The 110,935-nt window shown below is 60.2% G+C and carries 111 protein-coding genes, 3 tRNA genes and 1 other RNA gene (2 of these 115 running past the window's edge); 51 read left to right on the top strand and 64 right to left on the bottom strand.

Annotated elements, in window-relative coordinates:
* Window positions 1-742 carry the final stretch of a phosphoenolpyruvate synthase gene (ppsA, locus tag RE418_RS19945; RefSeq protein ID WP_049209411.1) on the top strand. It extends 1,637 nt beyond the left edge of the window, so only the last 742 of its 2,379 coding nucleotides appear in the window; the start codon falls outside the window, past its left edge; its stop codon occupies window positions 740-742.
* 109 nt (window positions 743-851) lie between these two features.
* On the opposite strand, the gene rprA is transcribed toward ppsA, so the two are convergent.
* Together rprA and ydiK are read right to left on the bottom strand one after the other, a co-directional pair.
* Window positions 852-963, bottom strand: an RNA gene (rprA, locus tag RE418_RS19940) — antisense sRNA RprA.
* Between the two features lie 256 nt (window positions 964-1,219).
* Window positions 1,220-2,320 (bottom strand): AI-2E family transporter YdiK, encoded by a 1,101-nt coding sequence (gene ydiK / locus RE418_RS19935; protein ID WP_089180836.1) that lies wholly within the window; start codon window positions 2,318-2,320, stop codon window positions 1,220-1,222.
* A gap of 245 nt (window positions 2,321-2,565) precedes the next feature.
* Between ydiK and RE418_RS19930 the strand changes: the two genes are divergently transcribed.
* Together RE418_RS19930 and RE418_RS19925 are read left to right on the top strand one after the other, a co-directional pair.
* Window positions 2,566-5,622 (top strand): FAD-binding and (Fe-S)-binding domain-containing protein, encoded by a 3,057-nt coding sequence (locus RE418_RS19930; RefSeq protein ID WP_049210221.1) that lies wholly within the window; start codon window positions 2,566-2,568, stop codon window positions 5,620-5,622.
* Window positions 5,619-6,035 carry a hotdog fold thioesterase gene (locus RE418_RS19925; protein ID WP_089180837.1) on the top strand — a complete coding sequence of 139 codons (417 nt, stop codon included), beginning with the start codon at window positions 5,619-5,621 and terminating at the stop codon, window positions 6,033-6,035. The genes RE418_RS19930 and RE418_RS19925 overlap by 4 nt, the downstream gene beginning before the upstream one ends.
* 44 nt (window positions 6,036-6,079) lie before the next feature.
* Here RE418_RS19925 and RE418_RS19920 read toward each other — a convergent pair whose 3' ends face one another.
* Window positions 6,080-6,484: a hypothetical protein gene (locus RE418_RS19920; protein ID WP_004931369.1), complete on the bottom strand. Its 405-nt coding sequence runs from the start codon at window positions 6,482-6,484 to the stop codon at window positions 6,080-6,082.
* A 526-nt stretch (window positions 6,485-7,010) separates the two neighbouring features.
* Between RE418_RS19920 and sufA the strand changes: the two genes are divergently transcribed.
* From sufA to RE418_RS19885, 7 genes are all read left to right on the top strand, one after another.
* Window positions 7,011-7,382 (top strand): Fe-S cluster assembly scaffold SufA, encoded by a 372-nt coding sequence (gene sufA / locus RE418_RS19915; RefSeq protein WP_004931368.1) that lies wholly within the window; start codon window positions 7,011-7,013, stop codon window positions 7,380-7,382.
* 14 nt (window positions 7,383-7,396) lie between these two features.
* Window positions 7,397-8,893 carry a Fe-S cluster assembly protein SufB gene (gene sufB, locus RE418_RS19910; protein WP_025302644.1) on the top strand — a complete coding sequence of 499 codons (1,497 nt, stop codon included), beginning with the start codon at window positions 7,397-7,399 and terminating at the stop codon, window positions 8,891-8,893.
* Between the two features lie 43 nt (window positions 8,894-8,936).
* Complete coding sequence (gene sufC / locus RE418_RS19905; RefSeq protein WP_016927936.1) at window positions 8,937-9,683, top strand: Fe-S cluster assembly ATPase SufC; 747 nt, start codon at window positions 8,937-8,939, stop codon at window positions 9,681-9,683.
* Window positions 9,658-10,944, top strand: a complete 1,287-nt coding sequence (gene sufD, locus RE418_RS19900) for a Fe-S cluster assembly protein SufD (RefSeq protein ID WP_049295483.1) — start codon at window positions 9,658-9,660, stop codon at window positions 10,942-10,944. Before sufC ends, sufD begins: the two co-directional genes overlap by 26 nt.
* Entirely contained in the window at window positions 10,941-12,167 is a 1,227-nt protein-coding gene (gene sufS, locus RE418_RS19895) for a cysteine desulfurase SufS (protein ID WP_025302646.1), read from the top strand. The genes sufD and sufS overlap by 4 nt, the downstream gene beginning before the upstream one ends.
* 36 nt (window positions 12,168-12,203) lie before the next feature.
* Window positions 12,204-12,620 (top strand): cysteine desulfuration protein SufE, encoded by a 417-nt coding sequence (gene sufE / locus RE418_RS19890; RefSeq protein WP_025302647.1) that lies wholly within the window; start codon window positions 12,204-12,206, stop codon window positions 12,618-12,620.
* A 296-nt stretch (window positions 12,621-12,916) separates the two neighbouring features.
* Window positions 12,917-13,930, top strand: coding sequence for a L,D-transpeptidase family protein (locus RE418_RS19885; protein WP_025302648.1), 1,014 nt, complete (start codon window positions 12,917-12,919; stop codon window positions 13,928-13,930).
* 140 nt (window positions 13,931-14,070) lie between these two features.
* Here the strand turns inward: RE418_RS19885 and RE418_RS19880 are convergent, their stop codons facing one another.
* From RE418_RS19880 to RE418_RS19850, 7 genes are all read right to left on the bottom strand, one after another.
* Entirely contained in the window at window positions 14,071-14,307 is a 237-nt protein-coding gene (locus tag RE418_RS19880) for a major outer membrane lipoprotein (RefSeq protein WP_004931354.1), read from the bottom strand.
* Between the two features lie 308 nt (window positions 14,308-14,615).
* A complete protein-coding gene (gene pykF / locus RE418_RS19875; protein ID WP_025302649.1) occupies window positions 14,616-16,028 on the bottom strand; it encodes a pyruvate kinase PykF in 1,413 nt (470 codons plus the stop codon).
* 393 nt (window positions 16,029-16,421) lie between these two features.
* Entirely contained in the window at window positions 16,422-16,727 is a 306-nt protein-coding gene (locus RE418_RS19870) for a cupin (RefSeq protein ID WP_025302650.1), read from the bottom strand.
* Window positions 16,728-16,848: 121 nt separating this feature from the next.
* A tRNA-Val gene (locus RE418_RS19865) sits at window positions 16,849-16,925 on the bottom strand.
* Between the two features lie 20 nt (window positions 16,926-16,945).
* Window positions 16,946-17,022, bottom strand: a tRNA-Val gene (locus tag RE418_RS19860).
* A 20-nt stretch (window positions 17,023-17,042) separates the two neighbouring features.
* Window positions 17,043-17,119: transfer RNA gene (locus tag RE418_RS19855), tRNA-Val, on the bottom strand.
* Between the two features lie 181 nt (window positions 17,120-17,300).
* Window positions 17,301-18,677 (bottom strand): MATE family efflux transporter, encoded by a 1,377-nt coding sequence (locus RE418_RS19850; protein WP_043141143.1) that lies wholly within the window; start codon window positions 18,675-18,677, stop codon window positions 17,301-17,303.
* Window positions 18,678-18,916: 239 nt separating this feature from the next.
* Here RE418_RS19850 and RE418_RS19845 point away from each other — a divergent pair, with 239 nt between their 5' ends.
* Together RE418_RS19845 and RE418_RS19840 are read left to right on the top strand one after the other, a co-directional pair.
* Window positions 18,917-19,567, top strand: coding sequence for a riboflavin synthase (locus tag RE418_RS19845; RefSeq protein ID WP_025302652.1), 651 nt, complete (start codon window positions 18,917-18,919; stop codon window positions 19,565-19,567).
* 54 nt (window positions 19,568-19,621) lie between these two features.
* A complete protein-coding gene (locus RE418_RS19840) occupies window positions 19,622-19,915 on the top strand; it encodes an I78 family peptidase inhibitor (protein WP_016927929.1) in 294 nt (97 codons plus the stop codon).
* A gap of 73 nt (window positions 19,916-19,988) precedes the next feature.
* Here RE418_RS19840 and cfa read toward each other — a convergent pair whose 3' ends face one another.
* Window positions 19,989-21,140, bottom strand: a complete 1,152-nt coding sequence (gene cfa / locus RE418_RS19835) for a cyclopropane fatty acyl phospholipid synthase (RefSeq protein ID WP_043141148.1) — start codon at window positions 21,138-21,140, stop codon at window positions 19,989-19,991.
* Between the two features lie 343 nt (window positions 21,141-21,483).
* Complete coding sequence (gene punC / locus RE418_RS19830) at window positions 21,484-22,695, bottom strand: purine nucleoside transporter PunC (protein WP_089180838.1); 1,212 nt, start codon at window positions 22,693-22,695, stop codon at window positions 21,484-21,486.
* A gap of 123 nt (window positions 22,696-22,818) precedes the next feature.
* Between punC and punR the strand changes: the two genes are divergently transcribed.
* Entirely contained in the window at window positions 22,819-23,763 is a 945-nt protein-coding gene (gene punR, locus RE418_RS19825) for a DNA-binding transcriptional activator PunR (RefSeq protein WP_025302655.1), read from the top strand.
* On the opposite strand, the gene purR is transcribed toward punR, so the two are convergent.
* Window positions 23,760-24,785 (bottom strand): HTH-type transcriptional repressor PurR, encoded by a 1,026-nt coding sequence (gene purR / locus RE418_RS19820; protein ID WP_025302656.1) that lies wholly within the window; start codon window positions 24,783-24,785, stop codon window positions 23,760-23,762. The genes punR and purR overlap by 4 nt on opposite strands.
* A 324-nt stretch (window positions 24,786-25,109) precedes the next feature.
* Between purR and RE418_RS19815 the strand changes: the two genes are divergently transcribed.
* Entirely contained in the window at window positions 25,110-25,199 is a 90-nt protein-coding gene (locus RE418_RS19815; RefSeq protein ID WP_019455989.1) for a YnhF family membrane protein, read from the top strand.
* Between the two features lie 61 nt (window positions 25,200-25,260).
* On the opposite strand, the gene sodB is transcribed toward RE418_RS19815, so the two are convergent.
* Both sodB and RE418_RS19805 read right to left on the bottom strand, forming a co-directional pair.
* Window positions 25,261-25,839 carry a superoxide dismutase [Fe] gene (gene sodB / locus RE418_RS19810; protein ID WP_004931333.1) on the bottom strand — a complete coding sequence of 193 codons (579 nt, stop codon included), beginning with the start codon at window positions 25,837-25,839 and terminating at the stop codon, window positions 25,261-25,263.
* Between the two features lie 198 nt (window positions 25,840-26,037).
* On the bottom strand, window positions 26,038-26,856 hold the full coding sequence (locus RE418_RS19805) for a C40 family peptidase (RefSeq protein ID WP_025302657.1): 819 nt from the start codon (window positions 26,854-26,856) through the stop codon (window positions 26,038-26,040).
* 416 nt (window positions 26,857-27,272) lie between these two features.
* On the opposite strand from RE418_RS19805, the gene RE418_RS19800 reads away from it, so the two are divergent.
* On the top strand, window positions 27,273-27,620 hold the full coding sequence (locus RE418_RS19800) for a Grx4 family monothiol glutaredoxin (RefSeq protein WP_004931329.1): 348 nt from the start codon (window positions 27,273-27,275) through the stop codon (window positions 27,618-27,620).
* Window positions 27,621-27,688: 68 nt separating this feature from the next.
* Here the strand turns inward: RE418_RS19800 and rnt are convergent, their stop codons facing one another.
* The 6 genes from rnt to RE418_RS19770 all read right to left on the bottom strand — a co-directional run bounded on the left by rnt (window position 27,689) and on the right by RE418_RS19770 (window position 33,526).
* Window positions 27,689-28,372 (bottom strand): ribonuclease T, encoded by a 684-nt coding sequence (rnt, locus tag RE418_RS19795; RefSeq protein WP_049295485.1) that lies wholly within the window; start codon window positions 28,370-28,372, stop codon window positions 27,689-27,691.
* A 79-nt stretch (window positions 28,373-28,451) separates the two neighbouring features.
* The gene (gloA, locus tag RE418_RS19790) at window positions 28,452-28,859 is read right to left on the bottom strand and encodes a lactoylglutathione lyase (protein WP_004931325.1); all 408 of its coding nucleotides are present in this window, start codon (window positions 28,857-28,859) and stop codon (window positions 28,452-28,454) included.
* A gap of 335 nt (window positions 28,860-29,194) precedes the next feature.
* Window positions 29,195-30,298, bottom strand: a complete 1,104-nt coding sequence (locus RE418_RS19785) for an alkene reductase (RefSeq protein WP_025302658.1) — start codon at window positions 30,296-30,298, stop codon at window positions 29,195-29,197.
* Between the two features lie 86 nt (window positions 30,299-30,384).
* Complete coding sequence (locus RE418_RS19780; protein WP_025302659.1) at window positions 30,385-31,005, bottom strand: TetR/AcrR family transcriptional regulator; 621 nt, start codon at window positions 31,003-31,005, stop codon at window positions 30,385-30,387.
* 102 nt (window positions 31,006-31,107) lie between these two features.
* On the bottom strand, window positions 31,108-32,745 hold the full coding sequence (eptA, locus tag RE418_RS19775) for a phosphoethanolamine transferase EptA (RefSeq protein WP_089180839.1): 1,638 nt from the start codon (window positions 32,743-32,745) through the stop codon (window positions 31,108-31,110).
* A gap of 139 nt (window positions 32,746-32,884) precedes the next feature.
* Window positions 32,885-33,526 (bottom strand): NAD(P)-dependent oxidoreductase, encoded by a 642-nt coding sequence (locus RE418_RS19770; RefSeq protein WP_025302661.1) that lies wholly within the window; start codon window positions 33,524-33,526, stop codon window positions 32,885-32,887.
* A 139-nt stretch (window positions 33,527-33,665) separates the two neighbouring features.
* Here RE418_RS19770 and RE418_RS19765 point away from each other — a divergent pair, with 139 nt between their 5' ends.
* The 3 genes from RE418_RS19765 (at window position 33,666) to RE418_RS19755 (ending at window position 35,854) form a co-directional block, all read left to right on the top strand.
* Window positions 33,666-34,595, top strand: coding sequence for a LysR substrate-binding domain-containing protein (locus RE418_RS19765; RefSeq protein ID WP_025302662.1), 930 nt, complete (start codon window positions 33,666-33,668; stop codon window positions 34,593-34,595).
* Between the two features lie 23 nt (window positions 34,596-34,618).
* Complete coding sequence (locus RE418_RS19760; protein ID WP_089180840.1) at window positions 34,619-34,858, top strand: DUF1289 domain-containing protein; 240 nt, start codon at window positions 34,619-34,621, stop codon at window positions 34,856-34,858.
* Between the two features lie 99 nt (window positions 34,859-34,957).
* A complete protein-coding gene (locus RE418_RS19755) occupies window positions 34,958-35,854 on the top strand; it encodes an aldo/keto reductase family oxidoreductase (protein ID WP_025302663.1) in 897 nt (298 codons plus the stop codon).
* Window positions 35,855-35,915: 61 nt separating this feature from the next.
* On the opposite strand, the gene RE418_RS19750 is transcribed toward RE418_RS19755, so the two are convergent.
* Window positions 35,916-37,760 carry a polyurethanase gene (locus RE418_RS19750; protein WP_197823992.1) on the bottom strand — a complete coding sequence of 615 codons (1,845 nt, stop codon included), beginning with the start codon at window positions 37,758-37,760 and terminating at the stop codon, window positions 35,916-35,918.
* A gap of 241 nt (window positions 37,761-38,001) precedes the next feature.
* Here RE418_RS19750 and sodC point away from each other — a divergent pair, with 241 nt between their 5' ends.
* Window positions 38,002-38,523: a superoxide dismutase family protein gene (gene sodC, locus RE418_RS19745; RefSeq protein ID WP_025302665.1), complete on the top strand. Its 522-nt coding sequence runs from the start codon at window positions 38,002-38,004 to the stop codon at window positions 38,521-38,523.
* Here sodC and RE418_RS19740 read toward each other — a convergent pair whose 3' ends face one another.
* Genes RE418_RS19740 through RE418_RS19730 form a run of 3 tightly spaced genes read right to left on the bottom strand, consistent with a single transcriptional unit; the run spans window position 38,524 to window position 41,661 of the window.
* Window positions 38,524-40,554, bottom strand: coding sequence for an FUSC family protein (locus RE418_RS19740; protein ID WP_399675474.1), 2,031 nt, complete (start codon window positions 40,552-40,554; stop codon window positions 38,524-38,526). It abuts the gene before it with no gap.
* A 3-nt stretch (window positions 40,555-40,557) separates the two neighbouring features.
* Complete coding sequence (locus RE418_RS19735) at window positions 40,558-41,421, bottom strand: HlyD family secretion protein (protein WP_004931305.1); 864 nt, start codon at window positions 41,419-41,421, stop codon at window positions 40,558-40,560.
* Between the two features lie 3 nt (window positions 41,422-41,424).
* Entirely contained in the window at window positions 41,425-41,661 is a 237-nt protein-coding gene (locus tag RE418_RS19730; protein ID WP_004931303.1) for a DUF1656 domain-containing protein, read from the bottom strand.
* 180 nt (window positions 41,662-41,841) lie between these two features.
* Between RE418_RS19730 and slyA the strand changes: the two genes are divergently transcribed.
* Window positions 41,842-42,273, top strand: a complete 432-nt coding sequence (slyA, locus tag RE418_RS19725) for a transcriptional regulator SlyA (RefSeq protein WP_004931301.1) — start codon at window positions 41,842-41,844, stop codon at window positions 42,271-42,273.
* Between the two features lie 92 nt (window positions 42,274-42,365).
* Here the strand turns inward: slyA and RE418_RS19720 are convergent, their stop codons facing one another.
* Window positions 42,366-42,830, bottom strand: coding sequence for a glycine zipper 2TM domain-containing protein (locus RE418_RS19720; RefSeq protein WP_025159710.1), 465 nt, complete (start codon window positions 42,828-42,830; stop codon window positions 42,366-42,368).
* Between the two features lie 351 nt (window positions 42,831-43,181).
* Here RE418_RS19720 and anmK point away from each other — a divergent pair, with 351 nt between their 5' ends.
* The 5 genes from anmK (at window position 43,182) to pdxY (ending at window position 47,751) form a co-directional block, all read left to right on the top strand.
* Window positions 43,182-44,303: an anhydro-N-acetylmuramic acid kinase gene (gene anmK / locus RE418_RS19715; RefSeq protein ID WP_025302667.1), complete on the top strand. Its 1,122-nt coding sequence runs from the start codon at window positions 43,182-43,184 to the stop codon at window positions 44,301-44,303.
* Window positions 44,304-44,348: 45 nt separating this feature from the next.
* Complete coding sequence (locus tag RE418_RS19710) at window positions 44,349-44,651, top strand: MliC family protein (protein ID WP_043141183.1); 303 nt, start codon at window positions 44,349-44,351, stop codon at window positions 44,649-44,651.
* Window positions 44,652-44,739: 88 nt separating this feature from the next.
* Complete coding sequence (gene pdxH, locus RE418_RS19705; RefSeq protein WP_043141187.1) at window positions 44,740-45,393, top strand: pyridoxamine 5'-phosphate oxidase; 654 nt, start codon at window positions 44,740-44,742, stop codon at window positions 45,391-45,393.
* Between the two features lie 138 nt (window positions 45,394-45,531).
* Complete coding sequence (tyrS, locus tag RE418_RS19700) at window positions 45,532-46,806, top strand: tyrosine--tRNA ligase (RefSeq protein WP_043141190.1); 1,275 nt, start codon at window positions 45,532-45,534, stop codon at window positions 46,804-46,806.
* A gap of 84 nt (window positions 46,807-46,890) precedes the next feature.
* The gene (gene pdxY / locus RE418_RS19695) at window positions 46,891-47,751 is read left to right on the top strand and encodes a pyridoxal kinase PdxY (RefSeq protein ID WP_043141216.1); all 861 of its coding nucleotides are present in this window, start codon (window positions 46,891-46,893) and stop codon (window positions 47,749-47,751) included.
* Between the two features lie 39 nt (window positions 47,752-47,790).
* On the opposite strand, the gene gstA is transcribed toward pdxY, so the two are convergent.
* The 4 genes from gstA to RE418_RS19675 form a co-directional block, all read right to left on the bottom strand.
* Window positions 47,791-48,396: a glutathione transferase GstA gene (gene gstA, locus RE418_RS19690; RefSeq protein ID WP_025302671.1), complete on the bottom strand. Its 606-nt coding sequence runs from the start codon at window positions 48,394-48,396 to the stop codon at window positions 47,791-47,793.
* 92 nt (window positions 48,397-48,488) lie between these two features.
* A complete protein-coding gene (dapA, locus tag RE418_RS19685; RefSeq protein WP_025302672.1) occupies window positions 48,489-49,373 on the bottom strand; it encodes a 4-hydroxy-tetrahydrodipicolinate synthase in 885 nt (294 codons plus the stop codon).
* Window positions 49,374-49,733: 360 nt separating this feature from the next.
* Window positions 49,734-49,997, bottom strand: coding sequence for a DUF3811 domain-containing protein (locus RE418_RS19680; RefSeq protein ID WP_004938373.1), 264 nt, complete (start codon window positions 49,995-49,997; stop codon window positions 49,734-49,736).
* A gap of 95 nt (window positions 49,998-50,092) precedes the next feature.
* On the bottom strand, window positions 50,093-50,788 hold the full coding sequence (locus tag RE418_RS19675; RefSeq protein WP_049204298.1) for an HD domain-containing protein: 696 nt from the start codon (window positions 50,786-50,788) through the stop codon (window positions 50,093-50,095).
* A gap of 202 nt (window positions 50,789-50,990) precedes the next feature.
* Here RE418_RS19675 and RE418_RS19670 point away from each other — a divergent pair, with 202 nt between their 5' ends.
* A complete protein-coding gene (locus RE418_RS19670; RefSeq protein WP_004938379.1) occupies window positions 50,991-51,383 on the top strand; it encodes a nuclear transport factor 2 family protein in 393 nt (130 codons plus the stop codon).
* On the opposite strand, the gene RE418_RS19665 is transcribed toward RE418_RS19670, so the two are convergent.
* A complete protein-coding gene (locus RE418_RS19665) occupies window positions 51,380-51,649 on the bottom strand; it encodes a hypothetical protein (protein WP_004938382.1) in 270 nt (89 codons plus the stop codon). The two genes, RE418_RS19670 and RE418_RS19665, sit on opposite strands and share 4 nt — an antisense overlap.
* Before the next feature lie 276 nt (window positions 51,650-51,925).
* On the opposite strand from RE418_RS19665, the gene RE418_RS19660 reads away from it, so the two are divergent.
* Window positions 51,926-52,306 carry a nuclear transport factor 2 family protein gene (locus tag RE418_RS19660; protein ID WP_025302674.1) on the top strand — a complete coding sequence of 127 codons (381 nt, stop codon included), beginning with the start codon at window positions 51,926-51,928 and terminating at the stop codon, window positions 52,304-52,306.
* A 712-nt stretch (window positions 52,307-53,018) separates the two neighbouring features.
* Here the strand turns inward: RE418_RS19660 and RE418_RS19655 are convergent.
* Entirely contained in the window at window positions 53,019-53,399 is a 381-nt protein-coding gene (locus RE418_RS19655; protein ID WP_025302675.1) for a RidA family protein, read from the bottom strand.
* A gap of 182 nt (window positions 53,400-53,581) precedes the next feature.
* On the opposite strand from RE418_RS19655, the gene RE418_RS19650 reads away from it, so the two are divergent.
* Window positions 53,582-54,436 carry an aminoglycoside phosphotransferase family protein gene (locus RE418_RS19650; RefSeq protein WP_025302676.1) on the top strand — a complete coding sequence of 285 codons (855 nt, stop codon included), beginning with the start codon at window positions 53,582-53,584 and terminating at the stop codon, window positions 54,434-54,436.
* Here RE418_RS19650 and RE418_RS19645 read toward each other — a convergent pair.
* Together RE418_RS19645 and RE418_RS19640 are read right to left on the bottom strand one after the other, a co-directional pair.
* Window positions 54,401-54,904, bottom strand: coding sequence for a cupin domain-containing protein (locus RE418_RS19645; RefSeq protein ID WP_033652588.1), 504 nt, complete (start codon window positions 54,902-54,904; stop codon window positions 54,401-54,403). The genes RE418_RS19650 and RE418_RS19645 overlap by 36 nt on opposite strands.
* Before the next feature lie 100 nt (window positions 54,905-55,004).
* A complete protein-coding gene (locus tag RE418_RS19640) occupies window positions 55,005-56,192 on the bottom strand; it encodes a benzoate/H(+) symporter BenE family transporter (RefSeq protein ID WP_049295487.1) in 1,188 nt (395 codons plus the stop codon).
* A gap of 115 nt (window positions 56,193-56,307) precedes the next feature.
* On the opposite strand from RE418_RS19640, the gene RE418_RS19635 reads away from it, so the two are divergent.
* The gene (locus RE418_RS19635) at window positions 56,308-56,871 is read left to right on the top strand and encodes a helix-turn-helix domain-containing protein (protein ID WP_025302679.1); all 564 of its coding nucleotides are present in this window, start codon (window positions 56,308-56,310) and stop codon (window positions 56,869-56,871) included.
* Between the two features lie 194 nt (window positions 56,872-57,065).
* Window positions 57,066-59,159 (top strand): prolyl oligopeptidase family protein, encoded by a 2,094-nt coding sequence (locus RE418_RS19630; RefSeq protein WP_127146136.1) that lies wholly within the window; start codon window positions 57,066-57,068, stop codon window positions 59,157-59,159.
* Between the two features lie 76 nt (window positions 59,160-59,235).
* Here RE418_RS19630 and dtpA read toward each other — a convergent pair whose 3' ends face one another.
* The 5 genes from dtpA to rsxD form a co-directional block, all read right to left on the bottom strand.
* The gene (dtpA, locus tag RE418_RS19625) at window positions 59,236-60,750 is read right to left on the bottom strand and encodes a dipeptide/tripeptide permease DtpA (RefSeq protein ID WP_025302681.1); all 1,515 of its coding nucleotides are present in this window, start codon (window positions 60,748-60,750) and stop codon (window positions 59,236-59,238) included.
* Between the two features lie 604 nt (window positions 60,751-61,354).
* Window positions 61,355-61,996 (bottom strand): endonuclease III, encoded by a 642-nt coding sequence (nth, locus tag RE418_RS19620; RefSeq protein WP_019455952.1) that lies wholly within the window; start codon window positions 61,994-61,996, stop codon window positions 61,355-61,357.
* Window positions 61,996-62,694 (bottom strand): electron transport complex subunit E, encoded by a 699-nt coding sequence (locus tag RE418_RS19615; protein ID WP_025302682.1) that lies wholly within the window; start codon window positions 62,692-62,694, stop codon window positions 61,996-61,998. The genes nth and RE418_RS19615 overlap by 1 nt, the downstream gene beginning before the upstream one ends.
* On the bottom strand, window positions 62,691-63,320 hold the full coding sequence (gene rsxG, locus RE418_RS19610) for an electron transport complex subunit RsxG (protein WP_025302683.1): 630 nt from the start codon (window positions 63,318-63,320) through the stop codon (window positions 62,691-62,693). The genes RE418_RS19615 and rsxG overlap by 4 nt, the downstream gene beginning before the upstream one ends.
* Window positions 63,321-63,329: 9 nt before the next feature.
* Complete coding sequence (gene rsxD, locus RE418_RS19605; RefSeq protein ID WP_025302684.1) at window positions 63,330-64,415, bottom strand: electron transport complex subunit RsxD; 1,086 nt, start codon at window positions 64,413-64,415, stop codon at window positions 63,330-63,332.
* A 366-nt stretch (window positions 64,416-64,781) separates the two neighbouring features.
* Between rsxD and RE418_RS19600 the strand changes: the two genes are divergently transcribed.
* On the top strand, window positions 64,782-65,675 hold the full coding sequence (locus tag RE418_RS19600; RefSeq protein WP_025302685.1) for a helix-turn-helix domain-containing protein: 894 nt from the start codon (window positions 64,782-64,784) through the stop codon (window positions 65,673-65,675).
* Window positions 65,676-65,708: 33 nt separating this feature from the next.
* Here the strand turns inward: RE418_RS19600 and rsxC are convergent, their stop codons facing one another.
* The 4 genes from rsxC to RE418_RS19580 all read right to left on the bottom strand — a co-directional run bounded on the left by rsxC (window position 65,709) and on the right by RE418_RS19580 (window position 69,911).
* Window positions 65,709-68,189, bottom strand: coding sequence for an electron transport complex subunit RsxC (rsxC, locus tag RE418_RS19595; protein ID WP_399675469.1), 2,481 nt, complete (start codon window positions 68,187-68,189; stop codon window positions 65,709-65,711).
* On the bottom strand, window positions 68,182-68,754 hold the full coding sequence (rsxB, locus tag RE418_RS19590; RefSeq protein WP_004938428.1) for an electron transport complex subunit RsxB: 573 nt from the start codon (window positions 68,752-68,754) through the stop codon (window positions 68,182-68,184). Before rsxB ends, rsxC begins: the two co-directional genes overlap by 8 nt.
* On the bottom strand, window positions 68,754-69,335 hold the full coding sequence (rsxA, locus tag RE418_RS19585) for an electron transport complex subunit RsxA (protein ID WP_004938443.1): 582 nt from the start codon (window positions 69,333-69,335) through the stop codon (window positions 68,754-68,756). The genes rsxB and rsxA overlap by 1 nt, the downstream gene beginning before the upstream one ends.
* A 135-nt stretch (window positions 69,336-69,470) precedes the next feature.
* Complete coding sequence (locus tag RE418_RS19580) at window positions 69,471-69,911, bottom strand: DUF2569 domain-containing protein (RefSeq protein ID WP_089180846.1); 441 nt, start codon at window positions 69,909-69,911, stop codon at window positions 69,471-69,473.
* Window positions 69,912-70,133: 222 nt separating this feature from the next.
* Between RE418_RS19580 and RE418_RS19575 the strand changes: the two genes are divergently transcribed.
* Together RE418_RS19575 and RE418_RS19570 are read left to right on the top strand one after the other, a co-directional pair.
* Entirely contained in the window at window positions 70,134-71,174 is a 1,041-nt protein-coding gene (locus RE418_RS19575; protein WP_089180847.1) for an oxidoreductase, read from the top strand.
* A 72-nt stretch (window positions 71,175-71,246) separates the two neighbouring features.
* Window positions 71,247-72,251, top strand: coding sequence for a bile acid:sodium symporter family protein (locus tag RE418_RS19570; protein WP_089180848.1), 1,005 nt, complete (start codon window positions 71,247-71,249; stop codon window positions 72,249-72,251).
* A gap of 11 nt (window positions 72,252-72,262) precedes the next feature.
* Here the strand turns inward: RE418_RS19570 and RE418_RS19565 are convergent, their stop codons facing one another.
* From RE418_RS19565 to RE418_RS19555, 3 genes are all read right to left on the bottom strand, one after another.
* On the bottom strand, window positions 72,263-72,808 hold the full coding sequence (locus tag RE418_RS19565; RefSeq protein ID WP_043143298.1) for an AAA family ATPase: 546 nt from the start codon (window positions 72,806-72,808) through the stop codon (window positions 72,263-72,265).
* Between the two features lie 110 nt (window positions 72,809-72,918).
* Complete coding sequence (gene add, locus RE418_RS19560) at window positions 72,919-73,917, bottom strand: adenosine deaminase (RefSeq protein ID WP_016927887.1); 999 nt, start codon at window positions 73,915-73,917, stop codon at window positions 72,919-72,921.
* Window positions 73,918-74,052: 135 nt separating this feature from the next.
* Window positions 74,053-74,808, bottom strand: a complete 756-nt coding sequence (locus RE418_RS19555) for a DeoR/GlpR family DNA-binding transcription regulator (protein ID WP_025302690.1) — start codon at window positions 74,806-74,808, stop codon at window positions 74,053-74,055.
* 97 nt (window positions 74,809-74,905) lie between these two features.
* On the opposite strand from RE418_RS19555, the gene RE418_RS19550 reads away from it, so the two are divergent.
* Together RE418_RS19550 and RE418_RS19545 are read left to right on the top strand one after the other, a co-directional pair.
* Entirely contained in the window at window positions 74,906-75,502 is a 597-nt protein-coding gene (locus RE418_RS19550) for an NUDIX domain-containing protein (RefSeq protein WP_089180849.1), read from the top strand.
* Window positions 75,499-75,867: a hypothetical protein gene (locus tag RE418_RS19545; RefSeq protein WP_060432978.1), complete on the top strand. Its 369-nt coding sequence runs from the start codon at window positions 75,499-75,501 to the stop codon at window positions 75,865-75,867. The genes RE418_RS19550 and RE418_RS19545 overlap by 4 nt, the downstream gene beginning before the upstream one ends.
* A gap of 32 nt (window positions 75,868-75,899) precedes the next feature.
* Here RE418_RS19545 and RE418_RS19540 read toward each other — a convergent pair whose 3' ends face one another.
* Together RE418_RS19540 and malX are read right to left on the bottom strand one after the other, a co-directional pair.
* Window positions 75,900-77,081: a MalY/PatB family protein gene (locus RE418_RS19540; protein ID WP_089180850.1), complete on the bottom strand. Its 1,182-nt coding sequence runs from the start codon at window positions 77,079-77,081 to the stop codon at window positions 75,900-75,902.
* The gene (malX, locus tag RE418_RS19535) at window positions 77,074-78,693 is read right to left on the bottom strand and encodes a maltose/glucose-specific PTS transporter subunit IIBC (RefSeq protein WP_089180851.1); all 1,620 of its coding nucleotides are present in this window, start codon (window positions 78,691-78,693) and stop codon (window positions 77,074-77,076) included. Before malX ends, RE418_RS19540 begins: the two co-directional genes overlap by 8 nt.
* Before the next feature lie 223 nt (window positions 78,694-78,916).
* Here malX and RE418_RS19530 point away from each other — a divergent pair, with 223 nt between their 5' ends.
* Window positions 78,917-79,948: a Mal regulon transcriptional regulator MalI gene (locus RE418_RS19530; RefSeq protein ID WP_089180852.1), complete on the top strand. Its 1,032-nt coding sequence runs from the start codon at window positions 78,917-78,919 to the stop codon at window positions 79,946-79,948.
* Here RE418_RS19530 and RE418_RS19525 read toward each other — a convergent pair.
* Complete coding sequence (locus RE418_RS19525) at window positions 79,945-80,826, bottom strand: LysR family transcriptional regulator (RefSeq protein ID WP_089180853.1); 882 nt, start codon at window positions 80,824-80,826, stop codon at window positions 79,945-79,947. The genes RE418_RS19530 and RE418_RS19525 overlap by 4 nt on opposite strands.
* A gap of 206 nt (window positions 80,827-81,032) precedes the next feature.
* On the opposite strand from RE418_RS19525, the gene blaSRT reads away from it, so the two are divergent.
* Entirely contained in the window at window positions 81,033-82,169 is a 1,137-nt protein-coding gene (gene blaSRT, locus RE418_RS19520; protein WP_089180854.1) for an SRT/SST family class C beta-lactamase, read from the top strand.
* A gap of 26 nt (window positions 82,170-82,195) precedes the next feature.
* On the opposite strand, the gene RE418_RS19515 is transcribed toward blaSRT, so the two are convergent.
* On the bottom strand, window positions 82,196-83,104 hold the full coding sequence (locus tag RE418_RS19515; RefSeq protein ID WP_089180855.1) for a LysR family transcriptional regulator: 909 nt from the start codon (window positions 83,102-83,104) through the stop codon (window positions 82,196-82,198).
* Window positions 83,105-83,206: 102 nt separating this feature from the next.
* Between RE418_RS19515 and RE418_RS19510 the strand changes: the two genes are divergently transcribed.
* Window positions 83,207-84,370, top strand: coding sequence for a serine hydrolase (locus tag RE418_RS19510; protein ID WP_089180856.1), 1,164 nt, complete (start codon window positions 83,207-83,209; stop codon window positions 84,368-84,370).
* 44 nt (window positions 84,371-84,414) lie between these two features.
* Here RE418_RS19510 and RE418_RS19505 read toward each other — a convergent pair whose 3' ends face one another.
* Entirely contained in the window at window positions 84,415-85,947 is a 1,533-nt protein-coding gene (locus RE418_RS19505) for a YdgA family protein (RefSeq protein WP_025302700.1), read from the bottom strand.
* A gap of 140 nt (window positions 85,948-86,087) precedes the next feature.
* On the bottom strand, window positions 86,088-87,266 hold the full coding sequence (gene manA / locus RE418_RS19500) for a mannose-6-phosphate isomerase (RefSeq protein ID WP_025302701.1): 1,179 nt from the start codon (window positions 87,264-87,266) through the stop codon (window positions 86,088-86,090).
* Between the two features lie 476 nt (window positions 87,267-87,742).
* Between manA and RE418_RS19495 the strand changes: the two genes are divergently transcribed.
* Window positions 87,743-88,075, top strand: coding sequence for a hypothetical protein (locus RE418_RS19495; RefSeq protein ID WP_043143286.1), 333 nt, complete (start codon window positions 87,743-87,745; stop codon window positions 88,073-88,075).
* Between the two features lie 230 nt (window positions 88,076-88,305).
* On the top strand, window positions 88,306-89,703 hold the full coding sequence (gene fumC / locus RE418_RS19490) for a class II fumarate hydratase (protein WP_025302703.1): 1,398 nt from the start codon (window positions 88,306-88,308) through the stop codon (window positions 89,701-89,703).
* A gap of 49 nt (window positions 89,704-89,752) precedes the next feature.
* On the opposite strand, the gene RE418_RS19485 is transcribed toward fumC, so the two are convergent.
* Complete coding sequence (locus RE418_RS19485; RefSeq protein ID WP_089180859.1) at window positions 89,753-90,418, bottom strand: peroxiredoxin-like family protein; 666 nt, start codon at window positions 90,416-90,418, stop codon at window positions 89,753-89,755.
* 103 nt (window positions 90,419-90,521) lie between these two features.
* On the opposite strand from RE418_RS19485, the gene RE418_RS19480 reads away from it, so the two are divergent.
* The 3 genes from RE418_RS19480 to RE418_RS19470 all read left to right on the top strand — a co-directional run bounded on the left by RE418_RS19480 (window position 90,522) and on the right by RE418_RS19470 (window position 92,562).
* Window positions 90,522-91,412 (top strand): LysR family transcriptional regulator, encoded by an 891-nt coding sequence (locus tag RE418_RS19480; RefSeq protein ID WP_089180860.1) that lies wholly within the window; start codon window positions 90,522-90,524, stop codon window positions 91,410-91,412.
* Between the two features lies 1 nt (window position 91,413).
* Window positions 91,414-92,103 (top strand): YafY family protein, encoded by a 690-nt coding sequence (locus RE418_RS19475; RefSeq protein WP_025302706.1) that lies wholly within the window; start codon window positions 91,414-91,416, stop codon window positions 92,101-92,103.
* 90 nt (window positions 92,104-92,193) lie between these two features.
* Window positions 92,194-92,562, top strand: coding sequence for a VOC family protein (locus RE418_RS19470; protein ID WP_025302707.1), 369 nt, complete (start codon window positions 92,194-92,196; stop codon window positions 92,560-92,562).
* On the opposite strand, the gene tus is transcribed toward RE418_RS19470, so the two are convergent.
* Window positions 92,552-93,490, bottom strand: coding sequence for a DNA replication terminus site-binding protein (tus, locus tag RE418_RS19465; RefSeq protein WP_025302708.1), 939 nt, complete (start codon window positions 93,488-93,490; stop codon window positions 92,552-92,554). The genes RE418_RS19470 and tus overlap by 11 nt on opposite strands.
* A 388-nt stretch (window positions 93,491-93,878) precedes the next feature.
* Here tus and RE418_RS19460 point away from each other — a divergent pair, with 388 nt between their 5' ends.
* Both RE418_RS19460 and RE418_RS19455 read left to right on the top strand, forming a co-directional pair.
* On the top strand, window positions 93,879-95,675 hold the full coding sequence (locus RE418_RS19460) for a glycoside hydrolase family 3 protein (protein ID WP_337146869.1): 1,797 nt from the start codon (window positions 93,879-93,881) through the stop codon (window positions 95,673-95,675).
* A 126-nt stretch (window positions 95,676-95,801) separates the two neighbouring features.
* Window positions 95,802-97,088: a glycoside hydrolase family 10 protein gene (locus tag RE418_RS19455; RefSeq protein ID WP_043143274.1), complete on the top strand. Its 1,287-nt coding sequence runs from the start codon at window positions 95,802-95,804 to the stop codon at window positions 97,086-97,088.
* 51 nt (window positions 97,089-97,139) lie between these two features.
* On the opposite strand, the gene RE418_RS19450 is transcribed toward RE418_RS19455, so the two are convergent.
* Window positions 97,140-98,408, bottom strand: a complete 1,269-nt coding sequence (locus tag RE418_RS19450) for an MFS transporter (RefSeq protein WP_204317363.1) — start codon at window positions 98,406-98,408, stop codon at window positions 97,140-97,142.
* A 147-nt stretch (window positions 98,409-98,555) separates the two neighbouring features.
* On the opposite strand from RE418_RS19450, the gene RE418_RS19445 reads away from it, so the two are divergent.
* From RE418_RS19445 to bioD, 3 genes are all read left to right on the top strand, one after another.
* Entirely contained in the window at window positions 98,556-99,446 is an 891-nt protein-coding gene (locus RE418_RS19445) for a LysR substrate-binding domain-containing protein (protein WP_164067517.1), read from the top strand.
* 159 nt (window positions 99,447-99,605) lie between these two features.
* Window positions 99,606-100,823 (top strand): ROK family transcriptional regulator, encoded by a 1,218-nt coding sequence (locus RE418_RS19440; protein WP_025302713.1) that lies wholly within the window; start codon window positions 99,606-99,608, stop codon window positions 100,821-100,823.
* Window positions 100,824-100,967: 144 nt separating this feature from the next.
* Window positions 100,968-101,633: a dethiobiotin synthase gene (gene bioD / locus RE418_RS19435; RefSeq protein WP_025302714.1), complete on the top strand. Its 666-nt coding sequence runs from the start codon at window positions 100,968-100,970 to the stop codon at window positions 101,631-101,633.
* 5 nt (window positions 101,634-101,638) lie between these two features.
* Here bioD and RE418_RS19430 read toward each other — a convergent pair whose 3' ends face one another.
* Window positions 101,639-102,133 carry a DUF2938 family protein gene (locus RE418_RS19430; RefSeq protein WP_043143271.1) on the bottom strand — a complete coding sequence of 165 codons (495 nt, stop codon included), beginning with the start codon at window positions 102,131-102,133 and terminating at the stop codon, window positions 101,639-101,641.
* A 69-nt stretch (window positions 102,134-102,202) separates the two neighbouring features.
* Here RE418_RS19430 and RE418_RS19425 point away from each other — a divergent pair, with 69 nt between their 5' ends.
* Window positions 102,203-102,595: a helix-turn-helix domain-containing protein gene (locus RE418_RS19425; protein WP_043143268.1), complete on the top strand. Its 393-nt coding sequence runs from the start codon at window positions 102,203-102,205 to the stop codon at window positions 102,593-102,595.
* On the opposite strand, the gene clcB is transcribed toward RE418_RS19425, so the two are convergent.
* From clcB to RE418_RS19400, 5 genes are all read right to left on the bottom strand, one after another.
* Window positions 102,592-103,893, bottom strand: coding sequence for a voltage-gated ClC-type chloride channel ClcB (gene clcB / locus RE418_RS19420; RefSeq protein ID WP_049295515.1), 1,302 nt, complete (start codon window positions 103,891-103,893; stop codon window positions 102,592-102,594). The two genes, RE418_RS19425 and clcB, sit on opposite strands and share 4 nt — an antisense overlap.
* Before the next feature lie 125 nt (window positions 103,894-104,018).
* Window positions 104,019-105,158 carry an osmoprotectant ABC transporter ATP-binding protein OsmV gene (gene osmV / locus RE418_RS19415; protein ID WP_399675459.1) on the bottom strand — a complete coding sequence of 380 codons (1,140 nt, stop codon included), beginning with the start codon at window positions 105,156-105,158 and terminating at the stop codon, window positions 104,019-104,021.
* Complete coding sequence (gene osmW, locus RE418_RS19410; protein WP_015377782.1) at window positions 105,155-105,805, bottom strand: osmoprotectant ABC transporter permease OsmW; 651 nt, start codon at window positions 105,803-105,805, stop codon at window positions 105,155-105,157. The genes osmV and osmW overlap by 4 nt, the downstream gene beginning before the upstream one ends.
* Window positions 105,806-105,813: 8 nt before the next feature.
* The gene (locus tag RE418_RS19405) at window positions 105,814-106,671 is read right to left on the bottom strand and encodes a glycine betaine ABC transporter substrate-binding protein (RefSeq protein WP_237651465.1); all 858 of its coding nucleotides are present in this window, start codon (window positions 106,669-106,671) and stop codon (window positions 105,814-105,816) included.
* A 64-nt stretch (window positions 106,672-106,735) separates the two neighbouring features.
* A complete protein-coding gene (locus RE418_RS19400; protein WP_043143261.1) occupies window positions 106,736-107,452 on the bottom strand; it encodes an ABC transporter permease in 717 nt (238 codons plus the stop codon).
* Window positions 107,453-107,962: 510 nt separating this feature from the next.
* Between RE418_RS19400 and RE418_RS19395 the strand changes: the two genes are divergently transcribed.
* The gene (locus RE418_RS19395; protein WP_049203477.1) at window positions 107,963-109,450 is read left to right on the top strand and encodes an MDR family MFS transporter; all 1,488 of its coding nucleotides are present in this window, start codon (window positions 107,963-107,965) and stop codon (window positions 109,448-109,450) included.
* 50 nt (window positions 109,451-109,500) lie between these two features.
* Here the strand turns inward: RE418_RS19395 and RE418_RS19390 are convergent, their stop codons facing one another.
* Both RE418_RS19390 and RE418_RS19385 read right to left on the bottom strand, forming a co-directional pair.
* Window positions 109,501-109,800: a DUF1161 domain-containing protein gene (locus RE418_RS19390; protein WP_019455911.1), complete on the bottom strand. Its 300-nt coding sequence runs from the start codon at window positions 109,798-109,800 to the stop codon at window positions 109,501-109,503.
* 89 nt (window positions 109,801-109,889) lie between these two features.
* The gene (locus tag RE418_RS19385; protein WP_019455910.1) at window positions 109,890-110,258 is read right to left on the bottom strand and encodes a DUF1283 family protein; all 369 of its coding nucleotides are present in this window, start codon (window positions 110,256-110,258) and stop codon (window positions 109,890-109,892) included.
* 148 nt (window positions 110,259-110,406) lie between these two features.
* Here RE418_RS19385 and RE418_RS19380 point away from each other — a divergent pair, with 148 nt between their 5' ends.
* On the top strand, window positions 110,407-110,733 hold the full coding sequence (locus tag RE418_RS19380) for a YnfA family protein (protein ID WP_025302721.1): 327 nt from the start codon (window positions 110,407-110,409) through the stop codon (window positions 110,731-110,733).
* A gap of 36 nt (window positions 110,734-110,769) precedes the next feature.
* Here RE418_RS19380 and ydfG read toward each other — a convergent pair whose 3' ends face one another.
* On the bottom strand, window positions 110,770-110,935 hold the 3' end of the coding sequence (ydfG, locus tag RE418_RS19375) for a bifunctional NADP-dependent 3-hydroxy acid dehydrogenase/3-hydroxypropionate dehydrogenase YdfG (protein ID WP_025302722.1). The gene runs 584 nt beyond the window's last position; 166 of the gene's 750 nt are visible here — the last part of the coding sequence; the start codon falls outside the window, past its right edge; its stop codon occupies window positions 110,770-110,772.

The raw sequence follows: 110,935 nt of genomic DNA, 5'->3' as shown, positions 1-110,935 counted from the left end.
GCAGGGTTACGACCACCCGGTCGAGTTCTACGTTGGCCGCCTGACAGAAGGGATCGCGACGCTGGGTGCCGCCTTCTGGCCGAAGCGTGTGATCGTGCGCCTGTCCGACTTCAAATCCAACGAGTACGCCAACCTGGTGGGCGGCGATAAGTATGAACCACACGAAGAGAACCCGATGCTGGGCTTCCGCGGCGCCGGCCGTTACGTGGCCGATAGCTTCCGCGATTGCTTCGCGCTGGAGTGCGAGGCGGTGAAACGCGTGCGTAACGAAATGGGGCTGACCAACGTCGAAATCATGGTGCCGTTCGTGCGCACCGTGGCCCAGGCGGAAGCGGTGGTGGCGGAGCTGGCGCGTCAGGGGCTGAAGCGCGGTGAAAACGGGCTGAAAGTGATCATGATGTGCGAGATCCCGTCCAATGCGCTGTTGGCGGATCAGTTCCTCGAGCACTTCGACGGCTTCTCTATCGGTTCCAACGACATGACCCAGCTGGCGCTGGGGCTGGATCGTGACTCCGGCGTGGTGTCGGAGCTGTTCGACGAGCGCAACGAGGCGGTGAAAGCGCTGCTGTCGATGGCGATTCAGGCGGCCAAACGCCACGGCAAATACGTCGGCATCTGCGGCCAGGGCCCGTCTGACCATGAAGACTTCGCCGAGTGGCTGATGGAGCAGGGCATCGACAGCCTGTCGCTCAATCCAGACACCGTGGTGCAGACCTGGATCAATTTGTCGAAAAAGAAATAATGTCTCGGCCTCGCTGAGGCATTAACGCCGGGCCGCAGTTAACGCTGCGGCCTTTTTATTTCCGAATGTAAATAACGGCGCGTAAAATAATCAATTCGACGAAAAAAGAATAAAAAAAAGCCCACCGTAGGAGATGGGCAAAGACTACACACAGCAATTCACATGTATGGCATTACATTGTTCAGAAAGGTTGCTTTAAAATCAGTGATTTGAAGCAATATATGGCCATAATACTAGATTTTTGAACGCGACTAGTCATTAAGAATCATCCTAATCGATAGCGCCATCACATTTTATTTGTGGGAGTTATCTCTTTTTGCCGCTTGCAACAAACAGGGATTTACATTGCACCTTTCATTCGCTGTACCGTAATCAATATAGGGCGGCATTATATTTGGCGGAGATATTACTCGAATGAGGTAGGAATAATGACCTGAGTGAAATGTTCCGCCCGACGATGCGGGCGGAAGGGGGGGATTAGCGTTTTTCCAGATCTTCGATGACTTGCTCCGGCGCGGTGGTCGGCTCTGGCGCTTCATCCATCCAGGCGGTCAGCAGGCGATAAGATACCGCCAATACCACCGGGCCGATGAACAGGCCAATCATACCGAAGGCCAGCAAACCGCCGATAACGCCGGACAGGATCAGCAGCAGCGGCAGGTCGGCGCCCATGCGGATCAGCACCGGGCGCAGCACGTTATCCAGCGTGGCTACCACGCAGCTCCAGACCAGCAGTACGGTGCCCCAGGTGGTGTCGCCGTGCCAGTACAGCCAGATGATGGCCGGCACCAGCACCAACAGCGGCCCCAATTGTGCCACGCAGCAGATAAAGATCAGCATCGTCAGCAGGGTGGCGGCTGGTATGCCGCTCACCGCCAGACCGATGCCGCCCAGCACCGACTGCACCAACGCCGTCACCACCACGCCCAGCGCGACGGCGCGGATCGCCTGGCCGCCCAGTAGCACCGCCGCATCGCCGCGTTTGGAACCGAGGCGTACCGCAAAGTGACGGATACCCAGCGCCACCTGCTCGCCGCGCGCATACAACAAGGCGCTGAACAGCAGCATCAGCGCGCAGTGCAGCAGCAGACGGCCGATATGCGCCGCCTGCGCCACGAACCAGGTGGCGGTTTGACCGAAGTACGGCTGAACCTTCGCCAGCAGCGCAGCGCCGCCGGCGTTAACCAATGTGTGGTAGCTGGTATAGAGCCTGTCGCCGATCATCGGCACGGACTGCAGCCAGGCTAGATCGGGAATGTGCAGCTTGCCGGGTGAACTGGCCCAGGCGATGAGCGGCGCGCTGTTATCCACCACGCTGCTGATCAGCAGGGAAATCGGCAGAATGAACAGCAGGATCAGCAGCAGGGTCATGACCAACACCGCCAGCGAGCGACGGCTCCACAGCAGCTTTTGCAGTTTGAGCAGCAACGGCCAGGTGGCGATCACCACCATGCCCGCCCAGGCGAAGCCGAGAATAAACGGTTGGATCACCCAAAAACAGGCAACGATCATGATGGCGATAAACAGCACGCCGAAAATAATTCGCGGTAAGTCGTAACGCGATTGCGGGAGTGGCATCAGTGGCTTCTCATCCTGGTCAATTAAATCCCTGGCACCGGCGAATCGGGGTGCCTGTCGGTCGGTTTATCGCCGCCGGGCGGCCGCCTGTGGCGGCGCTCGCAGGGCGGTAATAATGTGAATGCCTTCACTAAACGAGTATGTTAGTTTTTAGTGTCACTAAAAAATAGGGTGGGTCTGAATTAAAGGCCCGATTCAGCGTACATCAGCGCATAAAAAATAGACGGACAGGGTCAAAAAAGCGAATGATCCCACAGATTTCTCAGGCGCCCGGCCTCGTTCAACGGGTGCTCGACTTTTTGGAAGCACTGAAGCAAAACGGATTCAACGGCGATACCGCCACCAGCTACGCCGACCGCCTGACGATGGCCACCGACAACAGTATCTATCAGCTGTTGCCCGATGCGGTGGTGTTCCCCCGTTCCACCGCTGACGTGGCGCTGATTGCGCGTCTGGCCGGGGAAGAGCGATTCAATACGCTGACCTTCAGCCCGCGCGGCGGCGGCACCGGCACCAACGGTCAGTCACTCAATACCGGCATCGTGGTCGATATGTCGCGTCATATGAACCGCATTCTGGAGATCAACGTCGAACAGGGCTGGGTGAAAGTCGAAGCCGGGGTCATCAAGGACCAGCTGAATCAATATTTGCGGCCGTTCGGCTACTTCTTCTCGCCGGAACTGTCCACCAGCAACCGCGCCACCTTGGGCGGCATGATCAACACTGACGCCTCCGGCCAGGGCTCGCTGGTATACGGCAAAACCTCCGATCACGTGTTGGGCCTGCGGGCGGTGCTGCTGGGCGGCGAGATGATCGATACCCGCGCCATGCCGACGGCGCTGGCGGAAACGATTGCTCTGGAAGAGACCGCGGAAGGGCGCATTTACCGCACGGTGCTCAATCGCTGCCGTGAGCAGCGCGCATTGATCCTGGAGAAATTCCCCAAGCTCAACCGCTTCCTCACCGGTTACGATCTGCGCCACGTGCTGAGCGACGATCTGCAAACCTTCGATCTGACGCGCATCCTGACCGGCGCCGAAGGCACGCTGGCGTTTATCACCGAGGCGCGGCTGGATATCACGCCGCTGCCGAAAGTGCGCCGCCTGGTCAACGTGAAGTACGACTCCTTCGACTCGGCGCTGCGCAATGCGCCCTTTATGGTCGAGGCCAAGGCGCTGTCGGTGGAAACCATCGATTCCAAGGTGCTGAATCTGGCGCGTGAAGACATTGTTTGGCACTCGGTGAACGAACTGATCGCCGACGTGCCGGATAAAGAAATGCTCGGGCTGAACATCGTCGAGTTCGCCGGCGACGATCGGGCGCTGATCGACGGCCAGATGGAGGCTCTGTGCCAACGGCTGGATGAACTGATCGCGCAGCGGCAGGGCGGTGTGATCGGGTACCAGATCTGCGGCGATCTGGCTGGCATCGAGCGCATTTACAACATGCGCAAGAAGGCGGTCGGGCTGCTGGGCAACGCCAAGGGGCGCGCCAAGCCGATTCCGTTTGCCGAGGATACCTGTGTGCCGCCGCAACACCTGGCGGACTATATCGTCGAATTCCGTCAACTGCTTGACGACCACAACCTGAGCTACGGCATGTTCGGCCACGTCGACGCCGGGGTGTTGCACGTGCGCCCGGCGCTCGACATGTGCGACCCGCAGCAGGAAGTGCTGATGAAGCAGATCTCCGATCGGGTGGTGGCGCTGACCGCCAAATACGGTGGTCTGTTGTGGGGGGAGCACGGCAAGGGCTTCCGTGCCGAGTACAGCCCTGAGTTCTTCGGGGAAACGCTGTATGAAGAGCTACGCCGCATCAAGGCGGCGTTTGATCCGGATAACCGTTTGAACCCGGGCAAGATCTGTTCGCCACTGGCGGTAGATGCACCGATGATGGAGGTAGACGCGGTCAAACGCGGCACCTTCGATCGCCAGATACCGGTCGAGGTGCGCACCTCGTTCCGCGGCGCGCTGGAGTGTAACGGCAACGGCCTGTGCTTCAACTTCGACGTGCGCAGCCCGATGTGCCCGTCGATGAAGATCAGCGGCAATCGCATTCATTCACCAAAAGGGCGGGCGACGCTGGTGCGTGAGTGGCTGCGTCTGTTGGCCGAGCAGGGCGTCGATCCGCTGGCGCTGGAGAAACAGCTGCCGCAGCAGCGTCTCAGCTTGCGTGGTCTAATCGAGAAAACCCGCAACAGCTGGCATGCCGGCAAGGGCGAGTACGACTTTTCGCACGAAGTGAAAGAGGCGATGTCCGGCTGTCTGGCCTGCAAGGCCTGTTCCACCCAGTGCCCGATCAAAATTGACGTGCCGGGGTTCCGTTCGCGCTTCCTGCAGCTTTACCATACCCGCTACCTGCGCCCGGTGAGCGACTACATGGTCGCCGGCGTAGAGAGCTATACCCCATTGATGGCCCGCGCGCCGAAGGTGTTCAACTTCTTCTTCCGCCAGCCGTGGCTGCGGGAGATGAGCCGCAACGCCGTCGGCATGGTCGATCTGCCGCTGTTGTCCAGCCCGACGCTGCGTCAGCAGCTGTCCGGCCACCGCGCGACCACGCTGACGCTGGAACAGTTGGAAGGGTTGAACGCCGAGCAACGCGAAGAACACGTGCTGATTGTTCAGGATCCGTTCACCAGCTATTACGACGCCAAAGTGGTGGCGGATTTCGTTCGGCTGGTGGAAAAGCTCGGCTATAAACCGGTGCTGCTGCCGTTCTCGCCGAACGGCAAGGCGCAGCATGTGAAGGGCTTCCTGACGCGCTTTGCCCGCACCGCGCGCAAAACCGCCGATTTTCTCAACCGCATGGCGCAGCTCGGCATGCCGCTGGTGGGCGTCGATCCGGCGCTGGTGCTGTGCTACCGCGACGAATACCGTGAGATCCTCGGCGCCGAGCGCGGCGATTTCCAGGTGCAGCTGGTGCATGAATGGTTGCAACAGCGGATCGCGGATCGCGCCGAACAGCCGGCGACCGGCGAACCCTGGTATCTGTTCGGTCACTGCACCGAAACCACCGCGCTGCCGGCCAGCGGCCAACAGTGGGCGGCGATCTTCGCCCGCTTCGGCGCCAAACTGGAGAACGTCAGTGTCGGCTGCTGCGGCATGGCCGGCACTTACGGCCATGAAGCCAAGAACCTGCAAAACTCGCTCGGCATTTATGAGCTATCATGGCATCCGACGCTGCAGCGTTTGCCGCGTCAGCGCTGCCTGGCGACCGGTTATTCCTGCCGCAGCCAGGTGAAACGCATTGAGGGCAATGGCGTGCGCCACCCATTACAGGCACTTCTGGAGATGATTGAGTGAAATTGTGGAAACGTGAAACATCGCTGGAGCAGCTGAACCGCGCCGGCGATGGCTGCATGGTCAGCCATGTGGGCATCGAGTTTACTCAGCTGGGCGAGGATTTCCTGGAAGCCACCATGCCGGTGGACGGCCGCACCCGGCAGCCGTTCGGGCTGCTGCACGGCGGGGCGTCGGTGGTGCTGGCGGAATCGATGGGATCGATGGCCGGCTACCTGTGCAGCGAAGGCGAACAGAAGGTGGTGGGGCTGGAGATCAACGCCAACCACCTGCGGGCGGTGTTCGATGGCCAGGTGCGCGGGGTGTGCCGCGCGCTGCACGTTGGCCGCCGTCATCAGGTGTGGCAGATAGAGATCTTAGACGCGCGCGATCGGCTGTGCTGCACCTCGCGTCTGACCACGGCGGTCATCGACTGATTCTCGCCGGTTCCGCAGGCTGCCGGCCTGCGGAGCCTTTCGCTTTACAGCTGAAACGGCACGCGTTTAACGAAGTCCTTCTGAAACGCATTCGCCTTCTCCCAGGTACCTTCCATTGCATATTTTTGGCAGATCAGCGTCAGCGTGTGGCGGGCGAAGTGGTAGCTTTGCACCCGAAACAGCTGGCAGCGCTGCGGATTGTTGATCTCGACGATCAGCCGATTATGCAGTTTGCTGAGCGCGTGCAGGTAGCTGTCGTCATCGCCGTTCTCCAGGCACAGATTGGCCATGGTGAGGCTGACGCTGTTGTACCGCTTCAGGTGGTCGATATTGCATTCCGGGCGCCGCAGCGCCGCTTCGGCCATATAAAAGTCCACCGTGGCGTCGCGCACGCTGAATTTGTAGTCATCAATCTTGCCCAGCAACCATGCGTTGATCGAAAGAGTCATTGGCTTCGCGCTCAAATCCAAATTGAATGATAATCATTATCATATAAATTGCCGCGTTGCCGATCAATCCCCGGTGCGGCGTTTTTTCATCGTGGGGGTGTAAAAGGCCGCCGACGACCCAATTTAATCCTGAGCGACTAAACTTTAACCTGAGGGGCGCGCGCTGGTGCCGCGCCACGAAATGCCGATAAACGCACATTTACGACAGACAGAATGCAGAAATAGGTATTTTCTATGAATGTTTAGATCGGCAGTGTACCGCGGCACTGTAACGCTGACGGGCCACCGGGGAGTGCGGTACGGTGATGCAGGATAAAGAACAAATTCATAGGGATAGCATGCACACCTTGCCGCCAGATGCCGCAAGCCACCACGAATGTCCCGCTGGCTTGCCGCACGCCGCAGCGAAAAACCGCGCTCGCGGTGGATACCCCCGCAAAACAAACGGTTGAAGTGATAATCGTTATCACTAACATATAAGCAACCCAGATTGGCTGTGGCCAAACACGAGTGTGAGGTAGACCCTATGCAAACGGAAAATGTCGGCACCTTTTCTCTGGATGAAAATGTCTGGCAAGGCATTTCGCTCAGCGACAGCGCCGTACGACAAATAACGAAACTGATGCAGCAGGATCCGCAGGTGAAAGGGCTGCAGCTAGGGGTGAAACAATCCGGCTGCGCCGGCTTTGCCTATGTGCTGGATCTGACCCGCGAACCCGCCGATGACGATCTGCTGTTTGAGCGCGACGGCGCCAAACTCTATGTGCCGCTGAAGGCCATGCCGTTCATCGATGGCACCACGGTAGATTACGTCCGCGAAGGGCTGAATCAGATATTCAAATTCAACAACCCTAAAGCTCAGCATGCCTGCGGGTGCGGCGAGAGCTTTGGCGTTTGAGCGATGCAATCAACATGACACGAAGCAATGTAGAAATGCCTAATGAAGTGCAGGCTTGGGTCAGCGAAGGTCGCTACAAAGAAGGTTTCTTCACCCAGCTTGCAACCGATGAGTTGGCCAAAGGCATCAACGAAGAGGTGGTTCGCGCCATCTCGGCCAAGCGCAACGAACCCGAGTGGATGCTGGAATTCCGCCTCGAGGCCTACCGCGCCTGGCTGCAGATGGAAGAGCCGCACTGGCTGAAGGCCAATTACGAACGCCTTAACTACCAGGACTACAGTTACTATTCGGCGCCGTCCTGCGGCAGCTGCGACGATGCCTGCGGTTCGCAACCCGGCGCCGAGCAGCAACCGGGCGCGGCGACGGAAAAAGATTACCTGACCAGCGAAGTGGAGCTGGCGTTCAATCAGCTCGGCGTGCCGGTGCGCGAGGGCAGCGAGGTGGCGGTGGACGCCATCTTCGACTCAGTATCGGTCGCTACCACTTACCGTGAAAAACTGGCGGAGAGCGGGGTGATCTTCTGCTCGTTCGGCGAAGCGATTCAGGAATACCCGGATCTGGTGCGTCAGTACCTGGGGCGCGTAGTGCCGTCCAACGATAATTTCTTCGCTGCGCTGAACGCCGCGGTGGCCTCTGACGGCACCTTCGTCTATGTGCCGAAAGGCGTGCGCTGCCCGATGGAGCTGTCGACCTATTTCCGTATCAACGCCGCCAAAACCGGCCAGTTCGAGCGCACCATCCTGATCGCCGACGAAGGCAGCTATGTCAGCTATATCGAAGGCTGTTCTGCCCCGGTGCGCGACAGCTATCAGCTGCACGCGGCGGTGGTGGAAGTGATCCTGCATAAAGACGCCGAAGTGAAATACTCGACGGTGCAGAACTGGTTCTCCGGCGGTGAGAGCAAGGGCGGTATCCTCAACTTCGTCACCAAGCGCGCGCTGTGCGAAGGCGCCGGCTCAAAAATGTCCTGGACCCAGTCGGAAACCGGCTCGGCCATCACCTGGAAATACCCGAGCGTGATCCTGCAGGGCGACAATTCGATCGGCGAATTCTTCTCGGTGGCGCTGACCAGCGGCCATCAGCAGGCGGACACCGGCACCAAGATGATCCACATCGGCAAAAACACCAAGTCGACCATCATCGCCAAAGGCATCTCCGCCGGCCACAGCGAGAACACCTATCGCGGCCTGGTGAAAATCCTGCCGGGGGCGGAAAACGCCCGTAACTTTACCCAGTGCGACTCGATGCTGATCGGGCCGGACAGCGGTGCCCACACGTTCCCTTACGTTGAAGCGCGCAACAACAGCGCTCAGCTGGAGCACGAAGCCACCACCTCGAAGATCGGCGACGACCAGCTGTTCTACTGCCTGCAGCGCGGCATCAGCGAGGATGACGCCATTTCGATGATCGTCAACGGTTTCTGCAAGGACGTTTTCTCCGAGCTGCCGCTGGAGTTCGCCGTCGAGGCGCAGAAACTTCTGGCCATCAGCCTGGAACACAGCGTGGGTTAATCGCCGCATTTTTAGCGCCGTCGGCGCTATCTGAGGACACAGCATGTTAAGCATCAAGAATTTGAAAGTCAGCGTGGAAGGCAACGAGATCCTCAAGGGATTGGATCTGGAGATCAAACCGGGCGAAGTGCATGCCATCATGGGGCCGAACGGCTCGGGCAAGAGCACGCTGTCCGCCACGCTGGCCGGGCGTGAAGAGTACGAAGTGACCGAAGGGGAAGTCACCTTCAAGGGCAAGGATCTGCTGGAGCTTGATCCGGAAGACCGCGCCGGCGAGGGCGTGTTTCTGGCCTTCCAGTACCCGGTGGAGATCCCCGGCGTCAGCAACCACTTCTTCCTGCAGACCTCGGTCAACGCGGTGCGCAAATACCGCGAGCAGGAGCCGCTGGATCGCTTTGACTTCGCCGATTTCATCGAAGAGAAAATCGCGCTGCTGGACATGCCGGCCGACCTGCTGACCCGTTCGGTCAACGTCGGTTTCTCAGGCGGCGAGAAAAAGCGCAACGACATTCTGCAGATGGCGGCGCTGGAGCCGGATCTGTGCATTCTCGATGAAACCGACTCCGGTCTGGACATCGATGCGCTCAAGATCGTCGCCAACGGCGTCAACTCGCTGCGGGACGGCAAGCGCGCCTTTATCATCGTCACCCACTACCAGCGCATTCTGGACTACATCCAACCGGATTACGTACACGTGCTGTCGCAGGGGCGCATCGTCAAATCCGGCGATTTCTCGCTGGTAAAACAGTTGGAGGAGCAGGGCTATGGCTGGCTTACCGACCAACAGTAATTCAAACGCGCTGCAGCAGCTGTATCGCCTGTTCGAAGGCCGCGGTGGCGAGCGTTCGCCGCATGCGCTGGCGCACTGGCAGCAGGCGCTGCGCCTCGGCTGGCCGACGCGCAAGCATGAAAACTGGAAATACACGCCGCTGGAGAGCCTGCTGGAGCAGCAGTTCCTCGAGCCGCAGCCCGCATTGGTGAGCGCAGAGCAGCTCGAGGCGCTGGCGCTCGGCATCGATGCCTGCCGGCTGGTGTTTATCGACGGCCGCTACAGCGCCGCGCTGAGCGATGGCGATCTGGGCGACTACCAGTTCGAGTTGACCGCCTACGGCACGCCGCAGGCGCTGCCGGAGGCGATCCAGCCGGAAATTTTCCTGCACCTGACCGAAAGCCTGGCGCAGGAAACCAGCCTGATTCGCCTGCCGGCTGACAAGGCCCCGGCTCGTCCGCTGTACCTGCTGCATATCAGCAGCGGACGCGGCGCCAGCGGGGAAGTGAACACCGTGCATCACCGCCATCATCTGGAGATTGGGCGCGGGGCCGAGGCGGAAGTGATCGAACACTACGTCAGCCTGGGCGAGGCCGCGCACTTCACCGGCGCACGCCTGACCGCCAACGTGGCGGACAACGCCGGACTGTTGCATTGCAAGCTGGCGTTTGAGAGCCAGCCAAGCTACCACTTTGCCCATAACGATTTGGTCATTGGCCGCGACGCGCGGGTGAAAAGCGACAGCTTCCTGCTGGGCGCCGGCTTGACGCGGCATAACACCAGCGCGCAGCTGAACGGCGAAGGCGCGAACCTGGTGATCAACAGCCTGGTGCTGCCGGTGGGCAAAGAGATCTGCGATACCCGTACCTATCTGGAGCACAACAAGGGCTATTGCGAAAGCCGCCAGCTGCATAAAACCGTGGTCAGCGATCGCGGCAAGGCGGTGTTCAACGGCATGATCAAAGTGGCCAAGCACGCGATTAAAACCGACGGCCAGATGACTAACCATAACCTGCTGTTGGGTAAGGTGGCGGAAGTGGACACCAAGCCGCAGTTGGAGATCTACGCCGACGACGTCAAGTGCAGCCACGGCGCCACCGTAGGGCGCATCGATGAAGAGCAGCTGTTCTATCTGCAGTCGCGCGGTATCGACAAGCACGCGGCACAGCAGATGATCATCTTCGCCTTCGCCGCCGAGCTGACCGAAGGCATCGCCAACGACATCATCCGGGAGCGGGTGCTGGCACGCATCGCCCAGCGCCTGCCGGGGGAGGCTGCATGAGTTATCCGATTGAACGCGTGCGCGGCGATTTCCCGCTGCTGGCGCGTGAGGTGAACGGCCAACCGCTGGCCTATCTCGACAGCGCCGCCAGCGCGCAGAAACCGCAGGTGGTGATCGACCGCGAGCTGGATTTCTATCGCCACGGCTATGCCGCGGTGCATCGCGGCATTCACACCTTGAGCGCTGAGGCGACTCAGCAGATGGAAGCGGTGCGGGAACAGGCGGCGCGCTTTATCAACGCCGTCTCGGCGGAAGAGATGGTGTTCGTCAAGGGCACCACCGAAGGCATCAACCTGGTGGCCAACAGCTTTGGCCGCCACCTGCTGCAGCCGGGCGATGCGATTCTCATCACCGAGATGGAACACCACGCCAACATCGTGCCCTGGCAGATGCTGGCGCAGGAGCGTGGGTTGCAGCTGCGGGTTTGGCCGCTGCAGCCCGACGGCACGCTGGATTTGGCGCGGTTGCCGGAGCTGGTCGACGCGTCCTGCAAACTGCTGGCGCTGACCGAGGTCTCCAATGTGCTAGGCACCGTCAACCCGGTGCGCGACATCATCGCCCGCGCCAGAGCCCTGGCGCCGGATCTGACGGTGCTGGTGGACGGCGCGCAGGCGGTGATGCACCAGCGCGTCGATGTTCAGGCGCTGGACTGCGATTTTTACGTGTTTTCCGGCCACAAGCTGTACGGCCCTTCCGGTATCGGCATGCTGTATGGCCGCCAGGCGCTGCTGCAGCAGATGCCACCGTGGGAAGGGGGCGGCTCGATGATCCGCCAGGTCAGCCTGACGGCGGGCACCACCTTCGCCGATCCGCCGTGGCGCTTCGAGGCGGGTTCGCCGAACACCGCCGGCATCATGGGGCTGGGGGCGGCGTTCGATTACGTCGAAGCCCTGGGTCTGAATGCGATCCACGATTATGAACAGTCGCTGATGCACTACGCGCTCGAGGCGCTCAAGCAGGTGCCGACGCTGAAAATCTATGGTCCGGCACATCGGGCCGGGGTGATCGCCTTTAATTTGGGAGAACACCACGCCTATGACGTCGGCAGCTTCCTCGATCAGTATGGCATCGCCATTCGCACCGGCCATCACTGCGCCATGCCACTGATGGCGTTTTATCAGGTGCCGAGCATGTGCCGCGCTTCGCTGGCGTTATATAATACCCGCGAAGAGGTGGACCGGCTGGTGGCCGGGCTGCAACGCATTCATCAGCTATTAGGTTAGGCCGGGGCGCGTCCCCGGCGGTACAAAAGGATCCCCATGGCGAATTTGCCGGACAAAGATAAATTGGTGCGTAATTTCTCCCGCTGTCTGAACTGGGAGGAGAAATACCTGTACGTGATTGAACTTGGCGCCAAGTTGCCGCCGCTGGACGAGGCCGAGCGGCAGGCCGGCAACCTGATTTCCGGCTGTCAGAGCCAGGTGTGGATCGTGATGCGTCTCGATGAGCAGGGGCAGGTCGAGTTTCACGGCGACAGCGATGCGGCGATCGTCAAAGGGCTGCTGGCGGTGGTGTTTATTCTTTATCGTCAATTAACGCCACAACAGATCGTCGATCTCGATGTGCGGCCGTTTTTCGGCGAACTGGCGCTCAGCCAACATCTGACGCCTTCACGCTCGCAGGGGCTGGAGGCGATGATCCGTGCCATTCGCAGTAAAGCGGCGCAGCTGGCCTGATCCTTAACGCCTTTCTCCTCAAGGCTCATTGATATATTCGCTTTGTCAATGAGTCTTTACAATCCGTTGTTTTCCCCAGGAACCATCCCCCAATTCAGTGATATTTCAGCAGCTTACCTATTGACGTTTCGTTGACAATCAACGACGGCGATTACGTTATAACGTGTTGATTTTTAGAGAACTTATTGCCTTTGATGCCAGCGTTGCTAGTATTAATCAGGTATTGTCTGATTTACCCACCGTCGGGCGCTCGTTAGCCTTGGGGGCGAACCGTCATAAAAAATATAGGGATGATAATGAAACGTGCGTTGAGTTTAATGGGCATGGTCTTCGCCACCGTACTGGCCGGCACGCAGGCCGCCAGTGCGACCGAGTACCCGCTGCCGCCGCCAGACAGCCGTCTGATCGGTGAAAACACCACTTATACCGTGCCAAACGACGGCCGTCCGCTGGAGGCGATCGCCGCCGACTACAAGATTGGCCTGCTGGGCATGCTGGAAGCCAACCCTGGCACCGACCCGTTCCTGCCCAAGCCAGGCACGGTATTGACCATTCCGACCCAAATGCTGCTGCCTGACACTAAGCGTGAAGGGATTATCGTCAATCTGGCCGAGCTGCGTCTTTACTACTACCCGAAAGGCGAGAACAAAGTGATCGTCTATCCGATCGGCATCGGCCAGACCGGGATGCACACGCCGCTGGAAGTGACCTCCATCAGCCAGAAGATCCCTAACCCGACCTGGACGCCCACCGCCAACATCCGCAAGCGCTATCAGTCCCAGGGCGTGACGCTGCCTGCAGTGGTGCCGGCCGGGCCTGAGAACCCGATGGGGCTGTTCGCCCTGCGTCTGGCGATGGGGCGCGGTGAATACCTGATCCACGGCACCAACGCCAACTTCGGTATCGGCATGCGCGTCAGCTCCGGCTGCATTCGCCTGCGTCCGACGGACATCGAAGCGCTGTTCAATCAGGTGCCGCGTGGTACACGGGTGCAGGTGATCAACGATCCGGTGAAGATTTCGGTTGAGCCGGACGGCAAACGCTATGTGGAAGTGCACCAGCCGCTGTCGCGGGTAGAAAGCGACGATCCGCAGACCATGCCGATCGCGTTGTCTAAAGCGGAGAAAGCCTTTGCTGCGGATGGTCAGACCGATCGCGCCGTGTTCGATAGCGCGGTTGTACGCCGTTCTGGCATGCCGGTGCTGGTCAACGTAGGGGAGAGTCCGTCTGAGGTGAGTTTAACGCCTGCAGCGGCGCCTGCGGCGAATAAGAGCCCATTTAAGGCAGCGCCAATCAGTTCGGTGAACTAAGTTTGCAAGATTGAGCGGTCGAAGAGGGGTTCAGCGTGCTGAACCTCTTTTTTTGCCCGCTATGCAGGAAAAATCAGTCCAGGATACAGGCGAAAAAAAACGGCGCACAATGTGCGCCGTTTTCAATAACCAAAGCTATCTTACTTTTTGTAAGCGTGAGCTTGGTTGTCCAGACGCTGGTTAGCGCGTGCTGCGTCGTCTTTAGCAGCTTGAACGTCAGAACGCATTGCGTTCACGTCGTTGCTCAGCTGATCAACTTTAGCGTTCAGAGTCTGAACGTCAGAAGACAGTTGATCGATTTTAGCGTTGCTAGAGCAGCCAGCCAGCAGAGTGGAACCCAGGATTACCGCGCCCAGTACCAGTTTAGTACGATTCATTATAACACCCTCTAGATTGAGTTAATCTCCATGTAGCGTTACAAGTATTACACAAACTTTTTTCGAAAGAGAATAATTTTTTAGTGTTGAGGTGCTTTATTTTGATCGTTCGCTCAAACTTGCATCTGGTTTTACAAATTAGTTAAAAAAACGAGGGAAAACAGCCGGCTTCCATGGGACTACTCCGATTCTTTATTAGCTAAATAATGAGCGGTCCGCGGTTGCGTTTTGAGAAAAATAGGTTACTGCTGATAAAAAAAACGCCGCAAAGCGGCGTTTTGATCAAGGCAATTATGTCACGTTTTATATTACAGCACGTGTACCGAGGCAGTGTTGGTGGTGCCGCTCGGCACCAGCGCGCCGGAAACCATCACCACGACGTCGCCTTTTTGCGCCAGGCCGCTGGCCAGCGCGGCTTCTTTACCGATGCGGTAGAAGTCGTCGGTAGAAGCGATTTCCTTGACCATCTGCGGGATGACGCCTTTGCTCAGCACCAGCTGATGCGCGGTAGTCTCATTGGTGGTCAGCGCCAGGATCACCGCGTTCGGGAAGTATTTACGCACGGATTTCGCTGACTTGCCGCCGCTGGTGGCGACGACGATCAGCGGCGCGTCCAGTTTCTCGGCGGTTTCAACCGCGCCACGGCACACCGCTTCGGTGATGCGCAGCTTGCGGCGATCGTTCAGGGAGTCGATGCGGCTTGGCATCACGCGATCGGTGCGCTCGCAGATGGTCGCCATGATGTTGACCGCTTCCAGCGGATATTTGCCCTTGGCGCTCTCGCCGGACAGCATGACAGCATCGGTGCCGTCCAGGATGGCGTTGGCAACGTCGCCGGCTTCCGCACGGGTAGGGCGCGGGTTTTTGATCATGGAATCGAGCATCTGGGTGGCGGTGATCACCACTTTACGCGCACGGTTGCATTTTTCGATCATCATCTTCTGGGCGAAGATCACTTCTTCGACCGGGATCTCCACGCCCAGATCGCCGCGGGCAACCATGATGCCGTCGGATGCTTCGAGGATTTCGTCGAAGTTGTTCAGGCCTTCCTGGTTCTCGATCTTGGAGATGATCTGGATCTGCTCGCCGCCGTGCGCTTTCAGGTGCTCGCGGATCTCCAGCACGTCGGAACGTTTACGGATGAAGGACGCCGCCACGAAGTCGACGCCTTGCTCGCAGCCGAAGATCAGGTCGCGTTTGTCTTTTTCGGCCAGCGCAGGCAGCTGGATGGACACGCCCGGCAGGTTGACGCCTTTGTTCTCGCCCAGGTCGCCGTTGTTCAGCACCTTACAAACGACTTCGTTCTCGGTCACGTTGGTGACTTCCATGCCGATCAGGCCGTCGTCAACCAGCACGGTGTTACCGATCTTCAGGTCGGCGGCGAAGCCGGCGTAGGTGACCGCTACGCGATCGCTGTTGCCGATCACACTCTGGTCTGTGGTGAAGGTGAAGGTTTGGCCGGCGACCAGCGAGGCGTCTTTACCGCCTTCCAATTTCATGGTGCGAATTTCCGGGCCTTTGGTATCCAGCAGGATGCCGGCGTTGATACCGGTTTTCGCCATCACGGCGCGCATGTTCTTGATGCGGTTGCCGTGCTCTTCATAGTCGCCGTGAGAGAAGTTGAGACGCATCACGTTCATGCCCGCATTGAGCAGGTTGGTCAGCATTTCTTCCGATTCGGTTTTTGGACCGATGGTACAAACAATTTTGGTCTTTTTCATGGCGGAGTTTTCTACAAGTTGTGATGGATAAAAAAACGAATTTGACCGGCGCTATTTACGCCGATAGGGAATTTGAGCCGTGCCTGGTGGTGAAAAACATAGTTAAGGATAGGTGACGACAGTTGAAGTGGGGCGGAAAAATTCAGCCCGCGCGGGGGCGCGGAGATGCTGCGCAACGGGGTGAGATGAAATCGTGTTGTTATTGCGTTTTCGCAGATCAAGGGCTGAAACCATTCAACTGATAGACGTTGCGCATTATAAAGGCTAAGCGGCGGGAAACAAAATAAAAAACCGCAGCGGTGTGGCGGATATGTCAAAACGGGGGCAAATGTGGCGCAAATGCAACGCGTTGCGTACAGCTTGTTGCGCAAATAACCTTGCTGTAAATACGGCTTAGCGCGTTTGCGGGATTTCCAGCAGCACGCCGGCGCTCAGGCAGAAGCAGCCGCTGGCGACGTTGGCCGGCAGGATCAGGCTCTCGCCGGCCCGTACTGTCCGCGTATCGCCGCCGAGGGTGAACTCGAATTCACCCGATATCACCCGGGTTTGCAGCGCATGCGGGGGCTTTTGCAGTTGGCCAAAAGCGCCGGCCTCGAAACGCACTTCCGCCGCCGGCGAACCGTCGCTCATCACTCCTTCACGGCGGGCAAGGCCATTGTCGAGCGGTAAAAAGGCGGTTTTGGCGGTGAAGGTGGTCATGTGGCGTTCCTGATGGTGGATGGCGGTAGTTCGGCGCAATCGACATGAGAAATCGAGCGGTCGAGCAGAGACGAAACAACGGGAAGTATAACGCGATAGGGGGAGAGATAAATCAGCAATATGGTGCGTCCGAGTGGACTCGAACCACCGACCCCCACCATGTCAAGGTGGTGCTCTAACCAACTGAGCTACGGACGCACTGCACTGCTTCTGGAATTTGGTGCGTCCGAGTGGACTCGAACCACCGACCCCCACCATGTCAAGGTGGTGCTCTAACCAACTGAGCTACGGACGCACTGTACTGCTTCTGGAATTTGGTGCGTCCGAGTGGACTCGAACCACCGACCCCCACCATGTCAAGGTGGTGCTCTAACCAACTGAGCTACGGACGCATCTTTTCCTGTCTGTCATGGCTGACAGCGGGGACGAATATTAACGAGCTACCTGCGCGCTGGCAAGGGGAAAAGCGCAATTTTATTCGGTATTTCACGCGATTGCTGAGGTTGTGCGCAGTCCGGCGTTTTTTTCCGCAAACCGCAGCCCGGCCGGGGATGAAACCGGCCGGGAGCGGATTCAGCGCGTGGATCGCTGCAGGATGACGGCGGTCGGCTGTTTCTGCAGCCAGCGCATACGCAGCGCCATCATGATGGCGGCGAAGGTCAGGCCAATGATAAAGCCGATCCAGAAGCCGCTTGGCCCCATTGCCGGCACCACCACGTCGGTTAACGCCAGCAGATAGCCGCTCGGCAGGCCCAATACCCAATAAGCGATAAAGGTGATGAAGAAGATCGCTCGGGTGTCTTTATAACCACGTAGCACGCCGCTGCCGATCACCTGGATCGAGTCCGAAATTTGGTACAGCGCCGCCAACAGCATCAGCTGCGAGGCCATAGCCACCACCGCCGGGCTGTCGTTGTACAGCAGGGCGATCGGTTCGCGCAAGGTGGCGGTAAACAGCGCGGTGCAGACGGCCATGGTGATGCCGACGCCGATGGCGGAATAGGCGGCGACGCGCGCGCCTTCGACCGAGCCTTCCCCCAGACGATAACCGACGCGGATGGTGGCGCCGACGCCCAGCGACAGCGGCAGCACGAACATCAGCGCGCTGAAGTTAAGCGCGATCTGGTGGCCGGCGACCGCGACGATCCCGAGCGGCGAAACCAGCAACGCCACCACGGCGAACAGCGTGACTTCGAAGAACAGCGCCAGCGCCACCGGCATGCCGATGCCGATCAGGCGCTTCAGCGCTGCCCAGTCCGGGCCGCCGAGATCGCCGGCCTGGCGTTTGATGTCGCGCTGCGACGGCGCGCGCTTCACGTACCAGCGCATCATCAGGAACATGATCCAGTAGACGCTGCCGGTGGCGACGCCGCAGCCGACGCCGCCGAGTTCCGGCATGCCGAACTTGCCGTAGATGAAGATGTAGTTGATCGGGATATTCACCAGCAGGCCGAGGAAGCCGATCACCATGCCGGGCTTGGTTTTAGACAACCCCTCGCACTGGTTGCGCATCACCTGGAAGAACAGGTAGCCCGGCGCCCCCCACATGATGGCGTGCAGGTAGCCGACGGCTTTATCCGCCAGCTGCGGATCGATGTTGTGCATCATGTCGATGACGAACTTGCAGTTATACAGCACGACGATCAGCAGTACGGAGACGCCGGAGGCCAGCCAAAAACCCTGGCGCACCTGATGGCCGATACGATCGCGGCGGCCGGCACCGTTGAGCTGAGCGATAACTGGGGTCAACGCCAGCAGCAGACCGTGGCCGAACAGGATGGCCGGCAGCCAGATTGAGGTGCCGACCGCCACCGCCGCCATGTCGGTGGCGCTGTAAGCGCCGGCCATGATGGTATCCACCACGCCCATAGCGGTTTGCGATATTTGCGCGATAATGACCGGGATAGCGAGAGCCAATAAACTACGCGCTTCAATTAAGTACTTCTGCACGCATACACCTTTTCTATTTATATATGTGGGAGGGAGGGCTGCCGCGAGAGGACAACAATTAAAATAGCGGAATTTTGTCAAAAAGATTGTACCTGCTCGGCGTCGTTAAGCAAACGCTGCAGATAAATAGTTATTAAATGCGCAGCCATTCCTTTTTTACCGTCGCGGATTTGGTTTTCAGCGCCAACTGGGGCAAACTGCCGGTAGCGTTTTAACCTATTTAGCAAGAAGAGGCACATATGTTCACCGGTATCGTACAAGGCACCGCGCCGCTGGTCGCCATTGATGAGAAACCTAATTTCCGCACCCACGTGATCGAAATGCCTACCGAGCTGCTGCCGGGGCTGGAGCTGGGCGCGTCGGTGGCCCATAACGGCTGCTGCCTGACCGTCACCGCGGTGGAAGGCAACCGCGTCAGCTTCGATTTGATCAAAGAAACGTTGCGCCTGACCAACCTCGGCGATCTGGCGCTGGGCGACATCGTCAATATCGAGCGCGCGGCGAAGTTCAATGATGAAATTGGCGGCCATTTGATGTCCGGCCATATTATCTGCACGGCGGAGGTGGCCAAGATTTATACCTCGGAAAATAACCGCCAGGTATGGCTGCGCATGCCGGATGCGGAATTGATGAAATATGTGCTGCACAAAGGTTTCATCGGCATCGACGGCATTAGCCTGACCATCGGCGAAGTGGTGAATAACCGTTTCTGCGTGCACCTGATCCCGGAAACGCTGGATCGCACCACGCTGGGTAAAAAACGCCTCGGCGACAAGGTGAACATCGAGATCGATCCGCAAACGCAGGCGGTGGTGGACACCGTCGAGCGCGTGCTGGCCAACCGGGAAGCGACGCTGGCGGCGGCGGTGGCGCCGGCGCACAAAGACTGACAGCGATTCGGGCGTTGCCGCCGGAATCGAATCATAAGCAGAGAGGAGAAACGCGTGAAGTTTTATGGGAAAACGTTGTTGTTAACCGCGTTGCTGGCGCTGAGCGCCTGCAGCAGTTCGCCTGAGCAGGGCGCGGGCGCGCAAATGGCCGATGCGGACGATACCTGTGGCGCATCACAGTATCAAAACTTCGTCGGCAAACCGATGACCTCGCTGGAAGGCGTACGGATCGACGCCAAGGTGCGAGCCATTCCGTACAACTCTGCCGTCACCATGGATTTCAACCTGCGCCGCCTGAACTTCCTTGGCGACAGCGACGATAAAATCATCCGCGTTTACTGCGGCTAAGCCGTACGCTTCGAACGAGCAAAAAAGGCCCCGGCGATGTGACTACCGGGGCCTTTTTTGTCGGGCAAGTGGCTTAGCGGGCGACGCGGATGCCGCCTTCAACGCCTTTCGGGCTGAATACCACCTGCCACAGTTGCAGATCGCGCGCCCGGAACGCGCCGGCGCAGGCGTTCAGGTAATAGCTGAACATCCGCTCGAAGCGTTCGGAGTAGCGCGGGGCAAGCTGCGGCCACGCCTGTTTGAAGCGCTCGAACCAGGCCATCAGCGTGCGATCGTAGTCGGCGCCGATGTTGTGCCAGTCTTCCATCACGAAATGGCCTTCGCTGGCTTCGGCGATATGGCTCACTGAAGGCAGGCAGCCGTTCGGGAAGATATATTTGTTGATCCACGGATCGACGTTCATGTCGGTTTTGTTGGAACCGATGGTGTGCAGCAGGAACAGGCCGTGCGGCGCTAAATTGCGTTCTACCACATTGAAATAGGTGCGGTAGTTTTTCGGCCCGACGTGCTCGAACATGCCGACCGAGACAATGCGATCAAACTGCTGATGAAGATCGCGATAATCCTGCAGCAGGATCTGCACATCCAGCCCGGCGCAGCGAGCCTGGGCCAGCTTCTGTTGTTCGGCGGAAATGGTCACGCCGACCACCGACACGCCGTAATGCTTCGCCGCATAGGCAGAGAGGCCGCCCCAGCCGCAGCCGATGTCCAGTAAGCGCATGCCTGGCTGCAGCTGCAGTTTTTCGCAGATCATCCGCAGCTTCGCTTCCTGCGCTTCCTCCAGCGTGGTGGCGTCTTTCCAGTAGCCGCAGGAATACTGCATGTAAGGATCGAGCATCAGGGTAAACAGATCGTTGCCAAGATCGTAATGTTCTTTGCCGACGATCCAGGCGCGCTTTTTCGATTGCAGGTTGGTCAGGCGCGCGGCGGCGATCCGCAGGGTATCTTTCAGGTGGTGGGGAAGTTTCTTCTCCAGCCCGGCGCTGACCACGCGCTGGAAGAATATATCCAGCCGTTCGCACTCCCACCAACCGTCCATATAACTTTCGCCGAGGCCCAGTGACCCTTGTTGCAAAACGCGTTTAAAGAATTCGGGATTTTTAACCTGAATATCGAAAGGGCGCGATCCATTGATTTCGATACCGGCCAGACCGAGCATTTCGTGCGCGATGCGATACCACTGGTTATCCTGGATGCTCAGATCTTCTATACACGATGAACTCATAGCTTCTCCATCACCTTCTTCTGACTGATGACCCGTTAGGAAACAGCTTAGACAATTTCTGCGGGTGCATACGTATACCGACGGGAAATAAGCCCGCGGCGTCTGATATCCGACTATGAACAGAGGAAATTTAAAGAAACGACCCGACGCAAATGGCGCAGGATAAACGCCTCTTTAAAAAAGAGTGTGACGCAAGACGCGTACACAAGAGCTAATTGAGATATAGAGATTATAAGGTGTTACTTTATAAAGTTGTTTTTGAGTATAGGCGTGCCGAGGCGTTGACTCAACTGTAAATCGCACTCGGCGCGCATATTCTTTAAGTGATTATTAAGCTTGGCAATTATGACGCTGAGTTAGCATGTTTCCGCTGCGCCTTTTGCTGCGCATCGCCCGCTTTTCCCCGCTGGAGGAAATAGCCCAGCGCGGCGAGGATCACCGTAGACACCATCACCGTCACCGTCGCCAGCAGCGGCTGGGCAATAAACGCCGACACCATCATGCTCGCCACAAAACACAGCCCCAACTGCAGCGTATTTTGCAGCGCGGCGGCTTTGCCGCTGCTTTCCGGGAACGGCATCAGCGCATTCGCCACCATGATCGGGTAGCCCGCGCCGTTGACCAGCGCCATCACGCAGAACGGGATCAGCAGCGTGGTGAGCGTCGGAGTGGTTACGGTCGCCACCAGATACAGCGCCACCATGCTGACACCATAAGCTACCAGCAGCCACGGCAGTAGGGTTTTGCCATTGATGCGTTTGAGCGCGGCGCGGCAGCCATAGCCCCCCAGCAGGAAAGCCAGCGTCTGCGGCACATAGCTCAGACCAATGTCGCTCGGGCCATAGCCCATATCACCAAGGATGAACGGCGAGCCGGTCAACCAGGCAAAGAAGCCGGCCGAGCAGGCGGCGTACATGGCGACGTTGCCGCTGAACACCGGGGATTTCAATAATTGCCAAAAACTGACGCTGCTTTTTGGCGCATCGGCAGAGGGTTGAGTTTTGGCGCGATCTTTGAGCAGCAACGTCGGCAGCAGCAGCAGGGCGGTGATGGCCAGCAACACGGCGAAGATCGCACGCCAGCTGGCGTGGTTAAGCAGCCAGGCGCCAAGCAGCGGCGCCAGCGCTGGCGACAGCGCGACCAGCGGCATGATGGTGGCGAATACGCGATTGGCCTGGCCTTCGCGATAGCGGTCGACCACCAGCGCTTGCCAGATGGCGGCGGCGGAACAGACGCCGACGGCCTGAATAAAGCGCAGTATCCAGAGCTGCACGGCATTTTCCACCCACAGCATGCCCAGGCAGCCGAACGCGAACAGCGTCAGGCCAATCAATAATACCGGTTTGCGGCCCAGCCGGTCGGAGAGCGGCCCCCACAGCAGCTGCGCGAAGGCGAAGCCGGCCAGAAATATGCTCAGGCTGGCGCTGACCGCGCCGGCGGAAATTTGCAGTTCCTCCCGCATGGCGCCAAAGGCGGGCAGGTACATATCGGTCGCCAGATAACCCAGCATGCTCAGGCCGGCGAGATAGAACATAAAACCAAAGGAGTTTCGCATGGTATTTCTCGTTAATATTTTAGTGTCGCAGGTTTTTAGCGCCGGCCAGTGTATCCGGCTGGATCTCTGCTTGTGAAACGGTAATATTTGCAAAGTGCTGTTAAAAAAATTGAAGGCAAAGCGATGTGGTCTGAATATTCTCTTGAAGTGGTTGACGCGGTGGCGCGCACCGGCAGTTTCAGCGCGGCGGCGCAGGAGCTGCACCGGGTGCCGTCGGCGGTGAGCTACACCGTGCGGCAGTTGGAACAATGGCTGGCGGTGCCGCTGTTTGAGCGGCGTCACCGTGATGTGGAGCTGACGCCGGCCGGCGCGTTATTTATCAAGGATGCGCGAGCTGTTATCAAAAAAATGCTCGACACACGCCGCCATTGTCAGCAGGTGGCTAACGGGTGGCGCGGTCAGCTGAATATCGCCGTGGACATCATCGTCAAACCGCAGCGCAGCCGCCAACTGGTGCTGGATTTCTACCGCCATTTCCCCGACGTTGAACTGATGTTGCAACCCGAGGTGTTTAACGGCGTGTGGGATGCGTTGGTGGACGGCAGGGCGGATATGGCGATTGGCGCCACCCGCGCGGTGCCGGTCGGCGGCGGCTTCGCCTTTCGCGACATGGGGGATATGAACTGGCTGTGCGTGGTCAGCCCGCAGCACCCGCTGGCGCAATTGGCAGGGGCGTTGAATGACGATCGGCTTAGGCCGTACCCTGCGCTTTGTCTGGAGGACACTTCGCGCAATCTGCCCAAGCGTGTCACTTGGACGCTGGATAACCAGCGGCGGCTGGTGGTGCCGGACTGGACCTCGGCGTTCGACTGTCTGTGCGCCGGGCTGTGCGTCGGTATGATGCCGGCGCATCTGGCGCTGCCGCGGGTGCAGCGCGGTGAGTTGAAGGCGTTGCAGCTGCAGCAGCCGTTTCCCGCCAGCCCGTGCTGCCTGACCTGGCAGCAGGATAAACCGTCACCGGCGATGAGCTGGCTGCTGGCGTATCTGGGTGATGGAGAGACGTTGAATCAGGAGTGGCTGAGTGAGGTGGAGCCGGAAGCTGCGCAGGCTTCCGGCGCGGGGGATTAGCGGCGGTAGTCGATGAACGGGCCGTCGGCGACCGAGCGGCGTTCGATCAGCTTCGGATGCACTTCGATCACCTGCGACTCTTCGCGCTTGCTGATGATGCGATCTAGCAGCATGGTGAAGGCCATTTCGCCCAGGCGCTCTTTCGGCTGGTGAATGGTGGTCAGCGCCGGGGTGAAGTAGCGGGCGTTGCGCACATTGTCGTAGCCGATCACGGAAATATCCTGCGGCACGCGCAGGCCCAGCTCGTCGGCGGCGCAGATGGCCCCCATCGCCATGATATCACCGCCGCAGAATACCGCGGTCGGCCGCTGTTTTTGCGACAGGATTTGGTGCATCGCCTTATAGCCGGACTCCGGCTCGAAGTCACCCTGGACGATCCACTCTTCGCGAATGTCGATATTCGCTTCCTGCAGCGCCTTCATAAAGCCCTGGTGACGGCCACCGCCGGTGTTGCGTGACAGTTGGCCGGGAATGGCGCCGATATCGCGGTGGCCGCGCTCGATCAGGTAACGGCCGGCCAGATAGCCGCCTTCGAACGCGTTATCGATGATGGTATCGGTGAAGTCGCCGCGCGCGGCGCCCCAGTCCATCACCACCATCGGGATGTTACGGTAGTCTTCCAGCATGCCCAGCAGCTGATCCGGATACTCGGAGCACATGACCAGCAGGCCGTCGACGCGCTTTTGCGCCAGCATCGCCAGGTAGGCGCGCTGCTTGTCGAGATTATTGTGCGAGTTGCACAGGATCAGGGTGTAGCCTTTGCTGTAGCAGCTGTTTTCCACCGCCTCGATCACTTCGGCAAAGTAGGGGGCTTCGCTCGAGGTGGCCAGCAGGCCGATCGACTTGGTGTGATTGACTTTCAGGCTGCGCGCCACGGCGCTCGGCGAGTAGTGCAGCTCTTTAATGGCGGCCCACACGGCCGCTTTGGTCTCTTCGGCGACGAAACGAGTCTTATTGATGACGTGCGAAACGGTGGTGGTGGAAACGCCCGCGCGTTTGGCCACATCTTTAATCGTTGCCATGTAAGGAATGACTCCTGAACTCACATGTTTACAGCATGTAAGTGTGATGTTAATCGTTTGCCTACGTAGATCCTTCTCCAGAGAAGCGAAAACTGAGTTTTTAGTGTGTTGAAGTCTTCAGCGCTTAATCAGGAGGGGCATGAATGCCGGTACGCAGTTGTGAACTGCGAATTTTGTCGCATATTGAACAAAAGTGGAAGAGGTAATCGAGATTATAAACCGGGAAATGATAACAAGATTTTATCGGCGAACTGTGGGAAAATGATTTGACGTACTAATTGTGCGCCTTTTATCCTTAGGAAAGCCCATTTTAAAGGAGTTGTCATGGATACCGAATTGAAGATGTCGCTGTTCACTACCGTCTGCGCGCTGGCGGTCATTATCGCTTTCAGCTTCGTTGCCGCGTTGAACTGATTTACCCCCGGTTATAAAAAAGGCGCAGCCAGGCTGCGCCTCATCACCTCAGAACCTGCGCTTACGCCAGGTTTTCCGCTGCGAAGGTCCAGTTGACCAACGCCCAGAAGTTTTCCAGGTATTTTGGACGCGCATTGCGGTAATCGATGTAATACGCATGTTCCCACACGTCAACGGTCAGCAGCGGTTTGTCTTCACCGGTCAGCGGGGTGGCCGCGTTGGAGGTGTTGACGATCGCCAGCGCGCCGTCCGGTTTTTTCACCAGCCAGGTCCAGCCGGCACCGAAGTTTTTCACTGCGGCATCGGTGAACTGCTCTTTGAACGCAGCGAAAGAGCCGAAGGATTTGACGATCGCTGCCGCCAGTTCGCCCTGCGGTTCACCGCCGCCCTGTGGTGACAGGCAGTGCCAGTAGAAGGTGTGGTTCCACACCTGCGCGGCGTTGTTGAAGACGCCGCCGTTAGAGGTCTTGATGATCTCTTCGAGCGATTTGCCCTCGAACTCGCTGCCTTTCACCAGGTTGTTCAGGTTAACCACGTAGGTGTTGTGGTGCTTGCCGTAGTGGTATTCCAGGGTCTCGGCGGAGATGTGCGGCTCGAGCGCGTTTTTCTCATACGGTAATGCAGGTAATTCAAACGACATTGCTTCCTCCTTTACAGCGCCATTCGCCTCTCGCCGGGCGAGAGTCATATGGGCCGTTTTTTATTGTGGTCATTCAATCTTAACAATTTTCATCATAAAAAACAGGAAGAAAAGCGAGAAATGCGCGTGGGGAGGTGCGATGGGCGATAGCTTGAGCAGGCGGTTGCGACCGGGGCCGCAACCGCACAGAGCAGGGAATTAACGGATAGTTTTCGGCGTTACTACGCGGCGTGCGCCGATGTAGTGGTTCTGCCAATAGTCGTTGTCGAGCTGGCTGATGCGGATCTCTTCACCGGTGCGCGGTGACTGGATGAATTTGCCGTTGCCGAGGTAGACGCCAACATGGTCCGCCACGCCGCGGTTGTTGATGCGGAAGAACACCAGATCGCCGCTTTCCAGTTCGCTTTTCTTGATCGGCGCCGCGTCGCGCAGGTGATACATCTCGTTGGCGGTGCGCGGCATTTTGATTTTCACCACGTCTTTATAGGCGTAATAGATAAGGCCGCTGCAGTCGAAGCCGGTGCGCGGCGAACTGCCGCCCCAGCGATAAGGCTTGCCCATCTGATCCATCAGCTTGGCCATCGCGGTCTGTTTGGCGTGTTGGTAGCGTTTTTTGTGCGCCGGGCTAAGTTTTAACGGCTTTTCGTCACGCGCCAGTTTGGCGGTGGCCATACCGGCTTCGCGGTGGCGACCATAGCCTTTTTTATAGCCCTTCTTCGGCGGGGTGACTTTAATCTTGGCAGTTTTCTGCGCTTTGGCCTTGGGTTTTGCGCTGGCGATCTTTTTCGCGCTTTTCTCGCTTTTCGCCTTGGCGGTCTTGGTTTTTTTCGCGGGGGCCGTCACTTTGGCTTTTTTAGCGGCTTTGTCCGCTTTCTTTTTTCTGCGGTCATCGGGCCGCGCTTCATTAGCATGGCTTTTACGCTGCTCGGCGGCAACACGCGCCTGTGGCGCAGCGTGCGCCAAATTGAAGAAGAGCTGCGTAAACAGCAGCGCAAAGAGCGTAAGAATTAAACGCATGTCGACGTCACCAACCTTGGCCCCGAAGCGGATATCGAAAGAGTTACAGTATTCCCGAATTTCGCCATATAAAACAGCGAAGAACTCATAAATAATAATCCATATTGTGAGAAAACGTTAATGACATTTTTTTTGTTTCAAAATCAGCCTGTTGGTGTATAAAAAAGCGCCAGTCGGCGGTGGCGGATATAATTAAGTCGCGCCGTCATCGCGGCGCAATATATTAGTGAAATGGTCGGATTAAAAATGTTATTCTCAACGTATGTTTTGACCGGAATGACGTGGCCGGTGAAACGCGATCGGCGGCGGGCGAATATCCTTGCAAAAGATGGCGTTTTCTTGCGACTGTTCCAGCCGCTACAATAGCCCGCGTGATGCATGTTGTAGCCATGAAATGTGGCTTGAGGAAGCAATAAATGACGACGACACTTGAAAAAATTCAGCACCAGATCGCTGAAAACCCGATTCTGCTGTACATGAAAGGTTCGCCAAAGCTGCCGAGCTGTGGCTTCTCCGCGCAGGCAGTGCAAGCGCTGTCCGCCTGCGGCGAGCGTTTCGCCTACGTGGATATTCTGCAAAACCCGGACATCCGCGCCGAATTGCCAAAATACGCCAACTGGCCGACGTTCCCGCAGCTGTGGGTAGACGGTGAGCTGGTCGGCGGTTGCGATATCATCATCGAAATGTATCAGCGCGGCGAACTGCAGCAGCTGATCAAAGAAACGGCAGAAAAGTATAAAGCGCAGGAAGACCAGCAGTCTTAATCGACAGGCTTGTGGTTATCGCGTAACGGGCGGCGCCAGTGCAAACTGGGCCGCCTTTTTTGTTGGGCTTATTCAGCGAGATCGCCGGCGGGCAGCGGCCAGCCGCCGAGACGTTTCCAGCGGTTAACCAGCTCGCAAAACAGCAGGGCGGTTTGCTCGGTGTCGTACAGCGCAGAGTGCGCCTGGCTGCTGTCGAACGGCATACCGGCGGCGATGCAGGCTTTCGCCAACACCGTTTGGCCCAGCACCAGGCCGCTCAGCGCAGCGGTGTCGAAGGTGGCGAACGGATGGAACGGATTGCGCTTCAGGCCGGCACGTTCGGCCGCAGCCATCAGGAAGCTGTGATCGAAGTTGGCGTTGTGCGCCACGATAATGGCCCGGTTGCACCCGCGCTCCTTGAGCCCTTTGCGCACCGCTTTGAAAATGGCGTGCAGCGCGTCGTATTCGCTGACCGCGCCGCGCAACGGGTTGTGCGGATCGATGCCGTTAAACGCCAGCGCTTCCGGCTGCAGGTTGGCGCCCTCGAAAGGCTCCACGTGGAAGTGCAGAGTCTCGTCCTGCTGCAGCCAGCCATCTTCATCCATTTTCAGCGTCACGGCGGCGATCTCCAGCAACGCATCGGTATTGGCGTTGAAGCCGGCGGTTTCAACATCTATTACTACGGGATAAAACCCACGAAAACGACCACTCAGGGCGTTAAGATCACTTTTTTCGGCCATCAGTTTCTTATCTTCATCGAATGCAGCGCGCATTATGGCAAATTTTGCGCCCGGTTGCAGGCGCTATCGCGCGGAGAATCAGCAGGGCGCCAGCGCGCCCTGAAGGGGTGGCTTAATGGCCGAGGCCCTGACCGGCGTGTTTGTTTTCGATCAGCTCAATTTTGTAGCCGTCCGGATCTTCGACGAAGGCGATCACCGTGGTGCCGCCTTTCACCGGGCCGGCTTCGCGGGTGACCTTGCCGCCTGCGCGACGGATGCTGTCGCAGGTGGCGGCAACGTCGTCTACGCCCAATGCCAGGTGGCCGAAGGCGGTGCCCATGTCGTAGCTGTCGGTGCCCCAGTTATAGGTCAGTTCGATAACCGCGCCTTCGCTCTCTTCCGTATAGCCGACGAAAGCCAGGGAGTATTTGTACTCCGGGTTTTCGCTGGTGCGCAGCAGACGCATGCCTAATACCTTGGTGTAAAAGTCGATGGCACGTTGCAGGTCACCGACGCGGATCATGGTATGGAGTAAGCGCATAATTCCTCTGAATTGACTGTGCCGTGGCAGACGGCGGGTGGATTGAAGCACAAGCGAGTATAGCCTTGTCCTACAAGGGAATTCAATGTGACGAATGAGTGACAATGTCACATGTCGGGGTTGGAGCGGTGGTGTTTAAATATTGATCGAGCGTACCGATCGATACGAAGTAATTGATCTGCACAATCAATTATCAATTCCCCACATAACCGTGTAGAAATTGAACTGCAGCATAAACAACACCAGGGAACCCCGGCCCGCCTTGTGCGGGCCTTTTTGCGCGCGGCGCATAAAAAACGGCCATGCGATTGCGTGGCCGTTGGGGTCAGGACGGGTTACTTCGCCAGAAACGGATAGTCGGTATAGCCTTCGGCACCACCGCCGTAGAAGGTTTCTGGCTTAGGTTCGTTCAGCGGGGCGTGCTGACGGAAACGCTCGACCAGATCCGGGTTGGCGATATAGCTGCGGCCGAAGGCCACCGCGTCGATGAAGCCTTTTTCGATTAACGCTTCGGCTTTTTCGGCGGTGTAGGCGCCAGCGCCGACGATCACCCCTTTAAAGTGGGCGCGCACCGAGTCGCGGAAGGCGTCGGAATACGGTTTGCCACCGGCCCAGTCCGGTTCGGAGATGTGCAGGTAAGCGATGTTGCGCTTATTCAGCTCCTCCACCAAATACAGCGCCGCTTCTTCCTGATCTTCACCGTTGTCCAGCCCATTGAACGGCCCCAGCGGCGAGATACGAATACCGATGTGCTCGGAACCCCATTCGGCAATGGTGGCATCGACTACTTCCAGCGTCAGGCGGGTGCGGTTCTCAATGCTGCCACCGTATTGATCGGTACGTTGGTTGGAAGCCGGTGACATGAACTGGTGCAGCAGATAGCCGTGGGCCGCATGCAGTTCGATGAAGTCGAAGCCGGCGTCACGCGCGTTGGCGGTCGCCTGGCGGAAATCGTTAACGATGCCCGGGATCTCGCTGGTTTCCAGCGCGCGCGGCGTAGAGGTCGGTACGCGTACCCAGGCGCCGGTTTCATCACGCACGGTGGTGCGGGTGTCGGCGTTGATTGCCGAAGGCGCGACCGGCGCTTGCCCGCCCGGCTGCAGGCTGGCGTGGGAGATGCGGCCTACATGCCACAGCTGTACGGCGATGTGGCCGTTTTTGTCGTGTACCGCCTGCGTGATGTGTTTCCACGCGGCGATCTGTTCCGGGGTATGCAGGCCTGGCGCACCGGCGTAGCCTTTCGCCTGGAAGGAGATCTGCGTCGCTTCGGTCACGATCAGGCCGGCGCTGGCGCGCTGCGCATAATATTCCGCCATCAGTGGCGTAGGAATATCGCCCGGTTCGATGCTGCGCAAACGCGTCAGCGGAGCCATAAACACGCGGTTGGGCAGGGTGACGGCGCCAACCTTCAGCGGAGAGAGCAATTTTTCAGTCTTCATAGTGCATCCTGTATTTAATAGACCGGTCGTCTAGTGATGGGCGATAAAAAACACGAACTGCATTTTCACGAAAAAAGACGGTGGTGTTACGGCTGCGGCGGGCGCAGCAGCAACTCGATGCTTTCCAGCGCGCTGGTTAACGGCGCCAGCGAGTGACGGATCTTGGCGCGCAACGAGGCGCCGAGCCACAGTGAATACAGCGTTTCTGCGGTTGCCGCGGGGCTCATGGCCACCGACAGCGAGCCCTCTGCGATACCGCGCTCGATGGCCTCCTGCAAGTGGCCGATCACGCGAGCGGTGCCCGTTTCCAGCGCATGGCGCATCGGTTCCGACAGATCGCTCACCTCGGCGGAAAGCTTCACCGCCAGGCAGGCGTTATGGCATTCGCTGCGGCAGTGATAGCTGATAGCCTGGGCGTAATAGCCGAGCAGCTGGTGGCGGGCATCGCCGCGTCTGTCGGCAAACAGCGCCTGCATCTGTGCGTCATAATGCGTGAAATAGCGTTGCAGCATCGCTTCGCCGAAGGCTTCCTTCGAGCGAAAATAGTGGTAGAACGAGCCTTTCGGCACGCCCGCGGTAGCCAGCAGTTCGCTCAGCCCCATGCCGGTAAAGCCCAGGCGCAGGCTGAGGGTTTCGCCGGTGGCGAGCAGATGTTCACGTGTATCCACGTTGCAATGCGTTGATTTGGTCATCATGGCGCCGAGCATAATAGACCGATTGGTCTAGGTCAATGGGAATAAAAAAACCGGCGCACAAAACGCCGGTTGTCTGCAAACTATTGTGCCCCAGTGGCACACGGAAGTTAAGCGCTACGCCGCGTTGCGGCAACGCTGCAGGATATCCAACTGGGATTGATATTCGCGGGTCTGTACGTTCAGCATGCCCAACAGGGTGTGGAACAGGTTGTCCTGCGACACGTCGTCCTTTTCCGCCAGCGTGTTCAGGCACTGGCGATCAATGCCGAAATTGCGCTGATAGTCGGCAGACATCCACATCAGGAAAGGCACGTGCGTTTGCTGACTCGGCGCGAAGACATAAGGCGTGCCGTGCAGATACATGCCGTTTTCCCCCAGCGATTCGCCGTGATCGGATAAATAGACCAGCGCGGTATTGAACCGATCGTCATACTGCCGCAGCAGCTTGATGGTGGCATCGAGCATTGCGTCGGTATACAGGATTGAGTTGTCGTAGGTGTTCACCAGCTGTTCATGGCTGCAATCCTGGATCTGATTGCTGTTGCAGGTTGGCGAAAACGTCTGGAATTCTGGTGTGCTGCGGCGGTAGTAAGCCGGGCCGTGGCTGCCCATCTGGTGCAGCACGATCACGCCGTCGTCATTCAGACTATTGATATAGTCGTTCAGCTTGTACAGCAGCACGTTGTCCATGCAAACCTCACCGTCACAGTCCTGCGGCAGTTTCAGCTTGGTCATGTCCACGTGCGGCACCCGGTCACAGGCACCTTTGCAGCCGCCGTCATTATCGCGCCACAGCACATTGACGCCGGCATGCGCCAGCACGTCGAGCATACCTTCTTGATGCGTTGCCTGAGTCGCGTCGTACTCCTTGCGGGGCATGTTGGAGAACATGCAGGGGACGGAGATCGCCGTTTCGGTGCCGCAAGAACTGGCGTTCTTGAAGTAGAGCACGTCGTCCTGCTTCAGGCGCGGGTTGGTTTCGCGCCCGTAACCTCCGAGGGAGAAGTTTTCGGCGCGGGCGGTTTCGCCCACCACCAGGATCACCAGCGTTTTCTTGGTCTGCTTGGCGATCAGCGGCCCTTTACGCGCGCCTTCACCGATCTTGACCAGCGGCAGATTGCGGGTGAAGTAACGTTGTTCGGTAAACTTGATGGTGCCGGCCACGAAGTTGGAAGGCGTCAACATCTTCACCACGCTTTTATTGTTGCGGATCAGCGAAGCGTAGTCTTTGTAGAACAGCGCGGCGACGATCAGGATCACCACCAACGACAGCATGACGTTAGCGGCGCGCAGCCCGACCATGTACCACCAGGGGCGAGTCTGGCGAATTTGGGTGAAGCAGACCGCTACCGCCGGCAGAATGCCGAGCAGCGCCAGCCACAATCCCATGCGCGGCGTCAGCAGCGCGGTCGCCTCCTGCGGGTTGGTTTCGAAGGCGTTTTGCATCATGTTGCCGTCGATCACCACACCATAGCTGAACATGAAATAGTTGGCTGCGGCGCTGCCGAGCAAGAAAAAGATGATCAACGGCTTACGCAGGTAGGGCACGGTCAACACGCTGAAGATAATATTCAGCGCACAAAAGATCACCACCGGCATGCTCGCCGCGAAAATCACGCTGTGGACGCTATCGAAGGTGATATACGACCAGGCGCGATGCAGGAATAACGCGTTTTGAAATAGAGTGAAGAACAGGGCGGTGGCGAGGGTAAAACCGAGGCTGTTGCACTGTAAGCGTTGACGTAACCACATTGCCAATGTCGGGATCCTGAAAGTAGATAATGTCGTGAAATCTACCGGATGAAACTTAAGAAAACCTTAGAAATTCAGAATACTGGCGACGGAGAATACGTGAAAACCGCCAGGCCTTATGGCCTGGCGGTGGGGCCGTTTAGTAGGCGGCGGTGAATTGCGCGCGAATAAACTGAGGTTTTTCAATCTCATCAACGATAGCGACCGCCAGATCTTCCACCGAAATGCTGGCCGGCGCGTCGCCGTTCATCAGCAGTTGCGTGGTGCCGAGGCGGAACTGGCCGGTGCGTTTGCCCGGCTCCAGCAGGGCGGCCGGCGAGAGATAGGTCCAGTCGAGTGCTGATTCGTTGCGCAGTTTATTGCGCAGATCGCGCACCGCCTGCGCGCCGGGGCGGATATTTTCCGGGAACTGTGGCGTATCCACCAGTTCAACGCCCGGCGCCACTTCCAGGCTGCCTGCGCCGCCCACCACCAACAGGCGCTTGACGCCTGCCTGCCCGACAGCGGTAAGGATCTGCTGGGCCCCGCGCGTAGTCTTCTCATACAGGTTGTCTTCGCCCCAGCCGGGATTGTAGGCGCTGATCACCGCATCCTGACCGTGCAACTGCCCCGCCAGCCAGGCGGTGTCGGCGACGTCGCCCAGTGCGATGGTCAGATTGGCGTGCTCCGGCAAATCTTTTTTCTGGCGGGCGATTGCCGTTACCTGAATACCGCGAGCCAGCGCTTCATCTACCACGCGGCGGCCAACAAAACCGGTTGCTCCAATAATGGCTACTTTCATCTGTATGCTCCTTCGGGGATAGGTTCAGTATCGTAAGGCAGGCCGATGTGCCTGCTGCGTGGTGTCTACTCTAGTCCTTAACAATAGCCGTGATTAGTGCCATATTCATGCTTTCTTGATTAAGTAAAACTTCATAATCGTGGATAAACTCAATCGAATGGCGGTATTCGCCACCGTGGTGGCGGAGGGATCGCTGGCCGGCGCGGCGCGGCGTCTGGGCATGACGCCGTCGGCGGTCAGTCAGCATATGCGCTCGCTGGAGAAGGCGCTCGGGGTGCCATTGCTGCATCGTTCCACCCGCCGTCTGGCGCTGACCGAGGCGGGAGCCGCGTTCTATCCCGGCTGCGAGGCGATGCTGCAACAGGCGAAGCAGGCGGAGCAGCGGCTGGCGGAGCTGCGGGATACGCTGGTGGGCGAGCTGCGCATCGCCACCCCGGTCGGCATCGGCGGCCGTTCGTTGGCGGAGGCATTGTCGCCGCTGCTGCAGGCGCACCCCAAGCTGACGCTGCGGGTGCTGGCGGACGATCGCATCGTCGACATGATAGAACAGCGGGTCGACATCGCGCTGCGGGCCAACCGTCAACTGGCGGACGCCAATATGATCGCGCATCCGCTGACGGCGTGGCCGATGGTGCTGTGCGCCGCGCCGCGTTATCTCAGCCAGCATGGGGTGCCGGAAAAACCGCAGGATTTGGTGCAGCACCGCTGGATCTCCAGCGGCTACAGCGGGGCCCATCTGGACTTGCTGCATCAGTCCGGCCAGCAGGTTAAGCTGCGGCTGGCGGAAGGGCAGATCGTCAGTGAGAGCATGAACGTAATGCGCGCCTTTACCCGTGCCGGGCTGGGCATTTCCGTTCAGCCGCTGTATGAAATTGGCGATGAGCTGCAGCGCGGCGAGCTGTTGCTGTTGTTGCCGGAGTGGCGGCCGGCGCCGCTGCGGCTGAACGCGCTGACGCTCGAACGCACTATGCCGGAGAAAAGCCGCCAGGCGCTGCGCTATTTGCGCGACTATTTTCGCCGCAATGGCGAAAAGGGACTTGCCAGCGGCGGCGATGGCGTCTTCAATTAGCAAGAGAACGCAGGAGGAGCCCCGTGGCGCAGCAGCTTGAGTTTTTCGACATTCCCAGCCCGTGTCGCGGCATTTGCCAGGCTGACGATCGCGGATTCTGCCGTGGCTGCCTACGCAGCCGCGAGGAGCGTTTCGGCTGGATGAACATGAGCGACGCGCAAAAGCGCGAGGTGCTGCGCCTGTGCCATCAACGCTTCCTGCGGCTGCAGCGTGCCAATAAAGCGCCTGACGAGCCGCTGCCTGAGCAGCCGTCGCTGTTTTAACCTTTCCTGATCTGCCGCACGTTCGTGTGGCTTACCGCTTCCCTGTGCCTCACCGGCTTGTGTATGCTGACTGACAACTAATGTCATGAGGTTTTCGCAATGGTAGAACGTATTCGTCTCGCGCCGCAGGGGCCTGAATTTTCCCGCATGATTTGCGGTTACTGGCGGTTGATGGAGTGGGGCATGTCGCCGCAGCAGCTGCTGACGTTCATCGAACAGCATGTCGAACTGGGCGTCACCACCGCCGATCACGCCGATATCTACGGTGGCTATGCCTGCGAACAGGCGTTCGGCGATGCGCTGCGCCTGAAGCCGGCGCTGCGCCAGTCGCTGGAATTGGTGACCAAGTGCGGCATCGCCACCACCGCCAAGCCCGGCAACCCGATCGGCCACTACATCACCGACCGCGATCATATCGTACAGAGCGCGGAACAGTCGCTGCGCCATCTGCATACCGACTACCTGGACCTGTTGCTGATCCACCGCCCGGATCCGTTGATGGACGCTGACGACGTGGCCGAAGCCTTTGTCGCGCTGCACAAAAGCGGCAAGGTGCGCCATTTTGGCGTCTCCAACTTTACGCCTGCGCAGTTCCAACTGCTGCAGTCGCGCCTGCCGTTCTCGCTGGTCACCAATCAGGTGGAGATCTCGCCGATTCACCAACCGGCGATCCTGGACGGCACGCTCGACCAGTGCCAGCAGCTGCGCATCAAGCCGATGGCCTGGTCCTGCCTGGGCGGCGGCCGCTTGTTCAACGATGCTGAGTTCCAGCCGCTGCGCGACGAGCTGCAGCGAGTGGCGCAAGAGATCGGCGCCGAGACCATCGAGCAGGTGGTGTACGCCTGGGTGATGCGCCTGCCGTCTTCGCCGCTGCCGATTATCGGCTCCGGCAAGATTGAGCGGGTGCGCTCGGCGCTGAAGGCGCAGAAACTGGTGTTGAACCGCCAGCAGTGGTTCCGCATTCGCAAGGCGGCGCTGGGGTATGACGTGCCCTAAGGCGGAGCAGAAAGAGGAAAGCCGGGCGGCGAAAGCGCCCGGCTTTTTTTTATGCTGATCCTTAGGCCAACACCACCTGATCGGTATTGAAGTGATCGAGCGAGACGCCGATCAGCGTGACCTGGCTGTGCCCGAAGGCCAGCACCAGATCGTCGTTTTGCTGCGTGGCGTAGTCGCGAATATTCCCGCTGGCGCCTTCGGTACCGATAAACACCAGTTTATCGGTGGCGTTGAAGCCATACAGCTGGTCGCGGCCAAAATCCCCGCTGAACAGGAAGGTATTGCCGTTGCCGACGCCCTTCAGGATGTCATCGCCGCTGCCGCCGACGAAGGTCAGGTTGCCGCCGGCGTGGCCGATCAGCGTGTCGTTGCCAGCGTTGCCGAACAGCCAGGCGTCGTGGCCGCGAGCCTGCAGGAGATCATCGCCGTCGCCGCCGGTGGTAGTGGCGGCATAGGCTTTGAGGCCCGCATCCGATTTCAATCCGGTTGCTGTCACCTGGTGATCCACCTCTTTGCTGAAAATCAGCCAGGAGGTTTCTTTGCTGCGCAGGGTGCTGATGTCGTCCGCCAGCGTAATGCCGCCCTTGGCATCGCGCAGGTAAAGCGTGTTGCCGTCGTAGGCGACCTCGGTGTTTTTCAACGCCTGCTGGGTATCGAAGATATTGTGGCCTTTGCCGCCGGCGATCAGGTTATAGCCGCCGGCGTCGCGAAAGATATCGTCACCGTCGCGGCCCTCGAGATAGTCGTTGCCTTTGCCGCCCCTGATCAAATCATTGCCGTCGCTGCCGATGATAAACGTCGGTCCGCTGTGCGTTTCCGCGTTGCGGTTCAGGTCTTCCACCCAGGTATTGCCGCGCGTCACGTTCGACAGGTTGGAGACGATGATGGTCGAGTCCTTGTCGGTCAGTGAATAAAACTCGGAGTTCAGCACCCGCATCAGGCCGTCCTGATAAAAGAACGGCAGGTGCGACAGCCAGGTCGGAATGTTGAGAATGGAAAACGGCAGCAGGTTCCAGGCGTCCGACGCGTAGTGGTCGTTGAAGTTGACGATATTGTTGGTGGCGGAGGCGTGCGGCGCATCGTGTACGCCCAGTGACGGCAGGGTCAGTGAGGTGCCGTCGAGCGCGCGGAACACCGGGTCGTTCTCGTAGCCGATGTTGATCACCTTACCGCCGGCTTCGTACTGGGTCGGCGAGGCGAAGGCGACATAGTTGGACTGCGCGTAGAAGCCGCCCCAGTTGGCGTCGCTCTGCGCCGCCATGCTATTGACCGCCAGCCCGCCGAGGCTGTGGCCGCTGACCACCACGTCTTCACCGCTCAGCCCGTGGGCCTTAGCGAATTTCGCCACGTCGCCCAGCAAATTGCCGAAGGCCTTCAGCGTATAGCCTTCGGCATAGCCTTTCGGCCCGAACCCGGCCAGCAGATCGTTAATCACATCGCCGATGGTATCGCCGATCAACGACTCGCGCGGGCCGCTGGTGCCGCGAAATGAGATGCCAATGGCGGTGAGATTGCCTTCGCTGTCATATTTGCCCAGTACTTCGGCCTGCGCGGTGGTGTAACCGGCTGTCTCGCCGTAGTAGGTGCCGCGCGCATCGGTTTTGCCGGCGTAACCGAGCTGCGCGGCGCTGATCACCGACCAGCCGGCATTGTTTACCGCCTCCTGCGCGGCCTGTTCGGAGTCGGGGTTCCAAGGGAGGCCAGGCAGGCCACCCTGCGACTGGGTACTGCCGATCAGCGCAGTGACCAGCGTCAGCGGCAGACCGAGGCCGAAACCGGTCTGGTGATAGCCTTCATCGAAGCCGTTATCGATATTATGGTAAGCGTAGGTAGAGATGGCCAAGGCGTCGGAAAACAGCGCCTTCGACGCATTTTCGTCCAGATCCTTATAGCTAAAGATGCCCATATCAGTTCCTTATGAAGTATGCCGCCTGGCCGGGGAGTGAACTCTCATGCGTCGGCGGTGGAAACAGGGAAACAACGTTAGCCGAACGACAGCTGGTCAGAGGACCAACATCGGTAGAATTATTATTAGTGCTAAATATTAGGCCTGCGAATCAAATTAGCGAGATTGTGCGTTGGTTAACAGTGCCGACGCAGGCTCTCCTATACTGATAGCTCGATGTAGTCATTAAGGAGACTGATTGATGAAACGTTATTGGTATGCGGCGCTCGGCTTGATGGCGTGTGGCGCGGCTCAGGCGGCGACAGCTGACGTTGAGATGCATCTGGTGACCGGGCAGGGTATCGGTCAGGATATCGGCAAGGTAGTCATCAGCGAAACGCCGTATGGCTTACTGTTCACGCCGAGCCTGAAAGCGTTGCCGGCCGGAGTACACGGTTTCCACGTGCATGAAAAAGGCAGCTGCGAGCCGGGCATGAAGGAAGGTAAAGCGGTGGCGGCGCTGGCGGCCGGCGGACATTTCGACCCGCAAAAGACCGGGAAACACCTCGGGCCGTACGCCGACGGGCACCTGGGGGATTTGCCGGCCATCTATGTGACCGCCGACGGCATGGCAAACTATCCGGTGCTGGCACCGCGGCTAAAAAAAATCAGTGAAATAGAGGGCAAGGCGCTGATGGTGCACGCCGGCGGCGATAACCATTCGGATCATCCACAGCCGCTCGGCGGTGGCGGCGAACGCTTCGCCTGCGGCGTGGTCAAGTGATCATCCGCCGCTAACGGCCGGTGCGGCGGCGGGCTGCCCCATCGCCTGTTGCAATTGCTGCAGTGAGCAGTAGAGCCGCCAGATCAGGCCGGCCAGATCGCGCGCCGCCTGTTCCGGGTGGTGCGCCAACGCGTTGCTCATGCGCAGCAGCTCCTGCAGCGTGGTGTCCAGCGAACTGTGCTGCACGCCTTTCTCCGTCATAATGCCGCGCAGGCAGTGGATACAGACGTTGCGCACCGCCGACAGCGGATCGGAACGGGTCTGCCAGTCGCGCAGCTGCCAGACGATATGGCTGCAGTTGAGCAGCACCACGCCCCAGCGCAGCAGCCAGGTGCGGGCCTCCTGATCCTGACTCTGATTGAGTTGGCTGATGCGATGGTAGATCAGCGATTCGAACTGGCTTTCGCTCTGCTGCGGCTTTTTGCTCAACTGATCGATAAAATCGCGCCGCAGCGCGCGGATAATACGGCGGCTCTTTCGCTTGTCCGAACTGGGGCGTAGGATCTGAAACGCCAACCCGGCCAGCAATACACCGACGATTTTACCGATGTTGTCATTGATAAAGGACTGGTAGTCATAGCTCGGCGGGTTGCTGACGGTCAGAAACGAGCCCATGAAGACGATCAGCTGCCCCCAGAGCGCGGCATAAGGCGGATTCTGCAGCTTGAGCATTTGCATGGTCACCAGGATAGGGAACAGGAAGGCGCAGAACACCCAGAAGTCGTCAATCTGGATCATCAAACCGAATTTCACCACAAAGCAGGCGACCGAGAGCAGCAGCACCGCCTTGAGCAAGGTGCTGACGCTGTTGATCGGCGAAGGCGTGGAGGAGTAGAGCACGCAGCTGATGGCGGTGAGCGTTAGCGCCGCGCTGCCGGCGTCCCACTGCGTGTTGATCCAGTAGGCGCAGCCGATCACGATGCATAAAAAGGTGCGCAGGCCGTTATAGGCGGCTTCGTAGCTGTCGGTATGGCGCGCCAGTGAGGTGACGCGCGGCGGCTGGAGATCGCTGACCGCCGTGGCGCTTTCCAACCGCAGCAGCCAGCGGTTGCAGCGCAGGTAAAGCCAACAGAAATCGCGCAACCGCAGCCAGAAGGCGCGATGGCGGTAGTCCGTCGCATCTTGCGGGGCGATCTGCTGGAGCAGACGCGCCAAGCGATATTTATCGGTGGCGGGATCGCGCAGCTCGTCCAGCAGCTGTGTCAGCACCGGCATCAGATTAGCAGGGCGATCCGGCCAGTTCAGCAGCATGCGGCGCAGGCTGGAAATGACGCTGGTAATGCGCAGCTGCTGGTGCAGCAGATAGTTGAGCAGGTTATTTTGCCGCCGCAGCCGGTAGTGGCTCCAGAATGCCTGAATGCGCAGCAGGTTCATGGTCAGGATCTGGCCGATGACCCCCTCGTGCGAGGTGCGCATCTGCGCGGTGACCTCCGGCTGCCACAGCATGGCGGCGTGCTCCAGCAGGCGTAGCTGCATGCGCCGCAGCGAGGTCAGCAAGGCTTCGCCGTCAGAGGTGCTGGGCAGGATCATCATCATCAACCCGCCGCACAGAATACCGGTGATCACTTCGCAAACCCGCGCCTGAGCGATATCGAATATCTGCTGGGTATCGGTGACGTTGACCGTACCGAAGGCGATGATGGCGGCGGTATAGCCCGCCAGCGCGAAGGCGTAAGAGACGTTGTTTTGGTAATGATTCGAGACGTAGGTGCACAGCCCGATCCAGGCGGCGATGAACAGCGTAAACAGCCAGGGATCGTTCAGACAGTGGCCGGCGATCGCTACCGAGGCGGCGGCGCCCACCAGGCTGCCGAAGATGCGGCCGATGCTTTTGCTGATCACGCCGCCGATGGTGGGGAAACTCACCACCGCGGCGGAGGTGAGCGCCCAATAGGGTTCGTCGAGCTCGAGCACGAACGCCACCCACAACGCCAGACACATCGCCAGCGAGTTGCGCAGCGCATAGCGCCATTGGCCGCCGGTCGCCTTACCCCAGGGGGTACGGCTCCACTCCAGAAAAGGCAGGTTCACACTTTAGTTCCGCTGATGAATCGAAATGGTGCAGGTGGTACCGGCGACCAGCGTCAAATCGGCGGGCACGTTGAGCAATTTTATCCGCACCGGCACACGCTGGGCCAAACGTACCCAAGGAACATTGGGCTTAACGTCCATTAATAGATCGTTGCTGCTGTCGACGCTCTGATCGTAAATGGCGCGTCCGATGCTCTCTACTTCCCCCTGTAGCGGCGTGTTGCCGTTATATAAAACGATGTCCGCTTTATTGCCTTCTTTTATATGCTTCAGCTTGGTTTCTTCGAAATATCCGAGCACATAAAACGAATGCACATCCACCAACGCCACCAGGGGCGTGCCGGCGTTGGCGTAGTTTCCGACGCGTGCCTGCAGGTTGGTGATATAACCGTCGGTTGGCGCATAAATTTTGGTTTTGCTCAAATTCCATTTGGCCTGTTCCAGGTTGGCCAGGGCGGCTTTATAGGCGGCCTTCATTGCCTGAGCGGCTAAATTGGACTCGTCCAAGTCTTCAGCGGAAATAACGTTACGCGGTAAACCGCGGCGGCGGGCAGCCTCATGGTCCGCTTTGGCCAGATCGGATTGCGCTTTTGCCACCGCGGCCTCGGCATTGTCCAGCGCAATCTGGTAGGGCACCGGGTCGAGGGTAAAAATCAGACTTCCCGCAGGTACGAACTGATTGTCATTCGCGCTTATTTTCTCTAATCTTCCAGAGACTTCAGGGGTGATATTGACGAGTTCTGCGCGCACTTTTCCGTCACGGGTCCATGGGGATTGCATATAATAATTCCAGAGCCACCAACCGGCGCAGACGGCAATGGCGCAGACGATCACCGTAGAGAAGTATTTTAATGTTTTATGCTGCATGGGTTACCAACTCGCTAAAATCCATAAGGAACCGCTGACGGTCAGAACAAAAATGGACAGGTCCATCAACATGGGATGCCAGATTTCACCGGAATACATCCAGTCTCTCAGCAGCTGATGAATCAGCAGCCATAAGACCAGTCCTAGTAAAAAAGCTTTAAATATAGGTGGAAAATAAAGCGATGCCCCCAGGACCAAATCGGGTAAGGGGGATGAGGTGTGTAACCATGATGTATTCACATTAACAATCCCTAAGGGTGAATATGTTGAATATTTGCATAACGATTAAACAATAGCGGCTAAAAATAGTGGTTATTTCCACAATATACATTATATACATTTGTGTTTTTAATGTGAGTTACCCAAAATAGTCTAAGCTCTGGGAGGTAATGTTAGCATGCTAATTATAAGGAGGGGTAAGTGGAGTCAACATTAGGTTCAGATTTAGCACGATTGGTTCGTGTTTGGCGAGCGCTCATCGATCACCGGCTCAAGCCGTTGGAGCTGACCCAAACGCATTGGGTTACGTTGCACAATATCAATCGCTTGCCGCCGGAGCAGTCGCAAATCCAGCTGGCCAAGGCGATCGGTATCGAGCAACCGTCACTGGTTCGCACGCTGGACCAACTGGAGGAGAAGGGGCTTATCACGCGTCACACCTGTGCCAACGATCGCCGCGCGAAGCGCATCAAGTTGACCGAAGCGGCCGATCCGATCATCAGAGAAGTCGATAGTGTGATCACGTCTACGCGCAGTGAGATTTTAAGCGGCATTACCGCCGACGAAGTGCATCTGTTGGTAGGGCTGATTGGCAAGTTAGAACAAAATATCACCGAACTGCAGAACAAATAATAATATTCTTATTTTCTACGATTACAGTTTCACAGCATCAGAAATAAAACCGGAGGCGATTGCCTCCGGTTTGCCGTGTGCCGCCGGCTGACTTACAGCGGAGAGACGGTGATGGTGTCGCCCATGCGCGCCATGCGCACGCGCTGGCCCGGGCTGAACTTGGTGTCGCCCGCTTTCTGCACCACGACGATGTTCTCTTTCTGGTCGGTTTTGATTTCCAGCTCGTAGCCTGAGGTACGGCCGGCCACTTCACCGATGCTGTTGCCTGCTGCGCCGCCGGCGATAGCGCCCGCCGCGGTAGCCAGCGTACGACCGGTACCGCCGCCAACGGTGTTACCCAACAGCCCGCCAATCACTGCGCCGCCGATCATCCCCAAGGCGTTGGAACCTTCCCCGCCCTGAATTTTCACCGGACGCACGGAAACCAGCGTCCCGTAGGTGACGTTCTGCACCTGTTTGGCCTGCGAGGACGAGTAGACATCGCCGGACATGGATTCATTGGCACACCCAGCCAACGTAACGGCGGCGACGGCAACGACGAGAAGACGCTTGATCATATAAAACTCCTGATGGTAGTAGTCCATAACCTGGCAATGCTCACCAGGCAAGATTCAGTGAAAATGATAGACAAAGTATGGCTGAAAGTTGATACAGCGCCATGCCTCATCGCTGCACGCAGCTTAACTTTTCTCTGTTCAACCAATAATAAACCGCGGTTTACCTTTATGACAGCCTCACCGACATTCCGTTGCCGGTTAACGCACGGTTTAACACATGAAATGTGCCACCGCGGCGCACCTGGCTCACGGCCTGTAAAAAAAGCATCATAATTCATGGCGTTAATCCGGCAATTCTGGTTTATTTGTCAGGATGAAATTTGCTTACCGCGCGGGTTAGAGGATGTTGCTATGAAGTCAGGCCGCTATATAGGCGTCATGTCCGGCACCAGTCTGGACGGAATCGATGTGGTATTGGCCGCGATCGACGATCGCATGGTGGCGCAGCAGGCCAGCTATAGCCATCCGATGCCGATCGCGCTGAAAAAAGAGATCCTGGGGATGTGCCAGGGGCAGCAGACCACGCTGGCCGCCGTCGGCCGATTGGACGCACAGCTGGGCACGCTGTTTGGCGAGGCGGTGCTTGGCCTGCTGAAGCAAACCGGCATCGACGCCGAGCAGATCACCGCCATCGGTTGCCACGGCCAGACGGTGTGGCACGAACCGGAAGGCGACGCGCGTTTCTCGATGCAGCTCGGCGACAACAACCGCATCGCCGCGCTGACCAATATCACCACCGTCGGCGATTTCCGCCGGCGCGATATGGCCTACGGCGGGCAGGGCGCGCCGCTGGTGCCTGCGTTTCATCAGGCGCTGCTGGGGCATCCCGTCGAGCGGCGTATGGTGCTGAACGTCGGCGGCATTGCCAACCTTTCTCTGCTGTTGCCCGGTGCGCCGGTGCGCGGTTTCGATACCGGGCCGGGCAATATGCTGATGGATGCCTGGGTCTGGCGTCACCGTGCGCAACCTTACGATCAGGACGGCGGCTGGGCGATGCAGGGGCGAGTCTGCTTGCCGCTGTTGCAGCAAATGCTGGCGGACCCTTACTTTGCGCTACCGGCGCCGAAAAGCACCGGCCGAGAGTATTTCAATATCGCCTGGTTGGAGCGGCAGCTGGCCGGATTGCCGGCGATTGCGCCGGTCGACGTGCAGGCCACGCTGACAGAGCTGACCGCCGTCAGCATCAGCGAACAGGTACAACTGGCCGGCGGGTGCGAGCGCCTGCTGGTCTGCGGTGGCGGAGCGCGCAACACGCTGCTGATGGCGCGCCTGTCGGCGCTGTTGCCGGGCACGGAGGTCGGGCTGACCGACGATTGCGGCGTCAGCGGAGACGACATGGAGGCGCTGGCCTTTGCCTGGCTGGCGTTTCGCACGCTGTCCGGCCAGGCCGGCAACCTGCCTTCGGTCACCGGCGCCAGCCGTGAAACGGTGCTGGGTGGGATTTATCCGGTTTTGCCGTTGAGGGGCCGTTAGCTCTGTTAGGATAACCTGTGAAGGATTTCTCTAAGGAGCAACAGCATGAAAAAAGTCATTTTCGTCGCCGGCGCGCTGGCGTTGTCCGGCTGCAGCTACATCCTGCCGCAGAGCAGCCAGACGATGCACTACCAGTGCGGCACTACGCCGCTGACGGTGGGGCTCGACGGCAAGGCGAGCGAAGTCAGCCTGCTGATGGACGGCGAGCAACTGCATCTTAAGCAGGTGCTGGCGCTGACCGGTGCCAAATACAGCGACGGTAAATACACTTTTTGGTCGAAAGATCGTAACGCCTATCTTGAGCGCAACGGTAAGGTAGTCATGAGCGACTGCGTGTTGACGGAGTGACGGTCACGGCGGCGTCGGAGCGATTGAGTTCCTGACGCCGCAGGCGCAGAATGTAACGACGGATTTTTTCAGTTGGTCGATAAACCAGATGATTGAAAAGAATGAGTTTGATGTTGCGGACCTGCGCCGTGAATATACCCGAGGCGGCCTGCGCCGCAACGATCTGACCGCCAACCCGCTCGAACTGTTCGAGCGCTGGTTGAAACAGGCCTGCGACGCGCGCCTGGCCGATCCTACCGCCATGTGCGTCGCCACCGTCGACGAACACGGCCAGCCGTATCAGCGCATCGTGCTGCTCAAGCATTTCGATGAGCAGGGGCTGGTGTTCTACACCAACCTCGGCAGCCGCAAGGCACAGCAGCTGGCGCAAAACCCGCATATCAGCCTGCTGTTCCCCTGGCACATGCTCGACCGTCAGGTGATTTTCCTGGGGCAGGTGGAGCGCCTGTCGACCCTCGAGGTGCTGAAGTACTTCAACAGCCGGCCGAAGGACAGCCAGATCGGCGCCTGGGTGTCGCAGCAGTCGTCGCGCATTTCCGCGCGCGGCGTGCTGGAAAGCAAATTCCTCGAGTTGAAGCAAAAGTTCCAGCAGGGCGAAGTGCCGTTGCCGAGTTTCTGGGGCGGATTCCGCGTGAAATTTGACTCCGTCGAGTTCTGGCAAGGCGGCGCCCATCGCCTGCATGACCGTTTCCTGTATCAGCGGGACGGGAATGACTGGAAAATTGACCGACTGGCACCTTGAAGACGTAAAATCCCCTCTAAGCGCTGGTGCTGACGCCGCCGGCGCTTTATTCTATGCGCTACCCTGAATTTTTATTTCGCCACTGGGCGAAAGGCCGTGTACCGGCAAAGGTGCATTCGTTTATACATGGAGTCATTGATGGCAAGCAGCAACTTGATTAAACAACTGCAAGAGCGGGGCCTCGTTGCCCAGGTTACGGATGAGGAAGCGTTAGCGGAGCGACTGGCGCAAGGGCCAATTGCACTGTATTGCGGTTTCGATCCGACCGCTGACAGCTTGCATTTGGGCCATCTGGTTCCTCTGTTGTGCCTGAAGCGCTTCCAGCTGGCCGGCCACAAGCCGGTAGCGTTGGTGGGCGGCGCCACTGGCCTCATCGGCGATCCGAGCTTCAAAGCGGCGGAGCGCAAGCTGAACACCACCGATACGGTGAACGAGTGGGTCGAGAAGATCCGCAAACAGGTTTCCCCGTTCCTCGATTTCGACTGCGGCAGCAACAGCGCCATCGCGGCCAACAACTACGACTGGTTCGGCGGCATGAACGTGCTGACCTTCCTGCGTGACATCGGCAAGCACTTCTCCGTCAACCAGATGATCAACAAGGAAGCGGTCAAGCAGCGCCTGAATCGCGACGACTCCGGCATCTCCTTCACCGAGTTCTCCTATAACCTGCTGCAGGGCTACGATTTCTCCGAGCTGTACAACCGCCACCAGGTGGAGCTGCAGATCGGTGGTTCCGACCAGTGGGGCAACATCACCTCGGGTATCGATCTAACGCGTCGTCAGCACCAGAAGCAGGTGTTCGGCCTGACCGTGCCGTTGATCACCAAAGCAGACGGCACCAAGTTCGGTAAAACCGAAGGCGGCGCGGTCTGGCTGGCGCCGGAAAAAACCAGCCCGTACAAGTTCTACCAGTTCTGGATCAACACCGCCGACGCCGACGTTTACCGCTTCCTGAAATTCTTCACCTTCATGAGCCTGGAAGACATCAACGCGCTGGAAGAAGAAGACAAAAACAGCGGCAAGGCGCCGCGCGCCCAGTACGTGCTGGCGGAGGAAGTGACCGGCATGGTGCACGGTGCGGAAGGCCTGGCGGCCGCCAAGCGCATCACCCAGAGCCTGTTCTCCGGTGCGCTGCATGACATGACCGAAGCGGACTTCGCCCAGCTGGCGCAGGACGGTATGCCGACCATCAAACTGGATGGCGACGCCGATCTGCAGCAGGCGTTGGTGAATGCCGAACTGGTGCCGTCACGCGGCCAGGCGCGCACCATGATCGGCTCCAACGCGGTGACCATCAACGGTGAGAAACAGTCCGATGCCGAATACCGCTTCAGCGATTCAGATCGTCTGTTCGGCCGCTACACGCTGCTGCGTCGCGGCAAGAAACACTACTGCCTGGTGGATTGGCAGTAAGCGAATAATGACGGTAAGGGGCCCTGGCGGCCCCTTTATTTTTGCGCAGCCGCCCGGCTGCCGTATTCCGAACGAGTTCTGTCGATGAAAAACATTCTTTCTATCCAGTCGCACGTGGTGTTTGGTCACGCCGGCAACAGTGCGGCTGAGTTTCCGATGCGCCGCATGGGCGTCAACGTCTGGCCGCTGAACACGGTGCAGTTCTCCAACCATACGCAATACGGCCAGTGGACCGGCTGCGTCATGCCGGCCAGCCACCTGACTGAGATCGCGCAGGGTATCGCCAATATCGATCAACTGAAGCGCTGTGATGCGGTGCTGAGCGGTTATATCGGTTCGCCGGAGCAGGGTGACCATATTCTGGAGATCGTGCGTCAGGTTAAGCAGGCGAACCCGAACGCCTGGTATTTTTGCGATCCGGTGATGGGGCATCCGGAAAAAGGCTGCATCGTGGCGCCGGGCGTGGCCGAGTTTCACTGCCGCCAGGCGTTGCCGTGCAGCGACATGGTGGCGCCGAACCTGCTGGAGCTGGAAATGCTGAGCCAGATGGCCGTCGCCAACGTGGCCGATGCGGTGCAGGCCGCCCGCGTGCTGATCGCCAAAGGGCCGCGGCTGGTGCTGGTCAAGCACCTGGCCCGCGCCGGCTATCACGCCGACTGTTTCGAAATGCTGCTGGTGACAGCGGACGAGGCCTGGCACATCAGCCGGCCGCTGGTGGACTTCGGCGCGCGTCAGCCGGTCGGCGTCGGCGATTTGACCAGCGGTCTGCTGCTGGTGGATCTGCTGAAGGGCGAGGCGCTGGATAAAGCGCTGGAGCACGTGACCGCCGCCGTGTATGAGGTGATGCTGACGACTCAGGAGATGGGGGAATACGAGCTGCAGGTAGTGGCGGCGCAGGATCGGATCGTGCAGCCGCGCAGCGAATTCAAAGCGGTAAAACTGTAAGTGCAACGGGCCCCGGCGATAGCCACCGGGGCCGAGTGTTTACTTCAATCCTTCGGCGTTCAGCGCCGCATCTACCGCCGGGCGCGCCGCAACGCGATCGAACCAGGCCGCCAGATGGGCGTGCTTGCGCACGTCAAACTGCAGGGCGAATGCCCAGCGCAGCACGGTGAACAGGTAGGCGTCAGCCACGCTGAAACGGCTCCCCAACAGGAAGTGCTGCTTCGCCAGCACCGAATCCAGATAGCTGAACTGCTGCTCCAGCCTGGCGCGCGCGATGGTTTTGTATTCCTCGGGCGTCTTCGGGTTGAACAGCGGGCTGAACCCTTTGTGCAGTTCGGTGGCGATGTAGTTCAGCCATTCGATCGCGTGGTAGCGCGACAGGGTGCCCGCCGCCGGGATCAGGTTGCGGTCAGGCACGCGGTCCGCCAGGTATTGTACGATCGCCACGCCTTCGGTCAGCAGGCTGCCATCGTCCAGCAGCAGCGCCGGGACCTGTCCCTTGGGATTGATGGCGAGGTAATCGGCGCCGCTCTCGGTTTTCTTCTGCGCCAGATCGACCTTCTCCGCCGTAAAATCCAGCCCTGCCTCGCGCAGCACGATATGCGGGGACAGCGAACAGGCGCCGGCTTTATAGAACAGTTTCATCGGAAGCTCCTTGTTGATGACGAATGACGGGCATGCTTAACCTCTCATCGTAGTCCCATAGCGCCAAAATTACAGCGGCTTAGCTTACAAATTTAACCGATGAGCGCCTCGGCTGTCTGCAACTGCGCCAGCGTTGCGGCGATCTGCTGTTGCAGCGCCTGCGGCGCCACCTGCATGGGCGAACGTAACTCATTGGCGATCAGCCCCTGTTGGGCCAGTACCGTCTTGACCGGCGCCGGATTCGGGAAGCTGAACATCTGGTGGATCATCGGCAGCAGCTCATAGAAGTTGCTGCGCGCAGCGGCCAGATCGCCGGTGGCGACTTGCTGTACCAGCTGGACGAAACGTTCCGGGTGAACATGCGCGGCGGCGGAAATGGCACCGGTGCCGCCGAGGCACAGCGTGGTGAGGATCAGATTGTCCTCCCCGGTCATCACATCGATTTCGCCGTCGGCGATCAGCGCCATGGTAGCGTCAGGGTTGCCGCCGCAGTCCTTGATGGCGGTGATGCGCGGGTGACGTGCGAGCCGGCGCAGCGTGGCCAGCTCCATGGCGATGCCGGTGCGCTGCGGAATGTTGTACAGGATCACCGGCACGGTGGAGGCGTCGGCCAACTGGGTGAAATAGTCGATCAGGCCGCATTGCGAAGGGCGGATGTAGTAAGGCGCCGGGATCAGCACGCCGGCGATGTCGCGCAGCTGAATGGCCTGCTGCATCTGCAGCGTGGCGGCCATGTTATTGCCGGAAAGGCCCATCACCACCTGATGGGCGGGCGCCACCTCCAGCACGGCGTCGAGCACCGCCAGCTGTTCTTCCTTGCTCAGCGCGGCGGCTTCACCGGTAGAGCCGCAGACCACCAGGCCGTCGATGCCGGCGTCGAGCAGGTGCCGCGCCAGGCGTTTAACCGCCGGCAGATCGACGGCATCTTGATTGAAAGGGGTAACCATCGCCACCCAAATACCCGAAAATGAGGCCATAAAATATTCCTTCTGTGTGACCGACAGAGAAGCCAGATGAGAAAATTGAAGGCGGGGCGTTGCAGGCCATCCAGTCAGCTCATCTGACGGGACAGCTCGCCCCGGTCAAATGAGCGTCTGTTTCTTCGATTTAACCGCCGCCAAACCGCCAACGGACAACGCAGGTGTCATCAGAATATCAGCGTTGCGTGGGTAGGCCATGGCAGTCTCGTGAAAAGGGGAAGTGGGGTGATAATGAATATTCTTCATCAGGCTGTCAATTTACAACAGATTGATAACATTGTTATTCATGATTCATCAGCAGGGATGAGTTTGGCTAATAAATAAAATCCCCGCCGCGGCGGGGAGGGTTTGACTGGCTCAGCGCGGCGGGCGGGAGCCGATAGTGGCAGACCAACTGAAGGTGTCGCCGCTTGGCCGGTAGCGGTTGGCTTTGCGTTCTGCACGCTCTGCCTTAGCGAGCTTTGCTCTGGCGGCCATGATGCGCGCCACCACTTCATCCTTGACCTTGTGCTGTTCGGCGTTGGTCAGCGGCCGGCCGTGGCTTTTACGCGCTTTGTCCAGCTCGGTTTTGACTTCCCGTTGCTCGCTTTCCGTCATCTCTTTCAACGTCAACTTTTTCATCTGTGCCGCCCGTTCGGTGAAGTTGGCTTTCAGTTTAACGGTGTTATGTGACCGAAAATGTTATGGGCATAACGAAAATGCCCCGTAGGCCGGCATTACACCTCTTCCAGCAGATCATCGACAAAACGCCGCATGCGTTCGGTACGAAGCTCGGCCATGTGCCGCCCGGCGGCAGTCTGGAAGCCGTCTTGCAGTTTGAACAGCTTGGTTTCGAAGTGATCCAGGCTGAAACGTTTGTCGTCGTATTGGCGATGTTCGGCCCGCGGGTCGGCGGCGTCGTACAGCGCACTGCGCATGCGGCCGCCGATATAGAAGCAGCGCGCCACGCCAATCAGGCCAATGGCGTCGAGACGATCGGCGTCCTGCAGGATCTTTGCCTCCAGCGTTTGCGGGGGGATGCCAGCGGAAAAACTGTGCGCTTCAATGGCGTGGGCTACCGCCGCGATGTCCGCCGGCGCCCATTCCAGCCGGGTCAGCGTCAGCGTGGCTTGCTCCGCCGCCATGCGCGAGGCCAGATGGCGCTGCGGCGAGTTTTTTTCCACCGCCACGGCGTCATGCAGCAGCACCGCCGCGCAGAGAATGCGCCGGTCGCCGCCTTCCAGCTTGCTGATGTGGCGGCAGTTCTTCCAGACTCGATGCAGGTGCGCCACGTCATGCGAACCGTCGTCCGACTCGAGGGTGAGCGGCAACAGCGTTTGCGCCAGCGTTTGGTAGGGGGAAAACGGTTGTAACAACTCTTGCGTCAGCGAGGGTAAAGACACGTTCAGCTCCTGTTGGGGAAAATCGGTCAATCAGCATAGCCGTGTCGGATGCCGGGAAAATGACAGAAAAATGGCTATTGTTTACTAAAGTGCAACCCACTATTGTCATAACTGCGGTTTTTGCAGCGAAACAAGCAACCTAGAATAGCCGCATTCCGCCGTCTCCGCTTGGTGAGAGCCTGTGTCCGCGGGGATGGCCGGAATATCCTCATCAGCCATTTGGAGAAGAGACATGCCAACCCCTCTTGAAATAGTGCGCGCAACCTATGAAGGCAGCTCCGAAGAAAACGGCCGCAATCTGCTGGCGGCGCTGGCCCCCGATGCAGAGTGGACCGAAGCCGCGGGTTTCCCTTACGCCGGTACCTATATCGGCCCGGAGAACATCATCAAGAACGTGCATCAGCGCCTGGGCAGCGAATGGCAAGGTTACCGCGCCGACGTCGATCACTTTTACGATGCCGGCGACAACGTGATCGCTCAGGGTTTTTATCACGGCACTTACCGGGCCACCGGCAAATCCTTCAGCGCCTCCTTTGCGCATATTTATACGCTTCGCGCCGGAAAAATCGTGAAGTTCGTGCAGATCGTCGACAGCGCTAAAGTGCTGGAAGCAATGCAGCCTTAATCGCCGCTGCGCTTGCCGAATTTGCGGTCGAACTCGCGCCGGTAACCCCGGGCCTTGTTGCGATCGCGGATCCACAAATAGCCGCACACCAGCGCAACCGCTCCCGAGAAGGTGACGTTGCGCATATCCCGGTCATACCAAAACACCAACAGCGCATCTAGCGCAGCAATCAGCGCGATCCATTTGTACATATGGGATTGGCGCCGCGTGGCGGCGTTGAGTCGTTTTAACTGTCTGGCTTCGTCCAACACCGGTTTTTGCTGCATAGCGTTTCGTTATCATCAGGCTGTTCACGCTAAATTAGCAGAATTTCCCTAACCGCCGCAAAGATTAACGCGTGGCGTTATGCGGTTTTCACCGCCCCTGGCGCGGCGCAGAAAATTTATGCACGGGCGCTTGAATTACCCATCGGGCGTGATAGGTTATTTATTCGCTATTTTTGGTTTTTTATTCAAATCTCGCCGTGTCATCAAGCTGCAGCACTGGGCGGTTAACGTGATGGGTTCGACGTATGCGGCGGTTAACTTCGGCAGGAGGATGTGATGAACGATAAAACGGCACGCCCGCAGGATGTGGTTCAACAACAGCTTGACGCCTATAACGCCCGCGACATCGAGGCCTTTATGGCCTGCTGGGCGGACGACGCGCAGTATTACGAGCATCCCGACACGCTGCTGGCCAGCGGCAAGGCGGCGATCCGTGAACGGCATCTTGTGCGTTTCCAGGAGCCGAGTCTGTATGGCGAACGGATAAAACGCATGGCGGTGGGGAATATGGTGGTCGATCAGGAAGTGGTGACGCGCAACTTCCCGCAGGGGCGCGGCAAAATGGATGTCATCGCCATTTACGAAGTGGAACAGGGGCAGATCGCCAAAGCCTGGTTCAAGATCGGCCCCTGCATGCCGGATGAAGGCGCGCTCTAGCCGCAATGCCGCTCACTTAAGCCTGAGTGGCATTTTTCTTATCCAGCCTCTGGGCGTTCTGTGCAGGGGAATTGCCGTCAATGTTCCGCATTTCTTTGTGGCCAACATGAACGGCAATTGTAGGGGCCGATGGCGCGGCCCCTACACCCGCGCCTTTGCTTAACACCGCCTGTCCGCTGCGCGGATACCCTCGCCGTGTCTGCATTGTCGGGCGGGTCGGCTGCGACAAACGTCCCTGTTAGTCTCGCCTCAACCGGCCTTCCCTGGCCGGTTGCCCCTGACAACGCCGCCTTGCTCGGCAGCCGGTGATGCGCGTTAAAGGTCAACACCCGAGCTGGCAGCTACCGGGAAATCTGCCGCTGATGAGGTTATGGCAGAGAAGTTGGAGATGAGCGCGGTGTTGGGCGCCCTTGAAGACGCCGAACGCAGGCATAGCGCATTAGGAGAAACCGCCATGGACGGCGGTTTCAGGTGAGACAGGCAGGGACGCCTGTCGCAACCGGCCTCAATGTGCTATGGCGGAGAGAGGGCAGTTGGCAAAGCCAACCGTCTGATAGGGCAAAGGCGCGGGTTGCCAGGGGCCGCGCCTTCGGCCCCTGGCTCGGTCGAGGTGAGTGAGCCACATGAGGCATCTCACTTTTATCGACCGAAAATGTCACGAACGCCTGCAGAAAAACGCTTAACTGAATCAGCATTGTGCTCTAGCCGCGCCTTATTGCAACGCCATCACCGCCTCTATCTCTACGCACACCTGCGGTGAGAACAACGCGCTGACCGCCATCAGTGAACAGGCCGGCAGCGCGCCGTCGAAATAGTCAAACAGCACCGGGCGCACGCCCGCCAGATCGGCGATGTCGGTCAGGAACACGCTGATTTTAATCAAGGCCTTGAGATTCACGCCTTCGCTGGCGGCGATGGTCGCCAATTGCTCGAGGATCTCCTGCGTCTGTTCCGGCGCGTTCAAGCCTTGCGCGTCGGTGGCGAAGGCCGTCAAGCCCGACACATACAGGCGATCGCCGTGGCGCACCGCATGCACATAGGGGCCGCCCGGCGTAGGCAACTGCGGATAATTCGTGCGTTTTAATGATGTCATGATCAAACCCCGCGCAAGACCGGTTAATAAAATCGACAAACTTGGTTAGGATACTGAGGAAACGGCGGCCAGACGCCGCACACCGATGATATATGAGCGTATCATCCCTCTTTATTTTATACGTCGTCTCTCACCCGAATGTGACAGTGCGGCGCAGATCGGCCACAAGGACGCATGAGACGATGAACCCGCTTTTTACTCCCTACCTGCAACGCTGGCAACTGGAACAGGACGGTAAAGCCTTCGAAACCCACAGCAGCCTGCTGATGCCGGTGCGTTACCGGGGCGAGGCCGCCATGCTGAAGATCGCCCGCGAGCAGGAGGAGCGCTTCGGCGGCCAGCTGATGTGCTGGTGGCGCGGGGAAGGCGCCGCGCAGGTGTTGGCGTGGCACGAAGACGGCATTCTGCTGGAGCGCGCACAGGGCGAAAGCTCGTTGGCGCAGCTGGTGCGTGATGGCGACGATGAGCAGGCCACGGCGATCCTGTGCCGGGCGATCGCCGCCTTGCATGCGCCGCGCGCGGCACCGCTGCCCGAATTGATCCCGTTGCAAGAGTGGTTCAGCTCGCTGTGGCCGGCGGCGCAGGCGCACGGCGGCATGCTGCGTCTCAGCGCCACGACGGCGGCGGAATTGCTGAGTAGCCCGCGAGATGAAAGCGTGCTGCACGGTGATATCCACCATGACAACGTGCTGGACTTCGGCGAACGCGGCTGGCTGGCGATCGATCCCAAGCGTTTGTACGGCGAACGGGGCTTCGATTACGCCAATATCTTCTGTAATCCCAACTACGGCATCGCCACCGATCCGGCCATTTTCCAGCGGCGCGTGGAACAGGTCTGTCGCTTGGCCGGGCTGGAACGCCGGCGCTTGCTGCAATGGATCCTGGCCTGGGCGGGGCTCTCCGCCGCCTGGTTTATGGAAGACGGGCAGGCGGCGGATATCGACTTCCGCGTGGCCGAGCTGGCGGCGCGCGCGTTGGATCTCCCGTTGCCGGCCGGCGATTCAGGGTTCATCCTGCCAGTAATCGAGCGAGGCTGAAGGGCGTTGCAGATAACGCACCTGTTCGCCGTCATTGCCGCGCGCCATCGCCTGGTATTTGCCTGAGTCCGGATACATCACCACTTCCGGCTGTTCGCGCGTGCTGACGGACAGGTACTTCAGCGGCGCATCGGAGGTGTTGATGATCTGGTGCGGGTATTCCGGGCCAGGCGGAATGAAAATGACATCCCCGCTGACGATCGGCAGCATTTCTCCGGCCACGCGCAGCGTACCGCTGCCTTCCAAAATGATGAACATTTCCTCCTGAGCGTAGTGAAAATGGTAGGGGCAGGAGCGCATGCCCGGCGCCACACAATCGAAAGAAGCGCCCAGCTTGTCGGCGGCGGTGCCGGTGCCGAGACGAGCGCCGACGCTGTCATACAGCGGCGGCCGCCGGTCATGCTTCATCTCTACCTGTTCGACATTGCGTATCAGGCGCTGGGCCAACAGCGCGGCTTTCTCGGTCATAAGCTTCCTTGGTGACGGCGTCACTTATTAGGTGGATTGACATTCAGACGACAGAGAAAGTGAAGGCGCCACGGCGCCGCTTGTCAATGTAGACCGCCCGTTACGCCTCGGTGGTTCGCCGCGGCAGCGACAGCAGCAGATGGGCGATGGCGCCGCCGACAATCCCCCAGAAGGCCGAACCGATGCCGAGCAGCGTGACGCCGGAGGCGGTGATTAGGAAGGCGATCAGCGCCGCGTCGCGCTGTTTTTCATCATGCAGCGCGCGTTGCAGGCTGCCGCCGATGGTGCCGAGCAACGCCAGCCCGGCAATGGTGTGGATCAAGGCGACCGGCAACGCGCTGAACAGCAGGCCGATGGCGCCGCCGAACAACCCGGCCAGCAGGTAGAAGCCGCCGGCGGCCACCGCGCCCATATAGCGCCGCTGCGGATCGGGATGCACGTCCGGCCCCATGCAGATGGCGGCGGTAATGGCGGCGATGCACACCGAGAAGCCGCCGAACGGCGCCAGCAGCAGTGCGGTCAGCGCCGTCCAGGCGATCAGCGGTGAGGTGGGGACGCGGTAGCCCGCCGCCTGCAGCGTGGCGATGCCGGGGGCGTTTTGCGAAGCCATGGTGACCACGAAGAAGGGCACGCCGATGCCGAGCAGCGTCGGCCAATTGAAATGCGGCGCGATAAATTCCGGCATGGCGAACGCCGGCGCTTGCTGCGTCAGCTGGATATTGCCCTGCAGCGCGGCGATCGCCAGCCCAACCGCCAGCGTCAGCACGATGGCGTAGCGCGGTTGATAACGGCGGCTGAGCAGATAGGCCAGCCCCATGCCGGCGCTGAGGGGGAAATTGAGCTGCAGCGAAGCGAAGGCGTCCAGCCCGAAACGCAGCAAGATCCCCGCCAGCATCGCCGCAGAAATCGCCTGCGGGATGTAGTCCATCAGGCGGGCGAACAGCCCGGTGACGCCGCACAGCAGGATCAGACCGGAAGCGAAGATAAACACGCCGATCGCCTCGTTGATCGGCGTGCCGGGCAGGCTGGTGACCAGCAGCGCCGCGCCGGGCGTCGACCAGGCGGTGAGGATCGGGGTGCGGTAGTAAAGCGAGAGCCCGAGCGAGGTGACACCCATCGCGATCCCCAGTGCGCTCAGCCAGCCGCCGATCTGCGCCGGCGTGGCGCCTGCGGCGGCGGCGGCCTGGAAAATGATCGCGGCAGAGCTGGTGTAACCCACCAGAACGGCGACAAAGCCGGCCATGATGGCGGGCAGGGTCAGATGGCGCAGGGAGAGGGCTGGGCGCATGAGGAGCTCCAATCGGTAATTGTGCGTTATAACGCACGACAAGAAATCAGCATAGCACCGTGCGCTATAGCGCACAAGCGGGTATAATCGGGCACGATACGCAGAGGAGAACAGGATGCAGGAACTTGCCGGCCATTTGGCGCACACCCTTCGCACGCTGCGCACACAGCGCGGCTGGAGCCTGACGCAGGCGGCGGAATACACCGGCGTCAGCAAAGCGATGCTCGGGCAGATTGAACGCGGTGAATCCAGCCCGACGGTGGCGACGCTGTGGAAGATCGCCACCGGCTTCAACGTGGCGTTCTCCGCCTTTCTTGAGGCGTCGCCCGCTCAGCAACAGGCGACGCTGCACCGCTACGGTGAACTGCCGGTGTACGATCAGGACAATGCTGATATGCGCGTGGTGCCGCTGTTTCCCTACGACCGCCAGCTGGGTTTCGATATGTTCGTCATCGATCTCGCACCGGGCGCGCTCAGCGAATCGTCGCCCCATGAGCCGGGCGTGATCGAGCATGTGATCGTGATCAGCGGCCGACTAGAATTGGCGATCGACGGCGAATGGCACAGCCTGGCGGCCGGCGAAGCGATGCGCTTTCAGGCCGATCGGCCGCACGCCTACCGCAACGCCAGTTCACAAACGGTGCGCATCCACGATCTGATCCACTATCCTCAATCCTGACTCAACGCGGTGCCCGCGGGCTTTGACTCCGCGCCGCCAAACGCCTACCTTGTTGAAAATGACTCTTATTTCACAGGCTGTCGCCCATGACGGGGCGGCGTTGTAGCCGACTCAAAAGGAGCTTGATTTTGCCGGTCACCAATCGACGTCAGTTCATTAAACTCAGTGCGCAAACCGCAGGAGCCGTATTCGCGATGACTTCATTACCTAACAGTATCCGCCTGGCGATGGCGGCGGAGGGCGGCGCGGCCGCCAGCGATGACTTCCTGTGGCTGGAGGAGCTGCAGGGTAAAAAAGCGCTGCAATGGGTGCAGCAGGAAAATCAGCGCACCGTGGCGCGTTTCGGCCAGGGTGAAGACTTTCAGCGCATTGAGCGCGAAGTCCTGGATATCCTTAATAAAGACACCCAAATCCCGTGGGTGAGCAAACGCGGCGAGTACTATTACAACTTCTGGCAGGATCGGGCCAACCCGCGCGGCCTGCTGCGGCGCACCACGCTGGACGAGTACCGCAAGGCCAAACCGGCCTGGGAGACGGTGCTGGATATCGATGCGTTGGGCAAAGCGGAGGGCAAGGATTGGGTCTATCAGGGCTCGCAACCGCTGGCGCCGGAATACCGTTATTGCCTGATGCAGCTGTCGCCGGACGGCGGTGACGCCACCGAGATCCGCGAATTCGATCTGGTGGCCAAACGCTTCGTCAAAGACGGTTTTAATGTACCGGTGGCGAAAAGTCGGGTCTCCTGGGTCGATCGGGATACGCTGTTCATCGCCACCGATTTCGGCCCCGGCTCGATGACCCAGTCCGGCTACGCGCGCATCGCCAAGCGCTGGCGGCGCGGCACGCCGCTGAGCGCCGCCGAAACGCTGTACGAAGCGCAGCCCGAGGACATGGCGGTCTTCGCCTATCACGACCGCACGCCGGGTTTTGAGCGCGATTTCGTCGGCCGCAGCCTGGACTTCTACCGCCGCGACTATTTCTTGCTGATGCAGGACGGCCGGCAGAAAAAAATCGATATCCCGGCCGACGCCGAACTGGATACGCATCGGGAATGGCTGCTGATCAAACCGAGCAGCGACTGGGAGGTGGGCGGCAAGCGCTATCCGTCCGGCGCGCTGCTGGCGGCCAACTTCGATGACTATCTGGCGGGTAAGCGCGAGCTGCAACTGCTGTTTACCCCAACGGCGGAGCAGGCGCTGAGCGGCTACAGCGGCACCCGCGATCATCTGATCCTCAGTATCATGGATAACGTGGTCAACCGTCTGGAAGTGCTGACGCCGCAGGGCGGCAGCTGGCAACGTCGTCCGCTGGGCAACCCCGGCGCCATCAGCACCCTTTCCGCCGGCGGCATCGACGAAGAGAGCAACGCCTATTTCCTGACGGTCAGCGGGTTCCTGCAACCGACCTCACTGTATATGGGCAACCTCGATGGCGGTGAGGCGACGCTGCTGAAACAGGCGCCGCAGGATTTTGACGCGTCAGGCTACCAAGTGAGCCAGCATTTTGCGCGTTCCAAGGACGGCACCCGCGTGCCGTATTTCCAGATTGCCGCCAAAGATCTCAAACCGGACGGCAGCACGCCGACGCTGCTGTATGGCTACGGCGGGTTTGAAGTGCCGCTGCTGCCGGGCTATCTCGGCGGCAAGGCGCCGGCCTGGCTGGAACGCGGTGGGGTATACGTGGTGGCCAACATCCGCGGCGGCGGCGAATACGGCCCGGCCTGGCATCAGGCGGCGCTCAAGCAGAACCGCCATCGCGCCTACGAGGATTTCGCCGCCGTGGCCGAAGATCTCATCGCACGCAAGGTGACCTCGGCACCGCATCTGGGCGCGCGCGGCGGCAGCAACGGCGGCCTGTTAGTGGGCAATATGCTGACGTTGTATCCGCAGCTGTTCGGCTGCATCGTTTGCGAAGTGCCGCTGCTGGACATGCAGCGCTATACGCAGCTTTCTGCCGGCGCGTCGTGGATCGCCGAATACGGTGACCCGAGCAAGCCGGAGGAGTGGGCCTACATCAAGACCTTCTCGCCGTACCACAACATTCAGACGCAGACGGCCTATCCGCCGGTGTTGTTCTATACCGCGACCAGCGACGATCGGGTCAACCCGGCCCACGCGCGCAAAATGGCGGCGCGCATGCAGGCGATGGGGTATCAGCAGGCTTATTTCTATGAAAATACCGAAGGCGGGCACAGCGCCGCCGCCGACAAGCAACAGGCGGCATTCCACAGCGCACTGGTAAGCGAATTCATGTGGGCCAACCTGAGCGATAAACCCAAATCAGCGTAAACCCGTTTATTGCGGGCATAAAAAAACACCGGGGCGTTAACCTCGGTGTTTTTATTTACGCCCAATCTGCCGACGATCAGTGAGCCGCGGTGGCTTCCTGCGCTTTCTGATTGGCGTCTTCGGTGGTATCCAGCGTCATGCGGTACAGTTTCGGCGCGGTCAGCATCATCAGGATAGCAATGACGGCGGTGACGATGCCGATTTGCATAAACACATGGCTGTAGATGGCCAGCGAAGCGTGCGCGTCGTTGATGTCGCTTGGGACGGCGGTCAGACCGGCAACCTTACCGGCGATCAGCGCGGCGGCGGCGGTGGTCAGGAACCAGGAACCCATGATGAAGCCCATCAGACGCTGCGGCACCAGCTGTGCCACCATCGCCAGACCCAGGCCGGAAATCATCAGCTCACCGATGCTCTGCAGCGCGTAGCTCAGGATCAGCCAGTTGACCGACACAATGCCCTGTTCGTTGGCGAAGCTGGCGCCCCATGGCAGCACCAGGAAGGCGCAGGAGCACAGGATCATACCGAAAGCGAACTTGTGCGGCATCGGCAGGCGATCGCCCATTTTGTTATACAGCGCGGCCAGAATCGGGCTGGCGAGCATGATCCAGAATGGGTTCAGCGCCTGATACTGCTCAGGCTCGAAGGCGATGCCGAAGATGCTGTGTTCCACGTTGTGGATGGCGAAGAAGTTCAGTGAGGTTGGCATTTGGCTGTACAGCACGAAGAACACCACCGCTTCCAGCATCAACAGGAAGGCGACGATCATCTTGCGGCGTGCGGCGCCGTGCAGGGCGAAGGTTTCCTTGGCGAACACCAGCACGATGCCGGCGGAAACGAGGGCCAGCGCCCAGCGCGCGATCACCTGGTTGTGCAGCAGCCAGCTGGACACGGCGATCAACGCCACGATGCCGACCAGCACCATCAGCAGTTTCGGCAGATGCAGCGGCTTGAAGTCAGGCTTGGAGCCGTTTTCCTTCACCCACTTGTGGCACATCATAAAGTTGACCAGGGTGATCAGCATGCCGACCACGCTCAGGGAGAACGCCACGCTCCAGCCGTATTTCGCTGCCAGCCACGGGGTGGCCAGCATGGAGAAGAAGGAACCGATGTTCACCGACATGTAGTACATGGTGAAGGCGCCGTCGAGACGCGGATCGTCTTTCTCATAGCAGGTGGACAGCAGGGAGGACGGGTTAGCCTTGAACAGGCCGCTGCCCACGGCGATGGTCGCCATACCCATGTAGACCCAGAAGATGTCGTGGCCGGAGTAGGCCACCATGGCGTAACCGGCAGCCAGCACCAGTGCGCCGAGCACGATCACGCGTTTGGCACCCAGCACCTTGTCGCCCAGCCAGCCGCCGATGGCGACGAAGCCGTATACCAGGGCGCTGAAGGAAGAGAACAGGGTGATGGAGTCGGCTTCGCTCATGCCGAGCATCTTGACCAGATAAACCGCCATGATGCCCTGCAGGCCGTAATAGCCGAAACGCTCCCACAGTTCGATCGAGAAGATCAGATAGAACGCTTTCGGTTGTTTGAACGCGTTAAGGCTAACGCTCTCCGGGTGTTGGTTGTTTGCTGTTGACACTGGTACCTCTGTTTTTTCGCAGCCCGTCTTTGGAGGACGGGAAAGTACAAAAGTTGATGCGGAACGGCATCCTTTTGCGTTGTTATAGGATGGGGACGGCGGTTAATGTTCACTATCTTTGTCAACGTGGCAAGCAGTTTGTCATATTCGGTTACATTTAACGCTCGCAGGATTATGCTGCGATGTTGCAAATGTTATGCAGTATTAACTTTCGGGTTTTAATGATTTGCCGATTTTTTGTTTTGATTAAAAGCTATACGGATTTTAAACAGGGATATATTCTGCTGAATTGCTATTTTTTAGCGCATCAGTGTATGTGTGGTTATTAATCCATTGGAATGTTGTGCATATGACGCATTTTGTAAAATTATAGAAATTTAAGAAAACGGGGCTGGCATTTGTGAACGCCTTGTGATCCTGAAAGCGTGACGTTCACCGCAATTTTCGACTAATTTTTCGCTTGAAAATAACACGGCACTGAGTTTTTCACTGAAAACCGCGATAACACCGGGGTTACTGCTGCGCGATATCACATTTCCGATAAAAAAGAGGCGCTGGCGGGGAGAGATGAAGCGACGGGTGCGGTTTGCCGCACCCAACAGGCTCAGGATTCCGGATAAACCTTTTCTTTATACTCGCACAGGTCTTCGATAATGCAGGAACCGCAGCGCGGTTTGCGCGCGATGCAGGTGTAGCGCCCGTGCAGGATCAGCCAGTGGTGGCAATCGACCTTGAATTCGGCGGGCACCACCTTCAACAGCTTCTCTTCCACCTGATCGACGTTCTTGCCCGGCGCGAAGTGGGTGCGATTACACACCCGGAAGATATGGGTGTCGACGGCGATGGTCGCCCAGCCGAAGGCCGTGTTGAGCACCACGTTGGCGGTCTTGCGGCCGACGCCCGGCAGTGCTTCCAGCGCGGCGCGATCCTCCGGTACTTCGCCGCCGTGCAGCTCCAGCAGCATGCGGCAGGTCTTGATCACGTTTTCGGCCTTGCTGTTGAACAGACCGATGGTCTTGATGTACTCCTTGACGCCATCAACCCCCAGCGCCAGCATGGCGGCGGGGGTGTTGGCGACCGGGTACAGCTTGGCGGTCGCCTTGTTGACGCTTACGTCGGTGGCCTGCGCAGACAGCAGCACCGCAATCAGCAGTTCAAATGGCGTGGTGTACACCAGCTCGGTGGTCGGGTGCGGGTTGTTGTCGCGCAGCCGGGTCAGAATTTCCAGTCGCTTCTGCTTGTTCATCAGGCCTTCTCAGCACGTCCTTGTTCCAACAGCGGTTCCACTGCCACGGCGCGGGCTTTGCGCGCCTTCATTCTCTCGTCGATCAGATATTTGACCGCCAGCAGCAGCCCCAAGCCGATAAAGGCACCCGGCGGCAGCATCGCCAGCAGGAACGGGCTGTCGAAGTGCACCACTTCGATGCGCAGCGACTTGGCCCAACTGCCCAGCAGTAGGTCGGCACCGTCGAACAGCGTGCCGTTGCCCAGCAGTTCGCGCATCGAGCCCAGCGTCACCATCACGCCAGTAGCGCCGAGACCGATAGCCATGCCGTCCAGCGCCGAGAGGCCGACCGGCTTCTTGGCGGCCACCGCTTCGGCGCGGCCCACCACGATGCAGTTGGTCACGATCAATGGAATAAAGATGCCCAGCGACTGATACAGCCCGAAGGCATAGGCGTTGATCAGCATCTGCACGATGCTCACCACCGCGGCGATGATCATCACGTAGATAGGAATACGCACCTCGCTCGGTACCCAGCGGCGCACCGCGGAGATGGAGGCGTTGGTCAACGTCAGCACCAGCGTGGTGGCCAGCCCCAGGCCCAGCGCGTTGGTGACGGTGGACGTCACCGCCAGCAACGGACACATGCCCAGCAGCTGCACCAGGGCGGAGTTATTTTTCCACAACCCCTGGACGATCAATTCTTTGGCTTCACTCATTCGCTGGCTCCACACGCAGGTAAGCTTTCAAGTTTAGGCGGCAGCGTTTCCATATACAACGCCGTGCGCCGCACCGCATTGACCACCGCACGCGGGGTGATGGTCGCGCCGGTGAACTGGTCGAACATACCGCCGTCTTTCTTCACCGCCCAGCGCTTATCGTCAGGGCCTTCGATTTTCTTGCCGCTGAAGAAAGAAATCCAGTCGGAAATGCGTAGTTCAATTTTGTCACCCAGCCCCGGGGTTTCGTGGTGCTCAATCACCCGGGTGCCGAGCACCGTGCCGTTGAAATCGGCGCCGACCAGCAGCTTGATGGCGCCAGAGTAGCCGTCCGGCGCGGTGGTTTCCAGCGCGGCGGCGGTCGGTTGCCCGTTTTTGCGCGCCAGGTACAAACGGTGCGGCGCGCCGTCGCCGAGCGCCGGGTCGCTGACCAGGAAGCACTCGTTCTGCATGATGTTGTCGTAGTTTTCCGGCGGTACCACCTGATCGAGCAGCGCTTTTTGCTGCAGCGCCGCCTGATGGGCGATGGTGGTTTTCGTCAGGGCGTAGACCACGGCGGTCAGGCCAGTGGTGACCGCCGCAAACACCGCCAGCGTGGTGCCGTGCTTTCTCATGGAATTCAGCATGGCGGCTCCTTAGCGATGGCCGTACACGCGCGGCTGCGTGTAGTGGTCGATTAACGGGACGGTGATGTTGGCGAGTAGCACGGCGAAGGCCACGCCGTCAGGGTAGCCGCCATAGACGCGGATCAGCCACACCAGCACGCCGATCAGCGCGCCGTAGATTAAACGGCCCTTCGGCGTAGTGGAGGCGCTGACCGGGTCGGTGGCGATGAAGAACGCGCCCAGCATGCTGGCGCCGGAAAACAGGTGGATCAGCGGCGAAGCCTGATGCGCCGGATCGAGCCACCAGGCCAGACCGGAACAGAAAGCGATGGCGGCCAACATGCTGAACGGGATCTGCCAATGGATCAGGCGGCGCGCCAGCATAAACAGACCACCGGCCAGGAAGCCGAGGTTGACCCACTGCCAGCCGATGCCGGCCAAGGCGCCGCCGAACAGCGGCTGCTGCAACACCTGTTCCACGCTGTGGCCGCTGCGCAGGCCGGTTTTGAAGCCATCGAGCGGCGTGGCCTGGCTGATGCCGTCCACGCCCATCTGCAGTTCATGCAGCGTCGCGCCTTGCGAAGTATGGCCGCTGAAAATGGCCAGCAGTGTGTCGTGGAACGGTAGCGCGGTGGCGCGCAGCTCATCCGGCGGCAGCCAACTGGTCATCTGCACCGGGAAGGAGATCAGCAGCACCACGTAACCGACCATCGCCGGGTTGAACGGGTTCTGCCCAAGGCCGCCGTACAGCTGCTTGGCGATGACGATGGCGAAGAACGTACCGATGACGATCATCCACCAGGGTGCCAGCGGCGGCAGGCTGATGCCGAGCAGCAGCGCGGTCAGCAGGGCGGAGTTATCCGCCAGCCGGCTGCGCACCGGCAGCTTGCGCAGTTTTAGGATCGCGCCTTCCGCCGCCAGCGCGACGATCGCCGCCAGCGCCACCTGGATCAACACGCCGTAGCCGAAAAACCAAATCTGCGCTGCGATGCCGGGAATGCACGCCAACATCACCCACAGCATAATGCGGCTGGTGCTTTGCTGGTTGTGGGTGAACGGCGAGCTGGCGATGTGTAAGCCTTTGGCGGCTGTGGGTGATACCGGCCTGAACTTCATAGAGTAACGATACCTTCTGCGCCGCGCCTGCGGCAGTTTCGATGCGCCGAATTGCGGGCGCGGCAAAAAATAATAGCCGAGCATTCTACCTGATTCGATGCGAGGGTAATACGCCTTAATGGTAGGGGTATTCGGCTTTCCGCACATCTGGCGATCGGGACGGCGCGATTTGATTTTTTTTTGGCCGGTAAATGGGCTAACGTGAGGAATTGTCAGTGGAACTTGTGCCGCCATCGACCGCGGAAAATGGGTTAAGCGTCTGAATGAGATATCATTTTTCTCCAGATTTCCGCACAAAATAACAACTTTCACATAATCCGTGTAGGTTACTATCGCGAACATTATTGAGTCAGTGAATCCATAATAATGACAAATGAAGACATTTTTTTTATTGAAGAGCTAATTGAGTGGGTGGAGATACATCTGGAGAAACGGCCAAACCTGGATGAAGTCGCGCGTATTTCGGGCTATTCCAAGTGGCATCTGCAGCGTAAATTCAAGCGTATTACCGGCATTCAACTCGCCACCTATATCCGTTCGCGCATCCTGACGCGCGCCGCGGTGGCGCTGCGCATTACTCGTCGCTCCATCATCGACATTTCCGATGAGCTGGGCTTCGATTCACAGCAGACCTTCACCCGCATGTTCAAGCAGCGCTTCGGCACCACGCCCAATCGCTACCGCTCGATGGCGCACTGGGACGTGAAAAACCTGATGCCGCGCTTTAACTTCGAAGCCAGCTACGGTGCCGGTTATTATCCGGAAGTGAAGCGGTTGACGCTGCCCGACATGCAGTTGGTCGGCTTCACGCGCCGGTTGGATTTCGCCTCCGAACAGGAGCTGGAATATTCTTCCTGCATGGCGATGAAAGACGAGATTTTCAACGACTTCTTCAAGGGGTTGCACGTTGACTGTCGGCGAATTTACAGCATTTATTCTCCTCATGCCGGGGAGGGCGACGAGCTCTCGTCCACGTTGGTGATGGCGGTCGATCCTGAACACAAAAAGGATATTCTTTCCAACCATCAGATCGACACCTTCCATCTGCCGAGCCGCGAGTTTATCTCCATCAACCATAAGGGCACGGCGAAAGAGTGTCTGCAGTTTTTCGGCTACCTGATGTCGCATGTGATGCCGGGGCTGAAGGATGAGGTGCGCGGCAGTATGGAAATGGAGATCATTCAAACCAAAGAGTGGAATCCGGAATCCAAACTGCGCCAGATTGAAGTGGATTACACCTACCTGATTTCTATCGATTAAACGGCGCCGGGCTGTGGCCAGGCGCCGCTGTCATCATTTGTCTTCCGTTTCCGCCGTCAGCGATTCCCTGGCGGCTTTTTTGGCTTTGGCGCGGGCGATAGCCGCTGCCACCGCCGCCTTGCGCGGGTCTTCCTCGGCGGCAACCGGCGTCGGTTCCGCCGCTGCAGGAGCATCCGCCTGCTGCGCGGCTTTCTTGGCTTTTACACGTGCCAGTGCCGCGGCAACCGCTGCTTTGCGCGGGTCTTCCTCGACGGCAGCCGGAGCCGGTTCCGCCGCTGCAGGGGCATCGGCCTGCTGCGCGGCTTTTTTGGCTTTGGCGCGGGCGATAGCCGCTGCCACCGCGGCCTTGCGCGGATCTTCCTCGGCGATTGCCGGAGCCGGTTCCGCCGCTGCAGGAGCATCCGCCTGTTGCGCGGCTTTCTTGGCTTTTACACGTGCCAGTGCCGCGGCAACCGCTGCTTTGCGCGGGTCTTCCTCGGCGGCAGCCGGAGCCGGTTCCGCCGCTGCAGGGGCATCGGCCTGCTGCGCGGCTTTTTTGGCTTTGGCGCGGGCGATAGCCGCTGCCACCGCGGCCTTGCGCGGATCTTCCTCGGCGGTTGCCGGAGCCGGTTCCGCCGCTGCAGGGGCATCGGCCTGCTGCGCGGCTTTTTTGGCTTTGGCGCGGGCGATAGCCGCTGCCACCGCGGCCTTGCGCGGATCTTCCTCGGCGGTTGCCGGAGCCGGTTCCGCCGCTGCAGGGGCGTCAGATTGTTGCTCCGCTTTTTTGGCCTTCACGCGCGCCAAGGCGGCAGCAACGGCCGCTTTCCGCGGATCGTCCTCTGTTGCGGCCGGCGCTTCTTTACGCGCGTCGTCGCCGGTGGCCGCCGGCGGTGCTTTCGTTTCCACCTCGGCAGCCAGCTGGGCACGTCGTTCGCGCGCCTGCGCTTTACGTGCTTCGCGGGCAGCGATCATCTCGCTGTTGTCCGGCTGCTGGCCGTCGACCGGCGTAACCGCCGCTTCGGCATTCTTGCTGCGTACGCGCGCCAGCGCGGCCTGCACCGCGCCCTGATCGTCGTCGGTCAGTTTCACGGCGGCCTTTTTATGTCGCTCTTCGCGCGCCAGTTTCTCGCGCTCCAGACGGGCCTGCTTGGCTTCGAAACGGGCCTTGGCCTCGGCGGTGCGCGCCGCCTCCAGATCGATAGCCTTGATTTCGGCCTTTTCCTGACGGTAGTACTGCACCAGCGGAATGTTGCTGGGGCAGACGAACGCGCAGGCGCCGCATTCGATGCAATCGAACAGGTTGTGGTTACGTGCCTTGTCGTGCTCCTGCCCGCGGCTGAACCAGTACAGCTGTTGCGGCAGCAGCCCGGCGGGGCAAGCGTCCACGCACAGGCCGCAGCGGATGCAGGATTGCTCGGGTTCCTGCGGCGTCATTTCATCGACCGTCGGCGCCAGAATACAGTTGCTAATCTTGACGATTGGCACGTTCAGCGCGGGCAGGGTGAAGCCCATCAGCGGGCCACCCATGACCACCATCTGCTGCGCCTGCGGGCGGAAACCGGTGAAGTCAAGCAGGTGCTGCACCGGCGTGCCGATGCGCGCCCACAGGTTACCGGGGCGCTCGATCGCCTCGCCGGTCAGGGTCACTACGCGCTCAATCAGCGGTTCGCCGTTGACGATCGCTCGCTTGATGGCGAAGGCGGTGCCGACGTTTTGCATCAATACGCCGATAGCGGAGGAGTGTTTGCCGTGCGGCACTTCCTTGCCGGTCAAAATTTTGGTCAGCTGCTTGGCGCCACCGGACGGGTATTTGGTCGGGATGACGCGCAGCGCAATGCTGGACTGGCCGCGTAACGCCTGTTTCAGCGCCGCGATTGCCTCCGGTTTGTTGTCTTCGATGCCGATCAGCGTGAGCTTGGGTTGCAGAATGTGTTGCAGGATCTGCGTGCCTTCAATGATCTGATCGGCATGTTCCTGCATCAGGCGGTCGTCGGCGGTGATGTAAGGCTCGCACTCGGCGGCGTTGAGGATCAGCGTTTCCACGCCGCTCATGCCGCCTTGCAGCTTGCTGGCGGTCGGGAAACCGGCGCCGCCCAGGCCGGCGATGCCGGCCTGATGAATACGTTGAATCAGTTCCGTGGCGGGCGATTGGCGATAGTCCGCCACCGGATCGCGCTCGCACCAGCGGTCTTCCCCGTCTGCCTCGATAATCACGCACAGCTCCGTCAGCCCGGACGGGTGAGCGGTGATGTGCGGGGTAATGGCGCTGACGGTGCCCGAGGTCGGGGCATGCACAGGCACGGTGCGGCCGCGGCCGACGGTCAGCGGTTGGCCTTTCAACACCCGATCGCCGGCGCTGACGCACAGCTCGCCTTCCGGCCCCAAATGCTGCTGCAGCGGAATGATAAAGGTCTTGGGCAGGGGCGCGACACGCAGCGGCGCACCGCTGGACTGCGTTTTCATTTCCGGTGGATGGATCCCGCCGTCGAAATCCCAGATCCGGTCTTTTTTAAAGGCGGCGAACAGATTAAGCATGTTGCTCCACGTGGATCACTTGCACCGGGATCGTCTTCATGTCCCACTTCCAGTTGGCGGTGGTGGTGGCGACCGGTCTCATTTCAATACAGTCGGTAGGGCAAGGGGCGACGCACAGATCGCAGCCGGTACAGAGGTCGGTGATGACGGTGTGCATGGCGCGGGTGGCGCCGACGATGGCGTCCACCGGGCAGGCCTGAATGCACTTGGTGCAGCCGATGCAGTTGGCCTCGTCGATATAGGCCACTTTACGCTCCGGCTCGGCGGCGGCTTCGCTGCCCAGCGGCTGCGGCTCTACGTTGAGCAGCTCCGCCAGTTTCAGCATCACCTGTTCGCCGCCCGGCGCGCATTTGTTGATCATCTCGCCGTTGGCCACCGCCTCGGCATAGGGGCGACAGCCGGGGTAGCCGCACTGCCCGCACTGGCTCTGCGGCAGGATCGCGTCGACCTGCTCGGCGACCGGATCCTCTTCCACCTCAAAACGGCGCGCGGCGTAGCCCAGCACCAGTCCGAACAGCAGCCCGAGCGCGCTTAAAGCCGCGATAGCTATCCACAACGCAGTCATTAGAATTTCACCAGCCCGGTAAAGCCCATAAAGGCCAGCGACATCAGCCCGGCGGTGATCAGCGCGATTGAGGAGCCGCGGAACGGCGCCGGGACGTCGGCGACCGCCAGACGTTCACGAATGGCGGCGAACAGCACCATGACCAGCGAGAAACCGGCGGCGGCGCTGAAGCCGTAAACGGCGGACTGCAGGAAGTTATAGCCGAGGTTGACGTTGAGCAACGCTACGCCCAGCACCGCACAGTTGGTGGTGATCAACGGCAGGAATATGCCCAGCAGGCGGTAGAGCGCCGGGCTGGTTTTGCGCACCACCATCTCGGTGAACTGCACGACCACGGCGATCACCAGAATGAAGGAGAGCGTGCGCAGATACACCAGATCCAGCGGAACCAGAATAAAGGTGTTGATCACCCAGGCGCTGACGGAAGCCAGCGTCATGACGAAGGTGGTGGCCATTCCCATGCCGATGGCGCTTTCCAGCTTCTTGGAAACGCCGAGGAACGGACACAGGCCAAGAAACTTCACCAGAACGAAGTTGTTCACCAGTACGGTGCCGACAAACAGGAGCAGGTATTCGGTCATTGCGATGCCTAAAAAAATAAAAGCCGCCTATTATCGGGAATCGGCGGCCGGACGACAACATATGAATCGCAGGGGTATTGCCTTTTTTGGCGAAAATTTACACAAATCACCCAATAAAACGTGCTGCAACTCCCTTTAACGTTCGGTAAAGGTCCCTTTGACCCGCTGCGAACGCTTGATGTAAGGCACCAGCAGCGCCGCCATCAGCAGCGGCCAGCCGAGGCTGCGCACCGCCACTTCATCCGGCACCGGCGCAAAGGCGAAGGCTTTCACCGCCAGAATTACCGTGATCAGCAGCCATAACAAGAACAGCTTGGGGAAGCGCTGCGAGCGCTGGCAAAACAAAAACACCAGCCACAGGGTGAAGCACCACATCAAGAGCGTGGTCAGCACCGAAAAATACCACTGCAGGGTAAATGCCTGGGCGTTGGTCAACAGATAGTCGCGCGACTCGGGCATGAAGATCGCCATGGCGTACAGGAGCAGCATCAGGCTGGCGCTGAGCAGGGTGACGATCAGATAGGCCAACGGGGCCAGCAACCAACCGCCGATACGAGTGTATTCAGCTTGAGACATAAAGGCTTCCTGATTGAAACGGGGATCACAGGCGGCATAGCTTAGCGGGTAATATTGGCTTCGTCATCTCTATCAACCGGATAGCTCGGCATCGCGACGCCGGGCCGCACGTTTGGCTACGCCGGCCCCGCTTAGAATTAACATCTCATTTACTTCTTGTTCCATCCGGCCGCATGGTGTCAAATCGAAAGGGTCTGTCGTGAGCCAGCAAGAGGAAATCCCATGGCTGAGAAAATTCGTGTCGGGTTGGTCGGTTACGGCTACGCCGGCAAAACCTTTCATGCGCCGCTGATTGCCGGTACGCCGGGGCTGGAGCTGGCCGCCGTCTCCAGCAGCGATGCCGGCAAAGTGCACGCCGACTGGCCATCGATGGCGGTGGTGGGCGATGCGCAGGCGCTGTTCGCCGATCCGGCCCTCGATCTGATCGTAATTCCTACCCCCAACGATACCCATTTCCCGCTGGCGCAGCAGGCGCTGGCCGCCGGCAAGCACGTGGTGGTGGATAAACCGTTTACCGTGACATTGTCACAGGCGCAGGCGCTGCAACAGCAGGCGCAGCAGAGCGGTTTACTGCTGTCGGTGTTCCACAACCGCCGCTGGGACAGTGATTTCCTCACCCTTAAAGCGCTGCTGAATGAGGGGGCGCTGGGCGAGGTGGTGTATTTCGAGTCACATTTCGATCGCTATCGGCCGCAGGTGCGCCAGCGCTGGCGCGAACAGGGCGGCGTCGGCAGCGGTATCTGGTTCGATTTGGGGCCGCATCTGCTCGATCAGGCGCTGCAACTCTTCGGCAAACCCGAACGGCTGTTTGTCGATCTGGGTGAGCTGCGGCCGGGGGCGCAGGCGGTGGACTATTTCCACGCGCTGCTGAGCTATGGCGATCGCCGTGTGGTGCTGCACGCCAGCATGCTGGCTGCGGCAGAGAGCCCGCGCTACGTGGTGCACGGCACCCGTGGCAGCTATGTCAAATATGGCCTGGATCCGCAGGAAGACCGACTGAAGGCCGGTGAGCGCCTGCCACAGGCCGATTGGGGCTATGACATGCGCGATGGTGTAGTGACGCTGTCACGTGACGATCTGCTGGCTGAGAAACCGCTGCTCAATATTCCCGGCAATTACCCGGCTTATTACGCGGCGGTGCGCGACGCGATTGCCGGCATAGGCGAAAATCCGGTGCCGGCCGCCGACGCCATCGCGGTAATGGCATTGATCGAACTGGGGTTGGAATCGGCCCGGCTGCAGCAGGCGCTGCCGGTGGTCTGATCCCGTTCATTCCTCTGTGCCCGGCGCAACGTCGGGCCTTTTTACGACTTTACGTGCAAGGAAATCCGTTTCATGTCCTGGTTGCAGCGTTTGCGCATTGATAAATTTTTGCTGGTTCTGATTTTTGTGGTGATCGTCGCCTCGCTGTTCCCCTGCGAAGGCATCTGGAAAACCTTCTTTGAACACCTGACCACCGCCGCCATCGCGCTGCTGTTCTTTATGCACGGCGCCAAGCTGTCGCGCGAGGCGATCATCGCTGGCATGAGTCACTGGAAGCTGCACCTGCTGGTGTTCCTCAGCACCTTTGCGCTGTTCCCGCTGCTCGGGCTGGCGATGAACCTGCTGGTGCCGGGCATCATGACGCCGACGGTCTATCTCGGCTTCCTCTACCTGTGCGCGCTGCCGGCCACGGTGCAATCGGCCATCGCCTTTACGTCGGCGGCGGGCGGCAACGTGGCGGCGGCGATCTGCAGCGCCTCGGCATCGAGCATTCTCGGCGTGTTCCTGTCGCCGCTGCTGGTGGGGGCGTTGATGCATACCCAGGGCGGCAATACCGACGTATTGCACGCCATCGGTTCGATCATTCTGCAATTGATGGTGCCATTTGTGGTCGGTCACCTGGCGCGGCCATTGATCGGCAAGTGGGTCGATCGCCATCGCAAGTTGATCAACTTGACCGACCGTTCATCGATCCTGCTGGTGGTGTATACCGCATTCAGCGCGGCGGTGGTGGAAGGGATTTGGCACCGTATCGACGGTTGGTCGCTGCTGACTATCCTGGTGATGTCGCTGGTGCTGCTGACGGTGGTGCTGGTGATCAACACCTATGCGGCGCGCTGGCTGGGCTTCAACACCGCCGATGAGATCACCATCGTCTTCTGCGGCTCGAAAAAGAGCCTGGCGAACGGCATCCCGATGGCCAACGTGCTGTTCCCGGCCGCGGCGGTGGGCGCCATGGTGCTGCCGCTGATGATTTTCCACCAGGTTCAACTGATGGTGTGCGCGGTGCTGGCGCAGCGCTATGCGCGTAAAACCGCTAAACAGCGGGCCGAGGCGGAGGCGCTGGTGGCCAAATAGGCCGCAGGCCGCTAACGGTGGCTCAGCGCGTCGAGCAGAAAGTCGGCGCGCTCATCGGGTGAAACGCGCGGCAGCTCCTGCAGCCGATAGCCATAACGGCGATAGATGGCCACCATCGCCCGATAGGTCTGCTCGGCTTCGGCGAAAGACTGTTTCCTCTCGCTGTCCTGCGCATAAATCGCTCGCCACGGTGGGGTGATGAACACCGTATCGGCATAGCGAAAGGCGTCGATCGCCGCCGTTAAGGGGGCGGGGATCGATAATCCGCACAGCGTCAGGTAACCGGCGATATCCGGCAGGCCGCGATCGAAGAACCAACATGTTGCACCCGTCGCTTCGCGCCATGAATGCAGTTCCCAATCGAGCATCCGCTCGGCGAAAGCCTGACGATCGCCCCACGGTAGCGCATTACCCCCAATATTCACCTGATGCTGAATAATCGCCCGGCCCGCCTCCAAGGAGTGCGGGTAACCACGGCGATGAAGAACGTCGATGAGCGTGCTTTTGCCCGAACCCGGGCCGCCGGTCAGCACGATGCGGCGTAGTTTGTCAGACATACGGAATTCCTCTCTTGCCACAGAGTGATGGGGTGAAAACAGCGATAAAGACGAGCAGGCGGAAGAAAACGGGGGATGAGAAGAAGGCGCCGTTTGGCGCCTTGGGAGATTTAGCCCTGCACTTTGGCGCGCAGTGCCTGTTTTTCCTGTTCGCTGAGGAAAGCCAGCTTCAGGCCATTTTCCTGAGCGGTGCGGATTTCTTCCGGTGTCAGCCCGGCCTGCGGCGCGGCGACGCGGTATTCATGCTCGATCTCGATGCCCTGAACCGCCGGATCGTCGGTGTTGATCGACGCCAGCACGCCGTGGCGCAGGAAAGTGGCCAGCGGATGCTGCGCCAGCGACGGCACGGTGCTGGTCTGGATGTTGGAGGTCAGGCAGGACTCGATACCGATGCCGTGTTCCGCCAGGAAGTCCATCAGCGCTGGATCTTCGACCGCTTTCACCCCGTGGCCGATACGTTCGGCACCCAGCTCGCGGATCGCCTGCCAGATGCTTTCCGGGCCGGCGGCTTCGCCCGCGTGCACGGTGATGCGCAGGCCGGCGTCGCGCGCGCGGTTGAAGTGGCTGAGGAACAGGCTACCGGGGAAGCCCAGCTCATCGCCCGCCAAGTCCAGCGCGGTAATGCCGTCGCGGTGCGCCAGCAATCCTTCCAGCTCTTGCAGACAGGCAGCCTCGCCGAAGGTGCGGCTCATGATGCCGATCAGGCGAATGTCGATGTCGCGATCGCGGCAGCCCGAGCGGATCCCGTCGATCACCGCTTCCACCACGCCGGCGACCGGCAGCTGATGCTTCATCGCCATGTAGTAAGGGGAAAAACGCAGCTCGGCGTAGTGCAGGCCGGCGTTGGCGGCGTCCTCGACGTTTTCGTAAGCCACCCGGCGGCAGGCGTCCAGATCGCCCAGCACCGCCACGCCCCAGTCCAGTTTCTGCAGGAAGCTGACCAGGTCCGGTTCGGCATGGGTGATCTGCACGTGCGGGCGCAGGCTCTCCAAATCATTGGCCGGCAGGGCGAGATTGAACTGGCGACCGAGGTCGAGAATGGTCTGCGCGCGGATGTTGCCGTCGAGATGGCGGTGAATGTCGGTAAGCGGTAGGCGGGGATCGATCATGCTGGGCACTCGCTAATTTTCGTAGGTAAAGTGCAGAACAGTATAAAAACAAATGGATGAAACTTGCCATCGCGTTGCATAAAAAAGTGACGTGAATCACAAATAATGCGAGATATATCGCATTATCGTCGTGAATCAGGCTTTCAACACGCTGACGCCCGCCTGCTGCAACGGCGCGATCAGCGCGTCATCGGTAGCCCGCTCAACGATGATGGTGTGCGCCAGCGTAATATCGCCGATCGCATACTGCGAGGCGGCGTTAAGCTTGGCGGCGGAAGCCAGCACCACGGTTTCCGCCGCGCGGGCCGCCAGCGCGCGTTTGATGTAAGCCTCCTCCAGATCGCCGGTGCTCAGCCCCGCAGTGGGGTGTACGCCGGTCACGCCCATAAAATAGAGATCGGCGCGAATATGCGACATCGCTTCCACCGCGGCGGCGCCGACGCTGACGATCGAATGCTTGTACAGCCGGCCACCGATCAGAATCACCTCGACCGTGGGGTGATCGACCAGGCCCACGGCGACGCTGGGGCTGTGGGTGACGATGGTGGCGTTGAGGTTGGCCGGCAGTTGCCTGACCAGCTCTGCAGAGGTGGTGCCTCCGTCGATAATCACTACCTGGCCGGGGGCGATCAGCGCCGCTGCCGCTTTGGCGATCGCGCGTTTGGCGCCGGATTCCAACTGATTGCGTTCGGCAAAGCTGGCAATGGCGGAAGAAACCGGCAGGGCGCCGCCATGCACCCGCTGTAGCAACCCTTCGGCGTCCAATTCGCGCAGATCGCGCCGGACCGTATCTTCCGACAGCCCGAACATTTCGCTGAGCTGCTTGGCTAACACCTGGCCGTCCTGAGCCAGTTTTTCCAGGATGATTTTCTTGCGTTGGCTGGTCAACATGGCCATTTTCCTCTCAAATTTGGTTTGCACGAAATATCTTGATCATACACGAAACCGCACGATAGTATCAATTTCCTTCCTCTGGCGGAGTAAACCGATGATAGCCACTAAAGACAGGGTTCGCATTGTCGAAACCCGGGTGTTGTCCGATGACTGGTACCTGCTGAAAAAAACCACCTTTGATTTTCTGCGGCGCGACGGCGTCTGGCAGCGGCAAAGTCGCGAGACCTACGATCGCGGTGATGGCGCGGTCATTTTGCTGTTCAACCGGCAGGCGCAAACGGTGATCCTGACGCGCCAGTTCCGCTTTCCGGCCTTCGTCAACGGCCATGACGGCATGTTGATTGAGGCTGCCGCCGGGTTGCTGGACAACGCGTCGCCGGAGGCACGCATCCGCGCCGAAGCGGAAGAGGAAACCGGCTATTTCGTGCAGAGCGTGGAGAAAGTATTCGAAGCCTATATGAGCCCAGGCTCGGTCACCGAGAAGCTGCACTTTTTCGTCGGCGAATATCAGGCGGGCGACCGCATCAACGAGGGCGGCGGGGTGGCGGCGGAGGGGGAAGATCTGGAGGTGCTCGAGCTGCCGCTGGCGCAAGCCCTGCAGGCGATTCGCCAGGGCACGATCGTTGACGCCAAGACCATCATGCTGCTGCAGTTTGTCGCCTTGAACCGGACGTTGGAGGAAGAACGATGAAAGCACAACAAATCTTGATTGCCGGCCCTTATCGCAGCGGCACCGATGGCGATCCGCAGCGTATCGCCGCCAATCTGGCGCGCCTGGAACAGGCCGCGCTGGCGGTTTACCAGCGGGGGCACGTGCCGGTGATCGGCGAGTGGCTGGCGCTGCCTTTGGCTGCGGCGGCAGGTTCCACTCAGGTTGGCGATGCGGTGAGCGAGGCGTTTCTTTACCCGGTGGCGCATCAGCTGATTGCACAGTGTCAGGCGGTGTATCGCATCGAAGGGGCGTCTGCGGGGGCCGATAACGACGTGCGGCTGGCCAACGAGTGGGGATTGACGGTTTATCATCATCTGGAGGAGATCCCGTCTGTTCAGTCGTAACGCCGGGGCGGGCAGAGGCTCGCCCCCTCGCGTTATTGCTCGTCCAGCACCAACCTCAATCCGGCGATCAGCTTGTCCATGCCGGCCTCCAGCTTGCTGCGCGGGCAGCCGACGTTGAGACGCAGGAACCCGCGGCCTTCCTCGCCGTAGGTAAAGCCCGGCATGATCGCCACCTTTTCACGCTCGATCAGCACCTGCTGCAGCGCCCGATCGTCCACGGCCAGCGGCCGCAGATCGATCCAGGCCAGGTAGGTGGCCTGCGGCGGGCGCCAGCCCAGCGCGGGAAACGCCTGCTCCAGCCGCTCGGCGACGTAGGTCAGATTATCCTGCAGGTAGTCGCGCAGGGCGTCCAGCCAGGGTTCGCCGTGGCGGTAGGCGGCCACGTGCGCCGCCACCGCCAGCACCGCCGGCGAGGAGAGGCCATCGCGGGCTTTGAGCTGCTGGAAATAGGCTTCGCGGCTGGCGTCGTCACTGATAAAGCCGTAGGCGCCGGTCAGTGCCGGAATGTTGAAACTCTTGGAGCCGGAGGTCAGCAAGGCCCAGGCGCCGCTCGCCACCTGGCTCCACGGCGTATGGCGGTGTTCACCCCAGACCATGTCCATGTGGATTTCATCGCTGATCACGCGCACGTCATGGCGCTCGCACAGTTCGGCCATCTGCTGCAGCTCGTCGCGGCGCCACACTTTGCCGGTGGGGTTATGCGGGCTGCACAGCAACAGGATCTTGGTCTGCGGCCGCGCCAGCAGCGCTTCGAGATGCGCCATGTCGCAGCGCCAGTCGTCCCCGGCCTTGTGCAGCGGGCAGGCCAGCAGCTGGCGCTGGTTGGCGAGGATCACCTTGTAGAAGGCGTCATAGGCCGGGGTATGGGTCACCACATAGTCGCCCGGTATGGACCATTGGCGGATCAGCTGCGCCGCCATGTAGATAACGGAAGGGCCGTACACCGCCGTTGCGGTGTCGATAGCGATGTTGAAGCGTTGCTGATACCAGTGGCGCAGCGCGCCGAGAAAATCCTCATGCTGCCAGCGGCTGTAGCCCAGCACGCCGTGCTGCAGGCGTTGCTGCAACGCCTCGAGAATGCACGGCGCGGTGGCGAAATCCATATCGGAGATGGTGAACGGCAGCAGGTCGTCGCTGCCGAAACGATCGGCGATATAGTCCCACTGGGTGCACCAGGTGCCGTGGCGGTCGATCGGGGTGGAGAAATCAAACATGGGTGGCTCCCTGCAGCGCCGCGGCAGGTTGCGCCGTGGCTATCAGTGAGTCTAATTCATCCTTCACCGATTGCACCTGCGGACCGATCACCACCTGCAGATTATGGTCGTTGAGATGCACCACGCCGATGGCGCGGTGGGCCTTCAGCGCCGCGTCGTCCACCTGACTCATATCGTTGACCGACAGGCGCAGGCGGGTGATGCAGTTGTCCAGCGTGATAATGTTGCCCGGGCCGCCGAGCGCCGCCAGAATCGCCGGCACGTTGTAGCCGGATTTGCCCACCGCGCCACTCGTCGCGCTTTGGCTGACGGCGCTGTCGCTCTCACGGCCCGGCGTTTTGATGTTAAAACGCTGGATGGCGAAGCGGAAAATGGCGTAATAGCCGACGAACCAGACGGCGGCCACCACCGGCACCAGATACCACTTGGTGGCGGTGCCGTGCAGAATGCCGAACACCACGAAGTCGATGATGTTGCCGTCGGTGTTGCCGATGGTCACGCCCAGCAGCGCCATCACGGTAAAGCCCAACCCGGTGAGCAGCGCGTGGATCAGATACAGGAACGGCGCGACGAACAGGAACAGGAACTCGATCGGCTCGGTGGTGCCACCAACCACGCAGGCCACCACGCCGGAAATCAACAGCCCTTTGATTTTATGACGGTTCTCCGGCTTGGCGCAGTGGTACATCGCCAGCGCCGCGCCCGGCAGGCCGCCGAGAAACGCCGGCATTTTACCCTGCGACAGGAAGCGGGTGGCGCTCTCGGCGAAGCCGGTGGTGGTTGGACAGGAGAGCTGCGCCTGGAAGATGGTCAGGGCACCGCTGACGCTGTGGCCGCACACCTCCATGGTACCGCCCGCCTCGGTAAAGCGGATTAGCGCCACCAGAATGTGCTGCAGGCCGAACGGCAGCAGCAAGCGTTCGCCGGTGCCGAACAGCATCGGGCCAAAGGCGCCGGCGCTGTTGATCACCCAGCCCAGCCCGGTGATGCCGGCGGCGAACCACGGCCAGATCAGCGGGATCACCAGGCCGCACAGGCCCAGCACCACGGTGGTGACGATCGGTACGAAGCGCGTGCCGCCGAAGAACGCCAGTGCGTCCGGCAGGCGGATGGTGTGGAAGCGTTCATGCAGGCGATAGACGATGATGCCGACGATCACCGCGCCGAGGATACCGGTATCGATCGACTGAATGCCGAGGATGTTCTGGATATTGTTGGCTTTCAGCACCAGCGGATCGCTGGTGGGCAGCACGCCGGCGGCGGTCAGGTAGAAGTTGGTGCCCAGATTCAGCACGGCGAAGCCGACGAAGCCGGAGAAGGCGGCGACGCCCTTGTTCTCACGCGCCATGCCCAGCGGAATGGCGATGGCGAACATCACCGGCAGGAAGCTGAAGGCGAAGGAGCCTACCTTGCTCATCCAGGTAAAGATCAGCTGGAAGATCGGATGGCCGATAAACGGCATCAGGGTGATCACGTCGCGGCTGCTCAGCGAGCTGCCGATCCCCAGCATGATGCCGCAGAAAGAGAGCAAGGCGACGGGTAACATGAACGTTTTGCCCAGGCTCTGGAAGAACTCCCAGAGGGTGATTTTTTGTTTGTTGGCTGCTGACATAACCGACTTCTCCTGGCGAAAAGACGAGCAAAAAGGGGACTTCTGATTAGGTAAAAAGAAGATAAAACGTTTTACCTAGCAAAAATGCGCCGCCAATCACAAATCTGCCGCCCGGTTTTTGGCGACAATGCGGCAGGCAGTAAAACGTTTTACTGAGCTAACGGATTCGGTATACCCTTGATCATTACGGCGCGGGTTGCCCAGGAACGGGTTCGCAGAGACTATGAGCATCAAAAAAATCACCATCACCGATGTGGCGCAGCAGGCGGGCGTGTCGGTCACCACGGTTTCCCTGGTGTTGAGCGGCAAGGGGCGCATTTCGCCGACCACCGTCGAGAAGGTCAATCAGGCGATAGAGCAGCTGGGTTATGTGCGCAATCGCCAGGCGGCGACGCTGCGCGGCGGGGAGTCCGGAGTGATTGGCCTTATTCTGCGCGACATTTGCGAACCCTTCTATGCCGAAATGACCGCCGGTCTGAGCGAAGCGCTGGAGGCGCATGACAAGCTGCTGTTTTTGACGCAGAGCGGGCACGACGGCCAGGGCTTGCAGCGCGCGTTTGACGCGCTGCTGGCGCAGGGCGTTGACGGCATCGTGCTGGCGGGCGGCATTCGCGCGGCGGCTGGCCTGAAGGAGAAGGCGGCCGAGCAGGGCGTGCCGCTGGTCTGCGTCGCGCGCTCCAGCGGTCTCGATGGGGTGGACGTGGTACGGCCGGACAACATGCAGGCCGCCAAGCTGGCCACCGAATTTTTGATCAAACGCGGCCACAGCCAAATCGCCTACCTCGGCGGTCAGAGCGACTCGTTGACGCGCGCCGAGCGGCTGGGCGGTTTCTGCGCCACGCTGGTGCAGTACGGCTTGCCGTTTCGCAGCGAATGGATCGTCGAGTGCGATTGCCGGCAGCGCCAGGCGGCGGAAGCGGCGGAGCAACTGCTGCGCCACTACCCGAACATTACCGCCATCGTCTGCCACAAGGCGTCGGTGGCGCTCGGCGCCTATTTTGGTCTGGCGCGTAGCGGCCGCAGCATCGGCTCGGACGGGGTCGACGCCTACTACGGGCGGCAGGTGGCGCTGATCGGCTTCGGCGACGTGCCGGAAGCCGAACTGACCGAGCCGCCGCTGACCTTCGTCTCCAGCTCGGCGCGGGAAGTGGGGCGCAGTGCCGCCGCGCGCCTGCTGCAGCGCATCGGTGACGCTGACCTGCCGGCGCAGAACGTCATTCTGCCGCCGACGCTGATCCGGCGCGGTTCCGCCTAGCCCTGCCGCTGTTCCTCTTCCGCCTCCCGGCGGATCCAGCCGATAAAGGTTTTCATCGCCGGCGTCAGATCCCGCGATTTCAAATGGGTCAGCCAATAGGCGCCGAGCGCGGCCTCGGCGGCGAACGGCCGCTGCAACGCGCCGGCGGCCAGTTCGCGGCGGAACATGCTGACCGGCGCCAGCGCCACGCCGTCGCACTGGATAGCGCCTTCCACCATCAGCCTTGACGAGTCGAACACCGGGCCGTTGATCCGCCACGGCGTCACCTGTGCCGCCGCGAACCAGCGCTCCCATTCATCCTTGCGGTAGGTGCGCATCAGCTGCTCATGCTGCAGATCCTGCGGCGTACGCAGGCGCGCGGCGACCGCCGGCGGGCAGAGCACCGTCAGCGGCGCGTCGAACAGCTTGATATTGCAGGTGGCGGGCCAGAGGCCTTCGCCGAAGCGGATGGCGAAATCCATGCCGTCGGCCGACAGATTGACCAGATTGTTGTGGGTCAGCACCCGCAGATCGATAAACGGGTGCGCCGTGCGGAACGCCGCCAGCCGCGGCATCAGCCAGCCGACGGCGAAGGTGCCGACCACCGCCACCGTCAGCACCTCGTGGAAATGCCCGCCTTCGAACTGCTGCAGCACCGCCTCGATGTGGTCGAAGGCGTCGCTCAATACCGGCAGCAGCGCCTGGCCCTCTTCGGTCAGATCCAACCCGCGCGGCAGGCGGCGGAACAGCTGGATGCCCAGTTGTTCTTCCAGCATGCGTACCTGCTGGCTGACGGCGGCCTGGGTCACCCGCAGCTCCAGGCCGGCGCGGGTGAAGTTCAGGTGGCGGGCGGAGGATTCGAACGCCCGCAGGGCGTTGAGGGGAAGTCGATTGCGCATTGTCGATAGCCATAAGTTTTTCTTTATGCTGGCTGAAATTATTATCGCTTGTCAACCCGGCGGCAAAATCCGATATTTGGCGCGGCTGCTGAGAGTGTCGCGGCAGCCGTAAAGGAATGACATCATCAATCAGGGAAAGCGCCGTGTATAACGCCAACAAAAACTTTTGGCCGCGGCCGATACCCTGCAACCTAAGAGTTTCTATCATGACGAAAATGAACCGCCTGGCGGCCGCGCTGATCGCCGCACTGATCCTGCCGACCGCGCACGCCGCGCAGCAGCAGGATATCGACGCCATTATTCAGCCGCTGATGAAAAAATATGGCGTGCCGGGCATGGCGATCGCCGTGTCGGTTGACGGCAAACAGCAGGTTTACCCGTATGGCGTCGCCTCGAAGCAGACCGGCAAACCGATCACCGAGCAAACGTTGTTCGAAGTGGGCTCGCTGAGCAAAACCTTCACCGCGACGCTGGCGGTTTATGCGCAGCAGCAGGGCAAGCTGTCGTTTAAAGACCCGGCCAGCCACTACCTGCCCGAGCTGCGCGGCAGCGCCTTCGACGGCGTCAGCCTGCTGAATCTGGCGACCCACACCTCCGGCCTGCCGCTGTTCGTGCCGGACGACGTGACCAACAACGCCCAACTGATGGCGTACTACCGGGCCTGGCAGCCGAAACACCCGGTGGGCAGCTACCGCGTTTATTCCAACCTCGGCATCGGCATGCTGGGCATGATCGCCGCCAAGAGCCTCGACCAGCCGTTTATCCAGGCGATGGAACAGGGGATGCTGCCGGCGCTGGGCATGAGCCACACCTACGTTCAGGTGCCGGCGGCGCAGATGGCCAACTATGCGCAGGGCTACAGCAAGGACGATAAGCCGGTGCGGGTCAATCCCGGCCCGCTGGACGCCGAGTCTTACGGCATCAAGTCCAACGCCCGCGATCTGATTCGCTATCTGGACGCCAACCTGCTGCAGGTGAAGGTGGCGCAGCCGTGGCGCGACGCGCTGGCCGCGACGCACGTCGGTTATTACAAGGCGGGCGCGTTCACGCAGGATCTGATGTGGGAGAACTACCCGTATCCGGTGAAGCTGTCGCGTTTGGTTGAAGGCAACAACGCCGGGATGATCATGAACGGCACGCCGGCCACCGCCATCACGCCGCCGCAGCCGGAATTGCGCGCCGGCTGGTATAACAAAACCGGCTCTACCGGCGGTTTCTCCACCTACGCGGTGTTTATCCCGGCGAAGAATATCGCCGTGGTGATGTTGGCCAACAAGTGGTTCCCGAATGACGATCGCGTCGAGGCGGCTTACCACATCATCCAGGCGCTGGAGAAGCACTGACGCTCAGGGGCGACGGCGAGGCGCCCCTACCACCGATGCTGCCGTTCACGCCGCTCGCGCATGTAATCGATAAAGGCGCGCAGCTTGAGCGGCAGATGCCTGCCGGCGGGAAAGTAGATGAAAAATCCCGATGCCTCGCTGGCATACTCCGGCAGCACTTCCACCAGTTGCCCCTGCGCCAGTTCTTGCACCACCGTGCCCTGAAAACGCTGTGCGATACCCAGGCCCGCCAATGCCGCATCCTTGATCAACCGATCCTCGTTAAAGATCAAACTGCCGCTGACGTCCAGCGCGCGTTCATCGTCGCCCAGGCTGAAATACCAGGGCTCCATTTTTCCGCTGCCGGGAAAGCGGTAGCGCAGGCAGTGGTGAGCTGGCAGATCGTCCGGCGTGGCCGGTACGCCGCAGCGCGTCAGATAGTCGGGCGAGGCGACCAGCACCCGGCGCTGGCCGTTGTCGATTGGCACGGCGATCATGTCCTTTTGCAGCATCGCGTGCATGCGAATGCCGGCATCGAAACTGCCCAGCACCAGATCGGAAAAGCGGTCTTCGGTAAACAGCTCAAGCTGTACTTCGGGATAGCGCCGTTGAAATTCCGCCAGGTGCGGCATCACCAGCAGCGAAGCGGCCAGTTGCGGCAACGTGATGCGCAGCAGGCCCGCCGGCTGTGCGCCCAGGGTGCGCACGTCGTCTGCCGCCACGTCGATCTGGCTCATGGCCGGCGAGACCTTCTGATAGAACAACCGGCCCTCGTCGCTGAGGCGCACCGAGCGGCTGGTGCGGTGAAATAAGCGCACCCCCAGCTGATTCTCCAGCGCCTGAATGTTTTGTGACACCGCCGGCGGCGTGACGCCCAGTTGGTTGGCTGCGCGGGTAAAGTTGCCCAGGCGTGCGACGGCTTCGAAATAGGGCAGCAGTTGCAGGAGTGAACTCATCTATTAATAACCTGTGCTTAATGATTCATTAAATTATGCCTTATTTTAATTTATGAAGAACGTTTTAGACTGGTTTTACTTTCCCTCAGCGAGATAAAAATCATGTCGGCAACACAACGGGCGTTAACAGAACGGATCGCGGCGATCGATCAACAGGCGATGGCCGAAGGGCGCATCGTGGGCAGCGTGGTGCTGGTGGCGCGGCAGGGCGAGATTTGTTACGCCGGCGCGGCCGGTTATGCCGATCGCGAAGCGCGGCGGCCGATGCGGCGAGAAACGCAGTTTCGGCTGTCGTCGGTTTCCAAACCCTATACCACGCTGGCGGCGCTGCGCCTGATTGAACGGGGCAAGCTGAGCCTGGACGATGCGGTCAGCGACTGGCTGCCGTGGTTTACCCCGGCGCTGGCGGATGGCCGGCGCCCGACGATCAAGATCCGTCATTTGCTGAGTCATACCGCCGGGCTGGACTATCGGCTGAACCAACCGCCGGCAGGCGTTTACCATCAGTTGGGGATCCAGGACGGCGTGGAGCTGTCGACGCTGACGCTGGAGCAAAACCTGCGGCTGTTGGCGCAGGCACCGTTGCTGTCGGCGCCGGGGGAGCGTTTCAATTATTCGCTGGCGATCGACGTGCTTGGCGCCGTGCTGGAGCGGGTGACGGGTATGCCGCTGCCGCAGCTGTTTGTCGAATGGGTGGCGCAGCCGCTGGGGCTTGGCAATACGGCGTTCCATGCGACGGATGCCGCGAACCTGGCGACGCCGTATTACAACACGCCGCAAGGGCCGCAGCGCATGCATGAAGGCCTGCGGGTGGCGCTGCCGGAGGAGATGGCGGGGGGCGAGGTGCTGTTTTCACCCGCGCGGGCGCTTAACGCGGAGGCTTATCCTTCCGGCGGCGCGGGCATGGTCGGCGATGCCGACGATGTGCTGCAGCTGGTGGAAGCGTTGCGCAGCGGCGGGCAGGGCATCTTGCAGCCGGACACGGTGGCGTTGCTGCGCAGTCCGCATGTGGGGGCGCAGGCGCAAACGCAAGGGCCGGGCTGGGGATTTGGTTTCGGCGGCGCGCTGCTGGTGGACGCAGAAGCGGCGCAGACGCCGCAGCATGTCGGCACGCTGACCTGGGGCGGCGTTTATGGCCACAGCTGGTTCTTTGATCCACAGGCGCAGCTGAGCGTGGTGATACTGACCAACACCGCGTTTGAGGGCATGTGCGGCCGCTATCCGCAGCAGATCCGCGATGCGGTGTATGCGGCGCTGCAGGGGTAAATAAAAAGGGCCCCGCAGGGGGCCCTTGTCAGGCTTTCAGGCGATTACTGCGCCGGTGCCGGAGCGGGTTCCGCTTCCTGCGCCGGTTCAGCGTCTTCCGCCGGGGCGCCCAGCATGGCGAACTGGCCGATGAACTCCTGCAGAGACATCTTGTTGCCGTTCAGGTCAACCTGATTGTCAGCGTAGTGGAACTTGCTCGCGATCACGCCGTCTTTCTGGGTGGTCAGCTTGAACATCTGGCCCATGGCCGCCAGGCCCTGCACTTGCTGCTGCGCCAGTTTCTGCGCGTCTTCCTCATTGTAACCCTGCAACAGAGCGGTCTTCGCGGTCACTTCGGTGGCCATCGCTTCCGGAATGGTCAGGCTGAGATCCAGCTTTTTAACCGCCTGAGCGATCACTTGATCCGGCGACTGTGCTGGGGAGGCGGCCTTGCTCGGATCGGTCATCGCCAGATCCAGCGTGAAGAGGCTCTCACCCTTGCTGTTTTTCCAGCTCAGCGGGGCGATGCTGAGGCTTGGGTTGCCTTTCAGCAGCATCGGCAGGTTCTTTTGCAGCATCTCGGAGGTCTGCTGTTCGTAGACGTCCGGATCCAGGTTCTCGCCCTGCTGCAGCAGCGCCATGGTTTGGCGGTTGTAGCTGTCGGAGAAGTCTTTCAGCGCCTTGCCGTCGACGTTGTCGATTTTCAGCGTCAGTTTACCGGCGCCGAAGTCGTTGCCCTGCACCTTGAGCGCGTCCATGGTGTAATCGATCTGGCCGCCGATGTTGCTGCTGCCTTGCTCGCCGAACTTGCTCACCAGATTGAAACCGTCCAACGCCACGGTGTCTTTACCGTCGATCGTCAGTTTGAACTGTTTCAGGGTCATCGTCTGATCGCCGAGCTTCACGCCGAACTTGCTTTCGTTGCTGTTGCCTTTCAGGTTGAAGCCCTGGAAGGTGATCTGCTCGTTTTGGCCGAATTCGTTCGGGCTGGCGAACACGATAGTGTCGCTATTGGCGTCCAGCGCGAATTTTTTCAGATCGCGGGACACGTCGGCGTCAATGGTGGCGCCGCTGAATTTCAACGAAGATTTATCCTTCTGGTAGTCCAGTGGGATAAAGTCGATGGTGGACGCGGTATCGCCGCTGTACGAGATGCGCGAATCGGCGGTAAACAGCGATTTGCCTTTGGTGGTTTCAAACAGGCCTTTCACCGCCGGGGTGTTTTCCAGCTCGGTATGCACCGACGCCATGCTCGGCAGCAGGTTGAATTTTTTCAGCTGCGCGAACGGGAACGGACCGTGATCGATGGTTTCCAGGAACGCCACTTCTTCACCGGCTTTCAGCGCCGCGTTTTCACTGGTATCCGTGCCGTCGGAACGCAGCACATAACGCACTTTACTGCTGAACAGGCCGCGCTGGTAATTTTCATAGCTCAGCTTGACGCCGGCTTTCGGCAGGTAGGCTTTCAGTTGGCCGTTGGCGTTGTCGACGACTTCGCCCATGTGCTGCTCGATCTGTTTCCCGGTGTACCAGGATGCCCCGGTCCATGCTGCGCCAAGAACGACAATGACGCTGACAGCGACTAACGATTTTTTCATAGCTCTGTTTCATCCTTTTTTCTTATCACCCTCCGTTGCGTGGGAGGGGCAAATAGGGGCCGCCAAAAAACGCCCGCAGGCGTTTAATTGTGGGGGCAGCTCTCGCTTTCAGCAAGCAATTTGCTGAAATTTATCAACGGTTAGGCTAGTTGGTTATAAACCCGGGCGATGCGGCCGCTGCCGCTGACGTTGACCGGGGATTCGAAGGCGCCGATAAAGCAGGATTCACCCGGTTTGAGCGTCAGGCGCTGCCCGGATTTTTCCAGCGTCGCTTCGCCGCTGACGCAGAACACGATAGCCGCGCTCCGCTGTGCCAGCGCCTGCGGCGCGGCGGTCAAATCGTGCAGTGAGAAGGCGAAATCTTCCACCGGGATCGGGAAGAACAGCTCGTTGCCGCGCCGCTCCGGTTGGGTCAGCAGGCCGGAAGCCGGCTGCGGGCGAAACTGCAGGTTGGCCAGCAGCTCGGGCACGTCGATAAATTTCGGCGTCAGGCCGGCACGCAGCACGTTATCCGAGTTGGCCATCACTTCCAGCGCCACGCCTTTCAGGTAGGCGTGCGGCGTTTCGGCATACAGGAACATCGCTTCGCCCGGCGCGAGCTGCACCACGTTCAGCAGCAGCGGTGAGAACAGGCCGCTGTCGTCCGGATAGAAACCGGCGATGAACCGCACGGTATCCCAGGGTTCACCCTGCTGGTTGTTGAGCGCGGCTTTCAGCACGCCGAGCGCCAGCGACTTCTGCTCGCCGCTCATCGTCAACAGGCTGGCGAACAGGGTGGACAGATGGGCGGTGTCCGGCTGCTGCAGGAAGGCGGCGATATCGTGGTGCGCGCCGGCGATAGGTTGCAGCAGGGAAACGATATCGGCCAATTCACGAAAACCGTTCATCGCCAGGAACGGCGTCAGCGCGAACACCAGCTCGGGCTTGTGATTGGGATCTTTGTAGTTGCGTTCGGCGGCGCTCAGCGGGATGCCGGCGGCGTTCTCTTTCGCGAATCCGACCTCGGCCGCCGCTTTGCTCGGGTGGACCTGGATCGACAGCGGCTGATCGGCGCACAGCACTTTAAACAGGAACGGCAACTCGCCAAAACGGCTGGCGACGTTGGCGCCCAGCTGTTTTGGCTGGTCTTCGTCGATCAGATCGCGCAGCGAACGCAGTTCACCGTCGGCGCCCGGCACGCGGGAAGGGCTCTTGGGATGGGCGCCCATCCACAGTTCGGCCATCGGCTGATTATCCGGGTTGGCGATGCCGTAAAGACGGGTCAGCGCGTCGTGGCTGCCCCAAGCGTAATTCTGTACCGCGTTGGTCATTTTTTGCATGTCGATAAACGTCCTTCTGCGTCATTGCCGCACTATTGGCAATTAACCTTCTGATTTTATACGGTTAACTCAATCTATGCCGACGACCATCATACCCTCGCGTCGGCAGGAAAAATCATGGGCGCGATCAAAACATCGCCGGATAACGTCGCGCCCGGCAACGGGGCCAAAGTATAGCGTGATAACGATCGGCGTCTCAATTGGTGCGCAGGTCTCAACGCGGCCCAGAAAATCCGTCGCAAGATTATTCTTTGGGAGAATGGGTTATTGCCGATAGCCCGCTTATCCTGCGTCATTATTTATTCTTCAGCATGTCATACTATGTCGGCTGAATTTATTTTTTACCGTCTGAGCCATTCCCTTATTATTATTTTCGCGCTGCGCCGGGCGATCACACGTCGAGCTTAAACCGGCGCGTCAGACCCCTTTACCGTAACGGCCAATGAGTCGATTTAACGAAACAAGAGGTCTGTTGCATGAAAAAACTGTTGTTGTTGTTGGGCTTTTGCACCGGCGCAGCTCAGGCGGCGGTGATTGTCGCCTATCCCTACGCGGCTCCGCGCGCCGTGGTGATCGCGCCGGCCCCGATCGTCGTTGTACCCGCGCCGGTAGCGGTTCCCACCTCGATCGCACCCGTGGCGCATCCGCTGGCACTTACCGCCGGCGTGGTGGCGACCGGGGCGTATCGGCATAATGAACGGCAGGACGCCTATGACGAGATCAATCATCTGCAGCAACAACGTATCGATGAGCTCAATCATTTACAGGCGCAACGCATCAATAATTTTAATTCGCGTCATCCGCGCTAATGGCTACCCACACTTTTATTCTCCGGACTCATTTCCGGCCGTTTATTTCGGCGCGGGTTAACCGGCGGAAAATAACCGCGTCATTGATGGGTAAAAGAGATGAAACGTGCTGTGAGATAACTCTCTTAATGCGAATAGTTATTATGTCACTATACTGGGAGTGCATGCCGACGGGGGGTAGCGCGTCGGCCTAACCCTACAATTTTAGGAATTATGCTAAGGAGATCATGATGGCAGGCGTTCGTATCGAAAAAGACTCTATGGGCCCCATCGAAGTCGCGGCCGACAAGCTGTGGGGCGCGCAAACCCAGCGTTCGTTGGCACATTTCCGTATTTCCTCCGAAAAGATGCCGACCGCGCTGATCCACGCGCTGGCGTTGACCAAGCGCGCCGCCGCGCAGGTGAACGTGGATCTGGGGCTGCTACCGGCCGAGCGGGGTGCCGCCATCATCAACGCCGCCGACGAAGTGCTGGCGGATCGTCATGCTGACCAGTTCCCGCTGTCCATCTGGCAAACCGGCTCCGGTACCCAGACCAACATGAACATGAACGAAGTGTTGGCCAATCGCGCCAGCGAGCTACTGGGCGGCGTGCGCGGTGAAGAGCGCAAGGTGCATCCGAACGACGACGTCAATAAAAGCCAGAGCTCCAACGACGTGTTTCCCACCGCGATGCACGTGGCGGCGGTGATTGCGCTGCGCGAGCACCTGATCCCCGAGCTGAAAGTGCTGCACAAGACGCTGAGCGACAAGGCCGAAGCCTACCGCGACATCGTTAAAATCGGCCGCACCCACCTGCAGGACGCCACGCCGCTGACCCTGGGGCAGGAAATCTCTGGCTGGGCGGCGATGCTGGCGCACAATCTGAAACACATCGAGGACAGTATTCCGCACATCGCCGAGCTGGCGCTGGGCGGCACGGCGGTCGGCACCGGCCTGAATACCCATCCGGAGTACGCGGTGCGCGTCGCTAAAGCGCTGGCGGAATTGACCCATCAGCCGTTCGTCACCGCGCCGAACAAGTTCGAAGCGCTGGCGACCTGCGATGCGCTGGTGCAAGGGCATGGCGCGCTGAAAGGGCTGGCGGCTTCGCTGATGAAGATCGCCAACGACGTGCGCTGGCTGGCGTCTGGCCCGCGCTGCGGCATCGGCGAGATCTCGATCCCGGAGAACGAGCCGGGCAGCTCCATCATGCCGGGCAAAGTCAACCCGACCCAGTGTGAAGCGATGACCATGCTGTGCGCGCAGGTGCTGGGCAACGACGTGGCGGTGAACATCGGCGGGGCTTCCGGCAACTTCGAGCTGAACGTGTTCCGCCCGATGGTGATCCACAACTACCTGCAGTCGATCCGCCTGCTGGCCGACGGTATGCAGGGCTTCAACGAGCACTGCGCGGTGGGCATCGAACCGAACCGCGATCGCATTACCCAGTTGCTGAATGAATCGCTGATGCTGGTGACGGCGCTCAACACCCATATCGGTTATGACAAAGCGGCGGAAATCGCCAAGAAAGCGCACAAGGAAGGGCTGACGTTGAAAGCCGCAGCGCTGAAGCTCGGCTATCTGACCGAAGCGCAGTTCGATGAATGGGTACGCCCGGAGGCGATGGTCGGCAGCATGCAGAAGTAACCGCGTTCATCACCATCTCTTAACGGGGCGCGTTTGCGCCCCGTCTTTATCAGGCCAATCCTTCCAGCACCGACAACAGCGCCTGCGGCTCCGGCCGCCGGGTGTAATCGGCGTGCGCTTCGGCATAGGCAATACGGCCATCGGGAGTAATGACGAACCGTGCCGGCAGCGGCAGCGTCCAGCTGTCATCCTGGTTGAACTGCGCCAGATCGAGGCCGAGCCGCTGTTGATAGAGGGCGAGCAGCGCGTCCGGCAGGCGGTAACGCAGGCCGAATTGAGCCGCCAGGCGGTTGCCTGCATCGCTGAGTAGCGGAAAGGTGAGATCGTGATCGCGCACGGCCTGGCGGTTATGCACCGCGCTCTGCGGTGAAATGGCCACGAGCTGCGCGCCGTGATGCGTGATGGCGGGGAGTGCGGCCTGCAGCGCCTGCAGATCGAGCGTACAGTAAGGGCACCAGACCCCGCGATAGAAACTGATGACCAGTGGGCCCTGCGCCAACAGCGCCGCGGAAGAGCATGGCCGGTTTTCGCTGTCCGGTAGGATAAAGCCGGGCGCGGCGTCGCCGACCGTCAGCGCGCATTCGGTAATGCCCGACGCGATCTGCGCCTGGATCGCCTCACGCATCAGCGCGTGATCTTGCGCCGCGAGTTTGAACGGCAGTTGGTCGGTTTCGAATGCCACTTTGAAGGCATCGAGTTTGTCTTGCAGTGTCATGCGTTCTCCTGATGGGAATGAGGGGGAGCGCTCATCTTGCCCATTCCTAAATGGCGCGTGTAGACTGCAATAAATGCTAACCGTTATTCCATCAAGGAATGTCATGGGTAAATTTGCCGATTACGAAACCTATGCCTGCGTTTACGAGAGCGGTTCCTTTACCGCGGCAGCGCGGCGGCTGCACGTGGGGCAGCCGGCAGTCTCAAAAGCGGTGGCGCGGCTGGAACAGCAGCTCGGCACGCGCCTGATGCTGCGCTCGACCCACGGCCTGCAGCCGACGGATGCGGGACAGCAGCTGTATCAACGCACCCGACGTATCCTTAACGAGCTGGCGGAGACCGAAGCGCTGGTGCAGAGCGCTGGCGAGACCCTGAGCGGCCGGCTTCGGGTCGCTTCGGCGGCGGTGTTCGCCCGCATCGTTCCCTTGCCTGATTTGACGGCGTTTATGCGCGCCAATCCGCGGTTGAACGTCGATCTGCTGCTGGATGACGGCAATTTGTCGCTGATTGAAGAGGGCATCGATATTGCCCTGTGTATTGGCGAATTGGAGGATTCCGGCTTTACCGCCCGCAAGCTGGGTGAGGTAAAGCAATGCGTGATCGGCACGCCCGGCTATTTTGCCGCTGCCGGTATGCCGCAGCGGCCGGAAGATCTGTTGCAGCATGAGATGGTGATTTACCATCACCGTGGCGGCGGCGAGCAGTGGCGCTTCAGCCGTGGAGAGGAACAGCGCATGCTGCGGCTGTCAGGGCGCATGCGGGTCAACGCGGCGGAGTGCGTGCGCGAGCTGGTGATGGCGGACTTCGGTGCTACCGTCGCCAGCGAAGGCATGTTTCGCAACGAGCTGCAAAGCGGGGCGGCGATTGCGGCCTTAGCGGACTGGCAACTGCCGCCGCTGGCGCTGTGGGCGGTGTTCCCCGGCGGCCATTTCGTTTCGGCCAAGGCGCGGGCCTTTGCCGATTTTGTCCAAACCGCGTTATGCAGGGAGCCGTGATATGTCGCGCGCACAACGTTTACTCGATCTGATGCAGCTGTTGCGTAGCCACCGTTATCCTGTAGCGGGCCATGCGCTGGCGCAGACGCTGGGCATCAGCATGCGCACGCTGTACCGCGATATCGCCACGCTGCAGCAGCAGGGGGCGGAGATCGCCGGCGAGGCGGGCGTCGGTTATGTGCTGCGCCCCGGCTTCATGCTACCGCCGCTGATGTTCTCGCAGGCGGAGACAGAAGCACTGGTGCTGGGGATGCGCTGGGTCAGCCGCCACGGCGACAGTCAGCTGGCGAGTGCGGCGGGCCAGGCGCTGGCCAAGATCGCCGACGTGCTGCCGCCGGCACTGCGGGAGGAGCTTGAGGCCAACACGCTGTTGATAGCGCCGGTTCAGGCGCCGCCGGTGGCGGATGAGCTGCGGGTGCTGATCCGTGACACCATCCGCCGCGAGCGCAAGCTGCATATCGACTATCTTGACCTGGCGGGGCAGCGCAGCGAACGCCTGTTGTGGCCCTTTGCACTGGGTTTTTTCGACCAGTTCCAGATGTTGGTCGCCTGGTGCGAGCTGCGCCAGGCCTTTCGTCATTTTCGCCTCGATCGCATCCAGGCCGCCACGCCGTTGGAACCGCGCTATCCGCGCGGACGGCGGCGGCTGCTGAAAGAGTGGCGCCTCAGCGAGGGCATTGCGGAGCAATAGCGGCACGCTGCTGCCATAAACTGTCAGTCGCGCGCCTTAGTCTGTGCCTATCGGGAACCGGCCGGTTCCCATCATCCAGAGGACAGACCGATGACCCTTCCCAGCATGACCCTGCTTTACGTCGACAACCCGCTGAACAGTGCCGCCTTTTATCAACGTTTACTGGGACAGGCGCCGGTAGAGCTTTCTCCCGGCTTCGCCCTGTTTGTGCTCAACAACGGTTTCAAGCTGGGGATGTGGGCCAAACAGGGGGTAAAACCCGCTGCCACGTTGACCGGCGGCGGCGGTGAGCTGGGCTTCTTGTGCCAGGATCCGCATGAGGTCGAAGCGCGCTATAACCAGTGGCGCGAACTCGGGCTGCCTATCGAGCAAACGCCGACCGAGATGGAATTCGGTTACACCTTCGTCGCGCGGGATCCGGACGGCCATCGCCTGCGAGTATATGCCCTCAGCGAGTAGCGTCATCGGCATACAGGTGCAAGCGCGGCACCAGCAGCCGCAGCGGTCGGGCGTCGGGTTTGTAACGGTGTTTCACCGCGTCGACGTCGTAGTTGAGCAGCTCGCCAATCTTAGGCACTGCGGCGCCGCTCTCTACCTGACACAGGGCGATCAGCGGCAGCGGGCAGGGGTGCTGCACCTGCTTTTGCTGCTGCTGATACCACACGCGGGCGATAGGTTGTACTTTGACCGGCCGCTTGATTTTCAGCGTCGCGTACTGCGGCAGACGGCTGACATCGTCTATTTCGCGGCTGACCAGGGCGGCCCACTGTTCACGGCTGTGCGGCGGCACCGCGCGGCCGGCTTTCAGGCTTTTCTCCAGCTGCGCCAGGATGTCGTCCCGCTTGACGTTTTTGATGATGTGCTTGTTGGCCCAGCCGAAGCGCACCGAGTCGGGGTTGGTCAGGGCGGTGAGGGTGCGGTAGGCGCTGAGGGTAATCAGCCCGTGCAGATGGGTGTGTACGAACTCGAAACGCTGCTCCGGCGCCAGACCGGAATCGACGGTGATAATCTGCTCCAGTTCGCCCTTCAGGCGGTTGATCAGCGCCAGCTGCGCCTGCAGCGCCTGATACTCCGGTTGCTCCACCGCCAGACAGATAACGCCGGGCAGCCGCACGGCGGCCTTGCTGCTGACATTCTCCCGGTTATGGTGGATGAACAGCCGCTGATAATGCTCCAGCGCCAGATCGCGCGCCGCTTGTCCCACATGCTGTTCGACCGCGATATGCGAGATAGCCTGATGTTCCTGGCCTTTTTCAACCTCCGGCAGGCTGAACACCCGCGCTGCCAGCAAGCGCAGCGGGGTGATCTGCTGCTGCAATGCGCCCAGCGCCTGCTCTAGCTCGACAAAGCAGGCATTCATTCGGCCAATCACATCGTATCTGCTCATCGTACGCTCCTATTTTAGTTACAACATACTATAGGAGAGTAGCAGGCTGGGGGCAACATCGGCGATGGGGAAATACTCGGCTTAACTGCCCGCCCGGCTTACCAGGGGGAAATAGGGCGGGTAGCAGGGGGAAATAGGGCGGGTAGCAGGGGGAATTCTCTCGCTCGTCTGCCACACATGCGGGTAAGCGTGATTGTCGAAAATAAACCTGGTCTTCTTATGGTTTTGATTCATGGATGAATTTTTTCCCGCTCGTTTATTTTTTGTTTAGTCCATTTCTCGTTTGCCGTTGTCCAATCGCTGGAACAAACAGAATGGCAGGACGCTATGAGCCCTTGGGGTTATCTTTTCTTCTGTCATTAACGGGTGCTTTAACAGGAGGTTTACTGTGGATATTAAACAGAAAGTCAAAAACATGACGCTGGAAGAGAAGATCGGGCAAAAAATCATGCTGGATTTTCGCTACTGGGATCGGAACGGTAGCAGCAATCAGGATATGACCGTTCCCGATGAAGCCATTGGCAAGCTGATCGCCGATAACCACGTGGGCGGGGTGATCCTGTTCGCCAATAATCTGAAAGACAAGCAGCAGATCAAAACGTTGACGGCTTGGTATGCCGCGATGAAAACGCACGCCGGCATTCGCCTGTTTATCGGCACGGATAATGAGGGCGGTAACGTTTTCCGGCTGCCGCGCGGCGACTATGCCTCATTCCCCGGCAATATGGCGCTGGCGGCGGCGATTGAGGGCGGTGCGGATAAACAGCTCGCCGTTGAACAGGGCAAGCTGATGGCCCAGGATATGCGCGCGTTGCATATCAATACCAACTTTGCCCCGGTCGTGGACGTCAACACCAACCCGTTCAACCCGGTGATTAACGTTCGCGCCTTCAGCGATGATAAGAACACCGTGTCCCGCCTGGCCGAGAAAATAGTGGCGGGGATGAAGCAGCAAGGGCTGATCACCGCTTACAAACACTTCCCTGGCCATGGCAGCACCTCCACCGACTCGCATACCGGTTTGCCGCGCGTCGATCGTACGCGGGAAGAGGCGTTTGCCATCGATATCGCGCCTTACAAACAGGCCATTGACCGCTGTGCGGCGCCGGACATGGTCATGACCGCGCATATTCAGTACCCCGCGCTGGATAACCGCCAGATCGACACCCGCAGCGGAGAAAAAATCACGGTGCCGGCCACCATGTCGTATGAAATTCAGACCCGCATCCTGCGCGATGAGCTGGGTTATGCCGGCGTAACGATTTCAGACGCGCTGGATATGGGCGCGATTGCTGAGCACTTCACCCAACAGGGGGCGGCTGAAAACGTCTTTGCCGCCGGGGTGGATATCGCCCTGATGCCTGTCAGCATCGCTTCGCCGGCCCAGGCTAACCTGCTGCCGGACCTGATTCGTTATCTTGCGGAAAGGGTGAAAACAGGGCATCTCAGCGAGGCCGATATCGATGCTTCGGTCGAGCGCATTTTGCGCCTGAAATTACGCCATGGCCTGATGGGGCATAGCGATAAACCTTGTTCCAACGACGTCGCGTTGTCAGCGCACAAGCTGGAAAAGCGCATTGCCGATCGCTCCATTACCGTGGTCATTAACCGCCACAGCCTGCTGCCGTTGAAAGACAAGGCGCTGCGCTATTTTATCCTGACCCCGTGGGGTGAGCAGGCCAAAGGCATCGCTAACGTGATGACGCAGGAGGGCTACCAGAACGTCGTTGCCGCGAAGGAAACGGAACTGAACGATGCCCAAATCAGGGCGCATATTGCCGATTGCGACGTGTTCCTGCTCGGCACGCTTTCGACCCGCTTTACGCCTGCCGAGCAGGATGGCGTCGTGACCTCCGCCACCGGAGCGAGTAATGACAGCAGCCCTTACCCGGGCTGGTTGAAATACGCCGCCGAGCAGGGGAAAAAACGCGTTCACCTCTCATTGCGCGCGCCTTACGATATCGTGAACTATGCCGCAGACGTGGATGCAGCCGTCGCCACCTATTCTTACTACGGGTATGACAGCGGCGTATGGCGTGGCCCTTCGATGATCGCTTTGGCGCACGTGCTGACGGGGAAAATCACACCCCAGGGCAAACTGCCGGTCAACACCTGGCATGACTACGATGAGGAAACCAATACGGGCAAGGTGGCGTTCCCTCGCGGGACGGGGCTGAGCTGGTAATGGGACAAGTACCGGCGTCGTCAGAAAGGGCGACGCCGGCAGCTTGCTCGCGTTGAGAAAGCGGGCGGTTTCTTGCTCTGCACGAAACGACATGGGATAACCGTCACTCACGGAAGGAGAATATTTATGCCGACAGGCGCAACAAAACTAGGCGGATGGCTGTTGATGGCCGCCATGCTGGGCGTGAGCGGATGCGCCAAGCCCCCCGAACCGGAGAAACCTGCACAGCCGACACCGCCGGTTACACCGATGCGGGGCATCTGGCTGGCCACGGTCATTGGCTTGGACTGGCCGCCGGCGGCCTCCCTTAAAGCGGAAACGGCGCAAGAGCGGGTGCGCCTGCAGCAGCAGGGGCTGACGGACGCACTGGACGACATGGTGAAAACCGGGATTAACACGGTGTATTTTCAGGTTAAACCGGACGGAACGGCCCTGTGGCGTTCTGACATCTTGCCTTGGTCTGAGGTCTTGACCGGCACCGTGGGCCAGGATCCGGGTTATGATCCGCTGGCCTTTATGCTGCAAGAAGCGCACCGGCGCGGTATCAAGGTCCACGCCTGGCTGAACCCTTATCGGGTTTCCATGAATACCCGACAGCAAACGATTGATGCACTTAATCAGACGTTGCAGTCCCCACCGGCCAGCGTCTATGCGCTGCATCCTGACTGGATCCGCACGGCCAACGACCGCTTCGTGCTCGATCCTGGCTTACCCGACGTGCGCAACTGGATCACCGGCGTGGTGGCTGAAATAGTCAAAAACTATGATGTCGATGGCATTCAATTTGACGATTATTTCTATTACGAAACGCCGCAATCGCCGCTGGATGATGGGAAGACGTATCGCGCCTACGGCAAAGGGTTTGCAGACAAAGCCGCCTGGCGCAGGGACAACACGCTGCAATTGATAAAACAGGTTTCAGCCACCGTCAAAGCGTTGAAACCCGCGGTTGCGTTTGGCGTCAGCCCGGCGGGCGTATGGCGAAACAAAGCGGACGATCCTGCCGGCTCGGCGACGCGGGCAGGGGCGCCATCGTACGATACGGCCTATGCCGATACGCGCCAGTGGGTAAAACTGGGGCTGCTCGACTATATCGCACCACAGCTGTATTGGCCTTTTGATCGTGAAATTGTCCGCTACGACGTGCTGGCCAACTGGTGGGCCGAGGTGGTGAAAGGCACGCCGGTTCGGCTCTATGCCGGGGTGGCGCTGTATAAAGTGGGCACGCCATCGGCCAGCGAGCCGGCCTGGACCGTCGATGGCGGCGTTCCCGAGCTGAAAAGGCAGTTGGATCTCAACGAGAGCCTGCCGGGGATGGGGGGAACCATCCTGTTCCGGCAACGCTATCTGACCGAGCCGCAAACGGATAAGGCCGTGGAGTACCTGCGCACCCGCTGGAAAACCGGTCAATAATCACAGGCACTGGCAGGACGAGCCGCGGCAAATCGCCGCGGCTTTTTCTTTTCAAAGACGAGCGGCTTCCGGCAGGCGTTTCAGGTAATGCACCACCAGCAGCGCCAGCAACAGCATCAGGCTGATAAACACCGCTACGCCATTCCAGCCGAAGCTGTGCCAGAACACGCCGCCGAGGGTGCCGGCCACGCTGGAGCCGACGTAATAGCAGAACAGATACAGCGACGACGCCTGGCCTTTGGCGCGGCGCGCACGGCGGCCAATCCAGCTGCTGGCCACCGAGTGGGCGGCGAAGAAACCGGCGGTGAACAGCATCATGCCGATAAAGATCGCCGGCACCTGCGGCAGCGCGGTAATCAGGATCCCGATCAGCATAATCACGATTGACGCCAGCAGCACCGGGCCACGTCCGAAGCGCGAGGTGAGCGCGCCGGCCTTGGGCGAGCTGTAGGAACCGGTGAGGTACACCACCGACAGCAGGCCGACAATCGCCTGGCTCAGGTGGTAAGGATCCGCCAGCAGGCGATAGCCGATATAGTTGAACAGGGTGACGAAGCTGCCCATCAGCAGGAAACCTTCCGCGAACAGCAGCGGCAGGCCCTTATCGTGCCAATGCAGCTTGAAGTTGATCAGCAGGGTGCGCGGGCGCAGCGAGCTGGCGCGAAAATGCCGCGAGGCAGGCAGGATACGCCAGAACATGCAGGCGGCGGCGAGGGCGAACAGGCCGATGACCCCGAGCGATACGCGCCAGGAGAAGAAGTCGGTCAATACCCCGGTCACCAGGCGACCGCTCATGCCGCCGATCGAGTTGCCGCTGATGTACAGCCCCATCGAGAAGGCGACGAAGCTGGGATGGATCTCTTCGCTGAGATAGGTCATGCCGACCGCCGCCACGCCGCTCAGCGACAGGCCGATCAGCGCGCGCATCAGCAAAATGCCGTGCCAACTGGTCATAAAGGCGCAGATCAGCGTGCAGACCGCCGCCAGCAGCAGCGCTACCACCATCACCGATTTACGGCCGATGGCGTCTGACAGCGGCCCGGTGAACATCAGGCCGATCGCCAGCAGGCCGGTAGAGACCGAAAGCGACAGGCTGCTTTCCGCCGGCGATACGCCGAAGTCTTGCGACAGCACCGGCAGGATCGGCTGCACGCAGTAGAGCAGCGCGAAGGTCGCCAGCCCGGCGGAAAACAGCGCCAGCGTTACGCGCATAAACTGCGGCGTGCCGCGTTCGATATAGGGGAGTTTGTTGTTGAGGGTGGAGCGTTTTACTTTTGGCGCAGCGGCCGCGTCATCGTTGGCGGCCAGCGTCGACGGCATCACGGCCGCAGAACGCACAGGGGTTGTCACAGCGTTTCCTTACCGAACTTCGGGGAGATAAACAGACACTTTGCAGATAACAAAATGATAGGGAGTGGCGAATTTTTTGTCTAATATATTAATAATTAAAATTAAGACGTTTTAAATATGAATATCGAGCTGAGACACCTGCGTTACTTTATTGCCGTGGCGGAAGAGCTGCATTTTGGCCGTGCCGCCGAGCGGTTGCGGATCTCCCAGCCACCGCTCAGCCAGCAAATCCAGGCGCTGGAAGAGATGGTCGGCGCGCGGCTGCTGGCGCGCAACAACCGCAACGTCAGTTTGACCCAGGCCGGGGAGATGTTCCTCAAAGAAGCCTACCAGGTGCTCGATCAGGTCGGGCGCGCGGCGGAAAAGGCGGCGCGTCTGGATCGTGGCGAACTGGGGGAAATGACCATCGGCTTTACCTCTTCCGCGCCCTTTATCGGCGTGGTGGCGCGCAGCCTGCGCACCTTTCGTCAGCAGTCCCCGCAGGTGCATATCAAAATGCGCGAAATCAACACCAAACAGCAGATCGAACCGCTGTTGAACGGTGAGCTGGATTTGGGGGTGATGCGCAACACGCGGCTGCCGGAGGCGCTGCACTATCAGCTGCTGCTGCGCGAACCGCTGGTGGCGGTGGTGCCGGAGGGGCATCCGCTGGCGGAAACACCCGGCGGCGGGGTGCGGTTCCAACATCTGGCGCTGGAGCCGTTCGTGTTCTTCTCGCGCGAAGTGGGCACCGCGCTGTATGACGAAATCCTGCTGCTGCTCAGCAAGGCCGGCATTACTCCCTATATCACCCAGGAAGTGGGGGAAGCGATGACCATCATCGGGCTGGTCTCCGCCGGGTTGGGGGTGTCGATTTTGCCAGCGTCATTCGCCCGAGTGCGGGTGGACGGCGTGCGCTATTTGCCGCTGGCGGAGCCGGACGCCACCACCGAAGTTTGGCTGGTTCATCACCGCCGCCGGCCGCTGACCGCCGCGGCGCAGGCGCTGATGGCGTTGATGCTGAAATGACGTTGAGGTTGGGCAAATAAAAATCAATTCACGCTGAAATTGCGAGGAATTTGTGCAGCAAATCACATAACGAATCAAATAGTTGACGCTGTATGACAAAAGCCCCACCATAACCCCTAGTCTTTATTTAGAAGCGCGAAAAATAGTAGGAGCCGGTTTGTGATTGCGGTTGGGCAGCCTGGGCATATCGATCAAATCAAGCAGACCAATGCGGGGGCGGTTTATCGGCTAATCGATCAGCTGGGCCCGATTTCGCGTATCGAACTGTCAAAACGCGCACAGCTGGCGCCCGCCAGCATCACCAAGATCGTGCGCGAACTGCTGGAAGCCCATCTGGTCAAGGAAACCGAGTACCAGGAAATCGGCAGCCGGGGCCGCCCGGCGGTGGGGCTGGTGCTGGACACCGAGGCTTGGCATTACCTTTCCGCCCGTATCAGCCGCGGCAGCATCACGCTGGCGCTGCGCGATCTCAGCAGCAAACTGGTGGTGGAAGAGTTGCTGCCGCTGGCGGCCGAACACCCTGAACCGCTGCTGAAACGCATCCTGACCGAAGTCGACCAATTCTTTATCCGCCACCAAAGCAAGCTGGAGCGACTGACGGCGATCGCCATCACGCTGCCGGGCATGATCGACGTGCAGTCCGGCGTGGTGCACCGCATGCCGTTTTACGACGTGCTGGAGATGCCGCTCGGCCCGGCGCTGGAAACCCGCACCGGCCTGCCGGTTTACTTGCAGCATGACATCAGCGCCTGGACCATGGCCGAGGCGCTGTATGGCGCCTCGCGCGGCAGCCAGAACGTGATTCAGGTGGTGATCGACCACAACGTCGGCGCCGGGGTGATCACCGGCGGCCACGTGCTGCACGCCGGCAGCCACAGCGTGGTGGAGATCGGCCACACCCAGGTCGATCCGTACGGCAAACGCTGCTATTGCGGCAACCACGGCTGCCTTGAAACCGTAGCCAGCATCGAGAACATCCTGGAGATCGCCCAGCAGCGGCTGAGCGGTTCGATGAGCTCCAGCCTGCACGGCGCGCCGCTGACCGTTGAATCGCTGTGCGACGCCGCGCTGGCGGGCGATCAGCTGGCGCGGGACATCATTCTCGGCGTCGGCCACAGCGTGGGGCGCATTCTGGCGATCATGGTCAACCTGTTCAATCCGGAGAAGATCCTGGTGGGCTCGCCGCTCAACCGCGCGGCGGAGATCCTGCACCCGGCCATCGCGTCCTGCATTCGCCAGCAGGCGCTGCCGGCCTACAGCGAGCAGGTCAAGGTCGAATCCACGCAGTTCTTCAATAAGGGCACCATGCCCGGCGCCGCGCTGGTGAAAGAGGCGCTGTACAACGGTTCGCTGCTGGTGCAATTGCTGCAAGGCTAACATCAGAACTTCTTATTAATCCCGCAAAAGATTGAGCTACCTCAAGCCCCTACGTGGCAGCATCCCCTAGAATTTTTCCGAAAGACTTCTTCGCCGCCGATGCGGCGACACATTGTTAACGGGGCATTCTGGGGCATTTTATTCATGTTGAAGCGTTTATTTGTGACAGGCACGGATACCGACGTCGGTAAAACCGTGGTTTCCCGCGGGTTGATGCAGGCTCTGGCCGCCGAAGGCCGTTCAGTGGCCGGCTACAAGCCGATCGCCGCGCGCTGCCAGGAAACCAGCGAGGGCATCCGCAATAAAGACGCTTTGGTGTTGCAGGCATCTTCAACCTTGCCGCTGTCCTACGAGGAGATCAACCCCATCACTTGTCTGGATGAGGTGTTTCACGCGCATGCGACCGAGGATATCAACTATGGCCTGATGAGCAGCGGCCTGCGGGATCTGTCCGCCAAAGCCGATACGGTGGTGGTGGAGGGCAGCGGCGGCTGGCGCGTGCTGATGAACGATCTGCGGCCGTACGCCGAATGGGTGGTGCAGGAGCAACTGCCGGTGGTGCTGGTGGTGGGCATCAAGCTGGGCTGCGTCAGCCACGCGCTGCTGACCGCGCAGTCGATCATCAACGACGGCCTGCCGCTGCTGGGCTGGGTGGCCAACCGCATCAATCCGGGGTTGGCGCACTACGCCGAAACCATCACGGCGCTGCAGCAGCGCATTTCCGCGCCGCTGCTGGGTGAAATTCCGTATCTGCCGCGCGCGGAGCAGCGCGAACTGGCGCACTACCTCGATATTTCCACGTTGCTGTAGCCCATTCAGGCACAGAACGTCGCCAACAATCGGGCGGCGATCAACAGGCCCAGCCCATACACCGTGTGGGTGAGCAGGCTGAGGAGCCGCGCTCTGCGCGGATTGGCGGTTTTCGCCGCCGCCACGCCAAAGCCCAGCGCGGGCTGCATCACCAGAAACGGCGCCGCCAGGCTTAGCCAGCCGCTCAACAGCGCGATGCGCGGTTCCGGCGCCGCATACCACTCGATGCCCGCCAAACCGAGCGGGATAAAGGCGAACGCCAAGCCGATGGCGTAGTGCAGTATCCAGCCGATTTTTCTCTCACCCTGGCGCGGCGGCGCCGTGACGATGGTGGCGTGAAACCAGCGGCCGTCGAACATGCCGAGAAACCAGCGGCCCACCAGCGCGTAATCGAGGGAAGGGATGCCGAAGCGCCGCTTCAGCAGCAACGCCCACAAATCCATGCAGAGGGTGGCGCCGGCGCCGGTTAACAGGATGCGCACTAACATATCGGGGGTCATACGGGTGTCCTTAACTCAGTGACGTGATAATGTGCGCACAGTGTGCAACTTAAAGTCGGCTTCAAGTCAATGGCAAAAGAACTGGATATCGGCGCGGTGGCGCGCCTGAGTGGAGTCGCGCCTTCTGCGCTGCGGCATTACGAGAAAAAGGGGCTGATTGCGTCGATAGGCCGCCACGGTTTGCGCCGTCAATACGCCGCCGGGGTGCTCGATCAACTGCGGCTGATTGCGCTCGCGCGCCTGGCCGGCTTTACGTTGGATGAGATGAGTGCTTTGTTTGACGAACGGGGCCAAATCGCGATCGATCGCGGGCTGCTGGCGGCGCGGGCGGATGAGCTTGATCGCCATATCCAGCGCCTGATGCAGGTGCGCGACGGGCTGCGGCACATGGTCGATTGTCCTGAACCCGAGCACCTGCAGTGCCCGCAGTTCAGGAAAATATTGCAGCAGGGTGAGTTCTAAGCCTCGCGTTTGGGCGGCGGCGCCGTGTGGTACACCGACACCGGTCGCAGGCCGCGCGACACGGTGGTGGCGATCACGCAGGCCAGCAGAATGCCGGGCAGCAGCGCGTATTCGCCGGTCATTTCAAACACCATCAGCGCCGCCATGATCGGCGCATGGGTGGTGGCGGCCAGCAGGGTAGCCATGCCGGTCAGCGCCAGCAGCAGCGGCACCGCCGCATCCATGCCCGGCCACAGGCCAAACAGCTGACCGATGATCGAGCCGAGCGCGGCGCCGACGAACAGCGTCGGGGTGAAGACCCCGCCGGGTGCGCCCGACCCGCTGCTGGCAAGGATTGCCAACAGTTTACATACCAGGATCGCCCCCAGCAGCAACACCCCCGGTGGCGCAATCAGCAGCGCCTGTACCACGCTGTAACCGTTGCCCCACACCTGTGGGAACAGCAGCGAAAGCAGCCCGACGATCAGGCCGCCCAACGCCAGCTGCAACGGCGGCTTCAACCGCAGCGATCGGAACGCGCGGCCGGTGGCGGTCATCAGCCATAAAAACAGCGGCCCGCCGGCGCCGGCCACCACGCCGACCAGCGCCATCAGCAGGTATTGTGTCGGCAGAGGGGCGGAGAGCGGCGTCACCAGGTAGAGTGGCGCCTGGCCGCCGTTGAGCAGGTTGGTCATCAGCAGGGCGCTCACTGCGGCGATCACCACCGGGCCGAGCGAGGCCAGCATCAGGGTGCCGAACAGGATCTCGGCGATAAACAGGCTGCCCGCCAGCGGCGCATGATAGGCGCTGGCCATCCCGGCGGCGGCAGCGCAGGCCACCCACAGTTTCCATTCTTTCTCGTGCGTAAAGCGCTGGGCAAACAACGAGCCCACCAGCGCCGCCAGCAGGATCATCGCGCCTTCGCGGCCGATGGCGCTGCCGCTCGACACCACCAGCAGCGACGCCAGACACTTCACCAGACTGGCGCCGGTATCCAGCTTGCCGTTGCCGGTCTCAATCGCTTCCATATAGTCGGTGGGCGCCGCCGGACGCTGGTGGCGGTAGCGCTGGTGAACATACAGCAGCAGGCCCGCCGCCAGACCGCCCAGCGCCGGCGTCAGCGCGCGTCGCCAGCCGGGCAGCGCGGCGGCGGCGGCCACCAGGCTGCCGTCGGCATTGCCGAGCAGCAGCCACTCGAGGCCAATCATCGAACGGTGGAACAGCCACACCGCCAGGGCGGCGGCGACGCCGATAAACACGGCGATAAGCAGGCTGCGCAGCAGGGCGCGATAGTGGTGCAGGTGGACCAATCTTTTCATGCGTGGGCGGCGTCGTGAGAAAAATCAAAGGGTCATCAGCGCATTGTGCTTGGCGCTCCGGCCGATGACCAGTGAATCTTTAGCAAACTGCGGCATAGGCGGGGCGGCGAGCGCCCCGGCGGGGGTTATTGCGGCGTCAACACCCGGCGCGTGCGGCCGGAGCTGAGGTAGTCGGCGATATAATCCTGCGAGATTTCGCCGCTGTAGCGGCCGTCTTCATCGACGATCGGCATCCAGGAGGTGTTGTGCTCGTACAGTTTCGACAGCACCACGCGCAGGTTCTCCTCCGCACGGGCGGTGACGCGGAAACGGTGCAGGCTGTCGGCGCAGACCCCGGGCGCGCCGCGCGCCTCACGGCGTTTGACGTATCCCAACGGTTTGCCGTCGGCATCCACCACCGTCACCGAGCGGGCGTCGATATCGTCCATCAGACCGAACGCCTCCACTAGCGGCGTCTCCCGGCGCACCGTCACCGTTTCCTGTTGATCGGCCACGTCGCCGGCCTGCACCAACAGCAGGCGCTTCAGCGTGCGATCCTGGCCGACAAAGGACGCGACGAAGTCGTTCGCCGGGCGCGCCAGCAGCTCATCGGCGCTGGCGTTCTGCACGATTTTGCCCTGGCGGAACACCGCGATGCGATCGCCGAGCTTCAGCGCTTCGTCGATGTCGTGGCTGACCAGCATCACGGTCTTTTTCAGCTGGCGCTGCATGTCGAGAAACTCGTTCTGGATGGTTTCGCGGTTGATCGGGTCTACCGCGCCGAAGGGCTCATCCATCAGCAGCACCGGCGGATCGGCGGCCAGCGCGCGGATCACGCCGATGCGCTGTTGCTGCCCGCCGGACATCTCTTTCGGGTAGCGGTGCAAAAAGCGCTTGGGATCCAGCGTCACCATGCTCATCAGCTCCTCGGCGCGATCGTGGCAGCGTTTTTTGTCCCAACCCAGCATGCGCGGCACTACGGTGATGTTCTCCTCGATGGTCATGTTGGGGAACAGACCGATCTGCTGGATGACGTAGCCGATTTTGCGGCGCAGGCTGACCGTATCCAGCGCGCTGGTGTCCTCGCCGTTGATCAGAATGGTGCCGCCGGTGGGTTCGATCAGGCGGTTGATCATCTTCAGCGTGGTGGTTTTGCCGCAGCCGGAAGGGCCGAGCAGCACGCAGATTTCGCCTTCCGGCACGTCCAGATTGATGTTGTCGACGGCGTTGAACGGCGTGCCGTTCTTCTGCATGAACTGTTTGGTCAGATTTTCCAATTTAATCATGAGCGGATCCCCTTGGGCGTTAGCGCAATTTGCAAGCGGTGCAATAACCAATCGAGAACGATTGCCAGCAGGCTGATCATCACGGCGCCGGTAATCAACTGGCGGATGTCGCTGCTGCTGATGCCGTTGAGCAGCAGCAGGCCAAGGCCGCCGGCGCCGATCACTGCGGCTATCGCCATCACGCCGATATTCATCACCACGGCGGTTCGAATGCCGCCGAAAATCACCGGCAGTGCCACCGGGATCTCTACCCAGCGCAGGCGTTGCCAGAACGTCATGCCGATGCCGCGGCCGGCTTCGCGCAGCCCGCCGGGCAGGTTGTCGAGCGCGGTGTGGGTATTGCGCACGATCGGCAGCAGCGAGTAGAGGAACACCGCGGTGATCGCCGGTACGTAGCCAATGCCGTGGCCGATTAAGGAAAACAGCGGGATCATCAGCCCGAACAGGGCGATGGAGGGCACGGTCAGCACCAGCGTGGCCAGGCTCAGCACCGGCGTCGCCAACCATTTGTGGCGGACAATCAGCACGCCGAGCGGCACGCCGATCAGGATCGCCAGGCCGACGGCGACGCCGACCAGCAGCAGGTGTTCCAGCGTCAATCCGGCGATATAGGCCCAGTTTTGCCAGGCGTAAAGTAAGGTATTCATCATGTCTCCTAAATCAGGCCGCGCTGCTTGAGGAACGCGTCGGCGACCTGTTGCGGCGTCTGGTAGTCGATATCCACCTTAGCGTTCAGCTCGGTGATCACCTGATTGTTGAACTGTTTCGACAGCGTGTTCAGCGCCGCTTCCAGCCCCGGCGTGTTTTGCAACACCTCGGCGCGCACCACCGGCGTGACCGCATAACTCGGGAAATAGCCTTTGTCGTCTTCCAGCACCTGCAGATCGAACCCTTTCACCCGACCGTCGGTGGTGTACACCAGCCCGGCGTCGACGAAGCCGTCGCGAATGGCGTTGTAGACCAGGCCGGGGTCCATCTGGCGGATTTGCGGGCGATCGAGCGGCATGTCGTACAGCGCCTGCATCGGCTTCAGGCCGTCCGAGCGGCCGGCGAACTCCAGATCCAGCCCCAGCAGCCAGTTGTGTTTAGGGTCGGTTTTACGCACCTGCTCCACTTTGGCCACCAGCTGCGACATCGTGCGGATCTGCTCTTTTTCCGCGCGCCGGCGCTGCATGGCGAAGGCGTAGGTGTTGTTCATGTCCGCCGGCTGCAGCCAAACCAGCCCGAGTTTGGCGTCGAGCTTTTTCACCGTGTCGTAGGTTTCCTGCGGCGACATGCGCTTATTGATGTGGTTAAAAATGATCAGCGAGGTGCCGGTGTATTCCCAGGTCATGTCGATCTGTTTGTTGATCATCGCGTTGCGGGTGATCACCGTGGCCAGATTGGTCTTGGGTTCGACCTGAAAACCTTTGGCCCGCAGGTATTGCACGGTAATCGCAGACAGAATGCGCTGTTCGGTAAAGTTCTTGCTCGCCAGCGTGAGCGGGGCGGCCCAGGCGGCCGCGCCGGTCATCAGCAAGGAGAACAGCAGCGCGTGGCGGAGTGGTTGTAACCATCGAGTCATCGCGTTTCTCCCATCAGGATGCGGTGTGCGGGCTGAGCCGGCGACCGAGACCGGCCAGCGCCAGATCGAGCAGCAGGGCGATCAGCGCGGTGGCGGCGGCGCCGAGGATCAGCGTCGGGAAGTCGTTCAGGTAGATGCCGGGGAAGATCAGCTCGCCGTAGCTGCTGGCACCGATTAAAAACGCCAGCGGCGCGGTGCCGACGTTAATCGCCATTGCGATGCGCACCCCGGCGAAGATCACCGGTAGCGCGTTAGGGAGTTCAACCTGCCGCAGTCGCTGCCCGGCGGTCATGCCAATACCGTTGGCGGCCTCGACCAGCGCCGGTGGCACCGAACGCAGGCCGGCATAGGTATTGCGCACGATGGGCAGCAGCGAGGCGAGGAACAGTGCCACCACCGCCGGCCGATCGCCGATGCCGATGATTACCATCGCCAGCGCCAGCACCGCCAGCGGCGGCAGGGTGTTGCCGACGTTGAAGATCTGCATCACGTGTTCCGCCCAGCGGCGGGCAAAGGGGCGGCTCAGCAGGATGCCGCTGGGAATGCCGACCAGCAGCGACAGCAGCATGGAGCAGGCCACCAGGAACATGTGTTGCTGGCCGAGATAGATCAAATCTTCCCGGCGCGACTTGAGGGTGTCCCAACCGATGCCGTAAACCAGCAGCGCGATGACGGCGATAAACAGCAGGCTCCCGAGGAGCAGGCGCCGGTATGGCGCTGACTTGTGCATGATGTTGCGTCCTCCGTTGCGCGGAGCGGCCGACGAGACGGCGCATTCCGCTCTGATTGTTACCCACGGCCCGGCGGGCGTGGCGGTACAAAACGGGCGTTTCGCATGAGGTTAGCGACATTGAGCGAAGGGTGCGTTCGGCACAGCGTGCTGAACGTAGGCTCAATACGTGAGTTAATCAGCATAAAATACTGATATTTAAACCCAAGAAAGCACGAAGCCCAAAGGCGTCGGCTAGGGAAGGTATAGCACCCTGTCGTTGGTCGTGCCAAGTTTTATGAACAAAATCAGGTGATTGAGTTTACGCCGATCTGCGCCTCAGCCCGCGTCAGCGCTGGGATGCATGGAAAGTGAAAAAAATCCGCCGCATAACGTTACGCCGTAACAATGAGTCGCAAATGGTGCGATTCGCCGCCGGCAAAGACAGGATGTGAGGGGGGATAGACTCGGCGCAGGCGCTTGCTGATATACTCAGAGAAAATAAAAACGCCAGGAAAGCTGCATAACGCCATGACAAATAACGTTTCACCCGCACCCATCGCCCACCGGCCGCTGATTCTGATCGCCTGTATGCTGGCGATGTTCATGTCGGCGATCGAAGCCACCATCGTCGCCACCGCCATGCCCACCATTATCGGCGATCTCGGCGGCTTCTCGCTGCTGGGGTGGGTATTCGCGGTCTATTTGCTGGCGCAGGCGATCACCATCCCCATCTACGGGCGGCTGGCGGATCTCTACGGCCGCAAGCGGGTGTTCTTCTTCGGCGCCACGCTGTTCCTGCTGGGATCGGTGCTGTGCGGCTTCGCCCCCGACATGTATTGGCTGATCGGCTTTCGTCTGCTGCAGGGGTTGGGCGCCGGCGCCATCATGCCGATCGCGTCCACCATCATCGGCGACATCTACAGCGCCACCGAGCGGCCGAAGGTGATGGGCTACCTGTCGAGCGTATGGGGCGTGTCGGCGATCATCGGCCCGCTGTTGGGGGCGTTTATCGTCCAGCATCTGCCGTGGGCGCTGGTGTTCTGGGTTAACCTGCCGATCGGCCTGCTGGCGATGTTCTTCCTCTGGCGCTATCTGCCGGCGCATCAGCAGCTGCGGCGGCACGCGCTGGATCTGGCGGGCACCGCCTGGCTGACGCTGTTCGTTTCGGCGCTGCTGCTGGCGCTGTTGCAGATGGAAAGTCTGGGATGGTGGGTGGCGCCGCTGTTTGCGCTGGCGGCGGCGTCGCTGGCGCTGCTTGTCCGCCAGGAGCGGCGTGCGGTCGAACCGTTGTTCCCGCTGGCGCTGTGGCAAAGCCGGGTGATCGTCGCCGGCAACATCGGCGGGCTGGTGATCGGTGCGGCGATGATGGGCATCAGCGCTTTCCTGCCCACCTTCATTCAGGGCGTGATGGGCGGCTCGCCGCTGGAGGCGGGCACCACGCTGGCCCTGATGTCGATCGGTTGGCCGCTGGCCAGCACGCTGAGCGGCCGTTTGATGCTGATGACCTCGTATCGCGCCACGGCGCTGCTGGGGGCGCTGCTGTTGGTGGCGGGCGGCCTGATATTGCTGCTGTTGCAGCCGGCGGGCGGCCTGCTGTGGGGCCGGGTGGCGGCGTTTATGGTCGGCGCCGGTATGGGGTTGTGCAACACCACGTTTCTGGTTTCGGTGCAGAACGCGGCGCATTACAGCATTCGCGGCATCGCCACCGCCTGTACCGTGTTTACCCGCATGGTGGGCTCGGCCATCGGCACCGCGATTCTGGGCGCGACGCTGAATCTCAACTTGCAGTGGCGTTTGCCGGAGATTGACGATCCGGTGCAGCGTCTGATGGAACCGGCGGTGCGCCAGAGCATGGGGAGCGAGGCGTTGGCGCAGCTGACCCAGCAGGTGGCGGCTTCACTGCATTGGGTATTTCTGGTGTCGGCGCTGGTGTCGTTGCTGGCGCTGGCGGCGGCGATGCTGATCCCGGCGCGTTGTCGGCCGCAGGGCGAAGAAGAAGAGGCGGAGCAGGCGTAAGGGATAAGGAAAGGGCGCTGCTGCAGAGCGCCCGGGATAGCCGGTGTGGCTTACTGCGTGTTGGAGGTATCCTGGCTGGTGCCGGTCTGCGCCGCGTCACCGCGATCGTCGCCGTTGTTCAGGCGGGTATAGACGATCTTCTGGGTGTCGTTTTCGCAGTGGCCGACCACCTGGCCACCCGCTTGATCGGCCTGATCGTTGGGCACGATCTCCAGTTTGAAGCCGGACTCCGGTACGCCGTTATTGACGATTTTTTGCGAAATGTCCGCTTTCACGCTTTCGCAGGAGGCCAGTGCCGCCAGCGGGGCGCCGGCCAGCAACACAGCGGTTAATATCAGCGTTTTTTTCATCACGTCATCCTTTTAGACAATGGACTTCCTGTAACAGGATAGCAGCAACGGCGACCGGGTTTCACGCTTGCCCGCCCGCCGCAGGCGGATTAAGGATTAATCCGACGGCCGGTCTGGCGATCTAGGCATTTACGGGTGTCCGGTTCCCAGTAGGCGTTGACGTTGTTGCTGTCGTTGCAACGGTCTTCGTCATCCGCGGCGCGATCGGCCTTGTCGAACTCTTTCTCGACGCGAGTGTTAACCTTGTGGCGCAGGGTTTTGGTATCATTCCACTGCTCTTTGCTCTGACGCGCTTCTTCGGTGCTCATCGCGCCGCTGCCTTTGCCATCGACGGTGACGCAGGTGCTGCCCTGAGTGCAGGTGGCGGCCAGCGCCGGCGCCTGCCAGGCGCCCATAACGGCCAGCATGGCGACCGGCAGCATCCCGCGCAGCAGTCGTTGGGTCGAAAATGTTTTCATCGTTTCATCCTTATGAGTGAGTGCGCCTGATGATGGCGGCACTGGCGTTACCTCGCCCGCAGGCGTGGTGACAAATATACCACTGCGTTCCTGGAATTCACCAGCCAAGCGCCGATTCGTTTACTTTATCGAGAGAAAACTGCGACCGATGTTAAAAACCACGCTGTTGTTTTTCGCCACTGCGCTCGCCGAAATTATCGGCTGTTTCCTGCCTTACCTGTGGCTCAAGAAGCAGGGCAGCGCCTGGCTGCTGCTGCCGGCGGCATTAAGCCTGATGCTGTTTGTCTGGCTGTTGACACTGCATCCGGCGGCCAGCGGGCGAGTCTACGCGGCCTATGGCGGCGTGTATGTGGCGACGGCGCTGCTGTGGCTGCGGGTGGTGGATGGGGTGAAGCTGTCTGCGCTGGACTGGGTGGGCGCCGGGGTGGCGCTGGTGGGCATGCTGATCATCGTTTCCGGCTGGCGCGCGGCCTGAGGAAACAGGGCGGGAGTCGCCTCCCGCCGCCAGGGATCAGGCGCCGCGGTGGATGTTCAGCCCGGCGAAGGACTGGCTGACCGGCATCATTTCCAGCGTGTTGATGTTGACGCGCGCCGGCAACGTGGCGACCCAGAACACCGACTCGGCGATGTCTTCCGGCGTCAGCGCATCGGCGCCTTCGTAGGTTTTATTGACCTTG

The organism is Serratia sp. szju, from assembly GCF_044594185.1.
Taxonomy (GTDB): domain Bacteria; phylum Pseudomonadota; class Gammaproteobacteria; order Enterobacterales; family Enterobacteriaceae; genus Serratia; species Serratia bockelmannii.
This window is presented reverse-complemented; position numbering and strand designations above follow the sequence as displayed.

Excerpts from the sequence above, each read along its gene's own strand:
- ydiK (WP_089180836.1), bottom strand. The coding sequence starts at position 2,320 with ATGCCACTCCCGCAATCGCGTTACGACTTACCGCGAATTATTTTCGGC.
- RE418_RS19930 (WP_049210221.1), top strand. The coding sequence starts at position 2,566 with ATGATCCCACAGATTTCTCAGGCGCCCGGCCTCGTTCAACGGGTGCTC.
- RE418_RS19920 (WP_004931369.1), bottom strand. The coding sequence starts at position 6,484 with ATGACTCTTTCGATCAACGCATGGTTGCTGGGCAAGATTGATGACTAC.
- sufA (WP_004931368.1), top strand. The coding sequence starts at position 7,011 with ATGCAAACGGAAAATGTCGGCACCTTTTCTCTGGATGAAAATGTCTGG.
- sufB (WP_025302644.1), top strand. The coding sequence starts at position 7,397 with ATGACACGAAGCAATGTAGAAATGCCTAATGAAGTGCAGGCTTGGGTC.
- sufC (WP_016927936.1), top strand. The coding sequence starts at position 8,937 with ATGTTAAGCATCAAGAATTTGAAAGTCAGCGTGGAAGGCAACGAGATC.
- sufD (WP_049295483.1), top strand. The coding sequence starts at position 9,658 with ATGGCTGGCTTACCGACCAACAGTAATTCAAACGCGCTGCAGCAGCTG.
- sufS (WP_025302646.1), top strand. The coding sequence starts at position 10,941 with ATGAGTTATCCGATTGAACGCGTGCGCGGCGATTTCCCGCTGCTGGCG.
- sufE (WP_025302647.1), top strand. The coding sequence starts at position 12,204 with ATGGCGAATTTGCCGGACAAAGATAAATTGGTGCGTAATTTCTCCCGC.
- RE418_RS19885 (WP_025302648.1), top strand. The coding sequence starts at position 12,917 with ATGAAACGTGCGTTGAGTTTAATGGGCATGGTCTTCGCCACCGTACTG.
- RE418_RS19880 (WP_004931354.1), bottom strand. The coding sequence starts at position 14,307 with ATGAATCGTACTAAACTGGTACTGGGCGCGGTAATCCTGGGTTCCACT.
- pykF (WP_025302649.1), bottom strand. The coding sequence starts at position 16,028 with ATGAAAAAGACCAAAATTGTTTGTACCATCGGTCCAAAAACCGAATCG.
- RE418_RS19870 (WP_025302650.1), bottom strand. The coding sequence starts at position 16,727 with ATGACCACCTTCACCGCCAAAACCGCCTTTTTACCGCTCGACAATGGC.
- RE418_RS19845 (WP_025302652.1), top strand. The coding sequence starts at position 18,917 with ATGTTCACCGGTATCGTACAAGGCACCGCGCCGCTGGTCGCCATTGAT.
- cfa (WP_043141148.1), bottom strand. The coding sequence starts at position 21,140 with ATGAGTTCATCGTGTATAGAAGATCTGAGCATCCAGGATAACCAGTGG.
- punC (WP_089180838.1), bottom strand. The coding sequence starts at position 22,695 with ATGCGAAACTCCTTTGGTTTTATGTTCTATCTCGCCGGCCTGAGCATG.
- punR (WP_025302655.1), top strand. The coding sequence starts at position 22,819 with ATGTGGTCTGAATATTCTCTTGAAGTGGTTGACGCGGTGGCGCGCACC.
- purR (WP_025302656.1), bottom strand. The coding sequence starts at position 24,785 with ATGGCAACGATTAAAGATGTGGCCAAACGCGCGGGCGTTTCCACCACC.
- RE418_RS19815 (WP_019455989.1), top strand. The coding sequence starts at position 25,110 with ATGGATACCGAATTGAAGATGTCGCTGTTCACTACCGTCTGCGCGCTG.
- sodB (WP_004931333.1), bottom strand. The coding sequence starts at position 25,839 with ATGTCGTTTGAATTACCTGCATTACCGTATGAGAAAAACGCGCTCGAG.
- RE418_RS19805 (WP_025302657.1), bottom strand. The coding sequence starts at position 26,856 with ATGCGTTTAATTCTTACGCTCTTTGCGCTGCTGTTTACGCAGCTCTTC.
- RE418_RS19800 (WP_004931329.1), top strand. The coding sequence starts at position 27,273 with ATGACGACGACACTTGAAAAAATTCAGCACCAGATCGCTGAAAACCCG.
- rnt (WP_049295485.1), bottom strand. The coding sequence starts at position 28,372 with ATGCGCGCTGCATTCGATGAAGATAAGAAACTGATGGCCGAAAAAAGT.
- gloA (WP_004931325.1), bottom strand. The coding sequence starts at position 28,859 with ATGCGCTTACTCCATACCATGATCCGCGTCGGTGACCTGCAACGTGCC.
- RE418_RS19785 (WP_025302658.1), bottom strand. The coding sequence starts at position 30,298 with ATGAAGACTGAAAAATTGCTCTCTCCGCTGAAGGTTGGCGCCGTCACC.
- RE418_RS19780 (WP_025302659.1), bottom strand. The coding sequence starts at position 31,005 with ATGCTCGGCGCCATGATGACCAAATCAACGCATTGCAACGTGGATACA.
- eptA (WP_089180839.1), bottom strand. The coding sequence starts at position 32,745 with ATGTGGTTACGTCAACGCTTACAGTGCAACAGCCTCGGTTTTACCCTC.
- RE418_RS19770 (WP_025302661.1), bottom strand. The coding sequence starts at position 33,526 with ATGAAAGTAGCCATTATTGGAGCAACCGGTTTTGTTGGCCGCCGCGTG.
- RE418_RS19755 (WP_025302663.1), top strand. The coding sequence starts at position 34,958 with ATGGTAGAACGTATTCGTCTCGCGCCGCAGGGGCCTGAATTTTCCCGC.
- RE418_RS19750 (WP_197823992.1), bottom strand. The coding sequence starts at position 37,760 with ATGGGCATCTTTAGCTATAAGGATCTGGACGAAAATGCGTCGAAGGCG.
- sodC (WP_025302665.1), top strand. The coding sequence starts at position 38,002 with ATGAAACGTTATTGGTATGCGGCGCTCGGCTTGATGGCGTGTGGCGCG.
- RE418_RS19735 (WP_004931305.1), bottom strand. The coding sequence starts at position 41,421 with ATGCAGCATAAAACATTAAAATACTTCTCTACGGTGATCGTCTGCGCC.
- RE418_RS19720 (WP_025159710.1), bottom strand. The coding sequence starts at position 42,830 with ATGATCAAGCGTCTTCTCGTCGTTGCCGTCGCCGCCGTTACGTTGGCT.
- anmK (WP_025302667.1), top strand. The coding sequence starts at position 43,182 with ATGAAGTCAGGCCGCTATATAGGCGTCATGTCCGGCACCAGTCTGGAC.
- RE418_RS19710 (WP_043141183.1), top strand. The coding sequence starts at position 44,349 with ATGAAAAAAGTCATTTTCGTCGCCGGCGCGCTGGCGTTGTCCGGCTGC.
- pdxH (WP_043141187.1), top strand. The coding sequence starts at position 44,740 with ATGATTGAAAAGAATGAGTTTGATGTTGCGGACCTGCGCCGTGAATAT.
- tyrS (WP_043141190.1), top strand. The coding sequence starts at position 45,532 with ATGGCAAGCAGCAACTTGATTAAACAACTGCAAGAGCGGGGCCTCGTT.
- pdxY (WP_043141216.1), top strand. The coding sequence starts at position 46,891 with ATGAAAAACATTCTTTCTATCCAGTCGCACGTGGTGTTTGGTCACGCC.
- gstA (WP_025302671.1), bottom strand. The coding sequence starts at position 48,396 with ATGAAACTGTTCTATAAAGCCGGCGCCTGTTCGCTGTCCCCGCATATC.
- dapA (WP_025302672.1), bottom strand. The coding sequence starts at position 49,373 with ATGGCCTCATTTTCGGGTATTTGGGTGGCGATGGTTACCCCTTTCAAT.
- RE418_RS19680 (WP_004938373.1), bottom strand. The coding sequence starts at position 49,997 with ATGAAAAAGTTGACGTTGAAAGAGATGACGGAAAGCGAGCAACGGGAA.
- RE418_RS19670 (WP_004938379.1), top strand. The coding sequence starts at position 50,991 with ATGCCAACCCCTCTTGAAATAGTGCGCGCAACCTATGAAGGCAGCTCC.
- RE418_RS19665 (WP_004938382.1), bottom strand. The coding sequence starts at position 51,649 with ATGCAGCAAAAACCGGTGTTGGACGAAGCCAGACAGTTAAAACGACTC.
- RE418_RS19660 (WP_025302674.1), top strand. The coding sequence starts at position 51,926 with ATGAACGATAAAACGGCACGCCCGCAGGATGTGGTTCAACAACAGCTT.
- RE418_RS19655 (WP_025302675.1), bottom strand. The coding sequence starts at position 53,399 with ATGACATCATTAAAACGCACGAATTATCCGCAGTTGCCTACGCCGGGC.
- RE418_RS19650 (WP_025302676.1), top strand. The coding sequence starts at position 53,582 with ATGAACCCGCTTTTTACTCCCTACCTGCAACGCTGGCAACTGGAACAG.
- RE418_RS19645 (WP_033652588.1), bottom strand. The coding sequence starts at position 54,904 with ATGACCGAGAAAGCCGCGCTGTTGGCCCAGCGCCTGATACGCAATGTC.
- RE418_RS19640 (WP_049295487.1), bottom strand. The coding sequence starts at position 56,192 with ATGCGCCCAGCCCTCTCCCTGCGCCATCTGACCCTGCCCGCCATCATG.
- RE418_RS19635 (WP_025302679.1), top strand. The coding sequence starts at position 56,308 with ATGCAGGAACTTGCCGGCCATTTGGCGCACACCCTTCGCACGCTGCGC.
- RE418_RS19630 (WP_127146136.1), top strand. The coding sequence starts at position 57,066 with ATGACTTCATTACCTAACAGTATCCGCCTGGCGATGGCGGCGGAGGGC.
- nth (WP_019455952.1), bottom strand. The coding sequence starts at position 61,996 with ATGAACAAGCAGAAGCGACTGGAAATTCTGACCCGGCTGCGCGACAAC.
- RE418_RS19615 (WP_025302682.1), bottom strand. The coding sequence starts at position 62,694 with ATGAGTGAAGCCAAAGAATTGATCGTCCAGGGGTTGTGGAAAAATAAC.
- rsxG (WP_025302683.1), bottom strand. The coding sequence starts at position 63,320 with ATGCTGAATTCCATGAGAAAGCACGGCACCACGCTGGCGGTGTTTGCG.
- rsxD (WP_025302684.1), bottom strand. The coding sequence starts at position 64,415 with ATGAAGTTCAGGCCGGTATCACCCACAGCCGCCAAAGGCTTACACATC.
- RE418_RS19600 (WP_025302685.1), top strand. The coding sequence starts at position 64,782 with ATGACAAATGAAGACATTTTTTTTATTGAAGAGCTAATTGAGTGGGTG.
- rsxC (WP_399675469.1), bottom strand. The coding sequence starts at position 68,189 with ATGCTTAATCTGTTCGCCGCCTTTAAAAAAGACCGGATCTGGGATTTC.
- rsxB (WP_004938428.1), bottom strand. The coding sequence starts at position 68,754 with ATGACTGCGTTGTGGATAGCTATCGCGGCTTTAAGCGCGCTCGGGCTG.
- rsxA (WP_004938443.1), bottom strand. The coding sequence starts at position 69,335 with ATGACCGAATACCTGCTCCTGTTTGTCGGCACCGTACTGGTGAACAAC.
- RE418_RS19580 (WP_089180846.1), bottom strand. The coding sequence starts at position 69,911 with ATGTCTCAAGCTGAATACACTCGTATCGGCGGTTGGTTGCTGGCCCCG.
- RE418_RS19575 (WP_089180847.1), top strand. The coding sequence starts at position 70,134 with ATGGCTGAGAAAATTCGTGTCGGGTTGGTCGGTTACGGCTACGCCGGC.
- RE418_RS19570 (WP_089180848.1), top strand. The coding sequence starts at position 71,247 with ATGTCCTGGTTGCAGCGTTTGCGCATTGATAAATTTTTGCTGGTTCTG.
- RE418_RS19565 (WP_043143298.1), bottom strand. The coding sequence starts at position 72,808 with ATGTCTGACAAACTACGCCGCATCGTGCTGACCGGCGGCCCGGGTTCG.
- add (WP_016927887.1), bottom strand. The coding sequence starts at position 73,917 with ATGATCGATCCCCGCCTACCGCTTACCGACATTCACCGCCATCTCGAC.
- RE418_RS19555 (WP_025302690.1), bottom strand. The coding sequence starts at position 74,808 with ATGTTGACCAGCCAACGCAAGAAAATCATCCTGGAAAAACTGGCTCAG.
- RE418_RS19550 (WP_089180849.1), top strand. The coding sequence starts at position 74,906 with ATGATAGCCACTAAAGACAGGGTTCGCATTGTCGAAACCCGGGTGTTG.
- RE418_RS19545 (WP_060432978.1), top strand. The coding sequence starts at position 75,499 with ATGAAAGCACAACAAATCTTGATTGCCGGCCCTTATCGCAGCGGCACC.
- RE418_RS19540 (WP_089180850.1), bottom strand. The coding sequence starts at position 77,081 with ATGTTTGATTTCTCCACCCCGATCGACCGCCACGGCACCTGGTGCACC.
- malX (WP_089180851.1), bottom strand. The coding sequence starts at position 78,693 with ATGTCAGCAGCCAACAAACAAAAAATCACCCTCTGGGAGTTCTTCCAG.
- RE418_RS19530 (WP_089180852.1), top strand. The coding sequence starts at position 78,917 with ATGAGCATCAAAAAAATCACCATCACCGATGTGGCGCAGCAGGCGGGC.
- RE418_RS19525 (WP_089180853.1), bottom strand. The coding sequence starts at position 80,826 with ATGCGCAATCGACTTCCCCTCAACGCCCTGCGGGCGTTCGAATCCTCC.
- blaSRT (WP_089180854.1), top strand. The coding sequence starts at position 81,033 with ATGACGAAAATGAACCGCCTGGCGGCCGCGCTGATCGCCGCACTGATC.
- RE418_RS19515 (WP_089180855.1), bottom strand. The coding sequence starts at position 83,104 with ATGAGTTCACTCCTGCAACTGCTGCCCTATTTCGAAGCCGTCGCACGC.
- RE418_RS19510 (WP_089180856.1), top strand. The coding sequence starts at position 83,207 with ATGTCGGCAACACAACGGGCGTTAACAGAACGGATCGCGGCGATCGAT.
- RE418_RS19505 (WP_025302700.1), bottom strand. The coding sequence starts at position 85,947 with ATGAAAAAATCGTTAGTCGCTGTCAGCGTCATTGTCGTTCTTGGCGCA.
- manA (WP_025302701.1), bottom strand. The coding sequence starts at position 87,266 with ATGCAAAAAATGACCAACGCGGTACAGAATTACGCTTGGGGCAGCCAC.
- RE418_RS19495 (WP_043143286.1), top strand. The coding sequence starts at position 87,743 with ATGAAAAAACTGTTGTTGTTGTTGGGCTTTTGCACCGGCGCAGCTCAG.
- fumC (WP_025302703.1), top strand. The coding sequence starts at position 88,306 with ATGGCAGGCGTTCGTATCGAAAAAGACTCTATGGGCCCCATCGAAGTC.
- RE418_RS19485 (WP_089180859.1), bottom strand. The coding sequence starts at position 90,418 with ATGACACTGCAAGACAAACTCGATGCCTTCAAAGTGGCATTCGAAACC.
- RE418_RS19480 (WP_089180860.1), top strand. The coding sequence starts at position 90,522 with ATGGGTAAATTTGCCGATTACGAAACCTATGCCTGCGTTTACGAGAGC.
- RE418_RS19475 (WP_025302706.1), top strand. The coding sequence starts at position 91,414 with ATGTCGCGCGCACAACGTTTACTCGATCTGATGCAGCTGTTGCGTAGC.
- RE418_RS19470 (WP_025302707.1), top strand. The coding sequence starts at position 92,194 with ATGACCCTTCCCAGCATGACCCTGCTTTACGTCGACAACCCGCTGAAC.
- tus (WP_025302708.1), bottom strand. The coding sequence starts at position 93,490 with ATGAGCAGATACGATGTGATTGGCCGAATGAATGCCTGCTTTGTCGAG.
- RE418_RS19455 (WP_043143274.1), top strand. The coding sequence starts at position 95,802 with ATGCCGACAGGCGCAACAAAACTAGGCGGATGGCTGTTGATGGCCGCC.
- RE418_RS19450 (WP_204317363.1), bottom strand. The coding sequence starts at position 98,408 with ATGCCGTCGACGCTGGCCGCCAACGATGACGCGGCCGCTGCGCCAAAA.
- RE418_RS19445 (WP_164067517.1), top strand. The coding sequence starts at position 98,556 with ATGAATATCGAGCTGAGACACCTGCGTTACTTTATTGCCGTGGCGGAA.
- bioD (WP_025302714.1), top strand. The coding sequence starts at position 100,968 with ATGTTGAAGCGTTTATTTGTGACAGGCACGGATACCGACGTCGGTAAA.
- RE418_RS19430 (WP_043143271.1), bottom strand. The coding sequence starts at position 102,133 with ATGACCCCCGATATGTTAGTGCGCATCCTGTTAACCGGCGCCGGCGCC.
- RE418_RS19425 (WP_043143268.1), top strand. The coding sequence starts at position 102,203 with ATGGCAAAAGAACTGGATATCGGCGCGGTGGCGCGCCTGAGTGGAGTC.
- clcB (WP_049295515.1), bottom strand. The coding sequence starts at position 103,893 with ATGAAAAGATTGGTCCACCTGCACCACTATCGCGCCCTGCTGCGCAGC.
- osmV (WP_399675459.1), bottom strand. The coding sequence starts at position 105,158 with ATGATTAAATTGGAAAATCTGACCAAACAGTTCATGCAGAAGAACGGC.
- osmW (WP_015377782.1), bottom strand. The coding sequence starts at position 105,805 with ATGAATACCTTACTTTACGCCTGGCAAAACTGGGCCTATATCGCCGGA.
- RE418_RS19405 (WP_237651465.1), bottom strand. The coding sequence starts at position 106,671 with ATGACCGGCGCGGCCGCCTGGGCCGCCCCGCTCACGCTGGCGAGCAAG.
- RE418_RS19400 (WP_043143261.1), bottom strand. The coding sequence starts at position 107,452 with ATGCACAAGTCAGCGCCATACCGGCGCCTGCTCCTCGGGAGCCTGCTG.
- RE418_RS19395 (WP_049203477.1), top strand. The coding sequence starts at position 107,963 with ATGACAAATAACGTTTCACCCGCACCCATCGCCCACCGGCCGCTGATT.
- RE418_RS19390 (WP_019455911.1), bottom strand. The coding sequence starts at position 109,800 with ATGAAAAAAACGCTGATATTAACCGCTGTGTTGCTGGCCGGCGCCCCG.
- RE418_RS19385 (WP_019455910.1), bottom strand. The coding sequence starts at position 110,258 with ATGAAAACATTTTCGACCCAACGACTGCTGCGCGGGATGCTGCCGGTC.
- RE418_RS19380 (WP_025302721.1), top strand. The coding sequence starts at position 110,407 with ATGTTAAAAACCACGCTGTTGTTTTTCGCCACTGCGCTCGCCGAAATT.